Annotated in this window: 96 protein-coding genes, 2 tRNA genes and 1 pseudogene (2 of these 99 only partly in view); 59 read left to right on the top strand and 40 right to left on the bottom strand. The window is 72.7% G+C overall.

The features are described from left to right. The 6 genes from ACIBEA_RS26870 to ACIBEA_RS26845 all read right to left on the bottom strand — a co-directional run. A protein-coding gene (locus tag ACIBEA_RS26870) for a sensor histidine kinase (protein ID WP_399265113.1) crosses the window boundary here: on the bottom strand, nt 1-831 show its 5' portion. Its footprint begins 489 nt before the window's first position; 831 of the gene's 1320 nt are visible here — the first part of the coding sequence; it begins with the start codon at nt 829-831; the stop codon falls past the left edge of the window. An 87-nt stretch (nt 832-918) separates the two neighbouring features. Beyond that, on the bottom strand, nt 919-1590 hold the full coding sequence (locus ACIBEA_RS26865; RefSeq protein ID WP_399265112.1) for a response regulator: 672 nt from the start codon (nt 1588-1590) through the stop codon (nt 919-921). Further along, nucleotides 1587-2903: a histidine kinase gene (locus ACIBEA_RS26860; protein WP_399265110.1), complete on the bottom strand. Its 1317-nt coding sequence runs from the start codon at nt 2901-2903 to the stop codon at nt 1587-1589. The genes ACIBEA_RS26865 and ACIBEA_RS26860 overlap by 4 nt, the downstream gene beginning before the upstream one ends. A gap of 10 nt (nt 2904-2913) precedes the next feature. Beyond that, the gene (locus ACIBEA_RS26855) at nt 2914-4116 is read right to left on the bottom strand and encodes an acyltransferase (RefSeq protein ID WP_399265108.1); all 1203 of its coding nucleotides are present in this window, start codon (nt 4114-4116) and stop codon (nt 2914-2916) included. Beyond that, the gene (locus tag ACIBEA_RS26850; protein ID WP_399265106.1) at nt 4109-5068 is read right to left on the bottom strand and encodes an alpha/beta hydrolase; all 960 of its coding nucleotides are present in this window, start codon (nt 5066-5068) and stop codon (nt 4109-4111) included. The genes ACIBEA_RS26855 and ACIBEA_RS26850 overlap by 8 nt, the downstream gene beginning before the upstream one ends. 184 nt (nt 5069-5252) lie before the next feature. Further along, entirely contained in the window at nt 5253-5657 is a 405-nt protein-coding gene (locus ACIBEA_RS26845) for a nuclear transport factor 2 family protein (protein ID WP_354380745.1), read from the bottom strand. Nucleotides 5658-5977: 320 nt separating this feature from the next. Between ACIBEA_RS26845 and ACIBEA_RS26840 the strand changes: the two genes are divergently transcribed. The 4 genes from ACIBEA_RS26840 to ACIBEA_RS26825 all read left to right on the top strand — a co-directional run bounded on the left by ACIBEA_RS26840 (nt 5978) and on the right by ACIBEA_RS26825 (nt 11478). Further along, the gene (locus ACIBEA_RS26840; RefSeq protein WP_399265104.1) at nt 5978-7381 is read left to right on the top strand and encodes an aspartate aminotransferase family protein; all 1404 of its coding nucleotides are present in this window, start codon (nt 5978-5980) and stop codon (nt 7379-7381) included. 110 nt (nt 7382-7491) lie between these two features. Next, on the top strand, nt 7492-8172 hold the full coding sequence (locus tag ACIBEA_RS26835) for a GntR family transcriptional regulator (protein ID WP_399265102.1): 681 nt from the start codon (nt 7492-7494) through the stop codon (nt 8170-8172). Then, on the top strand, nt 8169-10679 hold the full coding sequence (locus ACIBEA_RS26830; protein ID WP_399265100.1) for a glycosyltransferase family 2 protein: 2511 nt from the start codon (nt 8169-8171) through the stop codon (nt 10677-10679). The genes ACIBEA_RS26835 and ACIBEA_RS26830 overlap by 4 nt, the downstream gene beginning before the upstream one ends. A gap of 148 nt (nt 10680-10827) precedes the next feature. Then, nucleotides 10828-11478: a hypothetical protein gene (locus ACIBEA_RS26825; protein WP_330331247.1), complete on the top strand. Its 651-nt coding sequence runs from the start codon at nt 10828-10830 to the stop codon at nt 11476-11478. Nucleotides 11479-11512: 34 nt separating this feature from the next. Here ACIBEA_RS26825 and ACIBEA_RS26820 read toward each other — a convergent pair whose 3' ends face one another. Next, the gene (locus ACIBEA_RS26820; RefSeq protein WP_399265098.1) at nt 11513-12262 is read right to left on the bottom strand and encodes an SLATT domain-containing protein; all 750 of its coding nucleotides are present in this window, start codon (nt 12260-12262) and stop codon (nt 11513-11515) included. 255 nt (nt 12263-12517) lie between these two features. On the opposite strand from ACIBEA_RS26820, the gene ACIBEA_RS26815 reads away from it, so the two are divergent. The 7 genes from ACIBEA_RS26815 to ACIBEA_RS26785 all read left to right on the top strand — a co-directional run bounded on the left by ACIBEA_RS26815 (nt 12518) and on the right by ACIBEA_RS26785 (nt 18729). Then, nucleotides 12518-12859, top strand: a complete 342-nt coding sequence (locus ACIBEA_RS26815; RefSeq protein ID WP_399265096.1) for a YbaB/EbfC family nucleoid-associated protein — start codon at nt 12518-12520, stop codon at nt 12857-12859. Between the two features lie 57 nt (nt 12860-12916). Next, on the top strand, nt 12917-13516 hold the full coding sequence (recR, locus tag ACIBEA_RS26810; protein ID WP_399265093.1) for a recombination mediator RecR: 600 nt from the start codon (nt 12917-12919) through the stop codon (nt 13514-13516). Beyond that, nucleotides 13509-14165 (top strand): DUF5063 domain-containing protein, encoded by a 657-nt coding sequence (locus ACIBEA_RS26805; RefSeq protein ID WP_399265091.1) that lies wholly within the window; start codon nt 13509-13511, stop codon nt 14163-14165. The genes recR and ACIBEA_RS26805 overlap by 8 nt, the downstream gene beginning before the upstream one ends. 172 nt (nt 14166-14337) lie before the next feature. Next, complete coding sequence (locus tag ACIBEA_RS26800) at nt 14338-15612, top strand: aspartate kinase (RefSeq protein ID WP_330331242.1); 1275 nt, start codon at nt 14338-14340, stop codon at nt 15610-15612. Next, nucleotides 15609-16688 carry an aspartate-semialdehyde dehydrogenase gene (locus ACIBEA_RS26795; protein ID WP_399265089.1) on the top strand — a complete coding sequence of 360 codons (1080 nt, stop codon included), beginning with the start codon at nt 15609-15611 and terminating at the stop codon, nt 16686-16688. The genes ACIBEA_RS26800 and ACIBEA_RS26795 overlap by 4 nt, the downstream gene beginning before the upstream one ends. A 326-nt stretch (nt 16689-17014) precedes the next feature. Then, a complete protein-coding gene (locus ACIBEA_RS26790) occupies nt 17015-17638 on the top strand; it encodes a SigE family RNA polymerase sigma factor (RefSeq protein ID WP_399265087.1) in 624 nt (207 codons plus the stop codon). Continuing rightward, entirely contained in the window at nt 17635-18729 is a 1095-nt protein-coding gene (locus ACIBEA_RS26785) for a hypothetical protein (protein ID WP_399265085.1), read from the top strand. The genes ACIBEA_RS26790 and ACIBEA_RS26785 overlap by 4 nt, the downstream gene beginning before the upstream one ends. On the opposite strand, the gene ACIBEA_RS26780 is transcribed toward ACIBEA_RS26785, so the two are convergent. Next, nucleotides 18698-19552 (bottom strand): SURF1 family protein, encoded by an 855-nt coding sequence (locus ACIBEA_RS26780; RefSeq protein ID WP_399265083.1) that lies wholly within the window; start codon nt 19550-19552, stop codon nt 18698-18700. The genes ACIBEA_RS26785 and ACIBEA_RS26780 overlap by 32 nt on opposite strands. Nucleotides 19553-19615: 63 nt before the next feature. Next, the gene (locus tag ACIBEA_RS26775; protein ID WP_399265219.1) at nt 19616-21400 is read right to left on the bottom strand and encodes a prolyl oligopeptidase family serine peptidase; all 1785 of its coding nucleotides are present in this window, start codon (nt 21398-21400) and stop codon (nt 19616-19618) included. A gap of 177 nt (nt 21401-21577) precedes the next feature. Between ACIBEA_RS26775 and codA the strand changes: the two genes are divergently transcribed. The 4 genes from codA to ACIBEA_RS26755 all read left to right on the top strand — a co-directional run bounded on the left by codA (nt 21578) and on the right by ACIBEA_RS26755 (nt 25512). Next, nucleotides 21578-22900 (top strand): cytosine deaminase, encoded by a 1323-nt coding sequence (codA, locus tag ACIBEA_RS26770; RefSeq protein WP_399265081.1) that lies wholly within the window; start codon nt 21578-21580, stop codon nt 22898-22900. 40 nt (nt 22901-22940) lie between these two features. After that, the gene (locus ACIBEA_RS26765) at nt 22941-23519 is read left to right on the top strand and encodes an HD domain-containing protein (RefSeq protein WP_399265079.1); all 579 of its coding nucleotides are present in this window, start codon (nt 22941-22943) and stop codon (nt 23517-23519) included. Between the two features lie 94 nt (nt 23520-23613). Next, on the top strand, nt 23614-24132 hold the full coding sequence (locus ACIBEA_RS26760; protein ID WP_399265077.1) for a DUF5956 family protein: 519 nt from the start codon (nt 23614-23616) through the stop codon (nt 24130-24132). A gap of 117 nt (nt 24133-24249) precedes the next feature. Further along, entirely contained in the window at nt 24250-25512 is a 1263-nt protein-coding gene (locus ACIBEA_RS26755; RefSeq protein WP_399265075.1) for an SLC13 family permease, read from the top strand. A gap of 11 nt (nt 25513-25523) precedes the next feature. Here ACIBEA_RS26755 and ACIBEA_RS26750 read toward each other — a convergent pair whose 3' ends face one another. From ACIBEA_RS26750 to ACIBEA_RS26730, 5 genes are all read right to left on the bottom strand, one after another. Further along, a complete protein-coding gene (locus ACIBEA_RS26750; RefSeq protein ID WP_399265073.1) occupies nt 25524-27209 on the bottom strand; it encodes an FAD-dependent monooxygenase in 1686 nt (561 codons plus the stop codon). Between the two features lie 58 nt (nt 27210-27267). Next, the gene (locus ACIBEA_RS26745; protein ID WP_399265071.1) at nt 27268-27735 is read right to left on the bottom strand and encodes a hypothetical protein; all 468 of its coding nucleotides are present in this window, start codon (nt 27733-27735) and stop codon (nt 27268-27270) included. A gap of 178 nt (nt 27736-27913) precedes the next feature. Continuing rightward, nucleotides 27914-27987: transfer RNA gene (locus tag ACIBEA_RS26740), tRNA-Pro, on the bottom strand. Between the two features lie 39 nt (nt 27988-28026). Next, nucleotides 28027-28707, bottom strand: coding sequence for a Pr6Pr family membrane protein (locus ACIBEA_RS26735; RefSeq protein ID WP_399265069.1), 681 nt, complete (start codon nt 28705-28707; stop codon nt 28027-28029). A 4-nt stretch (nt 28708-28711) separates the two neighbouring features. Then, nucleotides 28712-29650, bottom strand: a complete 939-nt coding sequence (locus ACIBEA_RS26730; RefSeq protein ID WP_399265067.1) for a metallophosphoesterase — start codon at nt 29648-29650, stop codon at nt 28712-28714. Nucleotides 29651-29717: 67 nt separating this feature from the next. On the opposite strand from ACIBEA_RS26730, the gene ACIBEA_RS26725 reads away from it, so the two are divergent. Next, the gene (locus ACIBEA_RS26725) at nt 29718-30179 is read left to right on the top strand and encodes a GatB/YqeY domain-containing protein (protein WP_399265065.1); all 462 of its coding nucleotides are present in this window, start codon (nt 29718-29720) and stop codon (nt 30177-30179) included. 90 nt (nt 30180-30269) lie between these two features. Here the strand turns inward: ACIBEA_RS26725 and ACIBEA_RS26720 are convergent, their stop codons facing one another. Then, the gene (locus tag ACIBEA_RS26720) at nt 30270-32588 is read right to left on the bottom strand and encodes a transglycosylase domain-containing protein (RefSeq protein WP_399265063.1); all 2319 of its coding nucleotides are present in this window, start codon (nt 32586-32588) and stop codon (nt 30270-30272) included. A 385-nt stretch (nt 32589-32973) separates the two neighbouring features. On the opposite strand from ACIBEA_RS26720, the gene ACIBEA_RS26715 reads away from it, so the two are divergent. After that, the gene (locus tag ACIBEA_RS26715) at nt 32974-33324 is read left to right on the top strand and encodes a WhiB family transcriptional regulator (protein WP_330331229.1); all 351 of its coding nucleotides are present in this window, start codon (nt 32974-32976) and stop codon (nt 33322-33324) included. A gap of 17 nt (nt 33325-33341) precedes the next feature. Here the strand turns inward: ACIBEA_RS26715 and ACIBEA_RS26710 are convergent, their stop codons facing one another. Continuing rightward, on the bottom strand, nt 33342-34721 hold the full coding sequence (locus ACIBEA_RS26710; RefSeq protein ID WP_399265217.1) for an ArsA family ATPase: 1380 nt from the start codon (nt 34719-34721) through the stop codon (nt 33342-33344). A 26-nt stretch (nt 34722-34747) separates the two neighbouring features. Continuing rightward, entirely contained in the window at nt 34748-35728 is a 981-nt protein-coding gene (locus ACIBEA_RS26705; RefSeq protein ID WP_399265061.1) for an ArsA-related P-loop ATPase, read from the bottom strand. Between the two features lie 96 nt (nt 35729-35824). Here ACIBEA_RS26705 and ACIBEA_RS26700 point away from each other — a divergent pair, with 96 nt between their 5' ends. The 4 genes from ACIBEA_RS26700 (at nt 35825) to ACIBEA_RS26685 (ending at nt 38348) form a co-directional block, all read left to right on the top strand. Beyond that, nucleotides 35825-35986, top strand: coding sequence for a DUF4177 domain-containing protein (locus ACIBEA_RS26700; RefSeq protein ID WP_007264966.1), 162 nt, complete (start codon nt 35825-35827; stop codon nt 35984-35986). Further along, entirely contained in the window at nt 35983-36462 is a 480-nt protein-coding gene (locus tag ACIBEA_RS26695) for a RidA family protein (RefSeq protein WP_399265059.1), read from the top strand. Before ACIBEA_RS26700 ends, ACIBEA_RS26695 begins: the two co-directional genes overlap by 4 nt. 120 nt (nt 36463-36582) lie before the next feature. Next, on the top strand, nt 36583-37497 hold the full coding sequence (locus ACIBEA_RS26690) for an NUDIX hydrolase (RefSeq protein ID WP_399265057.1): 915 nt from the start codon (nt 36583-36585) through the stop codon (nt 37495-37497). Then, the gene (locus ACIBEA_RS26685) at nt 37494-38348 is read left to right on the top strand and encodes an MBL fold metallo-hydrolase (RefSeq protein WP_399265055.1); all 855 of its coding nucleotides are present in this window, start codon (nt 37494-37496) and stop codon (nt 38346-38348) included. The genes ACIBEA_RS26690 and ACIBEA_RS26685 overlap by 4 nt, the downstream gene beginning before the upstream one ends. Before the next feature lie 6 nt (nt 38349-38354). Here the strand turns inward: ACIBEA_RS26685 and ACIBEA_RS26680 are convergent, their stop codons facing one another. Together ACIBEA_RS26680 and ACIBEA_RS26675 are read right to left on the bottom strand one after the other, a co-directional pair. Then, nucleotides 38355-39173 carry a nucleotidyltransferase domain-containing protein gene (locus ACIBEA_RS26680; RefSeq protein WP_399265053.1) on the bottom strand — a complete coding sequence of 273 codons (819 nt, stop codon included), beginning with the start codon at nt 39171-39173 and terminating at the stop codon, nt 38355-38357. A 115-nt stretch (nt 39174-39288) separates the two neighbouring features. Then, nucleotides 39289-39963 carry a Crp/Fnr family transcriptional regulator gene (locus ACIBEA_RS26675; protein WP_003981529.1) on the bottom strand — a complete coding sequence of 225 codons (675 nt, stop codon included), beginning with the start codon at nt 39961-39963 and terminating at the stop codon, nt 39289-39291. A 238-nt stretch (nt 39964-40201) separates the two neighbouring features. On the opposite strand from ACIBEA_RS26675, the gene nth reads away from it, so the two are divergent. The 3 genes from nth to ACIBEA_RS26660 all read left to right on the top strand — a co-directional run bounded on the left by nth (nt 40202) and on the right by ACIBEA_RS26660 (nt 43363). Continuing rightward, nucleotides 40202-41191, top strand: coding sequence for an endonuclease III (nth, locus tag ACIBEA_RS26670; RefSeq protein ID WP_399265051.1), 990 nt, complete (start codon nt 40202-40204; stop codon nt 41189-41191). Nucleotides 41192-41340: 149 nt separating this feature from the next. Next, nucleotides 41341-42147, top strand: a complete 807-nt coding sequence (locus ACIBEA_RS26665; protein WP_399265049.1) for an NUDIX hydrolase — start codon at nt 41341-41343, stop codon at nt 42145-42147. 13 nt (nt 42148-42160) lie between these two features. Beyond that, nucleotides 42161-43363 (top strand): MarP family serine protease, encoded by a 1203-nt coding sequence (locus ACIBEA_RS26660; RefSeq protein ID WP_399265047.1) that lies wholly within the window; start codon nt 42161-42163, stop codon nt 43361-43363. 51 nt (nt 43364-43414) lie between these two features. Here the strand turns inward: ACIBEA_RS26660 and ACIBEA_RS26655 are convergent, their stop codons facing one another. The 6 genes from ACIBEA_RS26655 to ACIBEA_RS26630 form a co-directional block, all read right to left on the bottom strand. Next, the gene (locus ACIBEA_RS26655) at nt 43415-43594 is read right to left on the bottom strand and encodes a hypothetical protein (RefSeq protein WP_399265045.1); all 180 of its coding nucleotides are present in this window, start codon (nt 43592-43594) and stop codon (nt 43415-43417) included. A 214-nt stretch (nt 43595-43808) separates the two neighbouring features. Next, nucleotides 43809-44780 (bottom strand): alpha/beta fold hydrolase, encoded by a 972-nt coding sequence (locus ACIBEA_RS26650; protein WP_399265043.1) that lies wholly within the window; start codon nt 44778-44780, stop codon nt 43809-43811. Beyond that, the gene (locus tag ACIBEA_RS26645) at nt 44777-45235 is read right to left on the bottom strand and encodes a phage holin family protein (protein WP_354380702.1); all 459 of its coding nucleotides are present in this window, start codon (nt 45233-45235) and stop codon (nt 44777-44779) included. The genes ACIBEA_RS26650 and ACIBEA_RS26645 overlap by 4 nt, the downstream gene beginning before the upstream one ends. Nucleotides 45236-45286: 51 nt before the next feature. After that, complete coding sequence (gene nhaA / locus ACIBEA_RS26640; protein ID WP_399265041.1) at nt 45287-46777, bottom strand: Na+/H+ antiporter NhaA; 1491 nt, start codon at nt 46775-46777, stop codon at nt 45287-45289. A gap of 264 nt (nt 46778-47041) precedes the next feature. Continuing rightward, nucleotides 47042-49039, bottom strand: a complete 1998-nt coding sequence (gene acs, locus ACIBEA_RS26635) for an acetate--CoA ligase (RefSeq protein WP_399265039.1) — start codon at nt 49037-49039, stop codon at nt 47042-47044. A 172-nt stretch (nt 49040-49211) separates the two neighbouring features. Next, entirely contained in the window at nt 49212-51644 is a 2433-nt protein-coding gene (locus tag ACIBEA_RS26630) for a SulP family inorganic anion transporter (protein WP_399265037.1), read from the bottom strand. Between the two features lie 272 nt (nt 51645-51916). Here ACIBEA_RS26630 and ACIBEA_RS26625 point away from each other — a divergent pair, with 272 nt between their 5' ends. Beyond that, on the top strand, nt 51917-53227 hold the full coding sequence (locus ACIBEA_RS26625; RefSeq protein WP_399265035.1) for a hypothetical protein: 1311 nt from the start codon (nt 51917-51919) through the stop codon (nt 53225-53227). On the opposite strand, the gene ACIBEA_RS26620 is transcribed toward ACIBEA_RS26625, so the two are convergent. After that, nucleotides 53193-54245 carry an ATP-binding protein gene (locus tag ACIBEA_RS26620; RefSeq protein WP_399265033.1) on the bottom strand — a complete coding sequence of 351 codons (1053 nt, stop codon included), beginning with the start codon at nt 54243-54245 and terminating at the stop codon, nt 53193-53195. The two genes, ACIBEA_RS26625 and ACIBEA_RS26620, sit on opposite strands and share 35 nt — an antisense overlap. Nucleotides 54246-54354: 109 nt before the next feature. On the opposite strand from ACIBEA_RS26620, the gene ACIBEA_RS26615 reads away from it, so the two are divergent. After that, nucleotides 54355-55224, top strand: coding sequence for an oxidoreductase (locus ACIBEA_RS26615; protein ID WP_399265031.1), 870 nt, complete (start codon nt 54355-54357; stop codon nt 55222-55224). Between the two features lie 533 nt (nt 55225-55757). Here ACIBEA_RS26615 and ACIBEA_RS26610 read toward each other — a convergent pair. Next, on the bottom strand, nt 55758-56636 hold the full coding sequence (locus ACIBEA_RS26610; protein WP_354380695.1) for an HAD-IB family hydrolase: 879 nt from the start codon (nt 56634-56636) through the stop codon (nt 55758-55760). 700 nt (nt 56637-57336) lie between these two features. On the opposite strand from ACIBEA_RS26610, the gene ssd reads away from it, so the two are divergent. The 7 genes from ssd to ACIBEA_RS26575 all read left to right on the top strand — a co-directional run bounded on the left by ssd (nt 57337) and on the right by ACIBEA_RS26575 (nt 62541). Further along, nucleotides 57337-58524, top strand: coding sequence for a septum site-determining protein Ssd (gene ssd / locus ACIBEA_RS26605; protein WP_399265215.1), 1188 nt, complete (start codon nt 57337-57339; stop codon nt 58522-58524). Then, nucleotides 58521-59669, top strand: a complete 1149-nt coding sequence (locus tag ACIBEA_RS26600; protein WP_399265030.1) for a TadA family conjugal transfer-associated ATPase — start codon at nt 58521-58523, stop codon at nt 59667-59669. Before ssd ends, ACIBEA_RS26600 begins: the two co-directional genes overlap by 4 nt. After that, nucleotides 59666-60553 carry a type II secretion system F family protein gene (locus ACIBEA_RS26595; protein ID WP_399265028.1) on the top strand — a complete coding sequence of 296 codons (888 nt, stop codon included), beginning with the start codon at nt 59666-59668 and terminating at the stop codon, nt 60551-60553. The genes ACIBEA_RS26600 and ACIBEA_RS26595 overlap by 4 nt, the downstream gene beginning before the upstream one ends. Further along, on the top strand, nt 60553-61437 hold the full coding sequence (locus ACIBEA_RS26590) for a type II secretion system F family protein (protein ID WP_399265026.1): 885 nt from the start codon (nt 60553-60555) through the stop codon (nt 61435-61437). The genes ACIBEA_RS26595 and ACIBEA_RS26590 overlap by 1 nt, the downstream gene beginning before the upstream one ends. A 45-nt stretch (nt 61438-61482) precedes the next feature. Continuing rightward, nucleotides 61483-61671 (top strand): DUF4244 domain-containing protein, encoded by a 189-nt coding sequence (locus ACIBEA_RS26585; protein ID WP_385779099.1) that lies wholly within the window; start codon nt 61483-61485, stop codon nt 61669-61671. Nucleotides 61672-61852: 181 nt separating this feature from the next. Beyond that, on the top strand, nt 61853-62161 hold the full coding sequence (locus tag ACIBEA_RS26580; RefSeq protein ID WP_399265213.1) for a TadE family type IV pilus minor pilin: 309 nt from the start codon (nt 61853-61855) through the stop codon (nt 62159-62161). Further along, nucleotides 62158-62541 (top strand): Rv3654c family TadE-like protein, encoded by a 384-nt coding sequence (locus tag ACIBEA_RS26575; protein ID WP_399265024.1) that lies wholly within the window; start codon nt 62158-62160, stop codon nt 62539-62541. Before ACIBEA_RS26580 ends, ACIBEA_RS26575 begins: the two co-directional genes overlap by 4 nt. Here the strand turns inward: ACIBEA_RS26575 and ACIBEA_RS26570 are convergent. Further along, a complete protein-coding gene (locus ACIBEA_RS26570) occupies nt 62504-64960 on the bottom strand; it encodes a DEAD/DEAH box helicase (RefSeq protein WP_399265022.1) in 2457 nt (818 codons plus the stop codon). The genes ACIBEA_RS26575 and ACIBEA_RS26570 overlap by 38 nt on opposite strands. 81 nt (nt 64961-65041) lie before the next feature. On the opposite strand from ACIBEA_RS26570, the gene bldG reads away from it, so the two are divergent. The 11 genes from bldG to ACIBEA_RS26515 all read left to right on the top strand — a co-directional run bounded on the left by bldG (nt 65042) and on the right by ACIBEA_RS26515 (nt 81745). After that, nucleotides 65042-65383 (top strand): anti-sigma factor antagonist BldG, encoded by a 342-nt coding sequence (gene bldG, locus ACIBEA_RS26565; RefSeq protein WP_008743037.1) that lies wholly within the window; start codon nt 65042-65044, stop codon nt 65381-65383. A gap of 86 nt (nt 65384-65469) precedes the next feature. Continuing rightward, nucleotides 65470-65937 carry an ATP-binding protein gene (locus ACIBEA_RS26560; RefSeq protein WP_399265020.1) on the top strand — a complete coding sequence of 156 codons (468 nt, stop codon included), beginning with the start codon at nt 65470-65472 and terminating at the stop codon, nt 65935-65937. A 299-nt stretch (nt 65938-66236) separates the two neighbouring features. Beyond that, nucleotides 66237-68639 (top strand): sodium-translocating pyrophosphatase, encoded by a 2403-nt coding sequence (locus tag ACIBEA_RS26555; protein ID WP_399265018.1) that lies wholly within the window; start codon nt 66237-66239, stop codon nt 68637-68639. Between the two features lie 150 nt (nt 68640-68789). Then, nucleotides 68790-69356: a small secreted protein gene (locus tag ACIBEA_RS26550; RefSeq protein ID WP_399265016.1), complete on the top strand. Its 567-nt coding sequence runs from the start codon at nt 68790-68792 to the stop codon at nt 69354-69356. Nucleotides 69357-69546: 190 nt separating this feature from the next. Beyond that, a complete protein-coding gene (locus ACIBEA_RS26545; protein ID WP_399265014.1) occupies nt 69547-71073 on the top strand; it encodes a methyltransferase in 1527 nt (508 codons plus the stop codon). Between the two features lie 102 nt (nt 71074-71175). Continuing rightward, nucleotides 71176-71373, top strand: coding sequence for a hypothetical protein (locus tag ACIBEA_RS26540; protein ID WP_399265012.1), 198 nt, complete (start codon nt 71176-71178; stop codon nt 71371-71373). Nucleotides 71374-71684: 311 nt separating this feature from the next. Beyond that, on the top strand, nt 71685-74474 hold the full coding sequence (gene topA, locus ACIBEA_RS26535) for a type I DNA topoisomerase (protein ID WP_399265010.1): 2790 nt from the start codon (nt 71685-71687) through the stop codon (nt 74472-74474). A 658-nt stretch (nt 74475-75132) separates the two neighbouring features. Next, complete coding sequence (gene tmk, locus ACIBEA_RS26530) at nt 75133-78423, top strand: dTMP kinase (RefSeq protein WP_399265009.1); 3291 nt, start codon at nt 75133-75135, stop codon at nt 78421-78423. Nucleotides 78424-78541: 118 nt separating this feature from the next. Then, nucleotides 78542-79753 (top strand): DNA polymerase III subunit delta', encoded by a 1212-nt coding sequence (locus ACIBEA_RS26525; RefSeq protein WP_399265007.1) that lies wholly within the window; start codon nt 78542-78544, stop codon nt 79751-79753. Nucleotides 79754-79943: 190 nt separating this feature from the next. Then, the gene (locus ACIBEA_RS26520; protein ID WP_399265005.1) at nt 79944-81554 is read left to right on the top strand and encodes an alpha/beta hydrolase; all 1611 of its coding nucleotides are present in this window, start codon (nt 79944-79946) and stop codon (nt 81552-81554) included. 117 nt (nt 81555-81671) lie between these two features. Beyond that, nucleotides 81672-81745: transfer RNA gene (locus ACIBEA_RS26515), tRNA-Thr, on the top strand. Nucleotides 81746-81804: 59 nt separating this feature from the next. On the opposite strand, the gene ACIBEA_RS26510 is transcribed toward ACIBEA_RS26515, so the two are convergent. Beyond that, nucleotides 81805-86646, bottom strand: a complete 4842-nt coding sequence (locus ACIBEA_RS26510; RefSeq protein ID WP_399265003.1) for a hypothetical protein — start codon at nt 86644-86646, stop codon at nt 81805-81807. Between the two features lie 155 nt (nt 86647-86801). Here ACIBEA_RS26510 and ACIBEA_RS26505 point away from each other — a divergent pair, with 155 nt between their 5' ends. Beyond that, on the top strand, nt 86802-87272 hold the full coding sequence (locus tag ACIBEA_RS26505; RefSeq protein WP_399265001.1) for a GNAT family N-acetyltransferase: 471 nt from the start codon (nt 86802-86804) through the stop codon (nt 87270-87272). A gap of 86 nt (nt 87273-87358) precedes the next feature. Here ACIBEA_RS26505 and ACIBEA_RS26500 read toward each other — a convergent pair whose 3' ends face one another. The 6 genes from ACIBEA_RS26500 to ACIBEA_RS26475 all read right to left on the bottom strand — a co-directional run bounded on the left by ACIBEA_RS26500 (nt 87359) and on the right by ACIBEA_RS26475 (nt 95326). Continuing rightward, the gene (locus tag ACIBEA_RS26500) at nt 87359-88024 is read right to left on the bottom strand and encodes a hypothetical protein (RefSeq protein WP_399264999.1); all 666 of its coding nucleotides are present in this window, start codon (nt 88022-88024) and stop codon (nt 87359-87361) included. Nucleotides 88025-88044: 20 nt separating this feature from the next. Next, the gene (locus tag ACIBEA_RS26495) at nt 88045-90066 is read right to left on the bottom strand and encodes a ThiF family adenylyltransferase (protein WP_399264997.1); all 2022 of its coding nucleotides are present in this window, start codon (nt 90064-90066) and stop codon (nt 88045-88047) included. 11 nt (nt 90067-90077) lie between these two features. Then, the gene (locus tag ACIBEA_RS26490) at nt 90078-90632 is read right to left on the bottom strand and encodes a hypothetical protein (protein ID WP_399264995.1); all 555 of its coding nucleotides are present in this window, start codon (nt 90630-90632) and stop codon (nt 90078-90080) included. 136 nt (nt 90633-90768) lie between these two features. After that, a complete protein-coding gene (locus tag ACIBEA_RS26485; RefSeq protein ID WP_399264994.1) occupies nt 90769-92223 on the bottom strand; it encodes a protein kinase in 1455 nt (484 codons plus the stop codon). A gap of 169 nt (nt 92224-92392) precedes the next feature. Next, nucleotides 92393-94141, bottom strand: a complete 1749-nt coding sequence (locus ACIBEA_RS26480) for a bifunctional 3'-5' exonuclease/DNA polymerase (RefSeq protein ID WP_399264992.1) — start codon at nt 94139-94141, stop codon at nt 92393-92395. Nucleotides 94142-94531: 390 nt separating this feature from the next. Further along, the gene (locus tag ACIBEA_RS26475) at nt 94532-95326 is read right to left on the bottom strand and encodes an NAD(P)H-binding protein (protein WP_399264991.1); all 795 of its coding nucleotides are present in this window, start codon (nt 95324-95326) and stop codon (nt 94532-94534) included. A gap of 61 nt (nt 95327-95387) precedes the next feature. On the opposite strand from ACIBEA_RS26475, the gene ACIBEA_RS26470 reads away from it, so the two are divergent. Next, the gene (locus tag ACIBEA_RS26470) at nt 95388-96563 is read left to right on the top strand and encodes a DUF2786 domain-containing protein (protein ID WP_399264989.1); all 1176 of its coding nucleotides are present in this window, start codon (nt 95388-95390) and stop codon (nt 96561-96563) included. Nucleotides 96564-96585: 22 nt separating this feature from the next. Here ACIBEA_RS26470 and tatA read toward each other — a convergent pair whose 3' ends face one another. Next, nucleotides 96586-96801 carry a Sec-independent protein translocase subunit TatA gene (gene tatA, locus ACIBEA_RS26465; protein WP_399264988.1) on the bottom strand — a complete coding sequence of 72 codons (216 nt, stop codon included), beginning with the start codon at nt 96799-96801 and terminating at the stop codon, nt 96586-96588. 124 nt (nt 96802-96925) lie between these two features. Between tatA and ACIBEA_RS26460 the strand changes: the two genes are divergently transcribed. Beyond that, nucleotides 96926-98989 carry an FUSC family protein gene (locus ACIBEA_RS26460; RefSeq protein ID WP_399264986.1) on the top strand — a complete coding sequence of 688 codons (2064 nt, stop codon included), beginning with the start codon at nt 96926-96928 and terminating at the stop codon, nt 98987-98989. Between the two features lie 101 nt (nt 98990-99090). Further along, a complete protein-coding gene (locus ACIBEA_RS26455) occupies nt 99091-99327 on the top strand; it encodes a DUF397 domain-containing protein (protein ID WP_283461268.1) in 237 nt (78 codons plus the stop codon). Nucleotides 99328-99494: 167 nt separating this feature from the next. Here ACIBEA_RS26455 and ACIBEA_RS26450 read toward each other — a convergent pair whose 3' ends face one another. After that, entirely contained in the window at nt 99495-100013 is a 519-nt protein-coding gene (locus ACIBEA_RS26450; protein WP_399264984.1) for an ATP-binding protein, read from the bottom strand. A 286-nt stretch (nt 100014-100299) separates the two neighbouring features. Between ACIBEA_RS26450 and ACIBEA_RS26445 the strand changes: the two genes are divergently transcribed. The 3 genes from ACIBEA_RS26445 to ACIBEA_RS26435 all read left to right on the top strand — a co-directional run bounded on the left by ACIBEA_RS26445 (nt 100300) and on the right by ACIBEA_RS26435 (nt 103358). Then, nucleotides 100300-101211: a helix-turn-helix domain-containing protein gene (locus ACIBEA_RS26445; protein WP_399265211.1), complete on the top strand. Its 912-nt coding sequence runs from the start codon at nt 100300-100302 to the stop codon at nt 101209-101211. A gap of 71 nt (nt 101212-101282) precedes the next feature. Further along, nucleotides 101283-102740, top strand: coding sequence for an aldehyde dehydrogenase family protein (locus ACIBEA_RS26440; protein WP_399264982.1), 1458 nt, complete (start codon nt 101283-101285; stop codon nt 102738-102740). Between the two features lie 75 nt (nt 102741-102815). After that, nucleotides 102816-103358, top strand: coding sequence for a DinB family protein (locus ACIBEA_RS26435; RefSeq protein WP_399264980.1), 543 nt, complete (start codon nt 102816-102818; stop codon nt 103356-103358). Between the two features lie 85 nt (nt 103359-103443). Here ACIBEA_RS26435 and ACIBEA_RS26430 read toward each other — a convergent pair whose 3' ends face one another. Beyond that, nucleotides 103444-104634, bottom strand: coding sequence for an MFS transporter (locus ACIBEA_RS26430; protein ID WP_399264978.1), 1191 nt, complete (start codon nt 104632-104634; stop codon nt 103444-103446). Between the two features lie 122 nt (nt 104635-104756). On the opposite strand from ACIBEA_RS26430, the gene ACIBEA_RS26425 reads away from it, so the two are divergent. The 4 genes and pseudogenes from ACIBEA_RS26425 to ACIBEA_RS26410 form a co-directional block, all read left to right on the top strand. Beyond that, a complete protein-coding gene (locus ACIBEA_RS26425; RefSeq protein ID WP_399264976.1) occupies nt 104757-105764 on the top strand; it encodes a DUF5937 family protein in 1008 nt (335 codons plus the stop codon). A gap of 55 nt (nt 105765-105819) precedes the next feature. After that, on the top strand, nt 105820-106542 hold the full coding sequence (locus ACIBEA_RS26420; RefSeq protein ID WP_399264974.1) for a flavodoxin family protein: 723 nt from the start codon (nt 105820-105822) through the stop codon (nt 106540-106542). A 94-nt stretch (nt 106543-106636) separates the two neighbouring features. Continuing rightward, entirely contained in the window at nt 106637-107395 is a 759-nt protein-coding gene (locus ACIBEA_RS26415; protein WP_399264972.1) for a MerR family transcriptional regulator, read from the top strand. 143 nt (nt 107396-107538) lie between these two features. Then, nucleotides 107539-108216 (top strand): annotated as a pseudogene (locus tag ACIBEA_RS26410) (DedA family protein); the annotation flags it as partial. Nucleotides 108217-108339: 123 nt separating this feature from the next. Here the strand turns inward: ACIBEA_RS26410 and ACIBEA_RS26405 are convergent. Both ACIBEA_RS26405 and ACIBEA_RS26400 read right to left on the bottom strand, forming a co-directional pair. Beyond that, entirely contained in the window at nt 108340-109995 is a 1656-nt protein-coding gene (locus ACIBEA_RS26405; RefSeq protein ID WP_399264970.1) for a threonine/serine exporter ThrE family protein, read from the bottom strand. Nucleotides 109996-110108: 113 nt separating this feature from the next. Then, the gene (locus ACIBEA_RS26400; protein WP_330335078.1) at nt 110109-110603 is read right to left on the bottom strand and encodes an inorganic diphosphatase; all 495 of its coding nucleotides are present in this window, start codon (nt 110601-110603) and stop codon (nt 110109-110111) included. 157 nt (nt 110604-110760) lie between these two features. Here ACIBEA_RS26400 and dacB point away from each other — a divergent pair, with 157 nt between their 5' ends. The 4 genes from dacB to hpt form a co-directional block, all read left to right on the top strand. Beyond that, nucleotides 110761-112185, top strand: coding sequence for a D-alanyl-D-alanine carboxypeptidase/D-alanyl-D-alanine-endopeptidase (dacB, locus tag ACIBEA_RS26395; protein ID WP_399264968.1), 1425 nt, complete (start codon nt 110761-110763; stop codon nt 112183-112185). A gap of 49 nt (nt 112186-112234) precedes the next feature. Beyond that, complete coding sequence (locus ACIBEA_RS26390; RefSeq protein WP_399264966.1) at nt 112235-113362, top strand: zinc-dependent metalloprotease; 1128 nt, start codon at nt 112235-112237, stop codon at nt 113360-113362. 255 nt (nt 113363-113617) lie between these two features. Then, on the top strand, nt 113618-114703 hold the full coding sequence (gene tilS / locus ACIBEA_RS26385) for a tRNA lysidine(34) synthetase TilS (RefSeq protein ID WP_399264964.1): 1086 nt from the start codon (nt 113618-113620) through the stop codon (nt 114701-114703). A 77-nt stretch (nt 114704-114780) separates the two neighbouring features. After that, nucleotides 114781-115090 carry the 5' portion of a hypoxanthine phosphoribosyltransferase gene (hpt, locus tag ACIBEA_RS26380; protein ID WP_356406650.1) on the top strand. Its footprint extends 251 nt past the window's final position, so the window shows 310 of its 561 coding nt (coding positions 1-310); its start codon is at nt 114781-114783; the stop codon falls past the right edge of the window.

Raw genomic sequence — 115090 nt, 5'->3', positions numbered from 1 at the left:
CTCCCGGATGGTGGCGAAGGCCGCCTCCAGCTCCGGCGGCGGGTTCTCCACCCGGTACGGCGCGGCCTCGGCCTGGATCGCCACCACCGACATGTGGTGCGCCACCACGTCGTGCAGCTCGCGGGCGATCGTCGTCCGCTCCTCCAGCAGGGTCCGCCGGTCCCGCTCGACCGCCGTGACCTCCTGCTGCGCCGTGACCTCCTGCGCGGCCGTCGTCCGGATGTGGCGGACGCTGACCGCCAGGAGGACGAAGGCCGAGAGGAAGACCATGGGCATGGTGCCGATGTTGTGGCCCCGACCGAGCAGGACGCTGAGCACGATCCCCGCAGCCGTGCTCACCGTCCACATCCAGGCCGCGACCCGCGGGCCGGTCCGGATCGCCACGACGGTCAGCACGGTCATGTGGGCGAAGAAGGAGCCCGGCGACCACGGCCAGAGCACGCTGGCGGACTGGAGCACGGCCAGGACCCCGGTGACCGCTATCTGCGCCCAGAACGCCCCGATCGGCCGCACCAGCGTCATCACGACCGGAGCGGCAGCCAGCAGCCCGATCACCAACGTGCGCAGGGGCGACTCGTAGGAGACGTCGCGCCCGGCGTTGAACAGCACGAAGAACGCGATCAGCGTCACCACGGCATGGGGCGCGAAGGCGGCCTCCCGCCGGATCCGCGAGGGGAGCCGGCGGATCAGCGGGCCGTCCAGCCGCAGCGGGGCGAGCGGCCGGTAGGCGAGGGCATCGGTGAACAGGTCCCGGCGCAGGCTCTGTATGAAGCCCGACGCCAGCCGGATCTCAGGGGTCCGGGGGGCTGCCCCGGTGGTCGTCTCGGTCACATACCAACCGTAGGTTGCCACCCCCCTCGTCCGCGTCGCCGCTGATGGGGACTTATAAAGCTCCCTCTCAAGTACTACGCGGCGCCGTCAGTAACCCGACGGACGGATCAGGCCCGTTTCGTACGCGAAGACGGCGGCCTGGGTCCGGTCCCGCAAGCCCAGCTTCACCAGGATCCGGCTCACATGCGTCTTCACGGTCTGCTCGGCCACGATCAGGTGCGCCGCGATCTCGCCGTTGGACAGGCCCTGGGCGATCAGCGACAGGACCTCCGTCTCCCGCTCGGTCAGCTCCGCGAGCCGCTGCTTCGTGGGTGCGCGCGGCGCCCCCAGCCGGGAGAACTCCGTGATCAGCCGCTTCGTGATGTTCGGCGAGAGCAGTGCTTCCCCCGCCGCGACCACCCGCACCGCCTCGGCCAGCTGGTCCGCCGAGGCGTCCTTGAGCATGAAACCGGAGGCCCCGGCCCGCAGCGCCTCGTACACGTACTCGTCCAGGTCGAAGGTGGTCAGCACGAGCACCTTGACGGTGGACCCCGGTGCCCCGGTCACCGCCGCCGTGGCCTCGATCCCGCCCATGCCCGGCATCCGGATGTCCATCAGGATCACGTCCGGAGCGAGTGCGGCCGCCTGGTCGACGGCGTCGGCGCCGTCGACCGCCTGGCCGACCACCTCTATGTCGGGCTGCGCGCCCAGCAGCACGCTGAAGCCCTGCCTGACCATCATCTGGTCATCGGCGATCATGACCCGGATCGGAGTGGTCATCGGTCTCTGTTCTCCTTGGCGAAGGCGTTCGGCGGTGGATCCAGCGGGAGCGTCACGCTCACCTCGTACCCGCCACCGGGCCGTGGTCCGGCGGTCAGTTCACCACCGAGCATGCCCGCCCGCTCCCGCATGCCCAGCAATCCGTGCCCCGCCCCCGGTGAGGGCGGGGCCGGCCGGGTCGGCGCGGAGTTGGCGACGCACAGGTGCAGGTTGCGCGGCCCGTAGGCCAGGCCGACCTCCACCCGGGAACCGGGCGCATGCCGAAGACAGTTGCTCAGGGCCTCCTGCACCAGCCGGTACGCGGTCAGTTCGAGCCCGGGCGACAGCGCCCGCCGCTCGCCCGCGATCTCCGTGGTGATCTCCATCCCGGTGGCCCGAACATTGGCGACGAGTGCGTCAAGTTCGACCAGGGTCGGCTGCGGGTGGTGCGGGTTCGCCGGATCGTCCGGATGCTCCGAGCGCAGCACGCCCAGCACCCGGCGGAGCTCGGTGAGAGCCTCCAGCGCATTGCCGCGGATGCCCGCCAGGTTGTCCTTCAGCTCCTCGGACGGATTCTCCGCGAGGTGCACGGCGACCTGCGCCTGGATGGAGATGACCGACATGTGGTGCGCGACGACGTCGTGCAGCTCCCGGGCGATCCGACTGCGCTCCTCCAGCAGCGTCCGCTGCGCGCGCTCCGCCTCGGTGAGGGTCTCCTGCTCCACCAGCCGGCCGCGGGCCAGGCGCAGCGCGCGCAGCAGGGACCCCAGGACCCCGGCGAACCCGAGGACCAGCAGCGACTCGACGATGGTGGACCCGGCCAGCGCCGGACCGAAGCCCACCTCGGCGGCCACGGTGAGGGCGACGGTGGTGCCGACGACGGACGCGGTCACCCGCGGCGGCACGCGCAGCGCCACCAGCAGCACCACCGGGGCCATGGCGAACACCCCGATGGGGATCCACGGCCAGGGCTGCCCCACCGGCACGTTCGGGTGGATGGCGACGGCGATGCCCACCGCCGCACCCAGCGCCAGCCACCAGCCCACCATCGGCCACCACATCGTCACCAGGATGGAGACGCCCGTCAGCGCACCCAGCAAGGGAGCGGTCTTGTCGTGTATGTCGTACGCCCCGCTGACCTGGGCGACCACGATCGAGCTGAGCAGGTAGGCCACGTAGCCGAGCAGCACGTGCGGCAGCCGGGCCAGCCAGCGGGTCCGGCCCCATCTCGGCAACGGATCCCGGCGCGTGCTGAGCAACTCCTCGGGCAGGGTCAACAGCATGGCGCGGACCCTTGAAGGGCGTTCGCCCACGGAGTCGATCTGCTCTGTCACGACGCTCACCCTAGGCACGGGCGGTGCTCCGCACGGGAGCGGCTGCGGTGCCTCCGGTGCGCACGATGCGCGAGGTGCCCGACGAGCGCTTCTTGCGGCCGCCCTGTTCGACGGTGCGGAAGACGGCCCACAGGAGGAGCAGGGCGAGCCCGAAGACCGGCAGCCACACCAGCCGGGCGGCCATCCACCAGGGGGAATCCGCGACGGTGTGCAGACCGGGCAGGTCCACCCCGCCGAGCAGGCCGAGGGCCGTGACGGACATCATCGCGCTCTGGTGCCAGAGGAAGACCGTCATCGCGGACAGGTTGACCAGGGCCACCGCGGCCCAGGCCGCCGGCCTCCGCATGACCCGCGCCAGCGGCTCCCTGACCAGCAGCGCCAGCGCGCACTGCGCCAGGCCGAAGGCGACCGCGGCCAGCGTCGGAGGGCTCAGGTTCGAGATCGCGGCCCCCGGAACACCCACCATCGACGCCGGGTACCCACCCCACACCACCAAGGCCACCGTGGCCGCGCCCGCGCCGACCAGCATCAGGGCCGCCGGGGTGCGCCGGGCGAAGGCGCCTCGCGCCCACGCGGCGCCCAGGGTGTAGGGCACGAGCCACCCGGCCAGCACATTGACCCAGCCGATCCAGGCGGGCCCGTCCAGGGCGAACCGCCACAGGTCCACCAAGGCGACGACGGCCAGCGGCCACAGCGGGTTCAGCCGGGCCACCAGGGGGGTCAGCGCCGTGAGACCGGCGAAGACCAGCAGGAACCACATCGGGGACAGCACCAGGGTCACCAACCCGTGGACCGTGCCCGACGCGACACCGGTGCCGAGCAGCACGCCCACCACGACCGTCCACACCAGGAGCACCGCCGCGACCGGACGCAGCAGCCGTCCCAGCCGTCGCCCGAGCCACTGTCCGTACGACACCCCGCTCGCCCGGGCCGCGGCATGGCTCAGCGCCCCCACGTGCCCCCCGACGAGGAAGAAGAGGGCCAGCGTCTGGAGCACCCACGAGATCGGCGCGAGCCACGGCATGGCGGACAGCGGGCTGCTGGTGCGCAGGCCGCCCCCGGCGGGGTGCAGCGAGGTGACCAGCCAGTGGCCCAGGACCACCCCGAGGATCGCGACGGCACGCAGCGCGTCCACGGCCCGGTCCCGGCCGGCGGGGGTGGCGGCGTCGATCCGGCGGACCAGGACGGCCCGGCGGGCACGAAGCTCAAGCATGAGAAGCCTCCGTGGGAGCGGTGGTGCCCAGGACGATCCGGGCCAGGCTGTCGAGCGAGGTCGTGCCGCGGCGGAGGTAGTCGCTGTGTCCACCGGTGCCGGCGGCGAAGGAACGGGCGCCGAACGCCGGGTCCACGGGGTCCACGCCGAAGCCGATCCCGGCGATGCGCGTGTGCGGGACGTCCGCGATCCAGTCGTCGCCGCCGCGCCCCGCCCACACCCGGGCGGCGGTGGGCAGCTCGCCGGCGGTGTCGGCGCCGGTGCCCGGGCTGCCGTACAGCGCCATGTCGGTGACCTGCGGCCCGGTCTCGGTCCGGGCGCACACGACCGAACCGTAGGAGTGGCACAGCAGCGACTGCCGTGCGCCGCTGCCGCTCAGGCGCTGCAACTCCGCCAGGAAGGGGGCCAGCTTCCGCGCCCCGTCATCGGCGCGGGCCGTGGTCAGGACCGTCGTGCTGACCGTGCCGGGGGTGTCGTACCCGAGCCAGGCGACCACGGCGGAGCGCGGATGCTCGGCCTGGAGGCGCTGCTGGAGGGCGAGGGCTCCGGCACGGAACCTCTGATAGGTGTCGAGGGTGGTGTCCGACCCGGGGACGAGGACCGCGATCCGGTCCGCCGTCGCCAGGTCGCCCAGGACCTCGACGGCCCGCCCCGTCCCGTGCCCGTCGAAGGACAGGAACCGGGCCGTACCGCCCGCCGTCATGGCCCGCAGCTTCGCGGCCCGCTCCACGCGCCCCGCGTCCGCCGCCATGCGGGCCGCCTCGCCGAGATCCGCGAGGTTGGCGGCGTACCGCTCGGAGGCGCTCGTGCCCTCGGCGAAGCGGGCGGCCGCCGGAGCGGGCACGTCGGGGGTGGTGGCGGCGGACACGGGGAAGACGACCGCGGCGGCTATCAGCCCGGCGAGCAGCGTGCGGCGCAGTCGAGCGGGGAGGCTGTTCGCGCTGGGCAGCATGGCGGTCTTCCTTCGATCCAGAGGGGGGTGTTGTCTCTGGTACCGAAGTTATGAACCGAGCCCTGTCGTCAGCGTCCCGCCAGAGAGGTGGGTTTCCGCGTAGCTCTCAGGTATGACGTGGGTGACACGGCACGCCACGGCACGCCACGGCCCGGCCCGGCACGACACGCCCGCTCCGCCCCGCTCAGTCCGCCACCAGGGGCTCCACGTACCCCGCACGCCAGCGCGGCGCGGGATCCTGGCCCGGGCTGGTCCAGTACTCCCGTGCCTCGACGATCTCCCCGGCGCGCACGGTCCACAGGGACACCGCCCGGTACACGACGTGGTCCTGCGGGATCTCCACCTCGGTGACGACGAAGTCCCCGTCGGCGAGGATCCGCAGCACCTCCACGGAGCGCGCGTCCCCGTCCGCGTCCGCGTCCGCGGCGCCGTCGCTGTTCACGGCGATGAAGTTCGCGCGCCCGACGATCCGCTCCCCGCTGACGGGCCACTCGATGACCGCGTCCTGGGCGATCAGCTCGCCGACTCCGTCCCAGTCGCGGGCCTCGATCCGCTCCCACAGTTCTGCAACTACGTTCAACGGCTCCATGTGCCGCAGTGTGCGACGCCTGTGACCTGGGCAACAAGGTTTACTTACAGGCTTATTGACTTCGACACATTCCCGATCGGCCGACCGGGCGGCCCCCCTCAGGGCCTCCGTCACGCCCTCGCCAGCCCCTCGCCCAGCCCTCATCAGGGCCCCGCGAGGCTCCCGCCGCACCCTCTCCGCACCCTCTCCGCACCCTCTCCGCCCCCTCACCTCGGCGTGCTGTCCGGCGCCACTCGCCGGACAGGTTGCCGAGGTCCGCGCCCCAGCCCCATACAGACCGCCGATATCCCCTCCCACCTGCGCACTTCTAGCCTGACCGCATGACCCCTCATGTCCCGCACGCCGCTCCCCACGCCGTGTCCGCCGATCCGGGCGCCGATCCGGGCGCCGGTGCGGCCGTCAAGGCCGCCGACCGCGCCCACGTCTTCCACTCCTGGTCCGCCCAGGCCCTGATCGACCCGCTCGCCGTCGCCGGGGCCGAGGGGTCGTACTTCTGGGACTACGAGGGCAAGCACTACCTCGACTTCGCCTCCCAGCTGGTGAACACCAACATCGGCCACCAGCACCCCAAGGTCGTCGCCGCGATCCAGGAGCAGGCCACCCGGCTGTGCACCCTGGCCCCCGGCTTCGCCGTGGACGTCCGCTCCGAGGCCGCCCGCCTGATCGCCGAGCGCACCCCCGGCGACCTCGACAAGATCTTCTTCACCAACGGCGGCGCCGAAGCCGTCGAGAACGCCGTCCGGATGGCCCGGCTGCACACCGGCCGCCAGAAGGTCATGTCGGCCTACCGCTCCTACCACGGCGCCACCGCCGCCGCGATCAACCTGACCGGCGACCCGCGCCGCTGGCCCTCCGACACCGCCTCGGCCGGGGTCGTGCACTTCTGGGGCCCCTACCTCTACCGCTCGGCCTTCCACGCCGAGTCGCAGGAGCAGGAGTGCGAGCGCGCGCTGCGCCACCTCGCCGACACGATCGCCTTCGAGGGACCGCAGTCCATCGCCGCGATCATCCTGGAGTCGGTGCCGGGCACCGCCGGGATCATGACCCCGCCGCCCGGCTACCTCGCGGGCGTGCGCGAGCTCTGCGACCGCTACGGCATCGTCTTCATCCTGGACGAGGTCATGTCCGGCTTCGGCCGCACCGGCCGGTGGTTCGCCGCCGAGCACTGGGACGTCACCCCCGACCTGCTCTGCTTCGCCAAGGGCGTCAACAGCGGCTACGTACCGCTCGGCGGCGTCGCGATCTCCGGCGCGATCGCCGACACCTTCGCCACGCGCCCCTACCCGGGCGGACTGACGTACTCCGGCCACCCGCTCGCCTGCGCTGCCGCCGTCGCGACCATGAACGCCATGGCGCAGGAAGGCGTCGTCGAGCACGCCGCCCACCTCGGCGAGAACGTGATCGGACCGGCGCTCGCCGAGATCGCCGAGCGCCACCCCTCGGTCGGCGAGGTCCGCGGCCTGGGCACCTTCTGGGCGCTGGAGCTCGTACGGGACAAGGAGACGCGCGAGCCGCTGGTCCCCTACAACGCCGCGGGCGCCGACAACGCGCCGATGGCCGAGTTCGCCGCGGCCTGCAAGGCGTCCGGCCTGTGGCCCTTCGTGAACATGAACCGCACGCACGTCGTGCCGCCGTGCACCATTTCCGAAGCGGAGGCGAAGGAGGGCCTGGCCCTGCTCGACGATGCCCTCACGGTCGCGGACCGGCACACCGCATCCGCATAGAGGACACCTCCTCTCCGCGCAACGAACACACAGTGATCACATAGCGTCCCGGCCGCGGCCCCGCCGCCTGGCCTAAGGTGTCCGGAGTTCTACGAAAGAGACGGACCCTTATGCCAGGCAGCGGAGCTGTCACGCGCAACACCCTGCGCCAGCAGATCGCCGACGCGCTGCGCGACGAGGTGCTCGCGGGACGCCTGCCGCCGGGCACGGAGTTCACGGTCAAACAGATCGCCGAGCAGTACGGGGTGTCGGCCACGCCCGTGCGCGAGGCGCTGGTGGACCTCGCGGCGCAGGGGTTGCTGGACTCGGTCCAGCACCGCGGCTTCCGCGTGCGGATCTTCTCCGTGGACGACTTCCGCGGGATGGTCGAGGCCCGCACCCTGATCGTGGACGGGATATTCCGCAGGCTGGTCGAGCGCGGTACGGCGCCCGGCGCGGCGGAGATGTTGGTGTCGGTGCGGCGACGGGCGGAGGAGGCCCGGCGGGCCGCGCTGAGCGGTTCGCTGGAGGTGCTCATCGGCTACGACCTGCGCTTCTGGAGGGAGTTGAGCACTCTGGTGGGCAACGTCTACATCGCGGACTTCCTGCACCGCATCCGCGTGCAGTGCTGGGTCTTCGCCGTCCCCCACCTCCAGCGGGAGCCGAAACTGCGCTCCGCGCTGTGGAGCGGGCACAACGAACTCGTCGAGGCGGTCACCCGCGCCGACGCGCACGAGGTCCGCCGCCTGGTGCAGGCCTACAACCAGCACGGCCTGGACTGGGCCTCCGAACTGACGGCGGCGGGCGCGTGAGCGCGCCGAGCGAACGCCTCGACGCGCGTACGGGCGCCACCTGGCCGCAGCCGGTCCGCCTCAGCGTGATCCTGCGGACCCACGGCGCCCCGGCGGCCCGCACCGCCCCGCTCCTGGCCCGGCTGCGCGCGGACCTCGACGAACGCGCCGCGTCCTGGCCCGGCGGCGGCGCCTGGGAACTGCTGGTCGTGGGCCCGGACGCACCCGCGGACGCCGCGACCCACCGCGGCGACGCCCCCGGAACCGACCCGAGCGACGCCCCCGGCACCGACCCGAGCGGCAGGAGCGGCGAAGCGCCCGCCCCCGTTCAGCCCGACGATCCCCGCATACGGGCCGTCCCCACCCTGCGCGCGGCGGTCCGCACGTCCACCGGGCGCCGGATCCTGCTCACCGACGCCGCCCACGCGGCCACCGGCCTGCACGGGCTCGACGACCTCCAGAGCGGCCTGGACCTCGCGCCGGACACCACCGCGGTGATCTCCGGCCGCCACCGCAACCCCCTGGTCCGCGCCCTCGGCATCCCCGGCCCGCCCGGCTTCCGCGCCGACACCCTCGCCTTCGCCCTGTTCGACGGCCCCCGGGCCCGCGCCGCCTTCGCCGCCTCGACCCTGCACGGCCCGGCCATCGACGCCGAGGTGCTGCGCTGGTGCCGCGCGCAGGGCTGGCGCACGGAGGAGCGGCCGGTGCGGCGACCCGCGGGGGAGCGCCCGGTCAGGGAACGCCACCGGGGCGGGCGGCCCCCGCGCGAGCGGCACCCGGGCCTGCGGGTCCGCGAGTTCTTCCGGTTGAACGCGGGCGGCCTCGCCGTCGCCGCCTTCTTCGTCGCCCTCGCCTTCCTGCTCTTCCACCGGCTCTGGCTCGACCTCGACGGCGCCTATCTGCGGGACGCGCTCCAGGACCAGAACCAGTGGGAATGGTTCGTCGGCGTCACCACCGACAACATCACCCACCTGCGCAATCCGCTCTTCACCACCGCCCAGGGCATGCCGGACGGCGTGAACCTGATGGCCAACGCGACGATGCTCGGGCTGACCGTCCCGCTGATCCCGGTCACCCTGGTCTTCGGCGCGACCGTCACCTTCGTGCTGGTGCTCACGCTCGGCATGGCCGCCTCGGGCTGGACCTGGTACTGGCTGATCCGCCGCCGTCTGGTGCGCACCCGCTGGGCCGCCGCCGCGGGCGGTGCGCTGGCCGCCTTCGCGCCGCCGATGATCTCGCACGCCAACGGCCACCCGAACTTCGTCGTCCTGTTCATGATCCCGCTGATCATCGACCGGGCGCTGCGCCTGTGCGACGGCTCCGACGGAGGGCGCGCGGTGGTGCGCGACGGGGTGCTGCTCGGCCTCTTCGCGACGTACCAGATCTTCATCGGCGAGGAGCCGCTGCTCATCACCGCGCTGGGCCTGGTCGTCTTCGCCCTCGCCTACCTCGTCGTCGACCGCGAGCGGGTCCGCGCGGCCTGGCGCCCGCTGGGCCTCGGCGTGGTCATCGCGCTGGCCGTCTGCCTGCCGCTGGTGGTCTTCCCGCTGTACTGGCAGTTCTCCGGTCCGCAGAGCTACCACTCGGTGCTGCACGGGGACAACGCCGGGAACAGCCCGCGCGCCCTGATCGAGTACGCGGGCCGCTCGCTCTTCGGCGACCCGCAGACCGCGGGCAAGCTCTCCCTGAACACCACCGAGCAGAACGCCTTCTACGGCTGGCCGCTGCTCGCCTTCGGCGCGCTCGTCTGCGTCTGGATGTGGCGGAGCAGGCTCGTCCGCGCGCTCGCGATCACCGGTGTCGTGGCGGCGGTCCTCTCGCTCGGGCCGATCGTGCCCGTCCCGCGCACCGACATCACGCTGCCCGGCCCGTGGCGCTGGATCACGAAGCTGCCGCTCTTCGAGTCGGTCATCGAGGGGCGCGTGGCGATGGTGTGCGCCCCGGTCCTCGGCATCCTGGTGGCCCTCGCCCTGGACCGGATCGCGGCCGCCCCCGCCCGCGAGCACCGCACGCTCGGCGTGCTCGCGGTGGCCGCCGTCCTGCTGCCGGTGCTGCCGCTGCCGCTGGCGGTCCGGGAGCGGGCCCCGGTGCCGGCCTTCATCACCTCCGGTGCCTGGAAGGAGTACGTCAGGGACGGCGAGGCGCTCGTCGCGGTGCCGCTGCCCGACCCGGGCGTGGCCGACGCGCTGCACTGGCAGGTCGAGGCCGACTTCGGCTTCAAGCTGGCCGGCGGCTACTACAACGGACCCTGGGGCCCGGAGCGGACCGGGATCTACGGCGCGCCCCCGCGCCACCTGTCGAACCTGCTGAGGGACGTCCGCTACGGCGCCGAGCCGCCCACCATCGGTCCCGAGTGGCGGGCGCAGGCCCGCCGCGACCTGTCGTACTGGAAGGCCGGCGCGGTGGTCGTACCGGAGCAGGACCGCTCCGCGGAGCTGGTGCGCACGCTGACGGACCTGCTGGAGGCGCCGCCGGTGAAGGTGCGGGACGCCTGGGTCTGGCGGGTGGGCAGGGTGGGCAGGTCCTAGGGGGAGGCGTCGCGGGACGGGCGTGACGTCGGCGACAGGCCCAGGGCAGATCCTCGCTCGGCGAGCAACCTCTACCGACCCCTTCGCGGAGGGTGTGCGGCGCACTACGCTGGGCCGATCGGCGGACATACGACCGGACGGAGCCCGCGTGGCCTGTGACCTCTGGCTGGTACCCCTTGTCGACGTGCTGTGTCACAGCCCCGACAACCCCTTCGCGGAAGAGATCGCCTCGTACGACAAGGCGCTCGGCGAGGCCGGACTGCCGTCCGTGCCCGTCTTCGCCTACATGCCCGGGCTGTCGGGGGACGTGGCCCCGGTGGCCGGCTTCGACTACGACGCCCTGCACTTCCTGCGGCGCGCCTACCTGCTCCAGCTCTGCGGACTGCCGGTGACCCCGGTGGACGAGCTGGGCGGCGACTACGAGCAGCTGCTGGAGATGTTCGAGTCCACGGCCCAGCAGTCGCACCTGGTGTGGCACTACGACCACGCCGGGGCGTACGTGCCGGTGGACTTCGCGGTGCCGCTGGCGAACGAGGAGCTGCTGGCCGGGGGCGGGCCGCTGGGCTCCGCGCAGGGCCTGCTCCGCGAGCTGGCGTTCGTGGGTCCGGCGATCGGGATCGACCCGGGGAATCCGCCCGCGCCGCCCGCGCCGCCGGGGCGGCCCACCTCGCTGGAGGAACCGGCCGGGCCGATTCCCTACGACGACAGCCCCTTCGCCCGCGAGCGGCACGTGTGGCTGGGGCTGCACGCGGCGGCGACGCGGAGCCTCGGCCAGGGGTCGATGATCATCTTCAGCTGACTCCCGGGCGGGGCCGGATCCGGCCCCGCCCGCCTCACCTGGGCTGCTCCGGCGGTCGCTGGCGCGGCATGTTCGGGCGGGTGCCCGGGGGGAGCGGGAAGCGGACGGGCGCGGCGCCCGCTTCCGCGCGGGCGCCGGAGACGCCCAGGGACTGCATGACCAGGGGCGCCGGACCCGAGCGGAACTCCACCATCCAGTCCGCGGTCTCGGAGCGCACGAGCTCCGTCACGTCCTCCTGGAAGCGCCGCAGCACGGACAGGCAGCGGTCCGCGGCCTCGCTGGCGGTGCCCTCGGTCGGGCCGAGCACCTCGCGCACGTTCTCCGACGCCCAGTCGAACTGGAGCGTCTGGAGTCTTCGCTGGACCGCCTGCGCCGTCGCCACGTCCCGCATCCACCCCGAGGTCAACCCGAAGAACCGGTCACAGGCCAGACAGGCCGCCCCCAGGAGCAGCGAGAGGTAGCCGTACGTCGCCAGCCCCGGCGCGGACCCGGTCAGCTCCAGCAGCGGCATCGCGGCGCCGGCGAGCACGCCGACGGCGGCCCCGGCCCGCAGGATCCGGGCGCCGCGCCGCTTGAGGGCGCGGTCGCCGAGGTACCACGCGGCGGTGCGCAGCGCATCGTCCTCGACGCGTCGGTACAGCTCGTCGAGCCGCTCGGCGGGCTCGCCCCAGTCTCCGAGGGGGAAGGGCCGGCCGGTCAGATCGCCCGCGGCGGCCATCGGTCCGCCGCCCTCCTCCCGGGGATCCCGAGGTGGCCCCTCGGGCTGCATCTCCGGCTGGCTCACCCGGCACTCCCTTTGCCTGCGCTGACGTGTGGTGGTGCGCGTGTGCGCAATGGTGCGCATGCCCTTCCTACCTCCGAACGGCGGGCGATGGGCGACGAATCCCGGGATTTCCGCCCGCAAGGGGGCCTTGATCAGGTACGTGCACGACCCACCCTCACTCGAAAGAGTTGGTCTTCACGGCGTAGGGCGCGGTGCCCGGGGAGCACGTAGGCTCGGTTTCACCCGTAACAGCGCGACGTATGGAGTGAGTGACCAGTGATCCCCGGCGGTGGCCAGCCCAACATGCAGCAGCTGCTCCAGCAGGCCCAGAAGATGCAGCAGGACCTCGCCACGGCCCAGGAAGAGCTGGCCCGCACCGAGGTCGACGGCCAGGCGGGCGGCGGTCTGGTCAAGGCCACGGTGACCGGCTCCGGCGAGCTGCGCGCGCTGGTGATCGACCCGAAGGCCGTGGACCCGGAGGACACCGAGACGCTGGCCGACCTGGTGGTCGCCGCGGTCCAGGCGGCCAACGAGAACGCGCAGGCGCTCCAGCAGCAGAAGCTGGGTCCGCTGGCCCAGGGCCTGGGCGGCGGCAGCATCCCCGGCCTCCCGTTCTAAGCAGTCCCCACCCTCCGGCGGCAGCAGCCCCCGGCGCACGCGAAAGAAGGCAGTCCGTTGTACGAAGGCGTGGTCCAGGACCTGATCGACGAACTGGGCAGGCTGCCCGGCGTCGGGCCCAAGAGCGCCCAGCGGATCGCCTTCCACATCCTGCAGGCCGAGCCCACCGACGTCCGTCGCCTCGCGCACGCGCTGCTGGAGGTCAAGGACAAGGTCCGCTTCTGCGAGGTGTGCGGGAACGTGGCGCAGGAGCAGCGGTGCAACATCTGCCGCGACCCGCGCCGGGACCTGACGGTGATCTGCGTGGTCGAGGAGTCCAAGGACGTCGTCGCGATCGAGCGGACGCGTGAGTTCCGGGGCCGGTACCACGTCCTGGGCGGCGCCATCAGCCCGATCGAGGGCGTCGGACCGGAGGACCTGAGCATCCGCGAGCTGCTGGCGCGCCTCGCGGACGGGTCGGTGACGGAGCTGATCCTCGCCACCGACCCGAACCTGGAGGGCGAGGCGACGGCGACGTACCTCGCCCGGATGATCAAGCCCATGGGCCTCAAGGTCACCCGCCTGGCCAGCGGGCTCCCCGTCGGGGGAGACTTGGAGTACGCGGACGAGGTCACGCTCGGGCGGGCCTTTGAAGGAAGGCGACTTCTCGATGTCTGACGCAACGCTGCACGCCCTGGGCCAGGATCCGGACGACTTCGCCGTCCAGATCTCGGACCAGATCGAGTCCTTCATCGTCGCCGTCACCGAGGTGGCCAAGGGCGAGGACCCGGACAGCGCGGTGCCGTTCCTGCTCCTGGAGGTCTCCCAGCTGCTGCTGGCGGGCGGCCGACTGGGAGCGTACGAGGACGTCGTGCCCGACGAGCGCTACGAGCCGGACATCGGGCCCGAGCCGGGCGTGGACGAGCTGCGCGAGCGGTTCGCGTTGATGCTGGACCCCGTCGACGTGTACTCGGAGGTCTTCGACCCCTACGAGCCGCGCAAGGCGCCCGTCGCGCACCGGATCTCCGACGACCTGGCCGACGTGGTCGCGGACCTGCGGCACGGCCTGGCGCACTACCGGGCGGGCCGCACCACCGAGGCGCTGTGGTGGTGGCAGTTCTCGTACTTCTCCAACTGGGGATCGACCGCCTCGGCCACCCTGCGGGCCCTGCAGTCGCTCGTCGCGCACGTCCGCCTCGACCAGCCCCTCCAGGAACTGGACGGCCTGGACACGGACGAGGACCTGGCCGAGGAGGACCTCGCGGAGCAGGCCGGGCTGGTGATGGCGCAGGAGATCGCGGGCCCGCTGGGCCTGCGCAAGCAGTAGCGGAGACCCGGCGGAGACCGGGCGGAGACACGGCGGCGACCGGCGGAAGACCGGTCTCGCGCGGGAACCCATTCTTTGATCTTTTCGTCTCATGATGTGGTACGAGACGGTCGGATCGCGGCCGCTCGTTAGACTGCACCCGCAAACTGACGGACTTGATCGAGGAGCGCACGTGGGCCTAGTCGTGCAGAAGTACGGAGGCTCCTCCGTAGCGGATGCCGAGGGCATCAAGCGGGTCGCCAAGCGGATCGTCGACGCCAAGAAGGACGGCCACCAGGTCGTCGTCGTGGTGTCGGCGATGGGCGACACGACGGACGAGCTGATCGATCTCGCCGAGCAGGTGTCTCCGATGCCTGCCGGGCGTGAATTCGACATGCTGCTGACCGCGGGAGAGCGGATCTCCATGGCCCTGCTGGCCATGGCGATCAAAAACCTGGGCCACGAGGCCCAGTCGTTCACCGGCAGCCAGGCCGGTGTGATCACCGACTCGGTCCACAACAAAGCGCGCATCATCGATGTCACGCCGGGCCGGATCCGTACCGCGCTGGACGAGGGCAACATCGCCATCGTCGCCGGGTTCCAGGGCGTCTCCGCGGACAGCAAGGACATCACCACCCTCGGTCGCGGCGGGTCGGACACGACCGCCGTCGCCCTGGCCGCGGCGCTCGACGCCGAGGTCTGCGAGATCTACACCGACGTCGACGGCGTCTTCACCGCGGACCCCCGCGTCGTGAAGAAGGCCCAGAAGATCGACTGGATCTCCTCCGAGGACATGCTGGAGCTGGCCGCGTCCGGTTCCAAGGTGCTGCTGCACCGCTGCGTGGAGTACGCGCGCCGCTACAACATTCCGATCCACGTCCGCTCGTCCTTCTCCGGACTGCGCGGCACCTGGGTCAGCAACGAGAATCCGCAAGGGGACGAGCCGGTGGAGCACGCCATCATCTCCGGAGTCGCTCACGACGTCTCCGAAGCCAAGATCACGGTCGTCGGTGTGCCGGACAAGCCGGGCGAGGCCGCGGCCATCTTCCGCGCCATCGCGGACGCCGAGATCAACATCGACATGATCGTGCAGAACGTGTCCGCCGCCTCCACGGGTCTGACGGACATCTCCTTCACCCTCCCCAAGGCCGAGGGCCACAAGGCCATCGACGCCCTGGAGAAGGCGAAGGGCACGATCGGCTTCGACTCGCTGCGCTACGACGACCAGATCGGCAAGATCTCCCTGGTCGGCGCGGGCATGAAGACGAACCCGGGCGTCACCGCCTCGTTCTTCCAGGCCCTGTCCGACGCGGGCGTGAACATCGAGCTGATCTCGACCTCCGAGATCCGCATCTCGGTGGTCACCCGCCAGGACGACGTGAACGAGGCCGTCCGCGCCGTGCACTCGGCCTTCGGCCTCGACTCCGACAGCGACGAAGCGGTCGTCTACGGAGGCACGGGACGTTGAACCCGGCCGTCGACCGGTCGTCCGCCCCGGCCCTGGCCGTGGTCGGGGCGACCGGAGCGGTCGCCGCGGTGCTGCTCCAGATGCTGTCCCAGCGGGCGGACGTCTGGGGCGGCATCCGCCTGATCGCCTCCCCGCGCTCGGCCGGCCGCCGGCTGACCGTGCGCGGCGAGGAGTGCGAGGTGCTCGCCCTCACCGAGGACGCCTTCGACGGCCTCGGCGCGGGCGACGTGGTGATCTTCCTTACCCCGGCCGAGGTGTCGGCCCGCTGGGCGCCGGTCGTGACCGCCCGCGGCGCGGTCGTGGTCGACCACTCCGCGGCCTTCCGGGACGATCCCGAGGTGCCGCTGGTGGTGCCCGAGATCAATGCGCACGCCGTCCGGATCCGCCCGCGCGGGATCGTCGCCGGGCCGGACTCCGTCACCGCCGCGATGATCGCGGCGGTGGGCGCGCTGCACGCCGAGTACGCGCTGACCGGGCTGGTGGTCTCCTCGTACCAGGCCGCGAGCGCCGAGGGCCGGGCCGGGTCCGAGGTGCTGCGCCGTCAGCTGGCCGTGGTCGCCGGGACGGATCTGGGCGAGCACACGGGCGACGTGCGCCGTGCCGTGGGCGAGGACACCGGGCCCTTCGCGGCGCCGCTCGTCCTCAACGTGGTGCCGTGGTCCGGCGAGCTGCGCGCGGACGGCTGGTCCTCGCACGAGCTGGCCGTACGGGCGGAGGTCCGCCGGATCCTGGGGCTCGACGCGCTCGCGGTGTCCGTGACCTGCGTGCAGGTGCCGGTCATGACCGGCCATTCGCTGACGGTCCGGGCCGCCTTCGAGCAACCGGTCGAGTTGGCGCGGGCCCGCGAGATCCTGGAGGCGGCCCCCGGCGTGGTCCTCGTGGACGACCCGGCGGCGGGGGAGTTCCCGACCCCCGTGGACGCCGCGGGCACCGATCCCGCCTGGGTGGGCCGGGTGCGGGTGTCCCTGGACGACCCCCGGGCGCTGGAGTTCTTCGTCTGCGCGGACAACCTCCGCAAGGGCGTCGCCCTGAACGCGACCCAGATCGCGGAACTGATTGCTGGTGAATTCGCGTAATTCGCTTTGTAGGATCGGGAGCGATCCCTAGATCAAGGTGAAGAGCGGTTACGCATGAGGGCGGGCGACACAATGCTGGTGGGGCTGCCGCACGCGTACAACCCTGACCGGGGGACGCGTGTCCAACTGGCGTGGCAGAGGCATTGCTCGACTTCGTGGTTCCACCGGTGCGCCCCGGGATCCTTCCGGTACGGCGGCGCTCGCCGCGCCCCGCTCCAGGCGGCGGCGGTCTCCCGGTGATCGTGCCCCTTCCGGCGGGACCGCCGGCTTCCGCAGCGTCGTCCGCGTCCGTGTCCGCGCCCGCCGCGCCGGCCAGGGGGGGATTCGTGCCCGCGCCTCGTGACGGCGCCGACGGCGCCGACGGCGCGCCGCCGGTCGAGCCGGTGGCGTCCGCGGAGCCCGGGGCGGCGGCGCCCGAGGCGGCCGTGGGCGCGGCGGCGCCCGAGGTGGCCGTCGGCACCACCGTCGACCACCTCACCGAGACCTACCAGGCGCACTACCGCTCGCTGCTGGGCCTGGCCGCGCTGCTCCTGGACGACACCGCCTCCTGCGAGGACGTGGTCCAGGAGGCGTTCATCCGGGTCCACTCCGCGCGCAGCCGGGTCCGCGAGCCCGAGAAGACGCTGGCGTACCTGCGCCAGACCGTCGTGAACCTCTCCCGCTCCGCGCTGCGCCGCCGCATCATCGGGCTCAAGCTGCTGTCGAAGCCGATGCCCGACATGGCGAGCGCCGAAGAGGGCGCGTACGAGCAGTTGGAGCGGGACGACCTGATCAGATCGATGCGCGGACTGCAGCGGCGCCAGCGCGAGGTGCTGGTGCTGCGCTACTTCGCGGACATGACGGAGGCCCAGGTCGCCGAGACGCTCGGGATATCACTCGGCTCGGTGAAGGCGTACGGATCGCGGGGCATTGCCGCGCTGCGGGTGGCGATGGAGGCTGCGCAGTCATGAACGACCAGGTGAACCGTTTCAGCGGGACGCACGACGAGGATCCCGGCGGCGTCGTGCAGGAGCACGAGCTGCGCGGGCTGCTGCACGGAGCCGTCGGGGGCCTGACGCCCTCGGACGGCGCGCTGGAGCGGCTGCGCCATGCCGTCCCCGCCCGCCGGGCCCGTAAGCGCCAGGTCGTCATCGGCGCCGCCGCGGCCGTGCTGCTGTGCGGGACCGCGGTCCCGGCGGCCCTGCACCTGACGGCGGCCGAGGGCGCGCCCGGCGAGCACTCCGCGATGGCGGGCCACGGCACCGCCGTGGACGGCGACCAGGACGGACCCTCGGACCCGCACGCCGCCGGCGGGGGCGCGTTCGCCCAGCCCCCGCAGGCCCCGGCCACCAGCCAGGGCGCTGCCGCGGGCGGCGCCACCAGTACGCCGCAACCCGGCCCGTCGACGCAGGCCGTCGGGGGCAGCGGCACCGGACCGGCCACCACGGGCGCGGCGGCCGGGGGCGGCCCGCTGCCCCCCGCCGCGCCGGGCGCGCCCGGTTGCGCCGAGGCCCAGCTCGGGGTGCGCGCCACCACCGGCAGCGCTGAGGCGGACGGCAAGGTGTACGGCAGCTTCCGCGTCACCAACGTGTCCGTCAGCGGCTGTACGGTCACCGGGGCCGACACCGTCACGGCGGCCCCGGCAGCGGGCGCGGCCTCCGGCCAGGCCCCGGTCACGGTCCTCGCGCACACCGCGGGCGATCCGGCGACGGGCCTGCCCGACCCGGCCACGGAGACTCCGGGCCTGGTCCTCCAGCCGTCCATGGGCTACGAGGTGCGCTTCGCCTGGGTGCCCGATCCCACCTGCACGACGGGCGCCGCGGAACCGGGCGGCAAGCCCGCGCAGGGCGGCAACGCGCAGGCGCAGGGCGCCCGGCCGGACACCGACGCAGCCGCGGGCGGAGCGCCGAGCGCCGGCCCGACCCCCGAGAGCGGCGAGGTCGCCCTCACGCACGCCGTGCACCCGGGCGCGTCCACCACCCGCGCCACCGTCCCCACGAAGTGCGCGGGGACGGTCTACCGCACCGGCGTCATCGCGCTGGACGCGGCGCCGAAGCCGTAGCGGAGGCGGAGGCGGAGGCGGAGGCGGGGTCTGCCGGACCCTCGGCGTCCGTCGTGCCCATGGCGGGGTCGGGCGGCAGCAGCCCGGCCTCCGCGTCGCGCAGGGTCTCGACCTCGCGCCGGTAGAGCCGGAACCACATGAAGAGCACGAAGGCCGAGAAGACGAACCACTCGCCGGTGTAGCCGAGGTTCTGGAAGGCCTTGAGGTCGAGCCCGGTGTTCGCCGGCGCCTTCGCCGGTACCGGAATCATCCCGTCCGAGGGGGTCGGCACGGTCAGCCACGCGTCGTACAGCTCGTACGGCACCAGGTTGACCAGCGAGGCCGACCCGATCACGCCGAGCTGTCCGGTGGGCAGCCCGCCCTGGGAGTGGACGCCCTTGCTGCTGGAGCTCTCCGGGGCCTGGAGCACCCCGGCGACCTGGACCCGACCGGTCGGCGCCGCCGGCGCCCTGGCCGCGTCCGCGGTCCCCGGAAGCCAGCCGCGGACCACCGGGACGGCCTTGCCGCCGTCGGTGCGCAGCAGGGTCAGCACGTAGAAGCCGGACGCCCCGTCGAGCTGACGGTCCGGGACCAGCAACTGCTCGGCGTACTCCCCGGAGACGGAGGCGAGACGTCCGGAGGTCCGGGTGTCCACCGGGAGCAGGGAGTCCAGCGGGGCGGCGACCTGGTCGGCCGGGCGCTCGGCGCTCGCCTCCCGGTGGCTGCCGACGCGGTCCTCGAAGCGGCCGAGCTGCCACGTCCCCATGAACAGACAGAAGGGAACGGCCAGCACGACGAAGACGTTGATCCCCCACCAGCGCGGGGTCAGGAGAAACCGGTGCACCCCACCACCGTACGGGGGCCGCACCGGTCGCTCCGTCCCGGGTCGGGCCGGGTCGGGCCGGGTTCAGACCGAGGCGCCCTGCGGCAGGTGCTTCAGCGCGAACTCCAGCTCCATCCGGACCTGCTTGATCCGCTCCTCCACGACCAGCGAGCCGTGCCCGGCGTCGTAGCGGTAGACCTCGTGCTCGGCGCCGCGCGCCACCAGCCGCTCGACGTAGTTGTCGATCTGCCGGATCGGACAGCGCGGGTCGTTCACGCCCGCCGCGATGTGCACGGGCGCCCGCACCGCGTCCACGTACGTCAGCGGGGACGAGGCGGCGAAGCGGTCCGGCACCTCCTCGGGCGTCCCGCCGAAGAGGGTCCGGTCCAGCGCCTTGAGCGGCTCCATCTCGTCCTCGTACGCCGCCACGTAGTCGGCGACGGGCACCGCGGCCAGTCCCACCGCCCACACCTCGGGCTGGGTGCCCAGCCCGAGCAGGCTCAGGTAGCCGCCCCACGAGCCGCCGGACAGCACCAGCCGCGCCGGATCGGCGAGCCCGGACTCCACGGCCCACGCGCGCACCGCGTCGATGTCCTCCAGCTCGATCAGGCCGACCCGGTGCTTGAGGGCGTCGGTCCACTCGCGGCCGTAGCCCGTCGAGCCCCGGTAGTTGACCCGGACCACCGCGAAGCCGTGGTCGAGCCAGGCCGCGGGAGTGGCCGCGAAGGCGTCGCTGTCGTGCCAGGTCGGCCCGCCGTGGATCTCGAAGATGGTCGGGAAGGGACCCTCGCCGTGCCCGGTCGGGCGCTGCGCCAGCGCGTGGATCCGCCCGCCCGGTCCCTCGACCCACACGTCCTCCACGGGCACGGAGCCCGGCGGCCGGAAGCCCGGCGGGTCCAGCACCACCGCGCCGGTGGTGGACCGGACAGAGGCGGGCTCGGCGGCCGAGGACCACTGGTACTCGACGGTGCCGTCGGGACGGGCGGTCGCGCCCGAGACCGTACCGGGCGGGGTGTCCACCCGGACCAGCTCGCGCGTCGCGAGGTCGTAGCGCCACAGCTCGCCGCGCGCCTCGAACTCGTGCGCGATCAGCAGGGCGGTGCCGTCCGGGTACCACTCGGCGCTCACGTCGCCGGGCAGGTCGATCTCCAGGTCCTCCTGGGTGCCCGCCGCCACGTCCCAGACCATCGGCTCCCAGCGGCCGCGCCGCTGGTGGCCGACCAGCAGCCGGGCGTCCCCGGCGACCGGCGCGAAACCGAGCGCGGACAGCCCCAGCTCCCGTGTGCCGCCCTCGGAGTCGTCCAGCTCGGCGACGGTCGCCCCGTCCAGGGTGACCACGCGCAGCGAGGAGTGCATCGCGTCGCCGTGCTCGGTGTGCTCGATGACGACGAGGGTGCCGTCGCGGGAGAGGTCGCCCACGCCCGCCGACTCGTGGTGCCGGTAGATCTCGACCGGCTCCGCGCCCGGACGCACGACGTGCAGCGTCGAACCCTCCTCGTCGGTGGAACGGCCGACCACGGCCGTGCCGTCCCGGCCGATCGCCAGACCGCCCGGGTACGAGGGCTCCAGGCCCGGGGTCGCCGGCTCGTCCGGGCCGCCCTCGAAGGGCTGGCGCACCCAGACGCCGAACTCGTCGCCGTCGGTGTCGGAGAACCACCAGATCCAGGCGCCGTCGGGGGAGAGGGTGCCGTCGGTGGTCCCGTTCGGCCGGTCCGTGGCCTGCCGCTGGGCGCCGCTCGCGCGGTCCCAGGCGTACAGCTCGTAGGTCCCCGTCGCGTTGGAGACGAAGAGGCTGCGGTCCGGGGCGTCCTCGGCCCAGTCGGGCAGCCCGACGCGCGGGGCCCGGAACCGCTTCTCCCAGTCCGGCATGGCGGACGGGTCGCCGGGGGACACGGCACTCGTGTCACTGCTCGGGCCGCCGCTCGCACCGCTGCCGAGGTCGCCGCTCACGTCGCTGCTCACATCGCTGGTCATGCGCCCCATTCTTGCCGCACCGGGCGCCGGGATGCCGCCGGATTGGCAGCCGTACCGCTATAACGTCACGGTATGCGGATGATCGTCCGGGGTGCCCGGCTGCACACAGGAGAGGGACGGGGCGCGGTCGCCGCCAGCCTCGTCGACGTCGAGGTGGCCGAGGACGGCCGGATCGCCCACCTCATCCCGCACGACGACGAGCGGGAGCCACCGATGACGGGGACCCTCATCGAGGCGCACGGCGGGCTGCTCACCGCGCCCTTCGTCGAACCGCACATCCACCTCGACACCGCGCTGACCGCCGGCCGGCCGCGCCCGAACGCCTCCGGCACCCTCTGGGAGGGCATCGCCTGCTGGAGCGAGCGCAAGCGGACGCTGACCCGCGAGGACGTCGTCGCGCGCGCCACCGAGGTGCTGCGGTGGCAGGCCGCCCAGGGCGTGCTGTACGTCCGGACGCACTGCGACGTCACCGACCCCGGCCTGATCGCGCTCGACGCCCTGGCGGAGGTCCGCGACCGGGTGCGGGACGTGCTGACCCTCCAGATCGTGGCGTTCCCGCAGGAGGGCATCGTCTCCTTCCCGGACGGCGAACGCCTGATGCGCGAGGCGGTGGTCCGCGGCGCGGACGTGATCGGCGCGATCCCGCACTACGAGGACACCCGCGAGGACGGGGTCGATTCGCTGCGCTTCGCCTTCGAACTCGCCGAACGGCACGGGCTGCGCGTGGACGCCCACTGCGACGAGATCGACGACGAGCAGTCGCGCTTCGTGGAGGTACTGGCGACCCTGGCCCTGCGCTCCGGACTGCGCGGGCGCGCGACCGCCTCGCACACGACGGCGATGGGCTCCTACAACGGCGCCTACAGCTTCAAGCTCCAGCGGCTGCTGGAGCGTTCCGGGATCAACCTGGTGAGCAACCCCTTCGCGAACCTCAACCTCCAGGGCCGCTTCGACGGCTACCCCAAGCGGCGCGGCCTCACCCAGGTCAAGGAGATGCTGGCGGCGGGGGTCAACGTGGCCTTCGGGCACGACGACGTGATGGACCCGTGGAACGCCCTGGGCACCGGGAACCCGCTCCAGACCGCCCTGATGGGCCTGTACGCGGCCCAGCTGACGGGAACGGACGAGATCCCCACCGCGTTCTCCATGGTGACGGACCGCGCGGCCCGGGTGCTCGGGCTCGACGAGGACGCGTACGGCATCGCGGAGGGCGCCCCCGCCAACTTCGTGCTGCTGCCCGCGCCGTCGCCGTCCGAAGCACTGCGCCGTCAGGTCCGGCCGCGCTTCGTCGTCTCGCGCGGCCGGGTCCTGGCCGAGACCCCGGTGGCGCCGACCCGGCTGAGCTGGCCGGGGGAGGACCCGGCGCCGGTGGATTTTCACCCCCGCCTACAGTGACCAGCGTCAACTGACGTCAGGCGGAGGGGAACCGAGCGATATGTGGACCGTAGCGGGACGATCGGCCGAAGCGGCACGGGAGATCGCGGCGGAGTATGCCGACGAGGCGCTCCTCAACCATTCCGTGCGCTCCTACGCCTTCGGTGCGCGGTACGCCGCCGAGCACGGTCTGGCCTACGACGAGGAGCTGTTCTACGTCGCCTCGCTCCTCCACGACCTGGGGCTGACCGCGCCCTTCGACAGCCACACCCTCCCCTTCGAGGAGGCGGGCGGCCACGTGGCCCGCGTGCTCACGGCGGGCCTCGGCTGGGCCCCGGCGCGGCGCGCCCGCGCCGAGGAGGTCATCGTGCTGCACATGCGCGAGGACGTCACGGCCGATGAGGACGTGGAGAGCCACCTCCTGCAGGTGGGCACCAGCGCCGACGTGTCGGGCCTGCGGGTGGAGGAGTTCGACGAGCGGTTCCGCGCCGAACTGCTGCAGGCCTACCCGCGGGCCGACTTCGGCCCGTCCTTCCTGGCCCTCTTCGAGGACCAGGCGGCCCGCAAGCCGCACTGCTCGGCCGCCGGCCTGGTCGCGAACGGCATAGCCGGGCGGATCGCGAAGAACCCCCTGGGCTGAGGAGCCTCCGGGCCGGGGGCCTCCGGGCCGGGACCTCCGGGTCCGGCTGTCGGGCCTCCCGGACGCGGGGCCCCGTCGTCGGTAGCCTGCGCCCATGTCATGGGACTGGGACGAGGACGGCGCTGCGCACCCGCTGGGGCTGCGCCGGTCCGGGCGCAGCGAGTCGGAGCCGGACCGGCTGCCCGAGGTGCGCGAGTTGGAGGTGCTCGGCTGGGAACCCGCGCCCGAGCAGGCGCTGTGGGTGTTCCTGCCGTACGTGTGGCCCGCGCCCGCCCGGACCTGGGTGGCGGACCGGGCCACGCGCTGGGCGGTGGAGACCCGGATGGACGGCCACGGCACGGTCATCGACGTGGAGTGCGCCCCGCTGTCGGCGGCCGACCTGCACGGGATGGACGCCGAGGCCGAAGCGACCCTGTCCGGCCTCGGGCTGCCGCCCCGCCCGGCGGGCCGGCTGTGGCTGCTGCGCCCGGTGGGGCCCTTCGCGGACGTGACGGCCGTACTGGCCCACCTGTACGCGGTGGCCGGGGAGCGCGCGGTGGAGCCCGCGGCGACCGGGCCGTTCATGGAACTGGTCCGCGACGAGTTGACCGCCCTGCTCGACGCGTCGGGCTGAGGGGCTGGGGGCTGAGGGGCTGGAGGCTGAGGAGCTGAGGAGCTGAGGAGCTGAGGGGCTGAGGAGCCGCCGGGGTGCCGGGCCCGGTACCCGTGGCCTGCTGGGATGATCGCGGGCATGCCCTCCGACGCCTTCTCCTTCACCCTCTCACTGGCCGCGCTGCTGGTGGTGCTGGTGTGCGCGGTGGCCCGCCCCTTCGGCCGCCCCGAGGCGTTCTTCGCCGTCCCGGCCGCCGTCGTGGTCATCGGCTGCGGGGCGATCGGGACGGATGCCGTCCGGGAGGAGGCGGAGCGCCTCGGTCCGGTCATCGGCTTCCTCGCCGCCGTCCTCGTCCTCGCGAAGCTCTGCGCCGACGAGGGCCTCTTCCACGCCTGCGGCACCTGGATGGCCCGCTGGTCGGCGGGCCGCCCCCGGCGCCTGCTCGGCGCGGTCTTCGCGCTCGCCTCGCTGATCACGGCGGCGCTGAGCCTGGACGCCACCGTCGTCCTGCTCACCCCGGTCGTCTTCGCCACCGCCGCGCGCATGGGCGCCCGGCCCGCGCCCCACCTCTACGCGTGCGCGCACCTGTCGAACACCGCGTCCCTGCTGCTGCCCGTCTCCAACCTCACCAACCTGCTCGCCTTCACCGCGAGCGGCCTGAGCTTCACCCGGTTCGCCGCCCTGATGACCCTGCCGTGGCTGGTCGCGATCGGGGTCGAGTACGTCGTCTTCCGCCGGTTCTTCGCCGCCGACCTCGATGCCGAACCGGCCGGGGCGGACGCCCTGGAGCCGCCCGAGCTGCCGCTCTTCGCGCTGCTGACGGTGGCGGGGACCCTGGGCGGCTTCGCGGTCGCCTCGGCGGTCGGGGCCGACCCGGCATGGGCCGCGGCGGCGGGGGCCCTGGTGCTGGGGGTCCGGGCATTGGCCCGGCGCCGCACCACCCCGGCCGCGATCGTCCGCTCGGCGGCGCTGCCGTTCCTCGCCTTCGTCCTGGCCCTGGGCATCGTCGTCCGGGCGCTGGTGGACAACGGCCTCGGTGCGGCCCTGGCCCACGTCGTCCCGGTGGGCACCGGCCTGCCCGCGCTGCTCGGCCTGGCCGCGCTGGCCGCCGTACTGGCCAACCTGATCAACAACCTGCCGGCGGTGCTGGCCCTGGTGCCGCTGGTCGCACCCGCGGGTCCGGGCGCGGTGCTCGCCGTGCTCCTGGGCGTGAACATCGGCCCGAACCTCACCTACGCGGGCTCCCTGGCCACCCTGCTGTGGCGGCGCATCGCGCACCACCACGAACACGAGGTCCGGCTCGTCGAGTTCACCCACCTCGGCCTGCTGACCACCCCGGCGGCGCTGGCCCTGTCCACCTCGGCCCTGTGGGTGTCGCTGCGCCTGACCGGGACCGCCTGAGGGGCCGCGGTTCAGGGCGCGAGGACCTTGGCGAGGTGGGCGAGCAGCTCCGGCGCGCTCGGCGGGGCGAGCCGCGCCGCGAGGTAGCCGTCGGGGCGGACCAGGAAGGCGGTCGGCTCCCGTACGCCGTACAGGCGGCCGAACTCGCCCTGCCCGTCCCGGAAGACGGGCACCGGCGATGCGCCGTCCGCCCCGGTGTCGGCCAGCACCGCGAAGGTCGTGATCCGGCCCGGTGCCGCGTCCCGGACGGCGGCCGCCAGGGGGCCGAAACCGTCCGCGGTCGGCCCGGGCCCGTACAGCACCAGCACGTGTTCGCGGCCGCGCAGCAGGTCGAAAAGGCGCAGCGGGTACGTCGCGACCGCCCGGGTCAGCCCGCCGCAGTCGGGGGCCCGGTCCCCGCCCCGCGGCCCGGGACCGTCGCCCGCATCCTCCACGAGGGGGCTTCCCCGGTATCCGACCAGGAGTTGGGCCTCGCGCAGCATCAGCGTCCGCGGGTCGCCCGGGTCCGCCTGGACCCCGTGGGCGGCGTGCCGGACCGTACGGCCGACGACCTCCTCGCCGACCGGCCGGCGCTCGGCGTCGTAGCTCGCGAGCAGGCCCGGCGCCGCTGCGCCGTCGACGGCGAGCGCCAGCTTCCACGCCAGGTTCCAGGCGTCCTGGATGCCGGTGTTCATGCCCTGCGCACCGGTCGGCGGGTGGATGTGCGCGGCGTCCCCGGCGATGAGGACCCGCCCGTCCCCGTACCGGTCCACCAGCCGGTGGCTGATCCGGAACACGGAGGACCAGCGCAGCGCGGACGCGGTCGTGGGCTGCGGCGACAGCCGGTCCAGGACGGCCTGGACGTCCGCCAACCCCGGCTCCCGCCCGCCGCCGGCGCCCAGACCGTGCTCGATCCCGTCCCCGTCCTCATCCCCGTCCTCATCCCCGGCCAGCTCGGGTGCCACCTTCATGGAGACCCGGTACCGACCGGCGCCGGGCAGCGGGATGCACACCAGCACGTCGTCGACCTCGCCCCGCGCGTCGTGGTGCATCGCGCGCACCGCGTAGCCGTACGGGAGGTCCCACCCGAGCTCCACGTCGGCGAGCATGTACTCCTCCGGGAAGGCCCCGCCCTCGAAGGACAGCCCGAGCCCCTTGCGCACGGTGCTGTGCGCGCCGTCGCACCCCACCAGGAAGCGGGCGCGCACCTCCTCCTCACCGCCCGGGGCGCGCAGCAGGCAGGTCACCCCCTCGCCGTCCTGGGCGAAGGACACCAGCTCGGTGGACCGCTCGATGCCCGTCCCGAAGCCGTTCAGGAGGCCCTCCAGGACGCGCTCGGTCTCGTACTGCGGCAGCGCGGCGAAGCCGTACGGCACTTCGGGCGGCAGCACCAGCTCCAGCCGGGAATCCGCGACGCCGTTCACGTACGTCAGCTGCCCGCGCAGCGGTACGGCCAGATCGAGGGCGTCCCGCACGAGGCCCATCCGGTCCCAGAGCTCCAGGGTGCGCGGCTGGACCCCCACCGCCTTCGCGTAGGGCAGCCGGGCCGGGAGCCGCTCGACGAGGCGACACCGCACCCCGCGCCGCCGCAACTCACACGCGGCCGTCAGCCCGACCGGCCCGGCCCCGACCACCAGCACGTCCGTGCCACTTCCGGAGGTATCCACCACAGCGTCTCCCGGGACCCGTCCCCCGCACGATCGCCCCCGCCTCCCCATGGTCCCCCCGGGACCCGGCGCGGGCACCCCGGGCCAGGTCGAGATCGGCGACCGGAATCTAGTAGCTGGGGCAGAGGTGCGTGTGCACCGCGTCCAGGATCTTGCCGGCCTTGGCCGGACCGAAGCCGTCCGGGTGGGTGGGCGAGGTGAACCGCTGGTTCGTGAGGTCGGTCTGCTTCTGCTTGTCGGTGGGGAAGTTGGCGATCGTGTCGCACTGGTTGCGGCCCCGGTCAACCGCCTTGTCGGGCTTGGTGTTGACGATGTCCGGATCGATGGCCGCCAGGGCGGCGATGTACTTGGCCTGCGTCGCCGCATCCGGCTTGGGCGGAATCCCCTTGGCCTTGGCCGTCCCGGCGGCGGCCGACGGCGCGCTCGATGCCGGGGGCGCGGCAGGAGAACTGCTCGGCGCGGCGGAGGGAGAGGTCTTCGTCGACGGCGCGGCGGCGCCCTTGTCACTGCCACATGCGGTGAGCCCGGCGGCGGCGATGACGACGGACAGTACGGCGGTGGCGGTGCGGTGGTTCACGGCTCTCCCCTGTGCGGTGGCTGATGTGCACCAGAGTCGATCGCTCAGCGTGGCCAATGGTTGTACGCCAAGTCGCAACGCCGATCCGGCCGGCCAACTTCAAGCGGATGAGCACGCACACGAAAACAGGTCCGGGTGCTACTCGTGTGAGTAGCACCCGGACCTGGTGTTTCAGCTGTCGGGGTGGCGGGATTTGAACCCACGACCTCTTCGTCCCGAACGAAGCGCGCTGCCAAGCTGCGCTACACCCCGATGTCCACCCTTGCAGCGCTGCTGCCCTGGCGACATCGATTACTTTAGCGGACCGCCGCCCGGAGACGAAATCCGGTTTTCACGGGGCGCCAGCAGGGGTGGGCGGAAGCGGTCGGCCGTGACCAGGGCCAGCCCCAGGGCGTAGAAGGCGAGGCCGAGGACGAGCCCGTTCACGGCGACCCGGGCGTAGCCGTACTGGGTCACGTCGAGGAAGGGGTAGGTGTACCGGGTCTTCGTGCCCGGCGCCAGCAGGGCGCCGCGGACCAGGGCGAACGTCAGGTACGCGAAGGGGAACGCCAGCCACTGGGCCGCGTGCCGCGGGCGCAGGGCGCGGGGGGTCGTGAGGACCAGGAAGTCCAGGGCCGCGCCGATCGGGGTGAGCGTGTGCAGCAGTTGGTTGGCGACGGCCCGGGCGCCGGTGAGCCGGTCGAGGTCCTCGACCACGTTGAACGGGCTCGCCGGATTGTCCAGCACCAGGTGGAAGACCAGCCCGGTGATCAGGATGAAGAGCAGCACCCCGCCCCGCCACAGCGGGTCGGGCTCCGGGCGGCGCTGCCAGGTGCGCACCGCCGAGAGGCCGAAGACCACCGCTACCAGGATGTTCGTCCAGACGGTGAAGAAACTCAGCACGACGGGAACGCTGCCGTAGGCGCACTCGATCACCACGCCCACGGCCGCGGCGAGGGCGATCAGGGCGCGGAAGAGGGCCGTGGCGATCATGTGGTCAGGACGCGGCCGTCAGGGTGAGCAGCGTCGCCTCCGGCGGGCAGGCGAAGCGGACCGGGGTGAACCGGTTGGTCCCGCAGCCCGCCGAGACGTGCAGGTACGAGCGGTGCCCGCCGCTCTCGTGCGTGGAGAGCCCCTTCACCCGCTTGGCGTCCAGGTCGCAGTTGGTGACCAGGGCCCCGTAGAAGGGGACGCACAGCTGCCCGCCGTGCGTGTGGCCCGCGAGGATCAGCGGGTAGCCGTCCGCGGTGAAGGCCTCCAGCGCGCGCAGGTACGGGGCGTGCACGACGGCGAGCGAGAAATCGGCGTCCGCCTCCGGACCACCGGCGACCCGCTCGTAGCGGTCCCGCTTGATGTGCGGGTCGTCCAGACCGGTGAAGGCCAGCTCCAGCCCGTCCAGCTTCATCCGCGCCCGGGTGTTGGTCAGGTTCAGCCAGCCGGCCGCGTCGAAGGCGTCCCGCAGGTCCTCCCACGGGTTGTGGACGGCGCCGACGACCGGCTTGTTGCCGTTCAGCCCGTGCTTGCCCTGGACCTTCTCGATCAGGTAGCGCCCCGGATTGCGCAGCCGCGGCCCGTAGTAGTCGTTCGAGCCGAAGACGTACGCGCCCGGGAACTCCATCAGCGGGCCGAGCGCGTCGAGCACCTCCGGCACCCCCTCGGTGTCCGAGAGGTTGTCGCCGGTGTTGACCACGAAGTCGGGCCGCAGCCCCGCCAGGGACTGGAGCCAGGCGCGCTTCTTGCCCTGCCCGCCCACCATGTGGATGTCCGACACCTGCAGGACCCGCAAGGGCCGCATCCCCCGGGGAAGGACCGGGACGGTCACCCGGCGCAGCCGGAAGGACCGTGCTTCGAAACCGGCGGCGTAGGCCACTCCGGCGACTCCGGCCGCGGCGATGCCGGCGGTGACCTTCAGGGGGATTCCGTAACGCGCGTGCATGGGCCCATCGTCGCAGACCGGGAAAACCTGAGGGCGCCAGCGCCCCCGCACCTGGCAGACTCGACCCATGACCACGCTCAAGGCCAAGCTCAGGGACGACCTCACCACTGCCATCAAGGCGCGCGACGAACTCCGCTCGTCCACGCTGCGACTGACCCTCACCGCCATCACCAAGGAGGAGGTCGCGGGCAAGGAAGCGCGCGAGCTCTCCGACGACGACGTCCTCAAGGTGATCGCCAAGGAGGCGAAGAAGCGCCGCGAAGCCGCCGAGGCCTTCGCGCAGGGTGGTCGGACCGAGCAGGCCGCGCGCGAGCTCGCCGAGGGCGAGCTGCTCGACGCCTACCTGCCCAAGCAGCTCGGCGACGACGAGCTGACCGCGATCGTGGCGTCGGCCGTCGAGGAGGCCAAGGCCGCGGGCGCCGAGGGGCCGCGCGCGATGGGCGCCGTCATGAAGATCGTGAACCCGAAGGTCGCCGGGCTGGCGGAGGGCGGGCGCGTCGCCGCCACCGTCAAGAAGCTCCTCTCCTGACGCGTACGAATGACGGCGATATGAAGGAGGGGCCCCGGTCGCGTTCTCGCGACCGGGGCCCCTCCTTCATGCGTGCCCGTTCCCGTGTGGCTAGGGGCGGCGGCCCGTCGGTTCGCCCAGGATGCCCGCCGGGATGCTGATGCCGGGGTTGGGGATGCCCGGCGTACCGGTGCCCGGGTCGCCGGTGGTCGGGCCCGCGATCGTCTGCCCGCCCGGCGAGCCGTCACCCGGCTTGCCGTCGCCGCCCGGCTTACCGGGCTTCGGCTTGCCGGGGCGGTTCTGGGTCGGCGGGTTCGCGTTGCCGCGGCTGCCGCCCGAGGGGGTCGAGGGCTCGGGGATGCTGACCGTGGTGAAGGTCGGGGACTCGCGGCCGGACAGGGCGCCCGAGACGGCGTCCTTCCAGATCGGACCGGGCAGGCCACCACCGAAGACCTTCGGGTAGAACTGCCCGCCGATGGTGATGTCCTCCATCGAGATCTTCTTCGCGCCGCCCGAGCCGACCCACACCGCGCCGGACATGTTCGGGGTGTAGCCGACGAACCAGGCGTTGTAGCGGTTGTCGGTGGTACCCGTCTTGCCCGCGCTGTCGCGGTCGGTCAGACCGGCCTTCTCACCGGTACCGGAGTCGACCACTCCGCGCAGCAGGGTGTTGATGGTGTCGGCGGTGGACTCCGACATCGCCTGGTCGCACTTGCTCTTCGGCACCTGGAGCGCCTTGTTGTGCGAGTCGGTGATCGCCTCGATCGCGATCGGGGTGCAGTAGACGCCGCGGTTGGCGAAGGCGGCGTATGCGTTGGCCATCGTCAGCGGAGACATCTCGGCGGAGCCGAGCGCGATCGACGGGGACTCCGGCAGCTTCTCGCCGCTGGCCGGGACGACGTTCAGCTTCTGCGTCATCTCGGTGACCGGGCAGAGCCCGACGTCGCCGATCATCTGGACGAAGTACGTGTTGATGGACTTCTCCATCGCCGTCTTCAGCGCGTACGGACCGAACTCGTCCTCGGTCTCGTTCTGCGCCTTCTCGTACTTCCTGGTCTTCGGGTCGCGCTGGTTGACGTAGTTCGTGCCGTCGCAGCGCGCGATCGGGCTCGGATAGTCGACCTCGTACGGCGCCGGGTACACCTTGGTCGGCTGCGTCCCGCGCTCCAGGGCCGCCGCCGCGATGAACGGCTTGAAGGTCGAGCCCGTCTGGAAGCCGAAGTTGGAGCCGCCCATCCGCTTGTCCACGGAGTAGTTGATCTGCGTCTCGTTCTTCCCGAAGCCGTACGGCTTCGACTGGCCCATCGCCAGGACCCGCCCGGTGCCCGGCTGGACCATGGTCACGGCCGTCGAGATCGAGTCGTCCGCGTAGACGTGCTCCTTGATCGAGGCGTTGGCCGACTCCTGCGACTGCGGGTCCAGGGTGGTGCGCACGGTCAGGCCGCCCTGGTTCCAGACCTTCGCCCGCTCCTCCCGGGTCTTGCCGAAGACCGGGTCGGTCAGGAAGGTGTTGCGCACGTAGTCGCAGAAGAAGCCGGCGCCCTTGACGGAGGTGATGCAGCCGTTCTTGGGGCGGGTGACCTTCAGGGTGACGGGCTTGGCCTTCGCCGCGTCCGCCTCCGCCTGCGAGACGTCCTTCATGTCGGCCATCCGCTGGAGGACGACGTTGCGGCGCTTCATCGACTCCGCGGAGTCGTTGACCGGGTCGAACCGGCTCGGCGACTGGACGATGCCCGCGAGCAGCGCGGCCTCGTCCAGGGTCAGGTCCTTGGCGGGCTTGCTGAAGTAGCGCTGCGCCGCCGACTCGATTCCGTAGGCCTGCTGGCCGAAGTACGTGATGTTGAGGTAGTTCTCGAGGATCTTCTTCTTCCCGAGTTCCTCCTCGACCTGGATCGAGTACTTCAACTCGCGGATCTTGCGGCCGAGGCTCTTCTCCTGTGCCTCGCGCACCTTCGACTCGTCGTCACCGGCCTCTTCGACGAAGACGTTCTTCACGTACTGCTGCGTCAGCGTGGAGGCGCCTTGTGCGGCGCCGCCCTCCTGCGCATTGCGGTTCACGGCGCGCAGGATGCCCTTGAGGTCCACCGCGCCGTGTTCGTAGAAGCGGGAGTCCTCGATCGCGACGATCGCCTTCTGCATGTACGGCGAGATCGCGGTCAGCGGGACGACCTGGCGGTCGCGCGAATAGACGGTGGCGATCAAGCCACCCTCGGAGTCCAGAATCGTGGTGCGCTGGCTCAGCGGCGGTGTCTTGAGATTGGCCGGGATCTCGTCGAATCCTTCGACCGTGCCCTTGGCCGCGAGGCCCAGCGCGCCCGCGCCGGGGATCGCGATGCCGGCGAGCACGACTCCGGAGAGAACGGACACCCCCAGGAACCTGGCGGCCTGTTGGCTCCCCGAGAGCCCTCCGCTTGAGCGCTTCTTTCCCATGAGGGGCAGCCTACGTTCTCATTCGCCGGACACATGCGAATGCCTTGGCCTAAGCTGGCAACAACTGTCACAGCAGTGTGGCGCGACATCAACCCTGCGGCGTGGTTTTCACCCTTCCCGAAAGGGGTGAACTCTTGTCCGAATCTCGCGCCTGTCACTGGGGGTTCACCGTCGATTCACCCGAATTGCCGGAATAGTCGGGCATGTCGTCCGATCACTCCGTCGGGTGATCTGCCGCTTACCCATAGTCCGTTCGGACCATTCAAGATTGGGCCCGACGGGGGTGTTGCACTGTGCCCGCCTTCCGTAACGTCCTCAACTGGCAGCGGTGAATATGCCGCTACCGCCGTGGGGGAGCCTCGATTCGGGAGAGGACGGCGCCGGGATGGGCTGGGTTACCGACTGGAGTGCGCAGGCAGCCTGCCGCACTACCGATCCGGATGAACTGTTCGTTCAAGGAGCGGCACAGAACAGGGCCAAGGCGGTGTGCACCGGATGTCCGGTGCGGACCGAATGCCTGGCCGATGCGCTCGACAATCGCGTCGAGTTCGGCGTGTGGGGCGGAATGACCGAGCGGGAGCGTCGCGCGTTGTTGCGCAGGCGCCCCACCGTCACCTCGTGGCGACGGCTGCTCGAAACCGCTCGTACGGAGTACGAGCGCAGTACGGGCATCCTCACCGTGGATGTCGATGCGGAGGTCGATCTTCGGTTCGAGACGTACGCGGCAGCCGGGTAGACCCCCGCGCAGCCCGTCTACGCTCCGGCCGGTACCCCGGCCGCGAGCCGCTCTCCGATGGCCCGTAGCCCGGCGAGGTCGTGTACATCGCCGGGCAGGGCGGCCACTTCGGCCACCGCCACCTCCGGGTGGAGCGAGGTGAAGCGATCACGTGTGCGTCGTTCGCGCGCGATCACCTGCATGCGCTCGGCGTGCAGGCGCAGCAGACCCGCGGTGATCTCGTCCGCGGTGATCTCGTCCGTGGTCATTCCGTCGGCCGCGATCTGCTCGGCCGCGATCTGCTCGGCCGTGGAGGTGTCGGCCGTGGGCGTGCCGGCCGTGAAGTCGTGCGGAGCCGTGCCGTTGCTCGGGGCGGGGCCGGTGGGGGCGGGGGAGCCGTCCTCGGCGGAGCCACGATGTCCAGCTTTCCCGGACTCCTGATCGACAATGCCGCCCTCTTCAAGATTCTCTGCGGCGGCCAACGCCCGCTCCGCGGACAGCTGGTCGGCCCCGCTGCCGTGCACCCGGTTCAGGACCAGCCCGGCCAGCGGCATCCGTTCCGCGGCCAGCCGCTCCACGAAGTACGCCGCCTCGCGCACCGCGTCCGCTTCGGGCGCCGCGACCACGAGGAAGGCCGTACCGGGAGCCTGCAGCAGCCGGTACGTCGCGTCCGCGCGGGTCCGGAAGCCGCCGAACATCGTGTCCATCGCGGCCACGAAGGTCTGTACGTCCTTCAGCAGCGAGGCGCCCATCAGCTTGCTCAAGGTGCCGGTCATCATCGACATGCCGACATTGAGGAACTTCATCCCGGCCCGGCCGCCGACCTTCGCCGGAGCCATCAGCACCCGGATGAACTTCCCGTCCAGGAAGGACCCCAGCCGCTTCGGCGCGTCCAGGAAGTCCAGCGCGGAGCGGCTCGGCGGGGTGTCGACGATGATCAGGTCCCAATCGTCCCGGGCGCGCAACTGCCCGAGCTTCTCCATCGCCATGTACTCCTGCGTGCCCGCGAACCCGGCCGACAGGGACTGGTAGAAGGGGTTCTCCAGGATCGCCTGGGCCCGCTCGCCCTCCGCGTGCCCCTCGACGATCTCGTCGAAGGTCCGCTTCATGTCCAGCATCATGGCGTGCAGTTCGCCGCCGGAGCCCTCAGCCCCCTCAGCGTCCCCGGCCCCGCCCACCCCGGCGACCCGCCGCGGGGTGTTGTCGAGGGAGTCGATGCCCAGCGACTGGGCCAGCCGGCGCGCCGGATCGATGGTCAGGACGACCACCGTGCGCCCGCGTTCCGCCGCGCGCACGCCCAGCGCCGCGGCCGTGGTGGTCTTGCCGACGCCACCGGAGCCGCAGCACACGATGATCCGCGTGTTCGCGTCGTCGAGCAGTGCGTCGACCGCCAGTCGCGGCGGAGTGTCCAGGCCCATGGTCGCCGTGCTCCCCTGCTTCTCGCTCATTCGGTCCCCACCTGCTTGCGGAGTTCCGTCGCCAGCTCGTACAGCCCGGCCAGGTCCATCCCCGCGCCGAGCTGCGGGAGTTCGTACGCCTCCACGTCGAGCCCCTCCAGGACCGCCCGCTGCTCGCGCTCCAGCTCCACCCGGCCCGCGTGCTCCGCGGCCTGCTCCAGCAGCGGGTCCAGAAGTCGCTCCGCCAGGCCCCCGCGGTGCGCGCCGCCCAGGCCCGCCCGGGACAGGGACCGCGCCAGCTCGGCGCGGCGGTCCCCGGCGGCCGCCCGCAGGGTTCCCTCGTCCAGGTGGTGCGGCCGCATCATGTTGACGACGACCCGGCCGACCGGCAGCCCGACCGCCCGCAGCTCGGCGATGCCGTCCACGGTCTCCTGGACCGGCATCTCCTCCAGCAGCGTCACCAGGTGCACGGCCGTCTCGGGGGACTTGAGCACCTTCATGACGGCCTGCGCCTGGTTGTGGATCGGACCGAAGCGGGCCAGCCCCGCCACCTCGTCGTTGACGTTCAGGAACCGGGTGATCCGCCCGGTCGGCGGCGCGTCCATCACCACGTGGTCGTAGACGAACCGCCCCGCCTTGTCCTTGCGCCGCACCGCCTCGCACGCCTTGCCGGTCAGCAGCACGTCCCGCAGGCCCGGCGCGATCGTCGTGGCGAAGTCGATGGCGCCCAGCTTCTTCAGGGCGCGCCCCGCCGAGCCGAGCTTGTAGAACATCTGGAGGTAGTCCAGCAGGGCCCGCTCCGCGTCGATCGCGAGCCCGAACACCTCCCCGCCGCCCGGTGCGACGGCGATCTTGCGCTCCTCGTACGGGAGCGCCTCCGCGCCGAAGAGCTGCGCGATCCCCTGCCTGCCCTCCACCTCCACCAGAAGCGTGCGTCCGCCCTCGCGTGCGAGGGCGAGCGCGAATGCCGCGGCGACCGTGGTCTTTCCGGTGCCGCCCTTGCCGCTGATCACCTGGAGCCTGCTCACAGCGACCGAGCCTAATTCCTCGGTGCCGCCGCCGTGGGCGGTGGGGGCAGGACGGGTCGCGCATCACGTCCCGGGACAGGCACTACGCTCGCTCCCATGACCAAGAAGTTCGAATACGCGACCGTTCCGCTGCTCGTCCATGCCACCAAGCAGATCCTGGACACCTGGGGCGAGGACGGCTGGGAGCTGGTCCAGGTGGTGCCCGGACCGAACAACCCCGAGCAGCTCGTGGCCTACCTCAAGCGGGAGAAGGCATGAGCGCCGGCGCCGTGGAGGCCAGGCTGGCCGAGCTCGGCCTGACGCTGCCCGACGTCGTTCCGCCGCTGGCCGCCTACCAGCCGGCCGTGCGCTCCGGCGTCTACGTCCACACCGCGGGCCAGCTCCCGATGGTGAAGGGCAGCATGCCGGTCACCGGCAAGGTCGGTGCGGAGGTCTCGGCCGAGCAGGCGAAGGAACTGGCCGCCGTGTGCGCGCTGAACGCCCTGGCCGCCGTGAAGTCCGTCGTGGGTGACCTCGACCGGATCGCGCGCGTCGTCAAGGTCGTCGGCTTCGTGGCCTCCGCCCCCGACTTCACCGGGCAGCCGGGCGTGCTGAACGGCGCGAGCGAGCTGCTGGGCGAGGTGCTCGGCGAGCGCGGCGTGCACGCGCGCAGCGCGGTCGGCGTCGCGGTGCTGCCGCTGGACGCCCCCGTCGAGGTCGAGATCCTGGTCGAGCTGACCCCCGACGAGGTCTGAGGGCTGTCCGAGGGCTGTCCGAGGGTTGTCGCCCTCGCCGAGCCCCCGATCGCCGCGCCCCTCGGGCAGCGGCGACCGGGGGCTCTCGAACATCCCGCCGGATACCCGTAGCATCCCGCCATGCCGAATGATCCGCACGGCCAGTCGCCCAGCGAGTCCACCGCCCCCGGCGGCCAGTGGTACCCGCCCGAGTGGCCCGACCGCATCCGCGCCCTCGCCGACGGGTCGCTGACCCCCGTGGCGCCCAAGCGCGCGGCCACCGTCATGCTGCTGCGCGACGGGGCGGGCGGCGGCGGTCCCGCCGTGCACATGCTCCGCCGGCGGGCCTCCATGGCCTTCGCCGGAGGCGCGTACGCCTATCCCGGCGGCGGCGTCGACCCGCGCGACGAGGACCACCGCATCGGTTGGGCGGGTCCGGCCCTCGCGACCTGGGCCGCGCGCATGGGCACCGACCCCGAGACCGCCCAGGCCATCGTCTGCGGCGCGGTCCGCGAGACCTTCGAGGAGGCCGGGGTCCTGCTCGCCGGCGAGAGCCCCGACACGGTCGTCGGCGACACCACCGGTGACGACTGGGAGGCCGACCGGCGGGCGCTGGTCGCCCGCGAGCTGTCCTTCGCCGAGTTCCTGGACCGCCGGGGCCTGCTGCTGCGCTCCGACCTGCTCGGCGCCTGGGCCCGCTGGATCACCCCGGAGTTCGAGCCGCGCCGCTACGACACCTGGTTCTTCGTGGCCGCCCTGCCGGCCGGACAGCGCACCCGCAACGCCTCCACGGAGGCGGACCGGACCGTGTGGATCCGCCCGAGCGAGGCCGCCGCGGGCTACGACAAGGGCGAGCTGCTGATGATGCCGCCGACCATTTCCACCCTGCGCTCGCTGGAGCCCTACCGGAGCGCCGCCGAGGCGCTCGCCGCGGCCGCGGGGCAGGACCTGGCCCCGGTGCTGGCCCGGGCGACGCTGGAGGACGGCGAGCTGGTGCTCAGCTGGCCGGGCCACGACGAGTTCACCAAGCGGGTCCGCCAGGGAGGCACACCGTGACCGACGCCGCCGCACTGCCGGGCCAGCCGCGCGGGACCGTCACCTCCGGTCCGGCCACCGCGCGCGCGGTGAACGTACTGGCCCCCAACCCCTCCGCGATGACGCTGGACGGCACCAACACCTGGCTGGTCTGCGAACCGGACTCCGACCTTGCCGTGGTCATCGACCCGGGCCCGCTGGACGAGGGCCACCTGCGGAACGTGGTCACCACGGCCGAGCGGGCGGGCAAGCGGATCGCGCTGACCCTGCTCACGCACGGCCACCCCGACCACGCCGAGGGCGCGGGCCGCTTCGCCGAGCTGACCGGCACCAAGGTGCGCGCCCTGGACCCCGCGCTGCGCCTGGGGGACGAGGGCCTCGCGGGCGGCGACGTCATCCGGGTCGGTGGTCTGGAGCTGCTGGTCGTGCCGACCCCGGGCCACACCGGCGACTCGCTGTGCTTCCACCTCCCGGCCGACGGGGCCGTCCTGACCGGGGACACCGTCCTCGGCCGCGGCACCACGCTGGTCGCGCATCCCGACGGCCGGCTCGGGGACTACCTCGACTCGCTGCGCCGGCTGCGCTCCCTGACCGTCGACGACGGGGTGCGGACCGTCCTGCCGGGCCACGGGCCGGTCCTGGAGGACGCGCAGGGCGCGGTGGAGTTCTACCTGGCGCACCGCGCGCACCGGCTCGCCCAGATCGAGACGGCCGTGGAGAACGGGTTCGCCACCGCCGAGCAGGTCGTCGCCCACGTCTACGCCGACGTGGACCGCTCGCTGTGGCCGGCCGCCGAATGGTCCGTACGCGCCCAGCTGGAGTACCTGCGCGAGCACGGCCTGATCCCGGGCGGCCCGGAAACGGACGGCTGACACCCGCTAGGCCGAAGAGACGACCTGGCGCGGGGACCTGGGGCCCAGCCGGGCGGTGTATTCCGCGGCGAGCCACGGCCCGAGCTCGTCGAGGTGCCGCCGCAGGACCTCCCGGTCGGGGCCGGGGTCGAGGCCCTCGGCGGCGGCCGCGCGCATCTGGTCCGCGCGGCCCGGGTAGTAGCCGCCGAAGACCTCCGCGGACTCGGCCAGGTCGCTGGTCCAGCCGCCCCAGCGGGGCATGACCAGGGTGAAGCCGGTGCGCACGAGCCGTCGCGCGAGGAAACGATTCAGCTTGCGCAGCTCCCCGTCCGTCCGCGCCGCCGCGGCCCGCTCGCGCGCGGTGGCGAGTACGTCGTCCAGGTCGCCGTTGGTCTCCCGGGCGAGCAGCGCGTCCGGGCGGTAGCGCGGCAGGTGCTCGGCCAGGTCCGCACCGAGCAGCGGGGTGCACAGGCAGGCGAGGAACCATCCCAGGTCGTGCCGCTCCGCCTCGCTGAGCAGGGTCTCCTTGCCGTGGAGGAGGATGCCGGCGCCGTCCGTCTGGGCGAAGTCCAGGTCGAGCCCGCGCGCGAGCACCTCGGCGGTGTCCCGGTCCTCGCCCGTGGGCTCGCGGTGCAGGGCGAGCAGCAGGTCCAGGTCGGAGCGGCCGGGCCGGGCGGTGCCGCGCGGCACGGACCCGTACAGGTAGGCGCTGTGCAGCCGCTGCCCGTACGCCTCGGCGATCCGCGTCCGCGCGGTGGCGACCACGTCCCGGAAGGGCGCGGGCACGCGCCCGAGGGAGCCCTCGCGCTCGATGAACCCCTCGGAGTCCAGCCCTCTGTGTGCCATGCGGATCACTGTGGCACCCCGGCCCCGGGTCCCGGGGGAGGCCGGGACGCGCGAAAGGGGGTCACGCCCTCACGGGCGGGACCCCCTCACGGGTGTCGCGGGTCGGCGGACGGCGTCAGCGCGAGCGCTTCGCCAGCCGCTCCACGTCGAGCAGGATCACGGCACGCGCTTCGAGGCGGAGCCAGCCGCGCCCGGCGAAGTCGGCCAGGGCCTTGTTCACGGTCTCGCGGGAGGCGCCGACGAGCTGGGCCAGCTCCTCCTGTGTGAGGTCGTGCACGACGTGGATGCCCTCTTCGGACTGCACGCCGAAGCGGCGCGACAGGTCCAGGAGCGCCCGGGCCACGCGGCCGGGAACGTCGGAGAAGACCAGGTCGGACATCTGGTCGTTGGTCTTGCGCAGGCGGCGGGCCACCGCGCGCAGCAGCGCGGTCGCGACCTCGGGCCGGGCGTTGAGCCAGGGCTGGAGGTCGCCGTGGCCGAGGCCGAGCAGCTTGACCTCGGTCAGCGCGGTCGCCGTGGCGGTGCGCGGGCCGGGATCGAAGAGCGAGAGCTCGCCGATCAGCTCGCCGGGGCCGAGCACGGCCAGCATGTTCTCGCGGCCGTCGGGCGAGGTGCGGTGCAGCTTCACCTTGCCCTCGGTCACCACATACAGGCGGTCGCCGGGGTCGCCCTCGTGGAACAGGGCGTCACCGCGGGCGAGGGTCACCTCGCCCATGGATGCGCGGAGCTCCGCGGCCTGCTCGTCATCGAGCGCCGCGAAGAGCGGGGCGCGCCGCAGAACGTCGTCCACGAGTCTCTCTCCTATGTCGACCGGCGTCAGGGGACCTTCGTCCCCTATTTTGCCGGACGCCTTAAACAGTGCGATCAGTCACTCAAGTCACAAGGATGCCGGACATACGGGTGTGCTGTGCGGCGAGAGGCCAATCGGAGTGGTGTTACCAGAGGTCCGGGCGGGTGTCAGCGCCCGGCCTTAGGCTGGCCGGGTGTCCAATAAGCCGGTGAGAGCACAGGCCAAGGGGTCCGCGGGTGTGACCGCCGACCGTAATTCAGCTGTGGGCGAACATGCCACTTCCGGGTCGGTTCCGGAGGGGTCGCCGCCCGCGAAGAGCAAAGTTTCGGCCAAGAAACCCGCGGTGAAGAAAGCGGGAACGGCGACGGCCGCGAAGGAAGTGAAGACGGGGAAGACGGCGAAGACGGCGGCCGGGGAAGCGAAGGGGGTGCGGCCCGTGAAGGCGGCGAAGGCGGCGAAGGCGGAGAGCCACCTCGGCATGGTCCGGCGCGCCCGCCGGATCAACCGCGAACTGGCCGAGGTCTATCCGTACGCCCACCCGGAGCTGGACTTCCGCAACCCCTTCGAGCTGCTCGTCGCCACCGTCCTGTCCGCGCAGACCACCGACCTGCGGGTGAACCAGACGACCCCGGCCCTCTTCGCGGCCTACCCCACCCCCGAGGACATGGCCGAGGCCGTGCCCGAGGAGCTGGAGCAGATCATCCGGCCGACCGGGTTCTTCCGGGCGAAGGCCAGGTCGCTGCTCGGCCTCTCCGCCGCGCTGCGGGACCGCTTCGGCGGGGAGGTGCCGGGCCGGATCGAGGACCTGGTCACGCTCCCCGGGGTGGGCCGCAAGACCGCCAACGTGGTCCTCGGCAATGCCTTCGGGGTCCCCGGGATCACCGTCGACACCCACTTCGGGCGCCTGGTGCGCCGGTGGAAGCTGACCGAGCAGGAGGACCCGGAGAAGGTCGAGGCGGAGATCTGCGAGATCTTCCCGAAGAGCGAGTGGACGATGCTCTCGCACCGGGTCGTCTTCCACGGCCGCCGGATCTGCCACTCGCGCAAGCCCGCCTGCGGCGCCTGCCCGATCGCGCCGCTCTGTCCGGCGTACGGCGAGGGCGAGACCGATCCGGAGAAGGCCAAGCTGCTCCTGAAGTACGAGATGGGCGGCCATCCGGGTCAGCGGCTGACCCCGCCCGCCGACTATCCGGGCCGTCCGGCGGCCCCGCTCGGCGCGGGGTCGTGAGACAGCGGTCCATGCCGACGTCCATGCCGACGTCCATGCCGACGTCCATGCCGACGTCCATGCCGACGTCCATGCCGATGTAGCGAGGAACGAATCCGGCCACGGACCGCGTTGTCCCGGTGTCGGAAGTACAGGGAGCAAGGGTGCCTATGACGCGCGGGACGCAGGACGACAGCGTGACCACCGGGACCCGGTCCCGCACCGGGCACGGACCCGAGGCCGGAGCGGGAGCCGCGGCCCTGCCCGTGCCCGCTCCCGGCACCGGGAGCGGCGGTGACGGTGGCGGTGACAGGGCCGACGTCAGCACGCACGGGCTGCCCGGCTGGCTCGACCCCGTGGTCACGGCCGCCCGGACCGTCCGGCCGACGCAGCTGAGCCGCTTCCTGCCCCCCGAGGACGGCGCGGGCCGTCAGTCCGCCGTCCTGGTCCTCTTCGGCGAGGGCCCCCGCGGCCCCGAGCTGCTGCTGATGGAGCGCGCGGGCACCCTGCGCTCCCACGCGGGCCAACCGTCCTTCCCCGGCGGCGCCCTCGACCCCCAGGACGGCGATCCGCACACCACCGGTCCGCTGCGGGCCGCCCTGCGCGAGGCCGAGGAGGAGACCGGGCTGGACCCGACGGGCGTACAGCTCTTCGGTGTGCTGCCCCGGCTCTACATCCCGGTGAGCGAGTTCGTCGTGACCCCCGTCCTCGGCTGGTGGCGCGAGCCCAGCCCGGTCGGGGCCGTGGACCTCGCGGAGACCGCCCGCGTCTTCACGGTTCCCGTGGCGGATCTCACGGACCCCGGGAATCGGGTCACCGTCGTGCATCCCGGCGGCTTCCAAGGCCCCGCCTTCCAGGTCGAATCGGCTCTGGTCTGGGGTTTTACCGCCGGTGTGATCGATCGGATCCTGTATTTCGCCGGCTGGGAGCAGCCGTGGGACCGCTCGCGCAAGGTCCCCCTGGACTGGCGCGCATGAGACGGTGGCCCACGTGAACGTGCTGGACATCCTGTTGCTGGTCGCCGCCGTGTGGTTCGCGATCGTGGGCTACCGCCAAGGCTTCGTCGTCGGCATCCTGTCGGTGACCGGCTTCCTCGGCGGTGGTCTCATCGCCGTGTCCCTGCTCCCGCTCGTCTGGGACCAGGTGACGGACGACAAGGCCAAGGTGTCCACCACCATGGCCGTCGTCGCGGTGGTCATCGTCATCGTCTGCGCCTCGATCGGCCAGGCCTTCACCACGCACCTGGGCAACCGGCTGCGCCGCTACATCACCTGGTCGCCGGCGCGCGTGGTCGATGCGACCGGCGGCGCCCTGGTGAACGTCATGGCGATGCTGCTGGTGGCGTGGCTGATCGGCTCCGCGCTGGCCGGGACCTCGCTGCCCACGCTGGGCAAGGAGGTCCGTAGCTCCAAGGTGCTCCTCGGTGTCTCGCGGGTGCTGCCCGACCAGGCCAACACCTGGTTCTCGGACTTCAGTTCCGTGCTCGCGCAGAACGGCTTCCCGCAGGTCTTCAGCCCGTTCTCGAACGAGCCGATCACCGCGGTGAAGCCGCCGGACCCCGCGCTGGTCAGTAGCCCCGTCGTCGAGCGCGCCAAGCGCTCGATCGTCAAGGTCGTCGGCACCGCGCCCAGTTGCAGCAAGGTGCTGGAGGGCTCGGGCTTCGTCTTCGCGCCCGGCAAGGTCATGACGAACGCGCACGTCGTCGGGGGCGTCGGCGAGCCGACCGTGCAGATCGGCGGCGAGGGCAAGCTGTACGACGGCAAGGTCGTGCTCTACGACTGGGAGCGCGACATCGCCGTCCTGGACGTGCCCAAGCTGAAGGCGCCGCCGCTCGAATTCGCCGAGAAGGACGCGGCGAGCGGGTTCGACGCGATCGTCGCCGGCTTCCCGGAGAACGGCGCGTACGACGTCCGCCCGGCCCGCGTCCGCGGTCGGATCAACGCGAACGGCCCGGACATCTACCACCGCGGCACCGTCCGCCGCGACGTCTACTCGCTCTACGCGACGGTCCGCCAGGGCAACTCCGGCGGCCCGCTCCTGACGCCCGACGGCAAGGTGTACGGGGTCGTCTTCGCGAAGTCCCTCGACGACGCGAACACCGGGTACGCCCTGACGGCGGACGAGGTCCGCGACGACATCAGGAACGGGAGGACGGCCCAGCGCCGGGTCGACAGCCAGGGCTGCGCCCTGTGAGCCCCCGCGCCGCGAGACCCGCCTGAGCGGGCGCCGCGCTCGGAGACCCGCCTACGTTCGTTGATGGCGCAGGCGGGCCGAGACCCAGCGGGCCCGGCGGCGCAGGATCAGCGGAATTCCGAGTCGGGGGTCGTGGCCGTGGCCCTGTCGACCGACCCTCTCGTGGGTGCCCGGCGCGGCGGCCGAGCGTCGTTCGCGTGCGGAGTCACCGTAGTCGTGCGTCCAGCCCATACTTCGACCTCTGCCCGTGCCCCAAGGTCCGTAATCGCTTCGGAGTCGGCCAATTGGCCTATGCGGCGGGCAAGTGAACGTGCGTAGGACACCTGTTCTGGCGGGGCGGCCCCGCCGGCGCTCCGGTCCTCCCGCCGTCGACGGCCCGTCAGCGGCTCGTCAACGGCCCGTCAACGGCCCGGCACAGTACCGCTGGTGGGCGGCGAACGGGAGGTCAGCGGTCCGGTTCGGGGTCCTTCAGCCAGTTCACCAGCTCGGTCGAGAAGAGGTCCGGCGCCTCCTCGTGCGGGAAGTGTCCGAGACCGTCGAACAGCCGCCACCGGTAGGGGGCTTCGACGTACTGCCCGGAACCGGCGGCGCTGCGCGTGCGCATCACCGGGTCGAGCGAGCCGTGCACGTGCAGCGTGGGCACGCGCACCGGCCGCTTCATCCGGCGGTTGAACTGGAGTCCGTCCGGCCGGGCCATCGACCGCATCATCCAGCGGTAGGGCTCGATCGAGCAGTGCGCGGTGGACGGGATGCACATCGCGCGCCGATAGGCGTCGATCGCCTCGTCGTCCACGACGGCGCCGGCGCCCTCGCGCGGCAGCGGCCCGGACCACTCGCGGATCAGCTCGCCGACCAGTGCGCCCCCGTCGGCGACGAGCTGCCGCTCGGGGACGAACGGGCGCTGGAAGCCCCAGATGTGCGAACTGGCGCGGGTCTGCCCGAAGTCGGACAGCATCGCCGAGCGCCAGCGGCGCGGGTGCGGCATCGAGGAGACGACGAGTCGGCGCACCAGCTTGGGCCGCATGACGGCGGCGGTCCAGGCGAGGTACCCGCCCAGGTCGTGCCCCACGAGCGCGGCGTCGGGCTCGCCGAGCGAGCGGATGACGCCGGTGACGTCCAGCGCGAGGTTGGCGGGATCGTAACCGCGCGGGGTGCGGTCGCTGCCGCCCACCCCGCGCAGGTCCATCGCCACCGCGCGGTAGCCGGCGTCGGCCAGCGCCACCAACTGGTGGCGCCAGGTCCACCAGAACTGCGGGAAGCCGTGCAGCAGCAGGACCAGCGGCCCCTCGCCCAGCTCGGCGACATGGAACCGGGCGCCGTTGGCGGCGACGTCCCGGTGGGTCCAGGGGCCGTCGATCCGCACCGGCGAGGCAGCCGGGGGCGGGGTGCTGCTGGGGTCCGGTGTGGGCGCTGTCATGAAGACGAGCGTGCCACACCCACCGCGGTGTCACTGACCGGCCGCGGGTGCGGCTTGACGGTGCCGACGAGCGCCGCGGTCTGCTTGACGGAGGCGATGGAGCGCTCCGGCGGCTTGACCTTCTTGAACTTCGACACGGCGAGCAGCGCGAGCAGGCCCGCGAGCAGCAGGAACGCTCCGCCGACGATCAGGAACGACCAGGCGAGGCCCAGGCCGAGGGCGTGGATCCCGTACGCGGCCGCGAAGCTCAGCACCGGCAGCGAGAAGATCCCGAGCACTCCGGCGATACCGATGGCGGTGCCACCGATGCCCACGCGCTTGACGTCCTGGCGCAGCTCCGCCTTCGCGAGGGCGATCTCGTCGTGCACCAGGGCGGACATCTCGGCGGTGGCCGAGGCGACCAGCTGGCCGAGTGTGCGCTCGGCTCCTTGCGCCCCTTGGTCCACTGCGCTCATCGCTCTCTCCCTCATTCGTCTGCCGGCGACGGCTGTCCTCCGTCAGTCAGATCATGCCGGACGGTCGCCTCCGGCGGGGGACCCGGTGGCCCCGGCGGTGGCCGCTTCCGCTCCCTCGGCTCCGGTGGCGGCTCCGGTGGCAGCGGTCGCCGCCGCCCTGCGCCGGTGCTCGGCGGCCTTGTCCTCGTAGATCTTGGCCATCCGCAGGTGGTACTCCGGCTTGTCCTCCTCGTAGATGTCCGGGATGCCGTCGAGGTCCTCGTCGCGCTCCTCCGCATCGGTCAGGGCCCGGTACTTGCGGTTGCGGAGCTTGAGCATCACGCCCGCGAAGACGGCGGCGATCAGCGAGCCGATCAGGACGGCGGCCTTGACCTCGTCGGTGAGGGTCGGGTCGCCGGTGAAGGCGAGTTCGCCGATCAGTAGGGAGACGGTGAATCCGATGCCCGCCAGCGAGGCGACCGCGAAGACGTCGGGCCAGGCGAGGTCGTCGTTCAGCTCGGCCTTGGTGAAGCGCGCGGCCAACCAGGTGCCGCCGAAGATGCCGACGGTCTTGCCGACGACCAGACCGAGCACCACGCCGAGCGTCTCGGGCCGGGTGAAGACCTGCGCGATCGAATCGTCGGAGAGGGAGACGCCCGCCGAGAAGAGGGCGAAGAGAGGTACGGCGAGACCGGCGGACAGGGGGCGGACCAGGTGCTCGATGTGCTCGCCGGGCGAGTGCTGCTCGCCGTCCCTCCGGTGGCACCGGAGCATCAGGCCCATGGCGACGCCGGCGATGGTCGCGTGCACGCCGCTGTTGTACATCAGGCCCCAGATGGCCAGTGCGAGCGGGACGTAGACGTACCAGCCGCGGACGTTCCTGCGCAGCAGGAACCAGAAGAGGACGAGGCCGACGAACGCGCCGCCGAGCGCCAGGAAGTTGATCTCGCTGGTGAAGAACACCGCGATGATCAGGATGGCGAACAGGTCGTCGACGACGGCGAGGGTCAGCAGGAAGGCGCGCAGGGCGGACGGCAGCGAGGTCCCGATGACCGCGAGCACGGCGAGCGCGAAGGCGATGTCGGTGGCGGTGGGGACCGCCCACCCGTCCGTCGAGCCGTTGCCGAAGGTGGTGACCAGTACGTAGACCAGTGCGGGCACGGCCATGCCGCAGACGGCGGCGATCACCGGCAGCGCGGCCGCCTTGGCGTCGCGCAGGTCGCCGGCGACCAGCTCGCGCTTGAGCTCGATGCCGGCCACGAAGAAGAAGACGGCCAGGAGGCCGTCGGCCGCCCAGTGCTGGAGCGAGAGGTCCAGGCCGAGGAAGGCGGGGCCTATGTGGAAGCCGCGGACGCTGTCGTAGCTGTTGGCGAGGGCGGGGATGTTCGCCCACATCAGGGCGGCGATGGCGGCCACCAGCAGCAGGACGCCGCCGACGGTCTCGGTGCGCAGCGCGTCGGCCACGAACCGGCGCTCGGGCAGGGAGAGCCGGCCGAGGAGCTTGCGGCCGGGCTGCTCGTGGGGCTGCTCGTCGAGCTGGTCGCTGGGGTGGGGCGCGGCCACGGGAGGACCTCCGGGTGGGTTGGACGGCATGACGAAGCACGTTGCCGACCAGACTTCCCGGCGCACCCTGTGGACGAATTATTTACGCTCTGAATACTTTACAGGGGGTACGCAAGGGATGTATCCGGCGATCATCACCTTAAGTGCGAAAGGGGCGTCCGGCGCGTTGTGCGCCGGACGCCCCCTTCGGTGGAGCGGCCCTTCGGTGGAGCAGTTTTTTACGGAGCGGTTCTTCTGTGGAGCGGTTCTTCTACGGAGCGGTCGTCAGTCCTCGCTGCCCGCGCTGGGCAGCTGGGTCTGGATCAGGTCCATGACCGAGGAGTCCGCGAGCGTGGTGACGTCACCGACCGCCCGGTTCTCCGCCACGTCGCGCAGCAGGCGGCGCATGATCTTGCCGGAGCGGGTCTTCGGCAGTTCCTGGACGGGCAGGATGCGCTTCGGCTTGGCGATCGGGCCGAGGGTGGTGCCCACGTGGTTGCGCAGTTCCGCGACCAGGGTGTCGCTCTCGGCGGCGCTCCCGCGCAGGATGACGAAGGCCACGATGGCCTGACCGGTGGTCTCGTCCGCCGCGCCGACCACGGCCGCCTCGGCGACCGCGGGGTGCGAGACGAGGGCCGATTCGACCTCGGTGGTCGAGATGTTGTGGCCGGAGACCAGCATCACGTCGTCGACCCGGCCGAGCAGCCAGATGTCGCCGTCGTCGTCCTTCTTGGCGCCGTCACCGGCGAAGTACTTGCCCTGGAAGCGGGACCAGTAGGTGTCGATGAACCGCTGGTCGTCGCCCCAGATGGTGCGCAGCATCGAGGGCCACGGCTCGGTGAGGACGAGGTAGCCGCCACCGCCGTTGGGGACCTCGTTGCCCTCGTCGTCCACGACGGTGGCGCCGATGCCGGGCAGGGCGCGCTGGGCCGAGCCGGGCTTGGTCTCGGTGACACCGGGCAGCGGGGAGATCATCATGGCGCCGGTCTCGGTCTGCCACCACGTGTCGACGATCGGGCAGCGGTCGCCGCCGATGTGCTTGCGGTACCAGATCCAGGCCTCGGGGTTGATCGGCTCGCCGACCGAACCCAGCACGCGCAGGCTCGACAGGTCGAACTTCGCGGGGATGTCGTCGCCCCACTTCATGAACGTCCGGATGGCCGTCGGCGCGGTGTAGAGGATGGTGACGCCGTACTTCTGCACGACCTCCCAGAAGCGCCCCTGGTGCGGGGTGTCCGGGGTGCCCTCGTACATCACCTGGGTGGCGCCGTTGGCGAGCGGCCCGTAGACGATGTAGGAGTGTCCGGTCACCCAGCCGATGTCGGCGGTGCACCAGTAGACGTCGGTCTCCGGCTTGAGGTCGAAGACGGCGTGGTGGGTGTACGAGGCCTGCGTGAGGTAGCCGCCCGAGGTGTGCAGGATGCCCTTCGGCTTCCCCGTGGTGCCCGAGGTGTAGAGGATGAAGAGCGGGTGCTCCGCGTCGAAGGCCTCGGGGGTGTGCTCGGCGGACTGGCGGCCGACGATGTCGTGCCACCAGACGTCCCGGCCCTCGGCGAAGGCGGTCTCCTGGCCGGTGCGCCGTACGACGAGCACGTGCTCGACCTGCGGACACTTGGTCACGGCTTCGTCGATGGCGGGCTTGAGCGCGGTGGCCTTGCCGCGGCGGTAGCCGCCGTCGGCCGTGATGACGACCTTGGCGTCGGCGTCCTGGATGCGGGAGGCGACGGCGTCGGCGGAGAAGCCGCCGAAGACCACGGAGTGGGCGGCGCCGACCCGGGCGCACGCGAGCATCGCGACGACGGCCTCGGGGATCATCGGCAGGTAGACGGCGACCCGGTCGCCGGTGCGCACGCCCAGCTCGGTCAGGGCGTTGGCGGCCCGGGAGACCTCGTCCTTGAGCTCGGCGTAGGTGATCGAGCGGCTGTCGCCGGGCTCGCCCTCGAAGTGGAGGGCGACCCGGTCGCCGTTGCCGGCCTCGACGTGCCGGTCGACGCAGTTGTAGGCGACGTTCAGCTTGCCGTCCGCGAACCACTTCGCGAAGGGGGGGTTGCTCCAGTCGAGCGTCTCGGTGGGCTCTACGGCCCAGCTCAGACGACGTGCCTGCTCGGCCCAGAAGCCCAGCCTGTCCGCGTCGGCCTGTTCGTACGCCTCGGCGCCCACATTGGCGGCGGTGGCCAGATCGGCGGGCGGTGCGAACCGCCGCTCCTCCTTGAGCAGGTTGGCCAGGCTGTCATTGCTCACGACATCTCCCTTTCCCAGGGTGTCCGTTGTGTCCCCGGGCATAGCTCATCAGGTCAGACACCCAGGTGACAAGACCTTGCCGTAAATTGGTTTAGACCTATACCACGGCGGGCCGGGTGCACCGACCCCTGGGCGGGCAGGCGCCGATGGCCCCTTCCTGCGACGGATCGCGGAAAGGGGCCACCGGGGGCGTTCGAGGAGGGAGCGTATCGGGTCAGGCGTGCGTGGCCGTCCTGGGTAGGGGGGGAGCATCCCGCTTGGCCGTTTTTGCCCCCTTGATGTCCGGCAGGACACTGTCGAAGACCCGGCAGTCGAAGAAGTCCTCGCCCGGCGACAGCAGATAGGCCTGCGCCTCACCCACGTGGAAGTACATGCCGTGCAGCTCCAAGGTGCCCTCGGCGAGCCTGCGCGCCACCGCGTCGTGCGCCCGCAGGTGCTCCAACTGCTGCACCACATTGGTCAGGCAGAGCTGCTCCACGGCGTCCGCGGGCAGCCGACCGGAGATCCGCACCCAGGGGTGGTGGCGACTGCCCATCCGCGCCAGGCTCGGCAGCCCGTGCCGCAGCCAGCGGCGCAGCGGGGTCATCGGCGCGCCCGGAGTCGCGTTGAGCAGCGCCTGCATCGCCCCGCAGCCCGAGTGCCCGCACACGGTGATGCTGTCCACCCGGAGCACGTCCACCGCGTACTCGATGGCGGCCGCCACGGAGTCGTCCGTGGACTCGGCGCCCGGCAGCGGGACCAGGTTGCCGACGTTGCGCACGGTGAACAGGTCGCCCGGGCCGCTGGCCGTGATCATGCTGGTGACCAGGCGGGAGTCCGCGCAGGTCAGGAAGAGCTGCGAAGGGCTCTGGCCCTCGCGCGCCAGGCGGGCCAACTCGTCGCGCACGTGCGGTGCGGTGTCGCGCTGGAAGGCACCGATCCCGTTGGCCAGTTGACCGGCACCGCGCCGCCGCGGCTCGGGAGCGGTCCGGGCGCTCTCCGCCTGCTCGGGGGCGGAGGCAGCCGCTGCCCCCGCGGGCTCCGGCTCCGCCCGGTGGTCGCAGTGGTTCTGCCAGGGGGTCCAGGGGCGGCAGCAGTGGTGCGCCCCGCGCTGGGTGCGGTCGGCCTCGCCGATCCGGGCGCCGGAGCGGCCGGTGATCTCCACCGAACCCCCGTGCGCCAGGTGGGAGTCCTGCCAGTCCTGGAGGATCTCGTACGCCGCGTGGTCGATGAAGGAACCGTCCAGCTCGATCACGACGTGCCCGTGGTGCGGGATCTGACCCAGCACCCGGCTCAGCCGGGGCACGGCGAGGAAGGTCAACTGGCCCCGCGCCCAGACCCGGTGGACCGTGCCGTCCTGCTGCACCTCCACGGTGATCCGGGTGCGCGCCAACCGGTGCAGGGCGATGGCGACGGCCACCGCGATGCCGACGGCCACGCCTTCGAGCACGCCCCCGAGCACCACGGCCGTGATGGTCGTGAGGTAGACGACGAACTCGCGGTGCCGGGTGACGTTGCGCAGCCGCGCAATGCTCGCCATCTGTACGCCCACGGCCATGACGAGCGCGGCCAGCGCGGCGAGCGGGATCAGGTCCAGTACGGGCACGAGCAGCCCGGCCGCGAGCAGCACCCAGAGGCCGTGCAGCATCGACGACCTCCGGCTGACCGCGCCGGACTTGACGTTGGCCACGCTGCGGGCGGCCCCGCCGGCGACGGGCAGGCCGCCCAGCGCGCCGGAGACGATGTTCGCCAGGCCCTGGCCGCGCAGCTCGCGGTTGAGGTCGGCGCGCGCGGGGCGGGCGCTCGTGGCGCGGTCGGAGGCGATCAGCTTGTCGGTGGCCACCGCGGACAGCAGCGACTCCACACTGCCGACCAGGGTGACGGTCAGGACCGCCGCGAGGATGCCGAGGACGGGCCCCTCGGGCAGCTCCGGCAGGGCGTGGCTGCTCCAGGAGGGCAGGTCCACCCGGGGCAGGCTCAGCCCGCCGAGGGCCGCGAAGGCGGTGGCCGAGGCGACGGCCGCGAGCGCCGCCGGGACCTTGCGCAGCGCCCGTCCGGCCCTGCCGGGCAGCCGCGGCCAGGCGAGCAGCACGGTCAGGGTGAGCGCGCTGACGGCGAGGGCCCCCGGATGGAGGTCGGCCAACTGGGCCGGTAGTCCCCGGACGTTGGCCACGGCGGAGCTCTGCGGGGTGCCGCCGAGCACGATGTGGAGCTGGGCGATCGCGATCGTCACGCCGACGCCCGCGAGCATGCCGTGGACGACGGCCGGGCTGACCATGAGGGCCGAACGGGCGGTGCGCAGCAGGGCGAGGCCCACCTGACACAGTCCCGCCAGCACGGTGATGGCGCAGGTGGTGCGCCAGCCGTAGCGCTGGATCAACTCGGCGGTGACGACGGTGAGTCCGGTGGCGGCTCCGCTCACTTGGAGCGGGGCTCCGCCGAACCGTCCGGCGACGATACCGCCCGCCACCGCGGCCACGAGTCCGGCCTGGAGCGGGGCGCCGGTGGCGAGGGCGATGCCCAGGGAGAGGGGCAGGGCGATCAGGAAGACGGCGGCGGAGGCGGACAGGTCGGCGGTGAAGCCGGGCGGGAACCGGGGCGGAACCCCGGGTGGTGCCGGGGGCGGGGCGCCGTGCTGGTGGGAGCGCGTGGGGGCGCTGGCGGTCATGTCCCGTCTCCTCTGGGGGCAGGGGTGAAGCGGCGGGAGAAGCGGCGGAAGAGCGGCGGGAGAAGCGGCTGGAGTCTCAACACTCGGTAAATGAATGGTAATGGAGAGTAAAGGTCATGCCCAGGCATAGGGGTTGAATGGTCTACGAATTAACTCGCAAGGGTGATTAAGTATTTTGTCGGGCTTGTCATACCTTTCCCGGGGTGGGTCGCGTGGCACGTTTCGGTCGGAACGTGCGGAACACCGAAACGGGCAAGGGATGAGGTGGGCGGATGATGGCCGCCACGAAGAAGATCGCCGGCGGCCTGGTCGCCACGGCACTGGCCCTGGGGGTGACCGGGTGCGGTGCCTCGGACCCCGTCAAGCCCACCGGCTCCGCTGGTGGGCAGGTCAGGAAGGGTGCGGCAGCGCCGGAGGCGCCGGGCAGCGTGCTCCGGATGATCGGCGACGGCTCGACCTCGTACACGGGCCCGCAGCCGCATGTGGCCAAGCCCGAAAAGCTCAAGCCCGGGGAGAAGCCGCCGCAATTCGTGGTCTTCTCCTGGGACGGTGCCGGCGAGGACAGCCAGAAGCTCTTCTCGCACTTCCGCGGGGTCGGCAAGCAGTACAACGCGCGGATGACGTACTTCCTCAGCGGCGTCTACATGCTCCCCGAGGAGAAGCGTTCCCTCTACACCGCTCCCCAGCACTCGTCCGGCCGCTCGGACATCGGTTTCGGTGATCTCCAGGGCATCAAGGACACCGCCGAGCAGGTCCGCGGCGCCTGGCTGGAGGGCAACGAGATCGGCACCCACTTCAACGGCCACTTCTGCGGTCCCGAGGGCGGCGTCGGCACCTGGTCGGTGGAGGAGTGGAAGAGCGAGATCAACCAGGCCAAGTCCTTCGTCAAGTCCTGGAAGACGAACACCCCGGCCCTCAAGCAGGAGAAGGCGCTCCCCTTCGACTACGACAAGGAACTGATCGGCGCCCGGACGCCCTGCCTCGAAGGCCAGAAGAACTTCATGCTGGCGGCCAAGGACATGGGCTTCCGCTACGACTCGAGCGGCATCAGCAAGCAGATCTGGCCGAAGAAGACGGACGGACTGTGGGACCTGCCGCTCCAACTGGTGCCGATGCCGGGCCGTGCCTTCGAGACGCTCAGCATGGACTACAACTACCTGGTCAACCAGTCCGGTACGACCACCCAGGGCGACCCCTCGCAGCACGCCTACTGGGGTGAGCAGATGCGCGACGGCCTGATGAAGGCCTTCGGTCGCGTCCACGACGGCAACCGGGCGCCGTTGATCATCGGCAACCACTTCGAGTCCTGGAACGGCGGCACCTACATGCGCGCCGTGGAGGACTCCATCAAGGGCATGTGCACGCAGAAGGACGTCCGCTGCGTCACCTTCCGCGAGCTGGCCGACTGGCTGGACGCGCAGGACCCCAAGGCCCTGGAGTGGATGCGCACGCTCGATGTCGGCCAGGCGCCGAAGGAGGGCTGGACGAAGTTCCTGACGGCGGGTCCGCCGGCCACCCCGCCCTCCGCTCCCGCGGCGCCCGCGGGCGTCAAGCCGGCTGCGGAGTCGGCAGAGGAGAGCTGAGCGGCCCACCGGGCACCCCGGTCCGCTGCTGACCCAGCCGCTCGTGCAGCACGAAGTCGGGGTCGATCTGGTCCGCCAGGTCGACCCCGGTCTTCGCGTTGCCCCAGCTCTCGGCGTTCTTCCGGTGGAAGTGCACCATCTGCTCGGTGTACCGGGCCCAGTCGCGTCCGGCGTACGAGTCGTCGGCCGCGTCCTGCAGCACTTGCAGGGCCACTCGGTTGCTCGCTTCCAACAGGTCGAAGGGGGCCGGGCGACCCTTCTCCATCGACCGCACCCAGTCGGAGTGCCCGACGGTGACGAGCAGGTCGTCGCCCACCTCGGCGCGCAGGAAGTCCACGTCGTCCTGTCCCTGGACCTTGTTCCCGACCACCTTGAGCGTGATCCCGAAGTCCCGCGCGTACTCCTTGTACTGGCGGTAGACGGAGACGCCCTTGAGGGTCGGTTCGGCGACCAGGAAGGTCATGTCGAAGCGGGTGAACATGCCGGAGGCGAAGGAGTCCGAACCGGCCGTCATGTCGACGACGACGTACTCGTCGGGCCCGTCCACGAGGTGGTTCAGGCAGAGTTCGACCGCCCCGACCTTCGAGTGGTAGCAGGCCACGCCCAGATCGGACTCGGTGAACGGCCCGGTCGCCATGAGCCGGACGTATTCGACGTCGCCCTCCTCGTGGCCGTCGAGCGTGACGGTGCGGGCGCACGCGTCGTATACGGGGTTGTCCTCGGCGACGCGCAGCAGGCGCGAGCCGGTGCCGGGCGGGGTGGTCTTGATCATCGCCTCGGCGGAGGCGATGCGGGGGTTGGAGCCGCGCAGGTACTCCTTGATCAGCGGCAGGTGCGCGCCCATGGCGGGCATCGCGGCGGCCTCGTCCTCGGTGAGGCCGAGCGCGGCGCCCAGGTGCTGGTTGATGTCGGCGTCCACCGCGACGACGGGGGCCTCATTGGCTGCGAGGTGGCGGATGAAGAGGGAGGACAGCGTGCTCTTGCCGCTGCCGCCCTTTCCCACGAAAGCGATCTTCATGTTCACCAAGCGTAGTCGGTTGATCGCACGTCGTGGTCGATGTGAGTGAAGAAGACCACTCCAAGGAGGGGTCGGTGCTATGGGTGGGCAGTGCGTAGGCTCCCTACTTATGAGTAGCGCTTCTGACCCGCTGGCCGCCCTGACGTCGCTCCCCGGCGTCCCGGACGCGGTGGACTCCGTACGCAAAGCCGTGGACCGGGTCTACGGGCACCGGGTGATGCGCCGACGGGCCGGGGAGATCACCTCGGAGGCCGCACTGCGCGCCGCGCGCGGTAGCGCCGCGCTGTCCGGAGCGGACTGGGCGCTGGAGGAGGTCCGGCGGCGCAGCGACTTCGGCTCGGAGGAGCAGGCGCGGACCGTGGGCGCGGCGCTGCGGCTCACCGCCGAGGCCGGGCAGCTGCTGAGCATCTGGCGGCAGTCGCCGATGCGGGTGCTCGCGCGGCTGCACCTGGTGGCGGTGGGGCAGGTCAAGGCGGGCGCGGCGGCGGGCTCGGAACCGGGTTCCGGAACCGACCCGCACGCCGGTGACATCGTGGGGCGGCCGAGGCTGGCCGGTGAGCCGGTGGACGAGCCGCTGGTGACACTTGCGTTGCCGGACGCGCAGGAGGTCGCGGGGCGGCTCGAAGGGCTGTCCGGCCTGATCATCGGCGGGGGTTCGGCGCCGGCCCTGGTCACGGCTGCGGTGGTGCACGGCGAGCTGTTGGCCCTGCGGCCGTTCGGCTCGTACAACGGCCTGGTCGCGCGGGCGGCCGAGCGGATCGTGCTCATCAACAGCGGCCTCGACCCGAAGGCGATCTGCCCCGCGGAGGTCGGCCACGCCGAGCAGGGGTCGGCGGCGTACCTGGCGGCCTTCGAGGGCTACGTGTCCGGGACCGCGGAAGGGATGGCCGCCTGGATCGCACACTGCGGGCGGGCGGTCGAGCTGGGTGTCCGCGAGTCGACGGCGGTGTGCGAGGCGCTCCAGCGCGGGGCGGCCTGAGGGCGCACGGTCCGAGGGGTCGCGCGGTCCAAGACGTCATGCGGTCCGAGGGGTCGCGTGGTCCGAGGGGCGCACGCTCCGAAGGCCGACAAAGGGATGCGGCGACACCGTCTTGCTCTGGTGTCGCCGCTGGCATTTACGCCCAGTTACCAAGCGTCCTCGAAGATTGCCCATCAGGTCGGGAGCTCTGCCCGTCACCTGGTGCGGCTGGCCCGTAATCGACGGGTCGACGTCGCGTGGGTGCTCGGCGTTCATGCGTTCTGCTCGGTCCGTGGGCCTTACTGCGGTTAAAGATGATCCTCTCGGATGTTCTTTGGTCTCGCGGGCCGTTGACTCATTTGTACCCCGCTTCCGAGGTAAGCGGAACCCCTAGCCTCACTTCTTTACTTTCCTGGGCGTACCGGTGTGAATCGGACAGGCCCTGTCCGTGCTGGTCAGGGCCTGCCTCGGCGGGTTCGGGCGGGCCGGGTTTCTGGGCGGAGCCGGGTTCGGAGGCGGCCCGGGTTCGGGGTGGGGTCGGGTACGGGGCGGGGTCAGGCCGAACCGGTCACCGCGGCGAGGGCGTTCGCCCGGCGGCGGCTGGCGTACCAGACCAGGCCCGCCGTGGCCGCGGCGGCGCCGACGGCCGCGGCGGCGATCAGCGCGGGCCGGGCGGGCATGGAGAGTCCGGGCAGTCGCTGCTTGAGCCGGACCGGGCGGTTGAAGACCAGGACCGGCCACTCGCGGGCGATCGCCTCGCGCCGCAACGTCCGATCGGGATTGACCACATGTGGGTGGCCCACCGCCTCCAGCATCGGGATGTCCGTCACCGAGTCGCTGTAGGCGTAGCAGCGCGCGAGGTCGTAGCCCTCGGACTCGGCCAACTCCCGCACGGCTTCCGCCTTGGTGGGCCCGTAGGCGTAGTACTCGATCTCGCCGGTGAAGCAGCCGTCCTCGCCGACCACCATGCGCGTGGCGACCACCCGGTCGGCGCCGAGCATCGCGCCGATCGGCTCGACCACCTCCGCGCCGGAGGTGGACACGATCACCACGTCGCGGCCCGCGGTGTGATGGGCCTCGATGAGCGAGGCGGCCTCGTCGTAGATGATCGGGTCGATGAGGTCGTGCAGGGCTTCGGCGACGATCTCCCGGACCTGCTGCACGTTCCACCCCTTGCAGAGCGCGGAGAGGTACTCCCGCATCCGCTCCATCTGATCGTGGTCGGCGCCGCCGGCCAGGAAGATGAACTGGGTGTACGCGGTGCGCAGCACCGCTCGCCTGTTGATCAGGCCGCCTTGGTAGAAGGACTTGCCGAACGTCAGGGCGCTGGACTTCGCAATGACGGTCTTGTCCAGGTCGAAGAAGGCAGCGGTGCGAGGCAAGGAGTGCGGCAAGGGCTGATTTTCCACGCCCCGAGCATATGCGCCCACCATTCGGCGTAAGGTGTGGCGCGTGGGTTTGCCTAAGAAGGCTCTCGGGTACACCATGGAAGTCACGGATCGTTCGCGACCGTGCTAACCCGGTCTGGCTCCTCCCCCCCCGAGTCGGACCGTGGGGACGACCCCCGCTCTCCCCCCCGGCGGGGGTCGTCGCATGTCCGGACGCGGTTTGCGTCCCTGCCTTCGGCCCCAAGTGATCATTCCTCTGGCCCCCTTCGCTCGGTGGGCCTGCGTGGCGAAGGCCCATACCTCCCCAGACGCGTGACGGTGCGTAGTCGTTCCGCGGCGCTCTGAACTCACCCATGTGGGTGTCGGAGTTATTCACAGGCGAGTTCTTGTCCACAGTTTTCGAGCAAGATCCACTTGATTTCCCCTCATCGCTGCACGGTGATTCCGGGCGTGAAGTCCACGACCCGGGATTTGCGGTGAGAAATGGGTGGAGATCATGGCTGGATCCTTCGCCGGATCGACGACTGGTACGTCGATCGGCTCTTCGTTTGGTTCTTCGCCCGGAGCGTCGGCGGCACCGGTGGTGGACCCGGTCGCCGAGGCGAGGGGCCGGAGGCGGCGGGGCGGGGTCGGGATCGGTGCGAGGGCGCGGCCGGGGCGGGCGCAGTCGGGTTCCGCCGGTGGTCGGCCGGGGTGGCGGGGAGGTGGTCCGCGGTCCGGGACGCTCGGTGGCGGTGGCCGACCACTGATCATCACGGAGGACCCGCTGCTGCTCGACGACCTGCTGCGGCTGTGCGCCGCCGCGGGGGCCGAGCCGCATGTGGCGCACTCGGTGCCCGAGCAAAGCGGAACGGCGTGGGTCGCGGGGCCCGATGGAGCTGATGAAGCTGTCGGAGCCGGCGGAGGCGTCCGATCCGTCGGGGGTGATCGAGGTGGCGCGGGCCGCGCGGATCGTGGAGCGCGTCCCGGTGGCGCCGCAGGGGTCGGCTGGGAGGCCGCGCCGCTCGTCCTGGTGGGGGACGACGCCGCCCGGCGGGTGCGCGGGGCGCCCCGCAGGGACGGGGTGTTCCTCGTCGGCCGGGATCTGGACGACCCCCTGGTGTGGCAGCGGGCGGTGGAGATCGGGGCCGAGGAGGTCCTGTGGCTGCCGGACGCCGAGGGCCGGCTCGTCGACCGCATCGCCGATGTGGTGGAGGGCGCCGGACGGCCCGCGCTCACGGTCGGGGTGATCGGCGGGAGCGGCGGCGCCGGGGCGTCCACGCTCGCCTGTGCCCTGGCGGTGCGGGCCGCCGCCTCCGGGGAGCGGACCCTCCTCATCGATGGTGACCCGCTGGGCGGCGGGATGGATGTGCTGCTCGGGGGTGAGGGCGCGGAAGGGCTGCGCTGGCCGGACTTCGCCGGCTCGCGCGGCCGGGTCGGCGGTGATGCGCTGGCCGAATCGCTGCCGGAACTGCACGCGTTGCGGGTGCTCAGCTGGGACCGGGGGGACCGGGTGGTGGTGCCGCCCGCCGCGATGCGGTCCGTGGTGGCCGCCGCGCGCCGCCGGGGCGGGGTGGTGGTGGTCGACCTGCCCCGCCGGGTGGACGAGGGGGTGGCCGAGGTGCTGGCCCAGCTGGACCTGGTGCTGCTCGTGGTGCCGGGTGAGCTGCGGGCGGTGGCCGCCGCCGGGCGGGTGGCGGCCGGGGTGCGGATGGTGGCCCGGGACGTGCGGGTGGTGGTCCGGGGGAGGCTCCCGGGCGGGCTGGACGCCGAGGAGGTGGCCGAGCTGCTGCGGGTGCCGCTGGCCGGGGAGGTGCCGCTGGAGGTGGGGCTGCCGGGGCGGGTGGCCGAGGGGGAGACGCCCGGGGCGCGTCCCCGGGGCGCGCTGGCGCGGTTCTGCGACGGCTTCTGGGAGCGGGTGTCCGTCTCCAGCGGTCAGGGGGTGACGGGATGACCGCGGGGTTGCTGGACGCGGTGCGCCAGCGGCTCGCGGAGAGCGGCGCGGAGCCGACCCCGGCCCGGGTGGCGGCGGCGCTGCGGGCCCAGGGGCGCCTGTTGGGGGACGCGGAAGTGCTGGGGGCGGCAGAGGAGTTGCGGTGCGAGCTGGTCGGCGCGGGGCCCCTGGAGGCGCTGCTGGCCGATCCCGGCGTGACGGACGTCCTGGTGGCGGCGCCCGACCGGGTGTGGGTGGATCGGGGCGGAGGGCTGGAGTTGACCTCCGTGACCTTCACGGACGCCGAGGCGGTGCGCAGGCTCGCGCAGCGGCTGGCCGCAGTCGCGGGGCGCCGGCTCGACGATGCGCGGCCCTGGGTGGACGCGCGACTGCCGGACGGGACCCGGCTGCATGCGGTGCTGCCGCCGGTCTCGGTGGGATCGGCCTGTCTGTCGCTGCGGGTGGTGCGGCCTCGGGCCTTCACCCTGGACGAGCTGGTGGCCGCGGGGACGCTGCCACCGGGTGGGCAGCGGCTGCTCCGGGCCCTGGTCGAGGCCCGGCTCTCGTTCCTGGTCTCCGGGGGCACCGGGACCGGGAAGACCACCCTGCTCTCCGCGTTGCTGGGGCTGGTCGGGCCGGGCGAGCGGATCGTCCTGGCCGAGGATTCGGCCGAGCTGCGCCCCGACCATCCGCATGTGGTGCGGTTGGAGGCCAGACCGGCCAACCAGGAGGGCGCCGGCCTGGTCACCTTGGCGGACCTGGTCCGCCAGGCGCTGCGGATGCGCCCGGACCGATTGGTCGTGGGTGAGGTGCGCGGGCCCGAAGTGGCTGACCTGCTGGCCGCGTTGAACACCGGGCACGAGGGCGGCTGCGGGACGGTCCATGCGAATGCCGCCGCGCACGTCCCGGCCCGGATGGAGGCGCTCGGGAGCGCCGCCGGGCTGGACCGGGCGGCCCTGCACAGCCAGTTGGCGTCGGCGCTGTCCTTGGTGATCCATCTCGTCCGGGACCGTGGCGGGCGGCGCCGGGTGGCCGAGGTGCACGTGCTGGAGCGGGACCCCGCCGGACTGGTGGTGACGGTACCGGCGCTGCGTTGGGGATCGCGCGGCTTCGTCCGGGAGGCGGGCTGGGAGCGGCTGCGCCCGCTGCTGGGAGGGGTCCGGTGAGCGCGGGGACGTCGTTGGTGTCGGCTCCGGTGTTCGCCGCGGCGCTGTGCGGCGGAGCGGCGGCCTGGTCGTTGGCCGGAGGCGACCGGGGGCCCCGGCGGGCCCGGCTGTTGCTGGCCGGGGCGGGGCCGGTGGCACCCGGTGGGCCGGTGCCGTGGGAGCGGGTGCTCGCCGCGGCGCGGGTACGGGCGGCACGCCGGCCGGAGTGGGGCGCGCTGCTGGTCGGGCTGCTCCTCGCGGTGCTGGGCCGATCGGTGATCCCGCTCGTCGCGGGCGCGGTGGCGGTGCCGCTGGTGCGCAGGCTCCTGAGGGTGCGTCGGCGGGCCCGGGCCCGGGAGGCACGGGCCGCGGAGGTGGCGGCGCTGTGCGGGGCGGTCGTGGCGGAGCTGCGCTCCGGGGCGCAGCCGGGGCAGGCACTGACGGCGGCCATGCGCCGCACGGTGGCCGGACCGGGAGGTCCGGGCGCCGCGGAGGCGGGGTTGTTGGCCGCGGCGGCCTTCGGCGGGGACGTGGCCGGTGCGCTGCGGTCGGCGGCCCGGGAGCCGGGCGCGGAGGGGCTCGCCGGGATGGCCGCCTGCTGGCGGGTGTCATTGGACGGCGGAGCGGGGCTGGCGGCCGGGTTGGAGCGGCTGGAGGGGGCGTTGCGGGCGGAGCGGGACCAGGAGGAGTCGCTGCGGGCCCAGCTGGCGGGGGCGCGGTCCACCGCGGTCGTGCTCGCGCTGTTGCCGTTGGTCGGTCTGCTGATGGGGACCGTGATGGGCGCCGATCCCGTGCGGGTGCTGCTCCACACGCCGCTGGGTCTGGGATGTCTGGCGGTGGGCGGGGTCCTGGAGGTGCTCGGGCTGCTGTGGTGCCGGCGGCTGATGCGGGCGGGGGAGCGGTGATGGGCGGCGTCGCGGTCCAGCTCTCCGTCCACTCCCCGCTCTCCGTCCACTCCCCGCTCTCCGTCCACTCCCCGCTCTTCGTTCACTCCCCGCTCTTCGTTCACTCCCCGCTCTTCGTCCACAGGCTGGGGACGGCGCTCTGTCTCGCGGGAGCGGTGATGTGCCTGGGGTCGGTGCTGGGCGCGCGGGTCCGCGGACGGGCGGCCCGGCGCAGGATCGCGGTGCTCCTCGGGGTGGAGCGGGTTCACTCCGGGTCCGGGTTCGGGAGCCGGGTCCGGGGCGTCGCGGGGGTGTGGGCGGGGCCGCTCGGCGCGCTGCTGGCCGGCTGGGTCCTGGTCGGCGGGGCGGTGGGTGGGGCGGTCGGGTGCGCGGCGGCCTTCGGGGCGCGCAGGTGGCAGCTCCGGGCGCGGGCGTCGCCGGGAGAGGGGGAGGAACTGAGGGAAGCGGCGCGTCAGCTGCCCCTCGCCGCGGATCTGCTGGCCGCGTGCCTGGCGGCCGGCGCCGGGCCGGTGGAGGCCGCCGAGGTGGTCGGGGAGTCGTTGGGCGGGCCGGTGGGCGAGCGGTTGGCCCTGGCCGGGGCGGAGCTGCGGCTCGGCGGTGAACCGGGCGGGACGTGGGGGAGGTTGGCCCGGCTGCCGGACGCCCGGGAGCTCGCCGAGTACCTGGACCGGGCCGCGCGGACCGGGGCGCCCGCGGCGGAGCAGGTGTCGCGGCTGGCGGCGCGGGTCCGCGAGGACCGGGCCCGGCGGGCGGGGGCCAGGGCGCAGCGGGTCTCGGTGCTCATCACCGCTCCGGTCGGGCTGTGTTTCCTCCCCGCCTTTCTCGCCGTAGGGGTGGCCCCGGTGGTGATCGGAATGGCTTCCGGTCTCCTCTCGGGCAACTGAAATCACATCAGTTACGAAAATTCACAGGAGGTTGTCGTGAGGATCATGTGGGTGCGTGTTCGGTCGGCTCTGCGGGGCCGCTGCGGGGACGCGGGAATGTCGACTTCGGAATACGCCATGGGCACGATCGCGGCGTGTGCGTTCGCCGCCGTTCTGTACAAGGTGGTCACGAGTGACGTCGTCGCGGCGGCGCTCCAGTCGACCATCGGGAAGGCACTCGATGCGCCTTTCTGATCACCGTTCCGATGGCCCTCCCGGTGTCCCTTCCGATGGCCCTTCTGGCGGAGCTTCTGACGGATCTCCTGACGGGGTTTCTGATCGGTTTCGGGGCGGCCTTTCTGACGGTGCGTCCGGGGGGTGCGGGCGGTCCGGCGAAATGGGTGACCGGGGATATGTGACGGCGGAGGCGTCCTTGGTGATCCCGGCCCTGGTCCTCTTCGCGGCGCTGCTGGTGTGGGCGCTGATGGCGGCGGCCGCGCAGATCCGGTGCGTGGACGCGGCGCGGGCCGGGGCGCGGCTGGCGGCCCGCACCGAGCCGGTCGAGGTGGCGCTCGCGGCGGCCCGGGAGGCCGCCCCGGCGGGGGCGCGGGTGGAGCTGGAGCGGGCGGGTGACCTGTGGCGGGTCAGGGTGAGTGCGCCCGCGCCGGGCCCGCGGGCCCTGTCGGTGCGGCTGGGGGCCCAGGCGGTGGCGCTGGCCGAGGACAGCGTGGGGCCGCCGCCGTGAGCCGGGAGCGGGGTTCGGCCACGGTGTGGGCGGCCGTGGTGGCCACGGCGCTCGTGGCGGTCTTCGGGGGCGTGCTGTTGCTGGGCCAGGCGGTGGTGGCCCGGCACCGGGCCGCGGCCGCCGCCGACCTGGCGGCCCTGGCCGCCGCCGCGAGCTGGACCCATGGCCCCGCGGCCGCGTGCGCCGCGGCGCTGCGGGTGGCGGTGGCACAGGGCGCCCGGATGGCCGCCTGCACGGTCTCGGGCGAGGTCGCGGAGGTGACGGCCCTCGCCCCGACCGGTCCTTACGCCCCGCGGTCCACCTCGCGCGCGGGTCCCGGGCCGGACCCCGGGCCGGGGCTGACTAGGGCGGCGGCGGGGCCGCTGAGAGGAGGTGGGTGAGGAGGCGGACGGCGCCGCGCTTGTGGAGGGGGTCGTTGCCGTTGCCGCACTTGGGGGACTGGATGCAGGACGGGCAGCCGGCCTCGCACTCGCAGGCGGCGATCGCGTCGCGGGTCGCGGTCAGCCAGGCGCGGGCCGTGTGGAAGGCCCGCTCCGCGAACCCGGCACCGCCGGGGTGGCCGTCGTAGACGAAGACCGTCGGAAGGAGGGTGTCCGGGTGGAGCGGCACGGAGACGCCGCCGATGTCCCAGCGGTCGCAGGTGGCGAACAGCGGGAGCAGCCCGATGGAGGCGTGCTCGGCGGCGTGCAGGGCGCCGCCGAGGATCTCCGGATCGATCCGGGCCTCGTCGAGCTGGTCCTCGGTGACCGTCCACCACACGGCCCGGGTGCGCAGGGTGCGCGGCGGCAGGTCGAGCTTGGCCTCGCCGAGCACCTCGCCGGTGATCAGTTTGCGCCGTAGGTAGGAGACCACCTGGTTGGTGACCTCGACCGACCCGAAGCAGAGCGTGGCCGGGCCCCAGGGGATCGAGGTCTCGGTGTCCAGGACGGAGATGGAGGTGATGTCGCGGGCGGTGGTGGAGAAGGGCGGGGAGGCCTCCTCGACGAGGGCGACCGAGTCCTCCAGGTCCAGGTTCTTCACCAGGTAGGTGCGGCCCTGGTGGAGGTGGACGGCGCCGTCGTGGACTGCGGTGTGGGCGGCCGCCTCGTCCACGGTGCCGAGCAGCCGGCCGGTGGCGGCCTCGACGATCTGCACCGGGCGCCCGCCGCCGCCCCGGATGTCGGTCAGGTCCGAGGCGCGCTCCCGGCGGGTCCAGTGCCAGGCCGTGGCCCGGCGGCGCAGCAGCTTCGCCGCTTCGAGCTGGGGCAGCAGGTCGCGGGCGGCCGGGCCGAAGAGGGCCAGGTCGGGCTCGGTCAGGGGCAGCTCGGCCGCCGCCGCGCACAGGTGGGGGGCGAGGACGTACGGGTTGTCGGGGTCCAGGACGGTGGCCTCCACCGGCTGCTGGAACAGGGCCTCGGGGTGGTGGACCAGGTAGGTGTCCAGCGGGTCGTCCCGGGCGACCAGGACCGCCAGGGCGCCGTGGCCGGAGCGTCCGGCCCGGCCCGCCTGCTGCCACAGGGAGGCCCGGGTGCCCGGGTAGCCGGTGATCAGGACGGCGTCCAGGCCGGAGACGTCCACGCCCAGCTCCAGGGCGGTCGTGGCGGCGAGCCCGAGCAGCTCGCCGGAGTGCAGGGCCCGCTCCAGGGCCCGGCGCTCCTCGGGCAGGTAGCCGCCCCGGTAGGCGGCCACCCGGGGCGGTAGTGAGCGGTCGACGGAGGCGAGGCGCTCCTGGGCGATCAGGGCGATCAGCTCGGCGCCGCGCCGGGAGCGCACGAAGGCGACCGTACGGACCCCCTGGACGACCAGGTCGGTCAGCAGGTCGGCGGTCTCCGCGGTCGCCGTGCGGCGCACCGGGGCGCCCTTCTCGCCCCGCAGCTCGGTGAGCGGCGGCTCCCACAGGGCGAAGACGACCTCGCCGCGCGGAGAGGCGTCGTCCGTGATCTCCGTCACGCTCGTGCCGGTCAGTCGGCTCGCCGAGGCGGCCGGATCGGTGGCGGTGGCCGAGGCGAGGAGGAAGACCGGATCGGAGCCGTAGCGGGCGCACAGCCGTCGCAGGCGGCGCAGCACCTGGGCGACGTGGGAGCCGAAGACCCCGCGGTAGGTGTGGCACTCGTCGATGACCACGTAGCGCAGGGCCCGCAGGAAGGAGGACCAGCGGGGGTGGGCCGGGAGTATCCCGCGGTGCAGCATGTCGGGATTGGTGAGCACGTAGTTGGCGTACTGGCGGACCCATTCGCGCTCCTCGACGGGGGTGTCCCCGTCGTAGACGGCGGGCCTGACCGCGTTTCCCAGGGGCCGGGCCAGCTCCCGCACGGCCCGCCGCTGGTCGGCGGCCAGGGCCTTGGTGGGGGCGAGGTACAGGGCGGTGGCGCCCCGACCGTTGGGCGCCTCGGCGCCGTCGGCGAGGGCGCTGAGCACCGGGGCGAGGTAGGCCAGGGACTTGCCGGAGGCGGTACCGGTGGCGACGATCACGGATTCGCCGTCGAGGGCGAGCTCGGCCGCGGCGGCCTGGTGTTCCCACGGATGTTCGATGCCCGCTGCCTGGATCGCGGCTACGACATCAGTTCGGATGCGATCGGGCCAGACCGCATGACGGCCCTCCCGAGGGGGCAAGTGCTCCGTATGGGTGATGCGCGCAGCTCGCGAAGGCCCCCGTGACAGGCGGTCCAGGACCGTGTCGGGGCCGGGTCGTGAGTCCGCGGCTGCCGTGGGCCGACCGGGACGGGGAGTATGGGACATCCGAAGTGAGTGTGTCACCGGTGTGCGGGACAATGGTCCCAAGGCGTCGTGCGCGCCTGCCGGTAAGTGATTGAATGCCATCGCGGCAGCCAATCCCTCCTCTACCTTCGGGTGAGGAGGCCCCTGGGGGGCGCCGCTCGATAGCAAGGTGCTGGAGGATCCGTGGACCTGTCCCTGTCGACTCGCACAGTTGGCGACCGCACAGTCGTCGAGGTCGGTGGCGAGATTGATGTGTATACCGCGCCCAAGCTGCGCGAGCAGTTGGTCGAGTTGGTGAACGACGGCAGCTACCACTTGGTTGTCGACATGGAGCGAGTGGACTTCCTCGACTCCACCGGCCTCGGTGTGCTCGTGGGAGGCCTCAAGCGCGTCCGCGCGCACGAGGGCTCGCTGCGCCTGGTGTGCAACCAGGAGCGCATCCTCAAGATTTTCCGCATCACCGGTCTCACCAAGGTGTTCCCGATCCACACCACGGTGGAAGACGCCGTCAACGCCACCGACTGACGGATCCCGCCAGTAGGAGCGGGGGGTTCCGGGCCACAGTGGCCCGGGCCCCTGCAAGGCACGCCCGTAGTCCGAGGGGGACGCGCATGGCCACCGTTGAACTCCGCTTCAGCGCTCAACCCGAACACGTCCGGACTGCCCGTCTGGTCGCGGCCGCCGTGGCCCGCCGGGCCGGCGTGGAAGAGGCCGTCCTCGACGAGGTCAGACTCGCCGTGGGCGAGGCCTGTTCGCGCGCCGTCGGGCTGCACCGCGGCAACGGGCTGACCGCTCCGGTCCGCGTCGTGCTGACCGACGAGGAGAAGGTCTTCTCCATCGAGGTCGGCGACGAGGTCCCCGGGCCGCCCGGTGGCACCGCCACGCCTTCTTCGGCCGACGCGGACGCCGACCCGGACTCCGCCGCGGCGATGGACGACGCCGACACCACCGATACCGAGGACGAGATGAGCCTCGCGGTGATCAGCGGACTCGTCGACGACGTCGAAGTGACCAGTGGGGAATCGGGCGGTGTCATCAGGATGAGCTGGCCGACGACCGGCGCCTCCGAACTCCCCTAGTCCGCCCGTGTTTCTCGCACGGACCCCCCATAGATCTTTAATCCCATCTTCCGATATTTTTTCAAGGCCCTGCTGAGCAGGGCCTTTTTTGTTTTTCTAGATCGAATCCCGGTGATCCGGGAACGCCGCGCGACCGGTCAATGGGTTTGCCCCATTACTACTTTCGAGGGTATTGGCGTGACGCGATCTATTGGTGAGGAGCAAGAGCAGGCCAATTCCGTTTCCCGCCCACTGTTTTGATCAGGTCGCGCTCCCTACAATCCGTCCACATCTTGGGTTCATCACGTCAAGGAGGACGAATGACGGGGCTCTTCACCCCTCTCGCGCAAGAAGGCACCGCTCCGCTGGCTGCGGCGGTGCTTACCGATGACAATCGGCTTATCGTGATCGTCATCGCCGCGGTGGCACTCGCGGCACTCGTGGTCGCGCAGATCCTGGTCCGCCAGGTCCTCGCCGCCGACGAGGGAACCGACCGGATGAAGGAGATCGCGGCGGCCGTCCAGGAAGGCGCCAACGCCTACCTGGGGCGGCAGATGCGCACCCTCGGTATCTTCGCCGTGGTCGTGTTCTTCCTGCTCTTCATGCTCCCCGCCGAGAACTGGACCCAGCGGGCGGGACGTTCCGCCTTCTTCCTCGTCGGCGCGCTCTTCTCGGCCGCCACCGGCTACATCGGCATGCGCCTGGCCGTCCGCGCCAACGTCCGCGTCGCCGCGGCCGCCCGCGAGGCCACCCCCGCCGAGGGCGAGGCCGCCAAGGACCTCACCGAGGTCTCCCACAAGGCCATGCGGATCGCCTTCCGCACCGGCGGCGTGGTGGGCATGTTCACCGTCGGCCTCGGCCTGCTCGGCGCCTCCTGCGTGGTGCTCGTCTACGCCGCCGACGCCCCCAAGGTCCTGGAGGGCTTCGGCCTCGGCGCCGCGCTCATCGCGATGTTCATGCGTGTCGGCGGCGGCATCTTCACCAAGGCCGCCGACGTCGGCGCCGACCTGGTCGGCAAGGTCGAACAGGGCATTCCGGAGGACGATCCCCGCAATGCCGCGACCATCGCCGACAACGTGGGCGACAACGTCGGGGACTGCGCCGGAATGGCCGCCGACCTCTTCGAGTCCTACGCCGTCACGCTCGTCGCGGCGCTCATCCTGGGCAAGGCCGCCTTCGGCGACCTGGGCCTGGCCTTCCCGCTGATCGTCCCGGCGATCGGCGTCGTCACCGCCATGATCGGCATCTTCGCGGTCTCCCCGCGTCGCACCGACCGCAGCGGCATGAGCGCCATCAACCGCGGATTCTTCATCTCGGCGGTCATCTCGCTGGTGCTCGTCGGCGTCGCGGCCCTCGTCTACCTGCCCTCCAGCTTCAAGGACCTGGTCGGCGTCGAGGACGCGGGCATCACCGGCCACTCCGGAGACCCGCGCGTCTTCGCGCTCGTCTCCGTGGCCATCGGCATCGTGCTCGCGGCCCTGATCCAGCAGCTCACGGGCTACTTCACCGAGACCAACCGCCGTCCCGTCCAGGACATCGGCAAGTCCTCGCTCACGGGAGCTGCCACCGTCGTCCTCGCCGGCATCTCCATCGGCCTGGAATCCGCCGTCTACACCGCGCTGCTCATCGGCCTCGGTGTCTACGGCGCCTTCCTGCTCGGCGGCACCTCGATCATGCTGGCGCTCTTCGCGGTGGCCCTGGCCGGCACCGGCCTGCTGACCACCGTCGGCGTCATCGTCGCCATGGACACCTTCGGCCCGGTCTCCGACAACGCCCAGGGCATCGCGGAGATGTCCGGCGACGTCGAGGGCGCGGGCGCCCGGGTCCTGACCGACCTGGACGCGGTGGGCAACACCACGAAGGCGATCACCAAGGGCATCGCGATCGCCACGGCCGTACTGGCCGCCGCCGCGCTCTTCGGCTCGTACCGCGACGCGATCGCCACGGCCGTCAAGGACGTCGGCGCCAAGGCCGGGGACATGGGCCTGAGCCTGGACATCTCGCAGCCCAACAACCTCGTCGGGCTGATCCTCGGCGCGGCCGTCGTGTTCCTCTTCTCGGGCCTGGCCATCAACGCGGTGTCCCGCTCGGCCGGCGCCGTGGTCTACGAGGTGCGCCGCCAGTTCCGCGAGCACCCCGGGATCATGGACTACACCGAGAAGCCCGAGTACGGGCGCGTCGTGGACATCTGCACCAAGGACGCGCTGCGCGAGCTCGCCACGCCCGGCCTGCTCGCCGTGATGGCCCCCATCGCGGTCGGCTTCAGCCTCGGCGTCGGGGCGCTCGGTTCGTACCTGGCCGGCGCGATCGGCACCGGCACGCTGATGGCGGTCTTCCTCGCCAACTCCGGTGGCGCGTGGGACAACGCGAAGAAGCTCGTCGAGGACGGCCACTACGGCGGCAAGGGCAGTGACGCGCACGCCGCGACCGTCATCGGCGACACCGTCGGCGACCCGTTCAAGGACACCGCCGGCCCCGCGATCAACCCGCTGCTCAAGGTGATGAACCTGGTCGCGCTGCTGATCGCCCCCGCCGTCGTGCAGTTCAGCTACGGCGTGGACGCCAGTGCGACCGTCCGCGCGGTGGTCGCCGTCCTGGCGATCATCGTGATCGTCGGCGCGGTGTACGTGTCCAAGCGGCGCGGCATCACGGTCGGCGACGACACGGGCAGCGACGCCGCCGAGCGGGTGGCCCAGCCGGCCGACCCCGCGGTGGTGTCCTGACGGTACGCCGAAGGGCCCTCACGGGGGCCGTGATGCGGGACCGAATGGCGGACGGGCGGCGCGTACTGACGCGCCGTCTGTCCGTCTTTCCGCTTATCCGGACGCAGACGTGTATCTTCCGGGCCGAGAGCCTTGGAAGGGACCGATCCGGTGAACAAGAAGTTTGCGGCCGCCTTGTCCGGCGGCGCGGTACTGATGCTCGTGCTGTCCGGTTGCGGTGACGACGGCGACAAGAAGACCGACGACTGGGCCAAGAAGGTCTGCGACAAGTGGCAGCCCGAGCTCAAGAAGATCGAAGCCGCCAACGCCGACATCAAGCGCGTGGCGACCGAGAGCAGCAAGCCCGAGGACGTGCAGAAGACCGACGCGGGCGCGTTCCAGACCATGTCCACCTCGTACAAGGCCATGGGTACGGCCCTGACGGGCGCGGGAGTTCCTCCGGTCAAGGACGGTGATGCGACCCAGAAGGCCGCCGTCAAGGGCTTCGAGGACACCTCCAAGGGCTATGCGGACCTCAAGACGAAGATGGACGCCCTCGATCCCAAGGACCAGGGCAAGTTCGCCGAGGGCCTCAAGACCATCGCGAGCGGCCTCGACCAGACGACCCAGGGCGGCAAGGCGGCCCTGGAGAAGCTGAAGGCGGGCGGCCTCGACAAGTCCATGAACGGTCAGAAGGGCTGCCAGGTCGCGGCGGCCCCGGAGCCGTCCAAGAGCTGACCGCCCGCCTCCTGACGGGGCGTACGCCGACCAGGGCGGCCGGGACCGGAAACGGACCCGGCCGCCCTGGTGCCGTGACCGGGAGGGTCCACCGTGTCGCGGCGCCCGGCACGGCACCGGTGCGCGCCGGGCCGCCGCCCGTGTCCGCCGCGTCGCACGGATTGTCGGTGACAGCGGCCACAATGGGTGGGTGAGTACCACCAGCCTTCCCCGCCTCCCCTCGCCCGCCCGCGCCGCCGCCCTGCGCGCGGCCCTGCTCGCCGCGGGCTTCACCGCCGACGGCCTGCTCGACCTGCTCGGCGCCCCCGCCTATGCCGCGCTGGCCCGCAGCGAGACGGTCCCCGCCCTGCGCGCCACCCGCGGCGACGGTCCGCTGGAGGGCCTGGTGCGGCTCTTCCTGCTCCAGCGGCCCGTGCCGTACGACCGGGCCGCGGTCGCGCTGCCCGTCGAGGAGGCGCTGGCCGACGGCTGGCTGCGCCGCGCGGGGGACGACGTACACGCCGTGGTGGACGTGCGGCCGTACGGCGGCCCGGACGGCGAGGACTGGTTCATCGTCTCGGACCTGGGCTGCGCGGTCGGCGGGGCCGGCGGGATCGGCAGCCGGGAGGAGGGCGTGGTCCTGGGCGTCGGCGGGGCCTCCACCACCCTGGCCGGGATCACCGTGCGCACCCCGGTCGGCTCGGCCCTCGACGTCGGCACCGGATCCGGCATCCAGGCCCTGCACGCGGCGCAGCACGCGACCCGGGTCACGGCCACGGACGTCAACCCGCGCGCCCTGGACTTCACCCGTCTGACGCTTGCGCTGTCGGGAGCCCCGGAGGCCGAGCTGCTCACCGGTTCGCTCTTCGAGCCGGTCGGCGACGCGACCTACGACCTGATCGTCTCCAACCCGCCCTTCGTGATCTCGCCCGGGGCCCGGTTGACCTACCGGGACGGCGGGATGGGCGGGGACGACCTGTGCCGCGCGCTGGTCCGCCAGGCCGGTGACCGATTGAATCCGGGCGGATATGCGCAGTTCTTGGCCAACTGGCAGCACGTCGAGGGCGAGGACTGGCACGACCGGCTGCGTTCCTGGGTGCCGGAGGGCTGCGACGCGTGGATCGTGCAGCGTGACGTGCAGGACGTGACGCAGTACGCGGAGCTGTGGCTGCGGGACGCGGGCGACCACCGCGAGGACCCCGAGGCGTACGCCCGGCGCTACGAGGCCTGGCTGGACGAGTTCGAGGCGCGCAAGACCAAGTCGATCGGCTTCGGCTGGATCACTCTGCGCCGGACGGACGCGGCAGCCGCGTCGATCGTGGTCGAGGAATGGCCGCACTCGGTGGAACAGCCGCTCGGCGACACCGTCCGGGCCCATTTCGCCCGCCAGGACTACCTGCGCGAGCACGACGACGCGGCGCTGCTGGAGGGGTACTTCCGGCTGGCCCTGGAAGTCGTCCAGGAGCAGGTCGGCGCGCCCGGCGCGGAGGACCCGGAGCACGTCGTGCTCCGCCAGAACCGCGGGATGCGGCGCGCCACCAAGGTGGACACGGTCGGCGCGGGCTTCGCCGGAGTGTGCGACGGCTCACTGAGCGCCGGGCGCATCCTCGACGCGATCGCCCACCTGGTCGAGGAGGATCCGGTGGTGCTGCGGGACCGTACGCCGGAGGCGATCCGGCTGCTGGTGGAGCAGGGGTTCCTGGAGCCGGCGGTGCCCCCGGAGCCCTCGCAGCCGTGAGTTAACCCGGGGTTCGCGCGCCGTACGCCCGGGGCTGGAAGGGTCCGCACCGGGGGAGTCCGGGGGGACTCCGGCAGCGGCGCTTGGGGCGGGGGAATCGGCGTGGAAAGTGGTCCGGCGATCTTCGCGGCGGCCGTGTTCCTGCTGTTCGGCGCGGCCCTGCTGACCTGGACGGGGGCGTGCGCATGGCGCCGCGCGCCGGTCGCAGAGGGCGTGCGCCACGCCGTGGCCGTACCGGTCGCCGTCCTGGCCGGCGCGCTTTCGCTCGCGCTCGGCGCGTGGTGCCTCGGCCAGGTCTGACCCCGGCGCCGGAGCGAGGCGCCGCAGGGCCCGCGGGACGGGCGGAGCGGCGTTCGCCAGCCCGTTCGCCAGCCCGCCCGCAACCCTTTCCGGGGAGCTCCGAGGGCGGGGCCAGACGGCCCCCAGGACCCCCCGCACGGTGATCAGGAAGGGTCCGCCGCGGCATCCGGGCGGCAGAAGTGGCACTTGTCGGGTTACCGTTCGAGTGGCCGTTGCGGGCTTGTGCCGTTTGACACGGGGGCGGGTTGTACCGTCACACTCCGCAGCGTCGCCGTACTGCGACCGAGTGCCGACCGGAGAGAAGAGCCAAGTTGTCCCCGACTAGCGAGACCGCAAAGGGCGGCCGCCGACTCGTCATCGTCGAGTCTCCTGCCAAGGCGAAGACGATCAAGGGCTACCTCGGCCCGGGATACGTCGTCGAGGCGAGCGTCGGGCACATCCGCGACCTCCCCAGCGGCGCGGCCGAGGTTCCCGACAAGTACACGGGCGAGGTCCGTCGTCTCGGTGTGGACGTCGAGCACGACTTCGCGCCGATCTACGTCGTCAACGCGGACAAGAAGGCGCAGGTCAGGAAGCTCAAGGAGCTGCTGGCCGAGTCCGACGAACTTTTCCTCGCCACCGATGAGGACCGCGAGGGCGAAGCCATCGCGTGGCACCTGCAGGAAGTCCTCAAGCCCAAGGTCCCCGTCCACCGGATGGTCTTCCACGAGATCACCAAGGACGCGATCCGCGACGCCGTCGCCAACCCGCGCGAGCTCAACCAGCGCATGGTCGACGCCCAGGAGACCCGCCGCATCCTCGACCGCCTCTACGGCTACGAGGTCTCGCCGGTCCTGTGGAAGAAGGTCATGCCGAAGCTGTCGGCGGGCCGCGTGCAGTCGGTGGCCACCCGCATGGTCGTCGAGAAGGAGCGCGAGCGCATCGCCTTCCGCTCGGCCGAGTACTGGGACCTGACCGGCACCTTCGCCACCGGCCGCGCCGGTGACGCCTCGGACCCGTCCTCGCTGGTCGCCCGGCTGAACACGGTCGACGGCAAGCGCGTGGCCCAGGGTCGCGACTTCGGTTCCACCGGGCAGCTCAAGAGCGAGGTGCTGCACCTCGACGAGGCGAACGCGCGCTCGCTGGCCGCCGCCCTCGCCGAGACGGCCTTCGCGGTCCGCTCGGTCGAGTCGAAGCCCTACCGCCGCTCCCCGTACGCGCCCTTCCGCACGACCACGCTCCAGCAGGAGGCCTCGCGCAAGCTCGGCTTCGGTGCGAAGGCGACCATGCAGGTGGCGCAGAAGCTGTACGAGAACGGCTTCATCACCTACATGCGTACGGACTCCACGACGCTGTCCGAGACCGCCATCACGGCGGCCCGGGCGCAGGTCACGCAGCTCTACGGGGCCGAGTACCTGCCGGAGAAGCCCCGCGTCTACGCGGGCAAGGTCAAGAACGCGCAGGAGGCGCACGAGGCGATCCGTCCTTCGGGTGATCGTTTCCGCACGCCTGCCGAGACGGGCCTGACCGGCGACCAGTTCCGCCTCTACGAGCTGATCTGGAAGCGGACCGTCGCCTCCCAGATGAAGGACGCGGTCGGTAACTCGGTCACCGTCAAGATCGGCGGCCGGGCGAGCGACGGCCGTGACGCCGAGTTCTCCGCCTCCGGCAAGACGATCACCTTCCACGGCTTCATGAAGGCCTACGTCGAAGGCGCCGACGACCCGAACGCCGAGCTGGACGACCGCGAGAAGCGGCTGCCCCAGGTCGCCGAGGGCGACGCGCTGTCCGGCGAGGAGATCACGGTCGACGGCCACGCGACCAAGCCCCCGGCCCGCTACACCGAGGCCTCGCTGGTCAAGGAGCTGGAAGAGCGCGAGATCGGCCGTCCGTCGACCTACGCGTCGATCATCGGCACGATCCTCGACCGCGGCTACGTCTTCAAGAAGGGCACGGCCCTCGTGCCGTCCTTCCTGTCCTTCGCCGTGGTGAACCTGCTGGAGACGCACTTCGGGCGGCTCGTCGACTACGACTTCACGGCCAAGATGGAGGACGACCTCGACCGCATCGCGCGGGGCGAGGCCCAGTCCGTGCCGTGGCTCAAGCGGTTCTACTTCGGCTCCGAGGACGCCTCCGAGGTGGTCCCGGCCAACGGCGACCACCTGGGCGGCCTGAAGGAACTGGTCACGGACCTGGGCGCGATCGACGCCCGGGAGATCTCCTCCTTCCCGGTCGGCGAGGGCATCGTGCTGCGCGTGGGCCGCTACGGTCCCTACGTCGAGCGCGGCGAGAAGGACTCCGAGGGCCACCAGCGGGCCGACGTACCGGACGACATGGCTCCGGACGAGCTGACCACGGAGTACGCGGAGGAGCTCTTCGCGAAGCCGAGCGGTGAGTTCGCCCTGGGCAAGGACCCGATCAGCGGGAACGAGATCGTCGCGAAGGACGGTCGCTACGGGCCGTACGTGACGGAGATCCTTCCCGAGGGCACGCCGAAGACGGGCAAGAACGCGGTCAAGCCGCGGACGGCCTCGCTCTTCCAGTCGATGAGCCTCGACACGGTGACGCTGGAGGAAGCGCTCAAGCTGATGTCGCTGCCGCGCGTCGTCGGCGTGGACGCCGAAGGCGTCGAGATCACCGCGCAGAACGGCCGGTACGGCCCGTACCTCAAGAAGGGGACGGACTCGCGCTCCCTGGAGACCGAGGACCAGCTCTTCTCGATCACGCTGGAAGCGGCGCTGGCGATCTACGCCCAGCCGAAGCAGCGCGGCCGGGCCGCGGCCAAGCCGCCGCTGAAGGAGCTGGGCACCGACCCGGTCAGCGAGAAGCCGGTGGTGGTCAAGGACGGCCGCTTCGGTCCGTACGTGACGGACGGCGAGACGAACGCGACGCTGCGGCGGGACGACGACGTCGAGACGATCACGCCGGAGCGGGGCTACGAACTGCTCGCGGAGAAGCGCGCGAAGGGCCCGGCGAAGAAGACCGCCAAGAAGGCCCCGGCCAAGAAGGCGACCGCGGCGAAGAAGACGACGACGGCCAAGAAGACGGCCGCCAAGAAGACGACGGCGAAGAAGACGACGGCCAAGAAGACCGCCGCCGCCACCCCGTCGACGGACGAGTAGGCAGCCCCACCACCCCGACACCCGAAGGGCCCCGCGCACCCCGCGGGGCCCTTCGGCCGTCCAAGGCCCCCCGGGCCGGACGGGTCGCTGTCCCTCCCCTCCTACCGTCGGGACGGACGTGGACGGGTCGTTGTTCCCCCGCTCCTACGGTCGGGACGGACGTGGACGGGTCGTTGTCCCTTCGCTCCCGAGGGCGGGACGAACTCCGACGGGGCCGGGGTGGGGCCGGGCAGGAGGGTCCCCGCAGGCCGAGCGAGCCACCCCCGCCCCACGACTCCGACCCGCCTAGGGCTCGCGAGCCGAGGAGACCCTCCTGCCCGGCCCCACCCCCCGGTGCCCACCCCCCGGTGGCCCCCCCCCCGGGGCCCCCCCCCCCGGGGCCCCCCCCCCGGGGCCCCCCCCCCCGGGCCCCCCCCCCGGGGGCCCCTCCTGCCCGGCCCCACCCCGCGGTGCCCACCCCGCGGTGCCCACCCCGCGGTGCCCACCCAGCGGTGCCCACCCAGCGGTGCCCACCCAGCGGTGCCCACCCAGCGGTGCCCACCCCGCGGTGCCCCGCTCCCGCGTGGTGCCCGCCCCCCCGCCCCGCGGAACTGGGCTCACAGCCCGAGCTCGTCCACAGCCCTCCGCACCCGCCAAGCGCAGCGGATAGGCTGGGCGGATGACGCGAGCCGAGCAGCCGACGGTCGTCACGGCCCCCGAGACCTCCCCTTCCGCCCCCACCTACGACGAAGCCCTCGCCGCGGACTCCCGCGAACGCGCGGTGCGCGCCCTGCTGCGCACCCCCAGGCTGCGCCGCCTGTGGAGCGCCCAGCTGGTGAGCGGCATCGGCGACATGCTCGCGCTGCTGGTCCTGGTGCTGCTGGCGCTCCAGGCCGCGGTCTCGGAGGGCTCGTTCGGCGGCGGTCCGCGCGGCCCCGCGCTCGCCGTCGCGGCCGTCCTCGGCGTGCGCGTCCTGGCCACCGTGCTGTGCGGCGCGGTGCTGCTCGGCCCGCTGACCAAGCTCACGGCGGCGGGCGGCAAGCTCGACCGCCGCTGGACCATGCTCGGCGCCGACGGCGTGCGCATCGCGCTGTTCGTCGTGGCCCCGCTCTGGCTCGACTGGATCCCGGAGCACGCGCTGACCGTGCTGCTCGCGACCGTCTTCGTCTCCGGCGCGGCCGAGCGCCTGTGGACGCTCTCCAAGGAGAGCGCCGCCCCGGCCCTGTTGCCCGGGCCGCCGCCGGAGGGCGCGACCGTACGCCCGCTGCCGGACCACCTCGACACCCTGCGGCGCCTGACCCTGCGCACGGCGTTCGCCGCGCTGCCGCTCGCCGCCACGGCGCTGCTCGCGGCCACCCTGGTCGGCCGCGCGATCGGCCTCGGCGTGGACTGGTTCGCGGACAACCAGGCCGCGCTCGGCTCGTACGTCGCCGCCGGGCTCTTCGCCGCCTCGTTGTCGCTGCTGTTCCCGCTGGTGCTTCCCGAGTCGAAGACCCCGCGCCCGCGCTCCCCGCTGGAGGGGCTGCGCGCCCCGAAGGCCGGTGACCGTCCGGAGCAGGGGCGTACGGGCGCCATCCGGCTGCTCGTGCTCGCCTGCGCGGCGGTCGCCGGAGCCGTGGCCTGCGCCGTCGGCGTGGCCGCGCTGCACGCGTACGACCTGGCCGGCGGCCCCGCCACCTTCGCGCTGCTGGTGCTCGCGCTGGCCGGTGGCACCGCGGCCGGGATCCGGCTCACCCAGGCGGGCAAGGTGCTGCCGGCGCTCTCGCGGCGCCGCCTGCTGGCCCTGGCGGTGGCCGTCACGGGCCTCGCGCTGCTGCTGACCGGCCTGGTCGCGGACACCGCGACCGTGCTCTTCCTGACCCTGCTCGCCGGGACCGGCGCGGGCGTCGCGGCCAACACCGGGCACACCCTGCTGGACCAGGAGACCGAGGAGTTCCGCCGGGTCCGGGTCACCGAGCACCTGCACGCGGCCGTCCGGGTCGCGGTCGGCCTCGGCGCCGTCGGCGCCCCGGCGCTGGCCGCCCTGATCGGTGCGCACCGGCTGGTGGCGGGCCGGGTCGTCTTCGAGCACGGCGGCGCGGCCTTCGTCCTCATGCTGGTCGGCGCGCTGCTGCTGCCGGTGGCCGTCGTCGTGCTGATCAAGGCGGACGACCGCCGGGGCGTTCCGCTCCGCCGTGACCTGCGCGAGGCGCTGCGCGGCGGCGAGCCGGTGCAGGCCGCTTCCGGTACCGGGTTCTTCATCGCCCTGGAGGGCGGCGACGGCGCCGGGAAGTCCACCCAGGTGCAGACGCTCGCCGACTGGATACGGAGCAAGGGCCACGAGGTCGTCGTCACGCGCGAGCCGGGGGCGACCCCGGTCGGCAAGCGGCTGCGCTCGATCCTGCTGGACGTCTCCTCGGCCGGGCTCTCGAACCGCGCCGAGGCACTGCTGTACGCCGCCGACCGGGCGGAGCACGTGGACACGGTGGTCCGGCCCGCGCTGGAGCGCGGCGCGGTCGTGATCTCCGACCGGTACATCGACTCCTCCGTCGCCTACCAGGGTGCGGGACGCGACTTGTCGCCGACCGAGATCGCCCGGATCTCGCGCTGGGCCACCGACGGGCTGGTCCCGAACCTGACGATCCTGCTGGACGTCTCCCCGGAGACGGCCCGGGAGCGCTTCACGGAGGCGCCGGACCGGCTGGAGTCGGAGCCCCAGGAGTTCCACCAGCGGGTGCGGTCCGGGTTCCTGACGCTGGCCGCGGCCGACCCCGGCCGCTACCTGGTGGTGGACGCGGGCCAGGACCCGGAGTCGGTGGCCACGGTCGTCCGGCACCGGATGGACCGGATGCTCCCGCTGTCCGAGGCCGAGGTGGCGGCGCAGATCGAGGCGCGCCGGCTGGCGCAGGAGGAGGCGCGGCGGGCCGCCGAGGCGGAGGCCGCGCGCAAGGCGGAGGAGGCCCGCTTGCGGGCCGAGGAAGAGGCGCGCAAGGCCCGTGCGGCGGAGGCGGCCCGGCTCGAAGCCGAGGCGGAGGCCGCCCGCAAGGCGCAGGAGGAGCGGCTGCGCGCCGAGGAGGAGGCCCGGGCCCGGGCCGAGGCCGAGCGGCTGCGCGCGGAGGCCGAGGAGAAGGCCCGCGCGCTGGAGCAGGAGCGGTTGCGCAAGCAGGCGCAGGAGGAGGCCCGGCTGCGGGCCGAGGCCGAGGAGCGGCGCCTGGAGAAGCAGCGGCGTGCCGAGGAGGCCCTGCTGAAGGCGGAGGAGGCGCGGCGGCTGGCCGAGGCCTCGGCCGCGGCAGTCGCCGCCGAAACCGCGAAGGCCGCGGCGGCCAAGGCCGCCGCGGAGGCTGCCGCCAAGGCGTCGGCCGAAGCCGCTGCCAAGGCCGCTGCCGACGTCGCGGCGAAGGCTTCGGCCGAGGCCGCCGCGACCGCTGCCGCGGAGTCCGCGGCGAAGGCGGCCGGGGCGGCCACGGCGCCCGTGCCGCGGGTCGACATGGCCAAGGAGCCGCTGCCGGCCCAGACCCCGGCCCGGACCCCGGCCGCGAAGCCGGCGGAGGGCGCCCATCCGGCGGACGCGATCACGGTGGTCACGCCGGTCGTGAAGCCGGACGACGTCACCCAGACGGTCCCGGTTCCGAAGTTCTCGCCGCCGCTCTCCTCGCCGCCCGTCTCCCCGAACGAGGAGACGGCCGTGCTGCCTCCGGTCCGCGCCTCCGACCCGACGGCCCGGGTACCGCAGCGGATCTTCCGGGATTCGGCGCCCGGCCAGGACGGTGGGGGCAACGGCAACGACGTCACCAGGGAGCTTCCGGTCCTCGACGAGTCGGGGCGCCCGCGCCACCGTCCCGCCTGGGCGGAGGACACGCCGATGGACGACCTGCCGACCCTCGCGGACGAGCTGCTCGGCCCGCGCGGGCGCCACGACGACCAGGACGGCAACGACGACGACCACGGCAACGGCGGCAACGGCGCCGGGAGCCGGCCGCGCCGCCGCTGACCACGCCCGGCCGGGATTGTCAGTGCACCCCGCCACACTGGTGGGCGCGGGGTGACCGGGTGAGCCCACTCGGTGCACGCACGTAGAGACACACGTAGAGAGAAAGGTGGTGGGCGGCATGCCCGTATGGGACGACCTGGTGGGCCAGGAGCGCGTACAGGCACAGCTGGCCGCCGCCGCCCGCGACGCCGATGCGATGGTCACGGCCGATGCCGAGGGCACCGAATCGGCGACCGCGTCGAAGATGACCCACGCCTGGCTCTTCACGGGCCCGCCCGGATCCGGCCGGTCCACCGCGGCCCGCGCCTTCGCCGCGGCCCTGCAGTGCACGAGCCCGGACCGGGCGCTCGGCGGTGAACCGGGCTGCGGGTTCTGCGACGGCTGCCACACGACCGTGGTCGGCACCCACGCCGACGTCGAGATCGTCCGCACCGACCTCCTGTCCATCGGCGTGAAGGACACCCGGGCCCTGGTCCGCAGGGCCCAGCTCTCCCCGGCCGTGGGCCGCTGGCAGGTCATCGTCCTGGAGGACGCCGACCGGCTCACCGAGGGCGCGGGGAACGTCCTGCTGAAGGCCGTCGAGGAGCCCGCCCCGCGCACGGTGTGGCTGCTGTGCGCGCCCTCGCCGGAGGACGTGCTGCCCACCATCCGCTCCCGCTGCCGCCACCTGACGCTGCGCACCCCGTCGGTCGCCGCCGTCGCGGACGTACTGGTCCGGCGGGACGGCATCGAGCCCGGGGCCGCCGCCGCGGCCGCCCGGGCCACCCAGGGGCACATCGACCGGGCCCGCCGGCTGGCCACGGACGAGCGGGCCCGTAGCCGCCGGGCCGCCGTGCTGAAGCTGCCGCTCCGGGTGGACGACGTCGGGGCGTGCCTCAAGGCCGCCCAGGAGCTGGTGGACGCCGCCGCCGAGGACGCCAAGCAGGTGGCCGAGGAGGTGGACGTCAAGGAGACCGAGGAGCTGCGCGCCGCGATGGGCGCCGGCGCGGGGACCGGCGGCCGGATGCCGCGCGGTACCGCGGGGGTGATGAAGGACCTGGAGGACCGGCAGAAGCGCCGCCGCACCAGGACCCAGCGCGACACCCTCGACCTGGCGCTCACCGACCTGATCGGCTTCTACCGGGACGTGCTGGCGCTCCAGCTCGGCTCCGGACTGGCCATCGCCAACGAGGAAGTACGTCCGGACCTCGACCGGGTCGCCCGCGCCTCGGGTCCGGAGCGGACCCTGCGCCGCATCGAGGGGATCATCGCCTGCCGGGAGGCGCTGGACCGCAACGTGTCCCCGCTCCTCGCGGTGGAGGCGATGACGATGGCCCTGCGCGCCGGCTGAGAGGCCGGACGGGCCGCCCGGCTGCGGGTGGCGGGGACGCCGGTTGACCGGCTCACCCGTACGGGCAAGGCGCGGCCCGGCCGCGGCGGGCCCCGGTACGTCGCGCGTCCCCCCGGGTCCCCCCTTGTCACCCCGCGGCCCGGGCGCGGCCTCCACCTCGTGGGCGTCGGGCAGGCCGTACGCTCCGGAGATGGACACGAGTCGCCTGCTGCGCACCACCGGAACCGTGATCGCCGCCGCCGGGCTCCTGCTCTCCGGGTGCACGTCGGGCGGCTCGGCCCCCCGGGCGGCCGCGTCGTCCTCCGGGGCCGCCTCCCCGTCCGGGACCGGGGCGAGCGCCGGGGCGAGCAAGGGCGCGAGCGCGCAGGCACCCGAGCCCACGGCGATTCCGGCCGCCCTGGCCCCGTACTACGCCCAGAAGCTCCAGTGGCGCGACTGCGGTGCGCCGGGCTTCCAGTGCTCGACCATGAAGGCCCCGCTGGACTACGCGCACCCCGGCAACGGCCAGGACATCGACATCGCCGTCTCCCGCAAGGTGGCCACCGGTCCCGGCAAGCGGCTCGGCTCGCTGCTGGTCAACCCGGGCGGCCCGGGCGGCTCCGGCATCGGGTACCTCCAGGCGTACGCGGGCATCGGCTACCCGGCGCCCGTGCGCGCCCAGTACGACATGGTGTCCTTCGACCCGCGCGGCGTGGCCCGCAGCGCCCCGGTGGACTGCCTGAGCGGCCCCCGGATGGACGCCTTCACCCAGGTGGACCAGACCCCGGACGACCCGGCCGAGCGGGCCAAGCTGGTGACGGCCTTCAAGGAGTTCGCCGCGGGCTGCGCCGAGAAGTCCAGCCGGATGCTGCCGCACGTCTCCACGGTCGAGGCGGCGAAGGACATGGACATGCTGCGCGCGGTTCTCGGGGACGAGAAGCTGACGTACGTCGGCGCCTCGTACGGGACCTTCCTCGGGGCGACGTACGCGGACCTCTTCCCGAGCCGGGTGGGCCGGCTGGTCCTGGACGGCGCGATGGACCCCGCGCGCCCGGCGCTGGAGCTGAACCGGGATCAGACGGAGGGCTTCGAGACGGCGTTCCGTTCCTTCGCCCAGGACTGCGCGAAGCAGCCCGACTGCCCGCTCGGCCAGGGCACTCCGGAGGAGGTGGCGGCGCAGCTGAAGGACTTCTTCCGCAAGGTCGACGCCCAGCCGGTGCCCAGCGGGGACGCGGCGCGCCCGCTGGGCGAGTCGCTCGCGACGACCGGGGTGATCGCGGCGCTGTACGACCAGGCGGCCTGGCCCCAGCTGCGCGAGGCGCTCAAGGACGCGAAGAACGGCGAGGGGCAGGGGCTGCTCGGGCTCGCGGACAGCTATTACGAGCGGGACGCCAAGGGCAAGTACGCCAATCTGATGTTCGCCAACGCCGCGGTGAACTGCCTGGACCAGCCCGCCGCCTTCACCACCCCGGAGGACGTGGCCAAGGCCCTGCCGTCCTTCGAGAAGGCCTCCCCGGTCTTCGGCGCGGGCCTCGCCTGGGCCTCGCTGAACTGCGCGTACTGGCCGGTCAAGGCGACCGGCACGGCACACCGCGCGGAGGCGAAGGGCGCCGCCCCGATCGTGGTCGTCGGCACCGTCCGGGACCCGGCGACCCCGTACAAGTGGGCCCAGGCCCTCGCGGACCAGCTCGACTCCGGCGTCCTGCTCACCTACGACGGCGACGGCCACACGGCCTACGGCCGCGGCAGCGACTGCATCGACACGACGATCAACCAGTACCTCCTGGAAGGCACCCCTCCGCAGGCCGGCAAGAAGTGCTGACCCCCCTCCCCGGCAGCCCCCGCCGACCTGGTGCGGGGCACCCGGTTTAACCCTGTAGACTTGGCGCCGCTGCTGATGAGAGCCTCCCACCAGGGAAATTCTCGTCATCCCAGCGGTGCCGCCTTAGCTCAGTTGGCCAGAGCAACGCACTCGTAATGCGTAGGTCTCGGGTTCGAATCCCGAAGGCGGCTCTGTAGAACCCCCAGGACTCACTCGCCGTGACCTGGGGGTTTTGCTGTTTTTCGGGGCGTTACGGCAGGTCGATGTCGAAGCCCTGGGGGGTCGGGGTGGTTTTGAAGCCCAGGGACTCCACGGCCGGGCGGAGTTTGCCCTGGCCGCGGTTCTTGCGGAACGTGCGGTAGGGCTCCATGCCGAACAGTTTCTGGAGGGCGCCGCCGAGTTCCAGGGAGGTCAGTTGGCGGTCGGCGGCGCGGGCCTGCTGGAGCAGGGTGAGGACGGCTTGGGTGAAGGCCTCCGGGCTGTCGGGGTGGGCCGGGGTGCCGGGCGCGGTGCGGGGGGCGGTGGCCCGTAGGCGGGCGGAGAGGGCTTGGATCACCGCCGGTTCGACCCGGTACGGCTGGGGGGCCGAGGGGACCGGGACGGCGGCCTCCGGTTCCGGCTCCGGTGCGGGTTCGGGTTCGGGGGGCTGCGGGGCCGTCCGGGGGGTCGGGAAGGGCGTCGGGAGGGCGATCGGCTGGAGCGGTTCCGCGTAGGCCAGGGCGTCGGGGGTCACGCCCGGGTACGTGGGCTCCCAGGCGCGCAGGCCCTCGTAGCTGAAGCCGAGGTAGAACTCGACGGAGGCGTTGACGTCGCGGGTCTGCCAGAACTGGTTGCGCGGGGTGAAGAAGGCCGGCATCTGGCCGTTCGTGATCCGCAGGCGGCCCGACTGGGGGCTCTTGATCTCCTCGATGATCCCGCTCACGCGCTTCAGCTGCTGCGGCCGGCTCCAGAAGCCGGCCGGGCCGTAGCGCTGCCGACCCATCTCGCTGAAGTGCACCAGGGGGTGCGGGCGCGGCCCGTGGCCCAGCCACTCGAAGCTCCACTGCCGCCGGTGCTGACGGCTCAGGCGCCTGGTCTCCTCCAGGTAGTAGCGGGTGCGGTCCTGGTCGCGGGCGTCCCCCCGGTACCAGATCAGGAAGTGCAGGATGTAGAGGTAGTAGTTCGCGTCCAGGCTGTTCTTCTCCGAGGCGAACCAGGCCAGTCGCTCCAGGGCGTTGGTCTCGGTGTACTCGGGGAGCCGGCGGTAGGACTGGAACCACAGGCGCAGGTCGGCGTCGGTGGCCCGGCCGCTGTTGACCGATCCCTCGGCCATCTCGGCTATGAGGCGCGCGTTGTCCTCGGACAGGCTCGACCAGTCCCGCCCGGCCTTGGCGTACAGGGTGCGGGCGATCGCGAGGTTCACCTCCGGGTTGTCGTTGCCGCGGCGCCGCAGTTCCTGCCACTGCTCGACCAGCCGCTCGACGTCGCCGTACAGGCCGGTGAGCCGGTTGTTGAGCTTCTGGTAGTACGTGCCCTCGGCGTTGAGGTTGCGGAGGTTGTCGAGGAGTTCCTCGGCGCGGCCGATCTGCTCGGTCACCCACATCGCGGACGGGTCGTTGCCCTCCATGAACTCGACGAGGCTGCCGACCCCGGAGGCCTTCCACAGACGTTCCACCACGGTCGCGATGAGCTGGATCGGGGTGGACCAGGTGTAGTCGGTGTTCGTGTACTTCCCGGCGTTGGTGAACGCCTCCATGGCGCCGTCGAACAGTTCCTGGATCGCGGCGAGGAGTTGTTCAGGGGTGTGTTCCTCGCCGCCCCGGGTCAGGCTGGCCAGCTCGTTCTCGATCCAGAAGCGACGGACCAGGCCGAGGGTGTGCAGGTGCGTCGCGTCGTGGCCGTGGGACTTTTCCACGGCCTTGAGCACGAAGGACTCGGCCTGGCGGAAGTCCGCCTTCACCTTGTAGATGTCGTAGCGGCCGCGGTGGTTCCAGAAGTGCGCGTTGTCCGGGCAGCGGACGGTGAGTTGCTCGAAGACGCGGGCGCCGGCCTCGACCGGCATGCTCTCGATGAGTTCCGCGAAGTTGTCCGGCTTCTGTCCGTTCGGGGACCAGCTGGTGCGCCGGATGAACAGCTCGTTGAGGAGGCGGGCGGTGGTGCTGTTCTCGGGGCCGAGGTACTCGGTGGTCTTCTTGATGAACTCGACCGAGATCTGCGCGAGTCCGTACTGCTCGCCGTCGGCCTCGCCCTTCAGGACGTGTTCCGCGATCAGCGGGTGCAGCAGCCGCAGCGCGCCCCGCTCGGCCACCACCAGGTGGCGCAGGTCCGGGCCGAGCAGCTCGCCGAGGTCGCTGTCGCTCAGGGCGCTGGCGCGGGTGCGCTCGCGGCCCATCCAGGATTCCACCATGTTGACCGGGAGGCCGAGTTCCTGGCCGTAGCGGGTGATGAGGGCGAGGTGGCGGGCCAGTTCCTTCTGGCTGCGGCTCAGCCCGGCGAGGTGGTTGCGCACGTACGAGGCGACCCCCTCGAACTGCTCCTCGTAGACGCACAGGCCGAAGAAGAAGGGGGAGAGCTTCTGCGCGGCCACCACATCGGTGACGCCCTCGGCCAGGGCGTCCAGGAGCCGGTGGGCGCGGGGGCTCCGCGCGCGGTTGCGGTACTCCCTGAGGAACCGGTCGCGCTCGTCGCCCTGGAGCGGGTCGACCAGCTTGTGCTTGATCCTGGGGCGCTTGACGTTGGTGCGGTTCACCCACAGCAGGACGGCCCGGGTGTTGCGCTGGGCGAGGGAGTGGATCAGTTCGTCGCGGTCGTACTCCGGGAGGATCGCGGATTCGCAGACGACCAGGGCGGGGTGGCCGGTCTGCTGGTAGATCTCGTCGATGCGGTCGGCCGTCTTGTCCGAGAAGTGGCGCAGGAGCACGGTCGGATAGCTGCGGTGCATGTTCCACGCGACGCGGCGGGCGAGCGTGGTGCCCCCGGCGCCGGGCGAGTGGTCGAGGCGGACCATGTCGAGCTTGTGGTCGCCGAGGCGCTGTTGGACCTCCTTCATCAGGTCCGGGCAGGCGTCGCGCTGTACGTCGACCCACGCCTCCAGCTCCTGCCAGGTGGGCGGACGGCCGCGCCAGAAGGCGTCCGTCGTCGGCTGGGGCGCGGACTGGCCGTGGGAGAGGACCTCGGAGTGCAGCACCTCCAGGTCGACCGAGAGCCGGTGCAGGTCGGCCCGCTTCAGCTCCCAGGGGCGGCCGCCCAGACCGGGCAGCGCGGGCGCGGCCTTGCTGCCCGCCGGGGGCAGCGACTCGGCCACCACGGTGAGGAAGGCGTCGATGTCGATGCCGTCGACGGCCGGGGCCTGGGCGAGGTCGAGGCTCTCGGTGATCCCGTCGTACTTCTCGTCGATGTAGTCGATGACGTCGTCGATCTCGCGGCCGCGCCGTCCGGAGCGCAGGCACAGCACCGCCGCCGCCTGGTGCGGGGTGCCCTCGTGCGTCTCGTCGATCAGCTGGCGCACCCGCTGGAGGTAGCCCCGCCGGCGCCATTCGGCGGAGGCCGCGGCCGACGGTTCGTCGTGGGAGCTCCAGCCGTTCGCCATCAGCCAGCTCGTCGCACCGGTGGGCGGGACCGGTGTGCGGTTGCTGCCGAAGACGCTGACGTGCCGGTGCTCTTCGAGCTCGGGGACGACGACGCTGGACAGCCCGCCCTGGTCGCTCGCGGGGTCGAGGTCGATGACGGTCGCCCAGCCGCAGTGCGCCAGCGCGGCCAACTCGGGCCGCGCGGACACCTCGTCGGCGACGAGGAACAGGTCCATCCCACCGCCCACCCGCTGGAACGGCTGCCAGCGGCGCAGCGCCTCCTGCGCCGTGACCGGGGTGGCGCTCGTGCTCGTGGCGATGCCGGTCGTGCCGATCCGGTCCTGCGCCGCGACGTCGACCCAGACCTTCGGGTGGTGTTCGCGCAGCAGCAGCCGGGCCGCCCAGCCCGCGCTGACCAGGGCCGCACGGCGCAGGGAGATGTCGTCGAGCGGCTTCGCGGCCCAGTTGAGGCCGGCGGCGATCCGGGCGAAGAGCAGCTGCCGCTGCCAGACGTCGACGCGGTTGGACTCGGCGTCCATGAGGACGTCCCGCACCTCGGTGCGGATGCCGCGGAGCAGGTTGACGAGCCCGGCGTCATTGATGTCCAGCTCGACGGGGACCGTCAGCTGCTCGTCGTCGAGCCGGGCGAGCAGGGGGAGCACCCGCCCGCTCGTGGAGCGGCCGAGGCCGAAGAGGAGCGCCGAGAGTTCGAGGTAGGCGTGGTCGTACAGCAGGGGCCGGGACACGCCCCAGTTGACGTCGATCAGCCAGTACGCGAGGTCCCGGGTGGGCAGCGAGCCGCGCACCAGGACGTTGCGCAGGTGGAGGTCGCCGTGGGTCGGGCCGCGGAAGTGGGGCAGCTCCCCTTCGACCAGGCCGAGTTCGTGGTCGAGCAGGACGAGCGGGTCCGGGAGCAGCTCGCCCTCGTGGCGTAAGGCCCGCCCGCTGCCGGTGCCGCGCAGCTGGGCCGTCACCTCGCGGACGCGGGCGCCGCGCTGGTCCTCGGGGAAGCCCGGCCCCAGCCAGGAGCGGATCACGGATCCCACCGTGCCCCGGTAGTCCGGTGGACCCGCGGCGGCGAGCTGCGCGGCGAGCAGGTCCCGGGAGGCGCGCGCGAGGACCTCCTGGCGGTCCTCGGCGTCGACGTGTTCGGCCGAGCGGACCCGGTCGAGGCTGGATCCGGCGATGTCGTAGAGGTCGACGCTGGTGCCCGAGTCCTGGGACGCGTGCAGCAGCCGCGGGACGTGTCCCTCGCCGAAGTGCGGGAGGCCCTCGATGAAGGCGTTGTGGGCCACGGACTGCGGGCGTCCGCTGGAGAAGCCGGCCTTCAGGACGTACTGGCCGTTCAGGGAGCCGTCCGCGGGGCGGCCGGGGGACCGGCCGATGTCGCACAGGACGACGCGGGCGTCCGTATAGCCGCCCGCGAGGGACTTCACGTACTGGACGCTGCTGGCGCGCGGCAGTTGGCTGCGCAGCAGGTTCAAGCCGGATTCCAACAGGTCGCGGCCGGGTTCACCGTCGCTCTTCGCCGAGTCGCGGTTCATCCCAGCAGGCTACCGATCGGGGTGCCGGCGATGGCCGGAAGTGCGGAGATTGACGGCCGAATCCGTGGTGTTCTTCCGGCCGACGGCGAAGCGGTGTGGCGTGGGGGGAAAGGGATAATGGGAGTGGCACGAGGGGCGGACGAGAAGGAGTGCACATGGACCAGCGGGTAGTGGTGCGGGAGGCCGGCGACGGCGACATCGAGGTGGCCGCCGGGCTGTTCCGGGGGTACCTCGACTTCTACCGGGTGGAGGTCGAGGACCCGCGGGCGCCGCGGGAGTTCCTCGCGGAGCGGATCGGCAAGGGGGAGTCGCTCGTGCTGCTCGCGGACGTCGACGCGGCTGCCGGCGGGGTGGTGACCGTGGGGCTCGCGCAGGTGTACCGGACCTTCTCGTCCCTGGCACTGCGCCCCGCCTGGGTGCTGAGCGACCTGTACGTCGCCCCGGACGGGCGGCGGACCGGGGCGGGCCGGGCCCTGCTGCGGGAGGTCCTGCGGCGGGCGCGCGAGGCCGGGGTGTCGGGGGTGCAGCTGGAGACGGCGTACGACAACCACGTCGCCCAGGGGCTCTACGAGGCCGAGGGCTTCGTGCGCGACGAGTTCCACGTCTACGTCCACGACCTGGGCTGACCCGGAGCGGCGCGCGCCCGCGGGTCGGCCCGGTCCGGTCGGGTCCGGTCGGGTCCCGATCGGGACCCGGTCGGACCCGGTGGGGCTCACTCCCTGACGTAGAGGCGGTGCATCACGGCCCAGGCGACGGCCGCGAGGACCAGGCCCAGGGGCCACTGCGTGAGCAGGGGCGGGGCGCTCGCGAGGAGGGCCGCCAGGCCGTAGGCACCGACCAGCGTGCCCAGCAGGGCCTGGAGGCCCTCGGGCAGGCGGCCCACCCGGACCAGCAGGTAGAGGACCACCGCGCAGGCCGGGAAGAGCCACGGGTACTCCCGCCCCGGCCCCTGGAACAGCACCAGTTCGCGCAGGTCGGGGTACCAGTCGGCGCCGATCTCCTTCAGCGCCAGCTGGTGCGGTTCGGTCCAGCGCGGGGCGTACTGGGCCGACAGCTTCAGCGGCGCCGTCCAGCCGCTGAGGACCAGCAGCCGCCACATGAGCAGGACGAACGCCGCGCCCTGCCCGAAGGCCGCGTACCCGCCCAGGCCCGCGACCGGGCGCTCCCGCACGGCCACCGGCCGGGGCCGCGGGGTGGGCGCGGGGGTCGGTGCCGGCCTGGGCGTCGGCCTCGGTGGCGGCGGGGTGGGTTGCGAGGGCTTCGGCTGCGGTGTCGACTTCGGCTGTGGCGTCGGTTGCGGCGTCGGCTGGGTGCCGTCGGCGAACTTGCGGCGGGCCTCGCGGGCTTCGCGCATCCGCTTGGTGGTCTCGTCCACCATGGTGTTCCCTCCCTCCTCTGTCAGTGCCGGTGGTGCTGCTGGCGTCTGCGTTCCTGATAGGCGCGCTTCTGGACGCGGGTGAGTTCCGCGTCGTCCTTCGTCCGGCCGGTGTACTCGCCGGGGTCGCTGCGCAGCGAGGGCTCGCCGCAGACCGGGCAGTCGGGCCGCCGCCCGGTGCGCAGCCAGATGCTCTGGAAGGCGTGCTGGCCGGGCGCCTCGCCGAGCACGCGGGGGAAGAACCAGTGGTCGGGCTCCATCGCGAAGAGGGCCATGGACAGGTCCTTGCGGAGCGGGGCCGTCAGGAACCCGCCGACCCGGTCCGGTCCGCCGCTCGGGTGCAGCAGGGCCAGTACGACCTTCGCGGCGGCCGCGGTCAGGTGGTGGATGTCGGTGAGCAGCCCGGGTACGGCGTACATGCGGCCGGTGCCGTAGTCCGTGCGCGGCTGGTGGCCCAGCTCGCCCAGGGATTCGCGGACCCCGCCGGTCGCGCAGGACCAGCAGGGCGAACCGGGGGTGGTGAAGACGATCTCGCCGCCCGCGGCGCCGTCGTAGAGGCCGATGAAGACGGCCGGGCGGCGCAGGTAGTAGGAGAGGTGGTTGAGGCGTTGCTGCGCGTGGTTGTCGTCGGTGGCGGCGACGACGAGCTGGGCGTCGGAGATGCGCTGGTACCACTGGTGGTAGTCGAGGGCGGCGACGTCGCGCTTGAGTACGGTGACCTTGAGCTTCGGGTTCACCTTGCGCAGCCGCCGGGCGGTGGCCTTGGCCTTGTTGCGGCCGATGTCGCGCACCCCGAACAACGAGCGGCCCAGGTTGGCCGGTTCGACCCGGTCGGGGTCGACCAGGGTGAGGCGGCCGACCCCGGAGCGGACCAGCACCTCGGCGAGGTAGCTGCCGACCGAACCGACCCCGACCAGCAGCACGTGGGCGTCCTTGAGCTCGGGGGAGAGCAGGCCCTGGGTGCGGGCGAAGAGCCCGGCGCGCGCGGCCCGCCGCCGGCCGATCCCGACCCGGTAGACGAGCCGCCGCAGCCTGCCCGGCGGCGGTGCGGAGGGGGTCAGGGGCGCGTCCGGGGCGTGCGGGGCGAGCGGCCCGGGTGCGGGGGAGTCCGCGGTCCGGGCGCCTTGGATCCGGGTGTCCTGGGTCCGGGTGTCGGGCGTGCGGGAGTCCGGGGTGCGGGTGTCCGGCACGGGGAGCTCCCGGGTGGCGGACAGCGGTTCGGGCCCGGGCGCGGTCGCGTGTCGTACGGGTCGCCCCGTGCCGCCGTTGCCGCGGGGTCCGGGCGCGGACGTACGGGCCTCCAGGGCCTCGCGCAGTCGGTCCTGCTCCGGGATCCGCGGGTCCCAGCCCAGCTCCCGCACGATCAGCTCGGGGTGCGGCCCGTCCGCCCCGGCCTCCTCCAGCAGCAGCGGTGGGGCCACCGGGAAGTCGGCGGTGGCGAAGAGGTAGCGCCGGGCGCCGGAGCGGCCCGGGGGCAGGGGGACCCGTACCCCGGGCACCGAGCCCACCCGGGTGGTGAGCGGGAGGGAATCGGACCAGGACAGTCCGGCGTGACGGAGCGCGGCGGCCAGCGGCACGACCACCGGACGCATCGGCTCCAGCCGGACCCCGCGCTCGGTCCACATCGCACCGAAGAACGAGATCCGGGCGGTGTCGGTGAACAGCTCGTGCCGCTCGCCCGGGGTGGTGATGTCGTGGGTGACGATCGGCGCGATGTAGCGCCCGAGGTCGGGCACGGCCTCCAGGGTGCGCCCGTACTCCCGGTGGTCCTGCTGGGAGGGTCGGGGCATGCGCGCCGGGTGCGAGTGGATGATGCCCTTGAACCGGATCGGGCCGGCCTCCTCCATCCGCCCTATCTCGTCCAGCAGCCACGCGGTGTTGCTGTACTCCACCCGGGTCACCTGGGCGCGCGCGTCGTGCACGAAGGCGGTGAGCACGTCGCGCCCGCGCAGCCCGAGCAGGGCGCCGCCCTGCTCGGGCCGGGTCCGCCCGATGTCCCGCCCCACCTGGTCGATCACATAGTCGAAGACATGTACGGGCAGCACGGCATCGGTCCCTACTGCTTGCGGTTGAACGGGAACGGGCGTCCCAAGCGGACGAAGTCGACGCCGAGCGCCCAGGTCGCCGAGCGGGCGTACGCCTCCTCCAGGGTGGGCTGGCCGGAGCCGGAGCGCTCGGACAGGCAGATCAGCCCGCTGTGGTAGAGGTGGAAGCCGTGCTGGTCGTGGCTGGGCAGCGACTCCAACTCCGGTTCGATCAGGCGGACCTGGTACTCGACCCCGTCGAAGCGCGCGCACATCACGTAGCGGTGCTCGAACATCGTGCTGATCTCGTAGACCCAGCCCTCGGCGCCGGGGGCGTCCTCGTAGTAGGTGTTGGCGGGCATCTTGGTCGCCACCACGTGGCGTTCGCGCTCCAGGCGGGCCGCGTTGGCGTTGGCGGCGAAGGTGCTCTGCGGGACTCTGGAGAGCGGCGCGTCGTCCTGGCCGCCGGTGCCGAGGCGGACCTTGCCCTCGCGGTCGACGTACACCTCCTGCTGGGCCGCGCCCTTCTTGGACTGGCTGGCGAAGAAGCTGTCGCGGATCGCGTTCAGGTCGTACATGTCTGCCATGGTCCCCATCCCCTCCCTGATGATTCGGTCGTGCGTCGTGCGTCGTGCGTCGTGCGTGCTGCGTGATGCGTGGTGCGTGATGTGGTGTGCGGCGTGCGTCGTGCCGCGCGGGTCCTCGCGCGGCCCGGCCCACGGGTCAGGCCCGGGTGCGGGCTATCAGCTCGCGCAGCCGGACGGTCTGCGGGTGGTCCGGGCCGTACGCCGTCCGGTGGTCGGCGTACAGGGCCTCGAACTCGGCCGCCGCGCGCCGGGTCTCGCCGGCGGCGGCCAGCCAGTGGGCCTGGTCGTAGCGGATCTCCGAGAGCTTGGGGTCGGTGGCGGACAGGACCCCGGAGACGGCGGTGCGCAGTTCGAGCAGGTGCTGGGCGGCCGGGCGCGGATGGCCGGATTCGCCGATGTAGCGGGCGAGGTTGAGCGCGCACACGACGGCCAACTGGTCGTCGGCGCCCAGCACCTGGCGGGCCCGCGCGGCCACCGGCGCGAGCAGCTCGGCGGCGGCCGCGGGGCGCCCGGCCCGGGCCAGGGCCTGGGCGAGGTGCAGGACGACCAGCCAGGTGCCCCGGTGGTCGGCGGGGAGCGTGGCGTGCGCGAAGTCCAGTACGTCGCCCAGCAGCCGCACCCGCTCGCCCACCGCGCCCTCCGGATCCCGCTCGGTGGCCTCCAGCACGGCGTTGCAGCGGGCCTCGACCTCCCGGGCGGGGTCGGCCGGGGGGCCGGGCGGCGGGCCGGGCGGCGGCGGGGTGGCCGGGGTGACGACGAGGGTGGGGTGCGGTACGACCGCCAGGCTGAGCCCGCGCAGCAGCCCGGCGACCTCGCGGGCGTCTGCGGGGCGCTCGCCGGGGTTCTTGGTGAGCAGCCGGGTGACCAGGTGGTCCACGGCCGGCGGCACCTCCGGGCGCAGGGAGCGTACGGAGGGGATCGGGGCCCGGCAGTGGAGGTTGACCAGCGCGCCGTAGTCCTCGGGGGCGGAGTAGGGCTGGCGGCCGGTGAGCATCTCGAACAGGACGCAGCCGACGGCGTAGAGGTCGGTGGCCGGGCCGATGGGATCCTGGACGAAGCACTCGGGGGCCATGTACTCGGGGGTGCCGATGAGTTGGGCGTCACCGGTGACCCCGGCCGCATAACCGAGGGCGCCGTAGGCCGTGTAGGTGCGGGCGATGCCGAAGTCCAGCAGGACCAGGCTGCCCGAGGCGCCCGGATCGGCCGTCCGGGCTCCGCGGACCATGACGTTGGTCGGCTTGATGTCCCGGTGGACCAGGTCCCGCGCGTGCACCGGGACGAGTGCCTCGCACAGTTCGGCCGCCCAGCGCAGGGCGTGGTCCACCGCGAGCCGGCGGCCCTTGGGGAGGGCGACGCGCAGGGTCTGCCCCTCGATGTACTGGGTGATCAGGTAGAGGTGCCAGAAACCGTTGAACCGGGCCTCGTCCACGTCGTGCACCCGGACGATCCGGGGGTCGTCGATGGCCGCGAGGATCTTCGCCTCGCGCAGGAAGCGGAGGGCCGGATGTGTGCCCCGGTCGTTGACCCGGAGGAATTTGGCCACGACCGTTCGGTCGAGCCGTTGGTCGTGCGCTTTCCAGACTTCTGCCATGCCTCCTTGGAAACGCTCAAGCAGTGCGTACCGGTCCAGCAAAAGGCGCCGCACGGGCGATGGGCCCGCCCCCCGAATACCCGACATGGGACAAGGGTGGCACTCACCCGGTCATCGGTTCAGCGTATTTCTGAAACATCTCTGAACCTCGGGTGGCTCTTTTGCGTCGCTACTTTGCATCGGCATAACACTCCACCACGGCTGTGGTGAAGGGAAAGCGAACCGGAGTCTCGCCGAAGGCGATCCGGCCGGCCCGGTCGCCCGCCGCGCGGATCGCCTCGGCCACGGTCTCGGCCTCCTCGGCCGGGCAGTGCACGATCACCTCGTCGTGCTGGAAGAACACCAGCTCGGCGCGGAGGTGGGCGGTGGCCTGGCGCAGCGCGGCCAGCATCAGCAGGGCCCAGTCGGCGGCGCTGCCCTGGACCACGAAGTTGCGCGTGAAGCGGCCGCGGGCCCGGGAGTCGGACGAGGCGTAGCCGGGGGTGAAGCCGGTGTCGGCGTTCTGGGCGCCGTCGTCGGCGGTGGAGGAGGAGGAGTAGGAGTAGGAGTGGGGCTGCGCGCCCCGCGGCTCCTCCTGGGGCAGGCCCGCCTCCTCCTGGGCGCCGGCCCCCGCCGCGGGCGGGCAGGTGCGGCCCAGCCAGGTGCGGACCAGGCGGCCCTCCTCGCCGGCGCGGGCGGCGTCGTCGACGTACGCCACGGCGCGGGGGAAGCGGCGGCGCAGCGCGGCGAGGTTCTTGAGGCCGTCGCCGGAGGTCTGCCCGTACACCGCGCCCAGGACGGCGATCTTGGCCATGTCGCGGTCGCCGGAGAAGCCCTGGCGGGAGATCGAGGTGTAGAGGTCCTCGGGGCGGCCGGCCACCTCCATCAGGCCCGGGTCGCGGGAGATCGCGGCCAGCACGCGGGGCTCCATCTGGTCGGCGTCCGCCACGACGAGCCGCCAGCCGGGGTCGGCGACGACCGCGCGGCGGATCACCTTGGGGATCTGCAGGGCGCCGCCGCCGTTGGTGACCCAGCGGCCGGTGACGGTGCCGCCGGGGACGTACTCGGGGTGGAAGCGGCCGTCGTGCACCCAGTCCTGGAGCCAGCCCCAGCCGTGGGCGGTGTAGATGCGGTACAGCTTCTTGTACTCCAGCAGCGGGGCGATGGCGGGGTGGTCGATCTCCTGGATCTCCCAGCGGCGGGTGGACTTCAGCTTGATCCCGGCGCGGGCGAAGGCCTTGATGACCTCGGCGGGCAGGTCGGGGCGGACCGGGTGGCCGAAGGCGGCGGAGATCTGCTCGGCCAGCTCGGCGAGGCGGCGCGGGGACCCGCCGCCGCCGTAGCGCTCGCCGAGGAGGTCGGTGAGGAGCGCGCGGTGCACGTCCGCCCGCCAGGGCAGGCCGGCCCGGTTCATCTCGGCGGCGACGAGGAACCCGGCGGACTCGGCGGTGGTGAGCAGGTGCATGCGGTCGGGGTGGGCGGTGGCGCCGTGGCGGCGCATCTGGTCGGCGTAGACCGCGAGCAGGGCGTCGAGGGGGAGCGGGGCCGGGCGGGGGTCGAAGAGGGACGACTGGGTGCCGGGCTCGGCGGCGCGCTGCGGGGGGTCGGGCGGGACGGGGGAGTTCGTGAGGCGGGCCCATGCGGCGGCGGCGGAGCGGGGCTCGCCGAGGCGGCCCTCGTGGCCGAGGAGCAGCAGTTCGGCGTCCTCGACGTCGTAGCAGCGCTCCACGGTGACGCCCTCGGCGAGGAGGCGGGGGTAGACGGCCTGGGTGTTGCGCCAGATCCAGCGGGTGCCGGGTGGGGCGGAGCGGATCGCTTCCGCGGGGGTGGGGGTGGTGGTGCGGGGGGTTTGGCCGGGGCCGTGGCCGTCGGCCGGGGTGGCCTGCCAGTGCCCGTCCGGGGTTTCGGTCAACGCCCACCGGGCGGGGTGGTCGCTCATCGTTCGAGTGTTCCACCGGGGTCTGACATCGGGGTCCGGCGGCGCGGGGTTCGGCGGCGCGGGGTTCGGCGGCGCGGGGTGTCGGCGGGTCGGGGTGGGTCAGGGTGGCGGCGCGGCGCCGGGGTGGGGCGTCTCCTCGGCTCGCGGGCTCGGCCCGGTCGGAGGGTGTGCCCGGTGGGGACCGCTCGTCCTTGCGGGGACGCCCCGCCCCGTCGCCGCGCCGCCACCCTGACCGGCGGGTCGCGGCGCGGGGACGCCCCGCCCCGTCGCCGCGCCGCCACCCTGACCGGCGGGTCGCGGCCGGGAGTGTCCGGCGGGGCCGCTGCTGCGAGCCGAGGAGACACTCGTGTGGGCCACCGGCCCGCCCGCCCCGACCGCTCCCGTTCGGGGTCAGGTGGTGGCCGCGTAGGTTTTCAGGGCGTCGCGGGGTGGGGTGGGGAGGAGGGTGTGGAGGGGGCCCTGGTCGGGGGCGGAGAGGAAGTCCGCCGCGATGGCGGAGTAGGTGCCGATCAGCATCGGGACCTGGAAGGGGACCGAGCCGGGGCCGGAGAGGGCGGTGCGGGCGGCGGCCAGGGTGGAGGGGGCGTAGGTCGTGCCCGTCGCGGCGGCCAGGTCGGCGCCGCCGATCGAGCGGGCGCCGACCAGCTCGTAGGTCCGGCCCGCGTGCGCCCCGGGGTCGAGGGCGACCCGTACGGCCACGTCGGCCAGGTCCTCGCGGGCCACGGCGGCGACGGTGCCGGTGCCCAGCGGGGCGGTGATCCGGCCGTCGGGGCCGGGGGCGGCGAGGGCGGCCAGGAGTTCGGCGTACAGGCCGTTTCGCAGGACGGTCGCGTCGAGGGGGGAGTCGCGCAGGCGGCGTTCGGTCCAGCGGTGGGCGAGGGCGTAGGGGAGGTGGTCGCCCTGCGCCGTCAGGCTCGTGTAGACGATGTGGCGCACCCCCGCGCGTTCGGCCGCGCCGATCGCCGCCTCGTGGCGGGCGATGACCGTGTCGTCCTCGCCGTAGCCCGCCGAGATCAGCAGGAGGGTCTCGACCGAGGCGAAGTCGAGGGTGCGGGGGACGTCCAGGTCGATCTCGCGCTGGTTCGCGGTCGGGGTCCGGGTGCCGATCAGGGTTCGGGGGTGGTGCGCCAGCTTCTGGGCGATGAGGGAGCCCAGGGCGCCCGAGGCGCCGGTGAGTAAGAGCATGGACTGGTCAACGAAGCGACGGGGCCGGGGGCACTCGGCAGGGGCGTGCCAAGCTGTTGGTGTGAAACATGTTGTCGACCGTGCCTTTGCCGCCGCCCTCTACGCCCAGGACGACACCGGGCTCGACACCGGTGCGTCGTTGCTCGCCGCCGGTGTGTGGGGCGAGGTGGGGCAGGAGTTGTTGGCGCGCGGCGAGGGGCTCGTGCGCCAGGCCTGGGAGCGCGGTTGGCAGCCCACCGACGTGGTGCGGCTGGTGCGCCGGGACCTGGACGAGCGGCACGTGCGGCTCGTCGAGGACCTGATCGCCGGGGAGGCGCGGCGCTACGCCCGGCTGCCCGCGCGGTGGGGCGCCGCCGAGGCGTGGTGGGGCGCGGACTCCGGGTACGCGGAGCGGGTGGTCGTACGGGAGAAGTGCGACCGGTTCTCGCTGGCCACCGCGGTGCTGGAAGTGCTGCGGGTGCTGGTCCGGCTGCCGTCGATCGAGCCGGTCGGGCCGCTGCCCGGGGATCCCGCCGGGGAGCTGGAGGCGGCCGGGCACATGGAGCCGCGGATGCTCGGGCGGATCCGGGCGCTGTTGGCGAAGGCCGAGGCCACGACCTTCCCCGAGGAGGCGGAGGCGCTGAGCGCGAAGGCGCAGGAGCTGATGGCCCGGCACACCGTCGACGAGGCGTTGCTGGCCGTGCGCGGTGGCGGGCACGGGCAGCTGCCCGGGGCCTGTCGGATCGGGGTGGAGCCGCCGTACGAGGAGGCCAAGGCGGTGCTGTTGGACGCGGTCGCGCGGGCCAACCGGTGCCAGGCCGTGTGGAACGCGTCCTTCGAGTTCTCGACGGTGGTGGGGTTCGAGGGCGATCTGGAGTCGGTGGAGCTCCTCTACACCTCGCTGCTCGTGCAGGGGACGGCGGCGATGACGCGCGCCGAGGCCGGCCAGCGGGCCGGCGGGCGCAAGCGGACCAAGACCTTCCGGCAGTCGTTCCTGCTGGCCTACGCGAGCAGGTTGGGCCAGCGGCTCGCGGAGACCGCCGAGCACACGGCGGCCGAGGTGCCGGACAACCTGCCCGCCCTGGTGGCCCGTGACGTGGCCGTCAGCTCCCGGGCCGAGGAGATGTTCCCGAAGACGACGACGACCCGGCTGCGCGGGGCCACCGACCTGGCCGGGTGGACCGACGGCACCGAAGCGGCCGACCGCGCCCACGTGGGGAACGCGGGGCGACCGGACCGGCAGGCGCTGCGGCGGTAGCCGGCCTGCCGGTCGGCGGCCGTCAGCGGGGGGTGACCTCGCCCGGGGTGACCGGGTGGGCCGGTGCTCCCGGGGTGACCTGGTCCTCGGCCCGCATGGCCTTGGCCTCGCTCTTGAGGATCCGGGCGGACTTGCCCAGCGAGCGGGCCATGTCGGGGAGCTTCTTCGAACCGAACACGAGGAGACAGACGACCAGGAGGACGACCGGGTGCCAGGGTTCCATGGCGTTCCTGAGCATGCGCGTACCCATCTTTCGGACGTGCGGTGACCGGTGTTGGACGGCCTTGGACCGCCTCATGGAAGCGCCACCGATCGGGTCCGTACAAATCTGAAGAAGTCCTGAAAGAAGCTACGCTCGCAGCATGAGCTGGCTCCGGGCCCTGAAGGACACCGCGCGAGCGGGACTGACGGTCGAGCGGACCCGGCTGGAGCCGCTCATCGCCGTCCGTGCCGGCATCGGGCTGGCCCTCGTCGTCGGGCTGAGCCTGGCCTTCCTGGGGCCCGGTTCGGCCGCGAGTTCCGCCTTCGGCGCCTTCATGGCCGCCGTCGCCTCCTTCCAGCGCAGCTGGCGCCCGCGTCCGGTGCTCGCGCTCGCCTCCGGGCTGACGCTCGCCGTCAGCACCTTCGTCGGTTACCTCGTCGGCTCCTCCCACACCCCGGCCTTCCTCGCCCTGTTGGCGGTGTGGACCTTCGCCTCCGGGATGCTCTGGGCGGCCGGGCCGACCGCCGGGGTGATCGCCTCCGGGAACGTGGCGATCATGCTGGTGACGGTCACCCTGCCGACCTCGGTGGCCCAGGCCGCCGGGCACGCCACGCTGATCGCCGCGGGCGGGGTGGTGCAGGCGCTGCTGATCGTGCTGTTCCCGGTGCGCCGCTGGGGGGCCCAGCGCGACGCCCTCGCGGACGCGCTCGCCGCCGAGGGCGACTACGCGCGGCGGCTGCGCCAGGACCCGGCCGCGCCCTTTGACCCCGAACCGCTGATGACGGCCCGGTCCGCCGCCATCGTCACCCGGCGCCAGGCCCGCAGCCGCCCCGCCGAACTGCACGGGGCGCGGGGGCTCGCCGAGCGGATCCGGCCCGTGCTGGCCTCGCTCGCCGACCCCGCGGTGGGGGCTCCGGCCGAGGGGCCCGCCCGGGACCGGGTGCGGGAACTGCTGGCCGCCGCCGGGTCCGTACTGGACGCTGCCGCGCGCGCCATCCGGCAGGGGGAGCCCGTCCGGCTGCCCGCGCCCGACCTGGCCGTCCTCAACTCGCCCGATACGCCCGATCTGCTCGACGGGGCGGCGCTGCGGGCCGCGCGCCGGCTCGCGGCCCTGCTGGCGGACGTACTGGAGACCGCCGAGCCGGGGTCCGGGCGGACGGCGGATCCCGCGGAATCGATGCTGCGCCCCACCCTGCCGGGGCTGGTCCCGCTGGTGGCCAAGGCGGTGCGGGCGGAGCTGCGGCCCGGATCGCCGGTCCTGCGCCACGGGCTGCGGGTCACCGCGGTCACCTCGGCGGGCTACCTGATCGGGCACGCGCTGCCCTTCGGGCACGCCTACTGGGCCCCGATGGCCGCCGTCATGGTGATGCGGCCCGACTTCAGCCAGACCTACTCGCGCGCCGTCGCCCGCTTCGGCGGCACCCTCGTCGGGGTCGCGGGCGCCACCGGCATCGTCCAGCTCGCCCATCCCGGGATGTACCTCTCCGGGCTGCTGGCGGTGGTCAGCGCCTGCCTGATGTACGTCCTGATGCGCACCGGGTACGCCGTCTCCCAGGTCTTCGTATCGGCGTACGTCGTCTTCCTGCTCGGCATGGGCGGGGTGCGCTGGGACCAGACGGTCCCCGACCGGGTCGCCCTCACCCTCGTCGGCGGGCTCCTCGCGATGGTGGCCTACGCGCTCTACCCGGCGTGGGAGACCCCGCGGCTGCGCACCCGGCTCGCCGACTGGGTCGAGGCCGGCGGGCGGTACGCGGCGGCCGTGCTCGGGCAGTACGCCGACCCGGCCGGCGCCCGGCGGGCGGACGTGCGCGAGGCGGTGCTGGCCGCCCGGGACGCCCGGATCGCCTGGCAGGAGGCCCTCGCGCGGGCCGCCGGGGAGCCGGTGCGGCACCGGGGGATCTCCCGGTCGGCCGCCGACGACGCGGCCGAGGCGCTGGCGGCGCTGGGGCGGCACGCGATGCTCCTGGAGGCGCACCTCCCCGACCGCGACCGCGACCCGGTACCGGGTGCGGCGGCGCTCGCCCGCGCCCTGCGGACGGCGACCGAGGAGGGCGCCCGGGCGGTGCGCGAGCGGCGGGTCCCGGAGTGGGAGGCGGTCCGGGGCGTCCTGGACGGGCCGGACGGACCGCCGCCCGGGGTGCTGCGCAACGCCGCCGAGCTGCTGTGGGAGTCGCTGGAGGAGGTCTCGGCGGCGCTCGGGGCGAAACCGGCCGCCCGGCTGTGATCAAAGGACCACGCCCCGTGCACGTGCATCTGCCCATGCAGCTGTTTCTGAACACAGCTATGATCCGGTGCAGTTGACATCTGCACTATCGGGGGCTTCCTGTGGACCACGCGTACAACGGGATGGCGGCCGCGGCACTCGTCGGGGTGATGTGGCAGAAGAGCAGGCACAGCAACTCGCAGGGGTCTTGCGTGGAGTTCGCCAAGCTGCCGGGAGGCAATGTGGCGGTACGGAACTCACGTCACCCGGACGGACCGGCGCTGGTCTACACGCCGGCCGAGATAGAGGCGCTGTTGCTGGGCGTCAAGGACGGGGAATTCGACCACCTCATCGCCTGACGGCACGGGGCCGCGGGCAGCAGGCACAGGGCAGCTGATCGAGCCATGCACGTGCATTGGCCGGGAACGATCGCAATGATCATTCCCGGCCAGTGTCGTGTGGATTCGGCTGGTCGGCGACGGGTGCGCGCCCACCGGTGAGGTGGCGCCGCAGCCCTGTCGCCGCGTCAGTCCTGAAGCATGAACAGGGCCCAGACCACCTTGCCGGTGAGCCGTCCCGCGAGCGGGTGCCAGCCCCAGCTGTCGCTGTAGGAGTCCACGAGGAACAGCCCGCGCCCCGACTCGGCGTCGAAGTTCTCCTCCGTCCGCTCCGGTGAGAAACAGCCCCCGGGCCGGTCCTCGCTCGGATCGCGCACCGCGCACACCAGCCGGGTGCTCCACCGCATCAAGTGCAGGCGGACCGGCGGGTCCTGCTCCCCGCGCGACCCCGTACAGCCGTGGGAATCCTCGGGAAGCGCGTGCCGCAGCGCGTTGGTGACGAGTTCGGAGACGACCAGGGAGACATCGTCGAAGCGATCGTCCAGTCCCCACCCCGCCAGCGTCGAGCGGGTGAACGAACGGGCGCCGCGCACCGCCTCGTACCGGGCGGGGAGAGCGCAGGAGGCGGACCCGGAGACAGCCGTGGGGTCGACCGGGGGAAGCCCCTGCCGTAACGGCTCTAGCACGGTCGATCCATTCGTCCCCATGCGAGGCACTCCCGGGATTCGCGGCCGGGCGGTGGCCCTGACCAGAAAGAACTGCGGGGTGGGTCTCGCGCCGGCGCGAAGAGCACGCAGGTGCGCGGGGACCATGCTTCCGAATGCGGATGTCAGATGCAAGGGCAGATGCACGTGCACGCGCCGGACCTGTCCGGTCCCGTCATGGTTCTTGCTCATTTCTTCCTACGCATACTTACGGACTTCTTTTCCGGGACGCAGGATTCCGTTACAGAACGAGTACGGGCGGATGCGTTTTGGTGGCAGACTGCGGCCCCTGGGGTACGGGGGCCCCGCGCAGGCCAAGGCGAAGGGGAGGGCAGGACTAGTGACCGCAGAAGCAAGCGGTTCTGTGGTGCGCCGTATTCTCCTGGGCTCGCAGCTCAGGCGGCTCCGTGAATCCCGTGGGATCACCCGTGAGGCGGCCGGCTACTCGATCCGCGCGTCCGAGTCGAAGATCAGCCGCTTGGAGTTGGGAAGGGTGAGCTTCAAGGCAAGAGACGTCGAGGACCTCCTCACGCTCTACGGTGTCATGGACGGCACCGAGCGGGAGTCGCTCCTCGGGCTCGTCCGCGAGGCCAACGCGGCCGGCTGGTGGCACAGTTACGGCGACGTCCTGCCCGGATGGTTCCAGACCTACGTCGGTCTGGAGGGTGCCGCCTCCCTCATCCGCATCTACGAGGTCCAGTTCGTCCACGGCCTGCTCCAGACCGAGGCGTACGCCCACGCCGTCGTCAGCCGCGGCATGCCCACGGCCACCGCGGCCGAGATCGACCGGCGGGTCGCGCTGCGCCTGGAGCGGCAGAAGGTCCTGGTCTCCGAGAACGCCCCCGTCTTCCACGCCGTCCTCGACGAGGCGGCCCTGCGTCGTCCGTACGGCGACCGGGACGTGATGCGGGGTCAGCTGGAGCACCTCATCGAGATCTCCCAGCGCCCGAACGTGCAGCTCCAGGTCATGCCCTTCTCCTTCGGCGGGCACGCGGGCGAGAGCGGCGCGTTCACGCTGCTCCGCTTCCCGGAGTCAGATCTCCAGGACATCGTCTATCTGGAACAGCTCACCAGCGCCCTCTACCTGGACAAGGAAGAGGAAGTGGGTCAGTACAGCCGGGCCATGGAACGGCTCCAGGGTGACTGCCCGGACCCGCGCCAGACTCGGGATCTTCTCCGGGGCCTGCTCCAACTGTCTTGATTCGCACGTACTATGACGACTGATCAGTCTCCGGTGCAGCGCAAGGGTGCGCGCTCGCAGTAAGGGATGGCATGTCCATATTCAGCGACTTGGCCCATCAGTACATCGACGGCGAGTGGCTGGCCGGTATGGGCTCGTGGGACATCATCGACGTGAACCCCTACAACGGGGAGAAGCTCGCGGCCATCACCGTGGCCACCGTCGAACAGGTCGACCGCGCCTACCGGGCGGCCGAGCGCGCGCAGGCCGAATGGGCCGCGACCAGCCCGTACTCCAGACGTGCCGTCCTGGAACGCGCCCTGCGGATCACCGAGGAGCGCGAGCCGGAGATCGTCGAAGCGATGATCGACGAGCTGGGCGGCACCCGGCCCAAGGCCGAGTACGAGATCCACCTGGCCATGGAGTTCATCCGGGAGGCCATCCAGCTCTCCGTCCGCCCCGAGGGCCGCATCCTGCCCTCGCCGGTGGCGGGCAAGGAGAACAGGGTCCAGCGGCTGCCCGTCGGCGTGATAGCCGTCATCAGCCCCTTCAACTTCCCCTTCCTGGTCACCATGAAGTCGGTCGCGCCCGCGCTGGCGCTCGGCAACGCCGTGCTGATCAAGCCGAACCAGAACGCCCCGGTCGTCGGCGGCGGTGTGATCGCGAAGATCTTCGAGGAGGCGGGACTCCCCGCCGGGCTGCTGAACGTCCTCGTCACCGACATCGCCGAAATAGGGGACGCGATCCTCACCCACCCGGTGCCCAAGGTGATCTCCTTCGCGGGCTCCGACCGGGTCGGCCGGCACGTCGGCGCCGTCGCCGCCCGCCACTTCAAGCGGACCGTCCTGGAGCTGAGCGGCAACAGCGCGCTGGTCGTCCTCGACGACGCCGATCTCGACTACGCGGTGGACGCGGCCGTCTTCAGCCGCTTCGTCTACCAGGGCCAGGTCTGCATGGCCGCGAACCGGATCCTCGTGGACCGCTCGATCGCCCCCGAGTTCACCGAGAAGTTCGTCGCGAAGGTGCGCTCCCTGAACACGGGCGACCCGCACGACCCCGAGACCCACATCGGTCCCCTGATCAACTCCTTCCAGGCGGACGCGCTCACCGCGCTCGTGGACCGCGCCATCGCTTCGGGGGCGCAGGCGCTGGTGCGCGGTTCTACGCGCGGCAACCTGGTCGAACCCACCGTCCTGGCGGGCCTGCCCGAGGACTCCCCGCTGCTGGCCCAGGAGATCTTCGGTCCGGTGGCCCTGCTGGTCGTCTTCGACGGCGAGGAGGAGGGCGTACGGCTGGCCAACGCGACCCCCTACGGCCTCAGCGGCGCGGTCCACACGCGGGACGTCGAGCGCGGCGTGCGCTTCGCCCAGCGGATCGAGACGGGCATGATCCACGTGAACGACTCCACCATCGGGGACGAGCCGCTGGCCGCCTTCGGCGGCGAGAAGGCCTCGGGCCTGGGCCGGCTGAACGGCGAGGCGACGGTGGAGGCCTTCACCACGCAGAAGTGGATCTCGGTCCAACACGGGCGGACCCACTTCCCCTTCTAGGACAGCAACTGTCCTAGTCGGTCCCTAGATTGTTCCTTGTCGGAGAGCCCCACAGACAAGAGGCGGTCGTTCAGCATGGTCACCCACGTTCCCGCGGAAGCGCACGGCGACGAGCGCGGCGCGCTCCTGTCCTTCATCGAGGCCCAGCGCGGCGGGCTGCGGCGATCGGTCCTCGGACTCACGGACGAGCAGGCCGCGAGCCGCCCCAGCGCGAGCGAGCTCTCCCTGTCCGGGCTGCTCAAGCACGTGTCCGAGACCGAGCTGGGCTGGCTGCGGATGGCCCAGCAGCAGCCGAACGAGAAGCAGCGCACCCAGGAGACCTGGTCGGACAGTTTCCGCCTGGTCGGCGACGAATCGGTGGCCGCCGTCCTGGAGTTCTGGGACGCGGTGGTGGTCGAGCTGGAGAAGTTCGTCCGCGACCTGCCGAGCCTGGACGACACCTTCCCGCTGCCGGACCAGCCCTGGTTCCCCAAGGAGGGCCGGGTCTCGATGCGCTGGCTGCTCCTGCACCTGATCGAGGAGCACGCCCGGCACGCGGGGCACGCCGACGTCGTCCGCGAGTCCCTCGACGGCAAGACCGCCTGGGAGCTGGTGGCCCAGGCCCAGGCCCAGGCGTAGGCGCCCGCACGGCAACGGCCCGGACCCCCGCACCTGCTGCGGGGGTCCGGGCCGTTCCCGCCCGGTGCGGACTGCCGTACGGGCCCTACGCGGCCAGGTCGTGGGACAGGCGGGCCGTGACGCGGCGGTGCAGTGCCAGGGTGGTCGCCGCGGTGAGCAGCCCGGCCGTGAGGGCGAGCAGCCACAGGGCGGCCGGCCCGGCGCCGTCGTAGAGGGTGACGCCCAGGGTGAGGGCGGCGAAGCGGGCGACGCCCCAGGTCCAGCCGAAGGCGCCCTGGTAGCGGCCGCGGGCGTCCGCCGGGGCGAGGTCGGCGACGACGGAGGCCGCGATCCCGGCCACGACCACCTCGCCCAGCGACCAGACGGCCACCGACACCGTGTAGCCGACGATGCCGTCGGCGAGCCCGGTCAGCGCCACGCCCACGGCGATCAGCGCGCTGCCCGCCGCCTGGACGGGCAGCCGGGGCAGCCGGGAGAGCAGGCCGGAGGCGAAGGGCTGCAGGGCGACCACCAGGACCGCGTTGACGGCCGCCGTCGCCCCGTAGGCGGCGGGGGAGAGCCCGCTGTCGCGCATGGCCAGCGGCAGCGCCACCTCGGTCAGCGAGTACACGAAGAGCTGGACCCCGAAGAGCGGGAGCAGGGCGAGCAGCAGCCGGTCGCGCAGCACCACCCCGTAGCCGAGCCCCGCCCCGGCGTCCGCGGTCTTCGGCGCGCGCCGCGGCTCGCGCAGCCGGGTCGCCACGACCGCGGCGTAGACCAGCAGGGTCCCGGCGTCGACCGCGAAGAGCAGCCAGTAGCCGTGGGCGGCGAGGAACCCGCCCAGTACCCCGGCGACGGCGGTGCCGATGTTGACCCCCCAGCCGAAGAGGGCGTACGCCCGCTGTCGGCGTTCCGCGTCCACGGCGTCGGCCAGCAGCGCGTAGGCGGCGGGGCCGACGGTCGCCGAGGCGGCGCTCAGCAGCAGGGCCGCCGCGGCCATCGTCAGGGCGCCCGGGGCCAGGAACAGCGCGCCCTGCGCGGCCGCGGCGCCGAGCAGCCCGATCAGCATGGTGGGCCGGCGGCCGAGCCGGTCGGCGAGGAAGCCGCCGAGGACCGGACCGAGCAGGTTGCCGGCGCCGAGCGCGCCGAGGACGTAGGCCGTCCCGGACCCCGTCACCCCGCGGTCGGCCAGCAGGAACACGAGGAAGGGCGTGACCAGGTGACCGAGCCGGTTGACGATCGTTCCGGCGAAGAGGGTCCAGACGGTGGGCGGGAGTCCGCGGAAGGTGGAGGGCATGGGAGGAGCGTGCGCCCCTGCCCCCCGACCGCCGCATTGATTAAGCTCAGGCCGAATCCACCGGGCACGTGGCCCGATGGCCCCGGACGGCGGGGGACGGTTGTGGACACGGAGGCGGGGCTGTGGACTCGGAACTGAGCTTCTCGACGGCGGACCTGGCGCAGACCCGCTTCGCGGTCTCCCCGATGTGGGAGGTCGTCACCAGCTTCCGGCTGCTGGCCGGCGCGGCCGATCCCGTGCCGCACCGCCGCTGGGCCGAGCAGGTGCGCCCCCGGCTTCGGTGCGCGGGCCTGGACCGCGGTTGGCTGGCCGAGCTGGTCCCGGCCCGCGGCTACCTCGCGGACTTCCTCAACCCGACCCCGGCCGGTCCCTTCCCGGAGCTGGCCGCGGAGCTCGCGATGATCCGGGACACCGCCCCCGAGCGGGTACGGGCGGACCTCGCCCGGCTGCGGGCCGAGCGCCCCGGTCCCGCGGGCGCGGGGCCGGCCCGGCTGCGCCTGCTGGAGGAGGCGCCCGGGGCCGCGCTGGAGAAGGTCGCGGCCGAGATCGAGACCTACTGGGAGCTGGCGATCGCGCCCTACTGGGCCAGGATCCGCCAGCTGCTGGAGGCCGACGTCTTCCACCGGGCGCGCCAGGTGGCCGAGTACGGCTCCGCGTACGTGCTCAACGAGCTGCACGAGTCGGTACGGTGGGACGAGGGCACGCTGCGCCTGGTGCGCAGGCACTGCTCGGTGACCCGGGACCACGCGGGTGCGGGGATGCTGCTGGTGCCCTCGGCCTTCGCCTGGCCGCGGGTGCTGACCCGCTCGGTGGTGCCGGAGCCGCCCCAACTGGCCTACCCGGCGCGCGGGATCGGCACGCTGTGGGAGCCCCGTACCCCGGGGGCCGCCGGGGAGGCGGTCGCCGCGGTGCTGGGCCGCTCGCGGGCGCTGCTGCTCGCCGAACTCGACACCCCGGCCTCCACGACCGACCTGGCCGCCCGGTGCGCCCTGTCCGCGCCCGCGGTCTCGCAGCACCTGACGGCCCTGCGGGGCGCCGGGCTGGTCACCGCCCACCGGGCCGGCCGTTCGGTGCTGTACGCCCGTACCGCGGTCGCGGACGCGCTGCTCGCACCGGTGGGGGCGGCCTGAGCCCGGACGGGCCACCGCGCTCGCGCGGGCGGGGGCGCGCGGTCAGGCTGGACGCGTGCCGACGAACGATCACGATTACCGCGACCTGAACCTGCGTGCCGTCTACGTCAACTGCACGCTCAAACGCTCGCCCGAGCCCAGCAACACCGACGGGCTGATCGAGAAGAGCCGGGCCGTGATGGAGGCCAACGGCGTCACCACCGAGCTGATCCGCGCGGTCGACCGGGACATCGCCACCGGGGTCTGGCCCGACATGACCGAGCACGGCTGGGAGAGCGACGACTGGCCGGTCCTCTATTCGCAGATCATGGCGGCGGACATCCTCGTCCTGGCGGGCCCGATCTGGCTCGGCGACAACAGCTCCGTGATGAAGCGGGTCATCGAGCGGCTCTACGCCTGCTCCTCGGTCCTGAACGAGGAGGGCCAGTACGCCTACTACGGGCGGGTGGGCGGCTGCCTGATCACCGGCAACGAGGACGGGGTCAAGCACTGCGCGATGAACGTCCTCTACAGCCTCCAGCACCTGGGCTACACGGTCCCGCCGCAGGCGGACGCGGGCTGGATCGGCGAGGCCGGTCCCGGGCCCTCCTACATGGATCCGGGCTCCGGCGGCCCCGAGAACGACTTCACCAACCGCAACACCGCCTTCATGTCCTGGAACCTGATGCACCTGGCCGCCCTGCTCCGGCGCTCCGGCGGGATCCCGGCGCACGGCAACCAGCGCTCGCAGTGGGACGCGGGCTGCCGCTTCGACTTCCCCAACCCCGAGCACCGCTGAACACCCCCGCCGCCCCCGCGGCCCGCGCTTGCACCTCACGCGACGTGAGGCAGCACAGTGGGGCCCGTACCCGAGAAGAGGAGGGGCGGAGGCGATGGGCTATTCCGTGGGACAGGTCGCCGGTTTCGCGAGGACCACGGTGCGGACGCTGCACCACTACGACGAGATCGGGCTGCTCTCCCCGAGCGGCCGCAGCAGTGCGGGGCACCGGCGCTACGACGACGGTGACCTCGACCGGTTGCAGCGGATCCTGTTCTACCGGGAGCTCGGCTTTCCGCTCGACGAGGTGGCCGCGCTGCTGGACGACCCGCGGACCGATCCCCAGGAGCACCTGCGCAGGCAGCACGCGCTCCTGGCGGACCGGATCGGGGCCCTCCAGCGGATGGCGGCGGCCGTGGAGCGCGCGATGGAGGCACGCACGATGAGCATCGACTTGACCCCCGAGGAGAAGTTCGAGGTCTTCGGGGACCACGATCCCGACCGGTACGCCGCGGAGGCCGAGCGGCGCTGGGGCGCCACCGACGCCTACGCCGAGTCGCGGCGCCGGGTCGCGGCGGCCACGAAGGAGGACTGGCAGCGGATCATGGGCGAGTCCGACGACATCAACCGGCGCCTCGCCGCGCTGATGGACACGGGCGCGTCCGCGGAGTCGGTCGGCGCCATGGACCTGGCCGAGGAGCACCGCGGCTGGATCGACGGGAACTGCTACGCCTGCTCGTACGAGATGCACACCTCGCTGGGCGAGATGTACGTCGCGGACGAGCGGTTCACGGCGTACTACGACAAGGTCCGCCCGGGCCTGGCGGTGTACCTGCGCGACGCGATCACGGCGAACGCGGTGCGCCGGGCGTAGGCGGCCGAGCGCACCCGTGAGCCCCCGCCGGGGCCTGGAACCCGGTGGGGGCCGTGTGCGTTCATACTTGAAACCACCGCCATGTGTTCCCACCCGGCGCAGGTCCTGCCCGCATCCCCCCGATCCAGGAGACTCCGGAACTCGTGAACATGCTCGCACTCGGCCCTGAGTGGATCTCTCCGGAGTACCTGATCGGGCAATTCGGCCTGATCGGCATCTTGGTCATCGTCTTCGCGGAATCGGGTCTCTTCGCGTTCCTGCCGGGCGACTCGCTGCTCTTCACGGCCGGCCTGTTCGTCGCGGCCGGCACGATCGAGGAGCCGCTGTGGCTGGTCTGCACGCTGATCGTGGCCGCCGCGATCCTCGGTGACCAGGTCGGTTACATGATCGGCAAGGTCTTCGGGCCGAAGCTCTTCAACAAGCCCAATTCGAGGCTCTTCAAGCGCGAGAACCTCGACTCGGCGCAGGACTTCATGGTCAAGCACGGCCCCAAGGCCATCGTGCTCGCCCGCTTCGTGCCGATCATCCGCACCTTCGCGCCGATGGTCGCGGGCGCGACCGCGATGAAGTACCGCACCTTCTTGATGTTCAACGTCATCGGCGGCGTGCTGTGGGGCGCGGGGGTCACGATCCTGGGCTACCAGCTCGGCCAGTTCGAGTTCATCAAGAACAACGTCGAGCCGATCTTCATCGGCATCGTCCTGATCTCCGTCATCCCGGTGATCTTCGAGGTCATGAAGTCCCGCAAGGAGAAGAAGGCGAACCCGACCGCCGCCGCCGAGCCCGGCGCCGGCGGCCAGGACGGCTTCCCGCCCGCACCGGGGCAGCGCGGGCGGCACGCCAAGCGCTGACGGCCCTGCGCGCGGACATCGACGCCCCGGGAGCACCTCGTGCCCCGGGGCGTCGGCGTACCCGGGCGGGTGCGCGTACGGCGGTCGGTCGGGTCAGAATCCGCGGGTGCGCTTGGCCGCGCGGCGCTTGGCGGCGCTCGCGGAGCCCGGGATCCGCATGAAGAGCCGCGAGGCCTCCGAGCCCAGGTTGACCCCGATGGCGATGGCGAAGGCGATCGCGGCGGCGTTGGTCAGCGAGGCGAAGCCCATGCTGAGCCGGTTCTCGGCGATCAGGAGCAGCCCGTAGTACGTCGCCGAGCCCGGCAGCAGCGGCCCGATGGCCGCGGTCACGAAGGGCAGGGCGGAGGCGAAGCGGTAGCGGGAGAAGAGCTGCCCGAACAGGCCCACCAGGCCGGCCGCGATCGCGGTGGAGGGGACGGGGGGCAGGCCGCCCGCGTAGTGCAGGGCGCCGTAGGTCACCCAGGCGACCCCGCCGTTCAGGGTCACGATCAGCACGGTGGAGCGTTCCTGCTGGAGCAGGATCGCGAAGGTGAAGACCAGCACCATCGAGGCGATGATCTGGATGACCGGCCGCTGGCTGATCTGGAGGGCCTCCTCCGGGTTGGGCTTTGCGCCCCACTGGAGGCCCAGGTAGATCACCACCAGCACGCCCATGATGATCCCGATGAAGAGGTACATGACCTCCAGCAGGCGGGCCGAGGCGGTGATGTAGTAGCCGGTCAGGCCGTCCTGCACGGCCGCCACCAGGGCGCGTCCGGGCAGCAGCGCGAAGAGCCCGCCGGTGATGACCGCGGAGGCGCGCACGTCGATCTCGGCCAGCTTGAGGGCCACCCCGAGCGCGGCGGGCGGCATCCCGGCCACCACGAACTGGTAGAACTCCGGCAGCCCGCGCCCGGCGCACAGCCAGGCCAGCCGGTCGCCGAGCACGGCCCCGATCGCGGCCGCGAAGAAGACCACGACGCCACCGCCGACGAGCGTGGAGGCGGCCCCGGCGAGCAGCCCGGCGGCCAGGGTGAGCACCCAGCCGGGGTACGGGTGGCGGTTGCGCCGGATCTCGGCGAGGCGCCGGTAGGCCTCCTCCAGGGAGACCTCCATCTCGTGCGCGCTGATGTCGTCGACGAGCCGGAAGACGGCCGCCAGCCGGGTGTAGTCGGTGCCGCGGCGGCGTACGGTCCGGCTCGCCGAGACGGGGTGGTCCACCAGTGAGGGCTGGTGGGTGATCGAGAGCATGGTGAAGGTGACGGTGGGCTCGCAGCGGTCCAGCCCGTAGGAGCGGGCCACGGCGAACATCGCGGCCTCGACGTCCTCGGCGCCCTCGCCGCCCGCGAGCAGCAGCTCGCCGATGCGCAGGGTGAGGTCGAGCACGCGGCCGACGGCGGGCCCGGAGTCCTCGCTCACGCGCTGTACGGCCTCGGGGACGGGGCGGTCCCCCACGGGCATGCGCAGCATCGTGCGCATCCGGTCCTGCCAGGGGGATTCCTTCATCCGGGAGACCGGGTACCCCTGGCCGGGGGTGTAGGCGGGCGGGGAGTGCCGGCCGCTGTAGGTGGCGGGCAGGGCGAAGGCGGAGCCCTCGGGTTCGGCCGGTACGGCGGCGGTGCCCTCGGGGGCGGCGAATTCGGAGGTGGGCTGCTCGTCCTCGAAGACCCCGGGGTCGACGACCCCGGTGGGCTGGCTGAAGGCGCTGCGCGCCTCGTCCGAGGCGGGCTTGCGCCGGTCGCGGTCCTCTGAATCGGCCTCTGCAGCCACGCGCGCTCCTGTGTCCCTGGGCCGGATCCCCAACCGGTGATCCAATTATGCGGAATCGTTTCGTCCGTGGCGGCCCGGGATACGCCGACGGGCGGAGATCAGCGGGGATCCACTCAGTGGTGGTCGCCCTGCGCCTGCAGGCGCTTGTACGAGGCCTCGATCTCGGCCTCGGCCTCGGTGCGGCCGACCCAGTTCGCGCCCTCGACGGACTTGCCGGGCTCCAGGTCCTTGTAGACCTCGAAGAAGTGCTGGATCTCCAGGCGGTCGAACTCGGAGACGTGGTGGATGTCGCGCAGGTGCTCCACGCGCGGGTCCGACGCCGGGACGCACAGCAGCTTGGCGTCGCCGCCCGCCTCGTCCGTCATGTTGAACATGCCGATCGCGCGGCACTTGATCAGGCAGCCCGGGAAGGTCGGCTCGTCGAGGATGACGAGCGCGTCCAGCGGGTCGCCGTCCTCGCCGAGGGTGTTCTCGACGAAGCCGTAGTCGGCCGGGTAGCTGGTGGACGTGAAGAGGCGACGGTCCAGGCGGATCCGGCCGGTCTCGTGGTCCACTTCGTACTTGTTCCGCGAACCCTTGGGGATCTCGATGGTGACGTCGAACTCCACGTCCTGCTCCTCCATGATCAGCTGCATTGCTTCGAGACTGCTGTGATCCGCGTGCGCGTCCGGCCCAGCCCTGCGGGTGGGGTGCCATGCTCGCGGCAAGACTCAGTGGTTAAGTGTCCCTCACGCATACGTGTGATCGCGAAAGGGGCTGGTCGAGGTGCCATTGATCAAGACATGGCAGCTCATCGCCGGTTCGGCCCTCGCGGGCCTGGCCCTGTCGGCCGGTGCGGTGGTCGCGGCCGGTCCGTGGGACTCCGGCCAGCGTAAGGCCGAGCGGGTCGCAGCCGCCTCCTGGGGCCGTACGGGTGGCGGAGATCACGAGGAATATGTCACTCCGCTCGCCGCGCCGAGCGCCCCGGGCGTCCTGGCGCCGTTGAACGCCCCCCGATCCGCCCCGGTCGCCCCGGCCGGGAACAGCGACGCCCTCGCCGCCGCGCTGCGGCCGCTGCTGGCCGATTCCGCGCTCGGCACGGTCCGCGGCGCCTCGGTGGTCGAGGCGGCCACCGGCCGGGTGCTCTTCGACAGCGGCTCGCGCGAGGCGCTGACCCCCGCCTCCACGATCAAGATCGCCACCGCCACGGCGGCGCTCGCCGCCCTCGGCCCCGAGCACCGCATCCGCACCACCGTCGTCCCCGACCAGGGCGGTCGGATCGTCCTCGTCGGCGGCGGCGACCCCTCGCTCAGCGCCCGCAAGAAGAACCCGGCGGGTCCCGGCGGCAGCCTCGTCGCCCTCGCCGCCGACACCGCCCAGGCGCTGCGCTCCGCCAACACCGACACGGTCACCCTCGGGTACGACGCCACGCTCTTCAGCGGCCCCGCCCGTCACCCGATCGGCGCCAACGACAACATCGCGCCCGTCAGCGCCCTGATGGCCGACGAGGGGCGCTCCGACGAATCCTTCTCCGGCCCGGTGGGGCGCACCGACGACCCCGCCAAGGACGCCGCCGGCGCCTTCGCCGACCTGCTGCGCGAGCGCGGGATCAAGGTCACCGGCGACCCCGCCCCGGCCAAGGCCCCGGCGGGCGCCGCGCCGCTGGCCGTCACCCTCTCCACCCCGCTGGGCGCCCTCGTCGAGCGGATGCTGACCAACAGCGACAACGACATCGCGGAGGCGCTGGCCCGCCAGACCGCGCTCGCTGCCTCGAAGCCCGCGAGCTTCGAGGGCGGCGAGCAGGCCGTCACCGAGCGGCTCGCCGGCCTCGGGGTCGACCTGAGCGGTGCCCGCTTCGCCGACGGCAGCGGGCTGAACCGGGCCGACAAGGTCAGCGCCGGGCTGCTCACCGCCCTGCTGACCAAGGCCGCCGACCCGGCCCGCCCCGCGCTGCGCCCCGTTCTCACCGGGCTGCCGGTGGCCGGGTTCAGCGGCACCCTGCGGGCCCGCAACGCCGGCGCCTCACCCGCGGCGGGGCTGCTGCGGGCCAAGACCGGCACGCTCACCGGGGTGAACTCGCTGGCCGGTACGGTCGTCGACCCCTCCGGGCGGCTGCTCGTCTTCGCGTTCCTGACGGCGAACACCCCGGCCCCGGACGCCGCCGAGAAGGCCCTGGACAAGCTCGCGGCCACCATCGCCACCACGCCGTAGCCCCGTCCGGGGGGATCCGCCCGGCGGCCCGTCCACGTACCGTTGACGCATGACGAGCATCGGTGGTGTGGAGATGGTCGACTGGAATCTCGCGGTGACGACCGCGACCCGGCTCGTACGGCCCGGCCCGGAGATCACCCGGGACGAGGCGCGAGCCGTGGTGGCGGAACTGCGCGAGCACGCCAGGACCTCGGAACGGCACGTGCGCGAGTTCACGAGGATGATGCCCGAGGGGTCGGTCGTCGAGGACACGCCGGTCCTGGTCGTCGACAGGGCCGGATGGGTCAAGGCCAATGTGGCGGGGTTCCGGGAGCTGCTGGGGCCCCTGCTCGGCAAGATGCAGGAGCGGCGCGGCAGCACGCCCGGCGGGGCCGTCCTCGGCGCGGTCGGCGGCAAGGTGACCGGGGTCGAGCTGGGGATGCTGCTGAGCTTCCTGTCCTCGCGCGTGCTCGGTCAGTACGAGACCTTCGCGCCGGTCTCCCGGGACCTGCCGGGTTCCGCGACGGGGGGCGGGCGGCTGCTGCTGGTGGCGCCCAACATCGTGCACGTCGAGCGCGAGCTGGAGGTCAACCCGCACGACTTCCGCCTGTGGGTGTGCCTGCACGAGGAGACGCACCGTACCCAGTTCACCGCCGTGCCGTGGCTGCGGGAGCACCTGGAGGGCGAGATCCAGACGTTCCTCGGCGCCACCGAGATGGACCCCATGACCGTGCTGGAGCGGCTGCGCGAAGCCGCGCAGTCCCTGGTCGGGGCACGTCCGGACGGTGAGCGCGGGGAAGAGGGGCGCTCCTTGGTGGAGCTCGTCCAGACCCCCGAGCAGCGGGAGGTGCTGGGGCGGCTGACGGCGGTGATGTCCCTGCTGGAGGGCCACGCGGACTTCGTCATGGACGGGGTCGGCCCGGAGGTGGTGCCCTCGGTCGCGGAGATCCGGGAGAAGTTCCAGACCCGCCGGGCCAGCGGCGCCGGACGGCTCGACGCGGCCCTGCGCAAGCTGCTGGGCCTGGACGCGAAGCTGCGTCAGTACCGGGACGGCGAGCGCTTCGTCCGCGCGGTCGTCGGGCAGGTCGGAATGGACGGTTTCAATCGGGTATGGACCTCACCGAACACATTGCCGACCAAAGCGGAGATCGCCAAGCCCGCGGACTGGGTGGCCCGCGTCCACCGGCGGGGGGAGTGAAAAGGGGTGAACGAGGGGGCGTAAAGCTGTCTCGTTGGGGGAAGCAGCATCACCCGTCCGAGGGACCGTGAGCCGATGAAGGGCGTGCGATGCTCAGGGAACGGCTCGGTTCTGTCACCATCGACGCACTCTGAGTGACAGTCCGTCCTCTCGTGGAACCTTCCGCGGGGCCGGCGGGCGCAGCCGAGCAGCACCCCGAGCGCGCACCACCCCAACGCCTCCGAGGCATCCGAACTCCACCGAAGGGCACCGGACATGGGTCCCCATCCTGCGGTCGCGGCGATACGCCTGGCGGTCCGCCGCGTACTCCACGACGTCCTGACCGACCTGACCGACCCCACCGAACGCCGCACCGCCCCCGCTGCCCGCCGCGCCGACCGCGCCGACAGCAGGGCCCGCACCGACCGAACCGGCGGCCCGCAGCCGCTCGTGCTCGTCGCATGCTCCGGTGGCGCCGACTCCATGGCGCTCGCCTCCGCCCTCGCCTTCGAGGCCCCCAAACTCGGCATCCGGGCCGGCGGCATCACCGTCGACCACGGCCTCCAGGACGGCTCCGACCTGCGCGCCGCCGAGGTCGTCAGCCGGATGACCGCACTCCACCTGGAACCGGCGGAAGCCATCGCCGTGCGCGTCGGCCGCGACGGCGGACCCGAGGCCGCCGCCCGCGACGCCCGCTACGCCGCCCTGGACGAGGCCGCCGACCGGCTCGGCGCCGCCACCGTCCTGCTCGGCCACACCCGTGACGACCAGGCGGAAACCGTCCTGCTGGGGCTGGCCCGCGGTTCCGGCATCCGGTCCCTGTCCGGGATGGCCGAGATCTCCGGCGGTCCCGGCCGCACCGGACGCTACCGCCGCCCGTTCCTGCACATCGACCGGCAGACCGCCCGCAAGGCCTGCATGGTCCAGTCCCTGGCCGTCTGGGACGACCCGCACAACATCGACCCCGCCTACACCCGCTCCCGGCTGCGCCACGAGGGGCTGCCCGCCCTGGAGAAGGCGCTCGGCAAGGGAGTGGTCGAGGCCCTCGCCCGGACCGCCCAGCTCTCCCGGGACGACGCCGACGCCCTCGACGCCTGGGCCGCCGACGCGGAGTCCGCCGTACGGGACGAGCTCGGCCAGCTGGAGTGCGCCAAGCTCTTCGCCCTGCCCCCGGCCGTTCGCCGCCGTGTGCTGCGCCGGGCCGTCCTGTCGGCCGGTTCCCCCGCCGGTTCGCTGTTCGCCCGCCACATCGAGGAAGTGGACCGCCTGATCACGGGTTGGCGCGGTCAGGGCGCCATCAACCTGCCCGGCCGGGTCGAGGCCCAGCGCCAGGGTGGCAGACTGGTCATCCGGCAGGGCTGACGGCGATGACTGAGCCGTCGCCCCGGGCGGCTGAGTCCTCCGGGGAACCCCCGGAGCCACGGCGGACTACGAAAGTGATGCGGGTGGACGAGAAGGACATGGGCGACGACCTCCAGTCGGTGCTCATCACCAAGGAAGAGATCGACGCGAAGCTGGCCGAGCTGGCCGCGAAGATCGACGAGCAGTACGCGGGCAAGGACCTGCTCATCGTCGGCGTCCTCAAGGGCGCGGTGATGGTGATGGCGGACCTGGCACGCGCCTTGTCCACCCCCCTCACCATGGACTGGATGGCGGTGTCCTCCTACGGCGCCGGGACCCAGTCCTCCGGCGTGGTCCGCATCCTCAAGGACCTGGACACCGACATCAAGGGCAAGCACGTCCTGATCG

This window comes from Streptomyces sp. NPDC051555 (genome assembly GCF_044454405.1).
In the GTDB taxonomy this organism is placed as follows: domain Bacteria; phylum Actinomycetota; class Actinomycetes; order Streptomycetales; family Streptomycetaceae; genus Streptomyces.
This window is presented reverse-complemented; position numbering and strand designations above follow the sequence as displayed.

Excerpts from the sequence above, each read along its gene's own strand:
- ACIBEA_RS26475 (WP_399264991.1), bottom strand. The coding sequence starts at position 95,326 with ATGCTCTTACTCACCGGCGCCTCGGGCGCCCTGGGCTCCCTCATCGCC.
- ACIBEA_RS26505 (WP_399265001.1), top strand. The coding sequence starts at position 86,802 with ATGGACCAGCGGGTAGTGGTGCGGGAGGCCGGCGACGGCGACATCGAG.
- ACIBEA_RS26735 (WP_399265069.1), bottom strand. The coding sequence starts at position 28,707 with ATGATCGCCACGGCCCTCTTCCGCGCCCTGATCGCCCTCGCCGCGGCC.
- ACIBEA_RS26485 (WP_399264994.1), bottom strand. The coding sequence starts at position 92,223 with ATGGCAGAAGTCTGGAAAGCGCACGACCAACGGCTCGACCGAACGGTC.
- tatA (WP_399264988.1), bottom strand. The coding sequence starts at position 96,801 with ATGCTCAGGAACGCCATGGAACCCTGGCACCCGGTCGTCCTCCTGGTC.
- ACIBEA_RS26730 (WP_399265067.1), bottom strand. The coding sequence starts at position 29,650 with ATGCACGCGCGTTACGGAATCCCCCTGAAGGTCACCGCCGGCATCGCC.
- ACIBEA_RS26700 (WP_007264966.1), top strand. The coding sequence starts at position 35,825 with ATGACCAAGAAGTTCGAATACGCGACCGTTCCGCTGCTCGTCCATGCC.
- ACIBEA_RS26570 (WP_399265022.1), bottom strand. The coding sequence starts at position 64,960 with ATGGCATTCAATCACTTACCGGCAGGCGCGCACGACGCCTTGGGACCA.
- ACIBEA_RS26840 (WP_399265104.1), top strand. The coding sequence starts at position 5,978 with ATGACCCCTCATGTCCCGCACGCCGCTCCCCACGCCGTGTCCGCCGAT.
- ACIBEA_RS26655 (WP_399265045.1), bottom strand. The coding sequence starts at position 43,594 with ATGGGCTGGACGCACGACTACGGTGACTCCGCACGCGAACGACGCTCG.
- ACIBEA_RS26615 (WP_399265031.1), top strand. The coding sequence starts at position 54,355 with ATGAGTAGCGCTTCTGACCCGCTGGCCGCCCTGACGTCGCTCCCCGGC.
- ACIBEA_RS26630 (WP_399265037.1), bottom strand. The coding sequence starts at position 51,644 with ATGACCGCCAGCGCCCCCACGCGCTCCCACCAGCACGGCGCCCCGCCC.
- ACIBEA_RS26715 (WP_330331229.1), top strand. The coding sequence starts at position 32,974 with ATGGGCTGGGTTACCGACTGGAGTGCGCAGGCAGCCTGCCGCACTACC.
- ACIBEA_RS26460 (WP_399264986.1), top strand. The coding sequence starts at position 96,926 with ATGAGCTGGCTCCGGGCCCTGAAGGACACCGCGCGAGCGGGACTGACG.
- ACIBEA_RS26680 (WP_399265053.1), bottom strand. The coding sequence starts at position 39,173 with ATGGCACACAGAGGGCTGGACTCCGAGGGGTTCATCGAGCGCGAGGGC.
- ACIBEA_RS26775 (WP_399265219.1), bottom strand. The coding sequence starts at position 21,400 with ATGCCGGACTGGGAGAAGCGGTTCCGGGCCCCGCGCGTCGGGCTGCCC.
- ACIBEA_RS26865 (WP_399265112.1), bottom strand. The coding sequence starts at position 1,590 with ATGACCACTCCGATCCGGGTCATGATCGCCGATGACCAGATGATGGTC.
- ACIBEA_RS26710 (WP_399265217.1), bottom strand. The coding sequence starts at position 34,721 with ATGGGCCTGGACACTCCGCCGCGACTGGCGGTCGACGCACTGCTCGAC.
- ACIBEA_RS26845 (WP_354380745.1), bottom strand. The coding sequence starts at position 5,657 with ATGGAGCCGTTGAACGTAGTTGCAGAACTGTGGGAGCGGATCGAGGCC.
- ACIBEA_RS26760 (WP_399265077.1), top strand. The coding sequence starts at position 23,614 with ATGTCATGGGACTGGGACGAGGACGGCGCTGCGCACCCGCTGGGGCTG.
- ACIBEA_RS26500 (WP_399264999.1), bottom strand. The coding sequence starts at position 88,024 with ATGGTGGACGAGACCACCAAGCGGATGCGCGAAGCCCGCGAGGCCCGC.
- tilS (WP_399264964.1), top strand. The coding sequence starts at position 113,618 with ATGGGTCCCCATCCTGCGGTCGCGGCGATACGCCTGGCGGTCCGCCGC.
- ACIBEA_RS26490 (WP_399264995.1), bottom strand. The coding sequence starts at position 90,632 with ATGGCAGACATGTACGACCTGAACGCGATCCGCGACAGCTTCTTCGCC.
- ACIBEA_RS26665 (WP_399265049.1), top strand. The coding sequence starts at position 41,341 with ATGACGCGCGGGACGCAGGACGACAGCGTGACCACCGGGACCCGGTCC.
- codA (WP_399265081.1), top strand. The coding sequence starts at position 21,578 with ATGCGGATGATCGTCCGGGGTGCCCGGCTGCACACAGGAGAGGGACGG.
- ACIBEA_RS26510 (WP_399265003.1), bottom strand. The coding sequence starts at position 86,646 with ATGAACCGCGACTCGGCGAAGAGCGACGGTGAACCCGGCCGCGACCTG.
- ACIBEA_RS26695 (WP_399265059.1), top strand. The coding sequence starts at position 35,983 with ATGAGCGCCGGCGCCGTGGAGGCCAGGCTGGCCGAGCTCGGCCTGACG.
- ACIBEA_RS26765 (WP_399265079.1), top strand. The coding sequence starts at position 22,941 with ATGTGGACCGTAGCGGGACGATCGGCCGAAGCGGCACGGGAGATCGCG.
- ACIBEA_RS26805 (WP_399265091.1), top strand. The coding sequence starts at position 13,509 with ATGTCTGACGCAACGCTGCACGCCCTGGGCCAGGATCCGGACGACTTC.
- ACIBEA_RS26390 (WP_399264966.1), top strand. The coding sequence starts at position 112,235 with ATGACGAGCATCGGTGGTGTGGAGATGGTCGACTGGAATCTCGCGGTG.
- ACIBEA_RS26835 (WP_399265102.1), top strand. The coding sequence starts at position 7,492 with ATGCCAGGCAGCGGAGCTGTCACGCGCAACACCCTGCGCCAGCAGATC.
- ACIBEA_RS26755 (WP_399265075.1), top strand. The coding sequence starts at position 24,250 with ATGCCCTCCGACGCCTTCTCCTTCACCCTCTCACTGGCCGCGCTGCTG.
- ACIBEA_RS26750 (WP_399265073.1), bottom strand. The coding sequence starts at position 27,209 with ATGGGGAGGCGGGGGCGATCGTGCGGGGGACGGGTCCCGGGAGACGCT.
- ACIBEA_RS26440 (WP_399264982.1), top strand. The coding sequence starts at position 101,283 with ATGTCCATATTCAGCGACTTGGCCCATCAGTACATCGACGGCGAGTGG.
- ACIBEA_RS26435 (WP_399264980.1), top strand. The coding sequence starts at position 102,816 with ATGGTCACCCACGTTCCCGCGGAAGCGCACGGCGACGAGCGCGGCGCG.
- ACIBEA_RS26720 (WP_399265063.1), bottom strand. The coding sequence starts at position 32,588 with ATGGGAAAGAAGCGCTCAAGCGGAGGGCTCTCGGGGAGCCAACAGGCC.
- ACIBEA_RS26590 (WP_399265026.1), top strand. The coding sequence starts at position 60,553 with ATGGGCGGCGTCGCGGTCCAGCTCTCCGTCCACTCCCCGCTCTCCGTC.
- ACIBEA_RS26520 (WP_399265005.1), top strand. The coding sequence starts at position 79,944 with ATGGACACGAGTCGCCTGCTGCGCACCACCGGAACCGTGATCGCCGCC.
- ACIBEA_RS26560 (WP_399265020.1), top strand. The coding sequence starts at position 65,470 with ATGGCCACCGTTGAACTCCGCTTCAGCGCTCAACCCGAACACGTCCGG.
- ACIBEA_RS26690 (WP_399265057.1), top strand. The coding sequence starts at position 36,583 with ATGCCGAATGATCCGCACGGCCAGTCGCCCAGCGAGTCCACCGCCCCC.
- ACIBEA_RS26450 (WP_399264984.1), bottom strand. The coding sequence starts at position 100,013 with ATGGGGACGAATGGATCGACCGTGCTAGAGCCGTTACGGCAGGGGCTT.
- ACIBEA_RS26525 (WP_399265007.1), top strand. The coding sequence starts at position 78,542 with ATGCCCGTATGGGACGACCTGGTGGGCCAGGAGCGCGTACAGGCACAG.
- ACIBEA_RS26645 (WP_354380702.1), bottom strand. The coding sequence starts at position 45,235 with ATGAGCGCAGTGGACCAAGGGGCGCAAGGAGCCGAGCGCACACTCGGC.
- ACIBEA_RS26785 (WP_399265085.1), top strand. The coding sequence starts at position 17,635 with ATGAACGACCAGGTGAACCGTTTCAGCGGGACGCACGACGAGGATCCC.
- ACIBEA_RS26610 (WP_354380695.1), bottom strand. The coding sequence starts at position 56,636 with ATGGTGGGCGCATATGCTCGGGGCGTGGAAAATCAGCCCTTGCCGCAC.
- tmk (WP_399265009.1), top strand. The coding sequence starts at position 75,133 with ATGACGCGAGCCGAGCAGCCGACGGTCGTCACGGCCCCCGAGACCTCC.
- ACIBEA_RS26620 (WP_399265033.1), bottom strand. The coding sequence starts at position 54,245 with ATGAAGATCGCTTTCGTGGGAAAGGGCGGCAGCGGCAAGAGCACGCTG.
- ACIBEA_RS26600 (WP_399265030.1), top strand. The coding sequence starts at position 58,521 with ATGACCGCGGGGTTGCTGGACGCGGTGCGCCAGCGGCTCGCGGAGAGC.
- acs (WP_399265039.1), bottom strand. The coding sequence starts at position 49,039 with ATGCCCGGGGACACAACGGACACCCTGGGAAAGGGAGATGTCGTGAGC.
- ACIBEA_RS26850 (WP_399265106.1), bottom strand. The coding sequence starts at position 5,068 with ATGCTGCCCAGCGCGAACAGCCTCCCCGCTCGACTGCGCCGCACGCTG.
- ACIBEA_RS26430 (WP_399264978.1), bottom strand. The coding sequence starts at position 104,634 with ATGCCCTCCACCTTCCGCGGACTCCCGCCCACCGTCTGGACCCTCTTC.
- ACIBEA_RS26555 (WP_399265018.1), top strand. The coding sequence starts at position 66,237 with ATGACGGGGCTCTTCACCCCTCTCGCGCAAGAAGGCACCGCTCCGCTG.
- ACIBEA_RS26415 (WP_399264972.1), top strand. The coding sequence starts at position 106,637 with ATGGGCTATTCCGTGGGACAGGTCGCCGGTTTCGCGAGGACCACGGTG.
- ACIBEA_RS26480 (WP_399264992.1), bottom strand. The coding sequence starts at position 94,141 with ATGAGCGACCACCCCGCCCGGTGGGCGTTGACCGAAACCCCGGACGGG.
- ACIBEA_RS26585 (WP_385779099.1), top strand. The coding sequence starts at position 61,483 with ATGTGGGTGCGTGTTCGGTCGGCTCTGCGGGGCCGCTGCGGGGACGCG.
- ACIBEA_RS26625 (WP_399265035.1), top strand. The coding sequence starts at position 51,917 with ATGATGGCCGCCACGAAGAAGATCGCCGGCGGCCTGGTCGCCACGGCA.
- ACIBEA_RS26855 (WP_399265108.1), bottom strand. The coding sequence starts at position 4,116 with ATGCTTGAGCTTCGTGCCCGCCGGGCCGTCCTGGTCCGCCGGATCGAC.
- ACIBEA_RS26725 (WP_399265065.1), top strand. The coding sequence starts at position 29,718 with ATGACCACGCTCAAGGCCAAGCTCAGGGACGACCTCACCACTGCCATC.
- ACIBEA_RS26650 (WP_399265043.1), bottom strand. The coding sequence starts at position 44,780 with ATGACAGCGCCCACACCGGACCCCAGCAGCACCCCGCCCCCGGCTGCC.